Source organism: Gemmatimonadota bacterium (genome assembly GCA_016713785.1).
GTDB lineage: Bacteria > Gemmatimonadota > Gemmatimonadetes > Gemmatimonadales > GWC2-71-9 > JADJOM01.
The window spans coordinates 787,308-885,000 of sequence record JADJOM010000003.1 but is presented as its reverse complement, the minus strand read 5'-3'; the positions used below and the strand labels follow the sequence as shown (position 1 = coordinate 885,000).

The window sequence follows — 97,693 nt, the reverse complement described above, 5'->3', positions numbered from 1 at the left end:
CCACGACGTGGGATGCACGACGCGAGGGTGAAGCGGCCTGGAAAGGCCCGCTAGAAAAGGTGACAGCCCTGTAACCGGTTGCGTACGGCCCCTAGTGGTATCCCGAGTAGCGCGGCGCACGTGGAATGTTGCGCGAATCAGGGGGGACCACCCTCCAAGCCTAAATACTCCTCGATGACCGATAGTGCACTAGTACCGTGAGGGAAAGGTGAAAAGTACGCCAGGTGGCGAGTGAAACAGAACCTGAAACCGTGTGCTGACAAGCTGTAGGAGGGGTCCTTCGGGGCCCTGACTGCGTGCCTTTTGCATTATGATCCGGCGAGTTGCTCCTCACGTGCATGGTTAAGGCCTTCAGGGCCGGAGCCGTAGCGAAAGCGAGTCTGAATAGGGCGACTTCGTACGTGGGGGCAGACCCGAAGCCGTGGCGATCTACCCTTGAGCAGGTTGAAGCCGCCGTAACAGGCGGTGGAGGACCGAACTGATGTGGGTTGAAAACCGCTCGGATGACTTGAGGGTAGGGGTGAAAGGCCAATCAAGCTCGGGGATAGCTGGTTCTCCGCGAAATATATTTTGGTATAGCCTCGGGAAATGAGTTCCTGGGAGGTAGAGCACTGGATGGGTCCGGGACGTGAATAACGTTACCTCCCCCAACCAAACTCCGAATGCCCATGGAATGCTGCCCGGGAGGCAGTCGCTGTGCGCTAATGTACAGCGGCGAGAGGGAAAGAACCCAGAACGACGGCTAAGGCCCCGGAGTGGGGGCTCAGTGTAGCAAAGGATGTGATCTTGCTGTGACAGCTGGGAGGTTGGCTTAGAAGCAGCCATTCCTTTAAAGAGTGCGTAATAGCTCACCAGTCAAGCGAGGTTGCGCCGATAATGGTCGGGACTTTAAGCCCCCCGCCGAAGCCTCGTCTTCTGCACTCAGTGCAGAGGGGTAGCGGAGCGTTCTGAGAGCGATGAAGCCGGGGCGGAAGCCTTCCGGTGGAGCGATCAGAAGTGAGGATGCCGGATTAAGTACGCGAGAAACCATGTGAAAACCATGGTCACCGTAAGCCTAAGGGTTCCTGAGCCATGGCAATCAGCTCAGGGTCAGTCGGTACCCTAAGTCGAGGCCGAGAGGCGTAGACGATGGGAAACGGGTCAACATTCCCGTACCAACAGTTGGCCGTTACGAGTTCGAGGAGGGACGCAGGAGCAAGACCGCCGGCGGGTGGGTGGATTATCCGCTGTAAGCCAGGTAGACGTTGCCCCGTAGGCAAATCCGCGGGGTTAGTCGAGTGGCGATGCCGAAGGGACCGCAAGGTTCCGCAAAGGGCGATCGACGCACGCTGCCAAGAAAAGCTTCGCGAACCAGGACAATTGTTGACCGTACCGTAATCCGACACAGGTAGGCGAGGCGAGCAGCCTAAGGTGCTCGAGTGATTTACGGAGAAGGAACTCGGCAAAATGACCCCGTAACTTCGGGACAAGGGGTGCCCACGCAAGTGGGCCGCAGAGAATCGTGTCAAGCGACTGTTTAACAAAAACACAGGTGTCTGCTAAGCCATTTTCCAAGGCGACGTATAGACACTGACGCCTGCCCGGTGCCGGAAGGTTAAGGCAAGTCGTCAGCCGCAAGGCGAAGCGACGAACCGAAGCCCCGGTAAACGGCGGCCGTAACTATAACGGTCCTAAGGTAGCGAAATTCCTTGTCGGGTAAGTTCCGACCTGCACGAATGGCGTAACGACTTGACAGCTGTCTCCTCCGTAAGCTCGGCGAAATAGCAGTATCGGTGAGGATTCCGATTTCCCGCGACAGGACAAAAAGACCCCATGCACCTTTACTACAACCTGTCATTGATCGTCGGTATCAGCTGCGTAGCATAGGTGGGAGCCGTTGATCTCCAGGTTTCGGCCTGGAGGGAGGCATCAGTGAAATACCACCCTTCTTTTACTAACGATCTCACTCAGGCGGCAACACCGCCGAGGACCGTGACTGGTGGGTAGTTTGACTGGGGCGGTCGCCTCCCAAAATGTACCGGAGGCGCGCGATGGTGCCCTCAGTGCGGTCGGTAATCGCACGTTGAGTGTATAAGCAAAAGGGCGCCTGACTGCGAGCGCGACAGCGCAAGCAGGGACGAAAGTCGGCTTAAGTGATCCGGTGATCCCGTGTGGACGGGTCATCGCTCATCGGATAAAAGGTACGCTGGGGATAACAGGCTTATCGCGCCCGAGAGTTCATATCGACGGCGCGGTTTGGCACCTCGATGTCGGCTTGTCACATCCTGGGGCTGGAGAAGGTCCCAAGGGTCCGGCTGTTCGCCGGTTAAAGTGGCACATGAGCTGGGTTCAGAACGTCGTGAGACAGTTCGGTCTGTATCCGTCGTGGGCGTGGGAGTGTTGAGGGACCTCGTCTCTAGTACGAGAGGACCGAGACGAAGCGACCGCTCGTGTACGGGCTGTTCCGCCAGGAGCAGCGCCCGGTAGCGATGTCGCGCGAAGATAACCGCTGAATGCATCTAAGTGGGAAACTTTTCCCAAGATGAACACTCCTGGAGCTTAAGCTCCCTGAAGGGCCCTGGAAGACTACCAGGTACATAGGCGGCAGGTGCACGGGGAGTGATCCCTTCAGCCGAGCCGTACTAATCGCCCGTGAAGTTTGATCTCTCCCAAATTCCCTTGCGTCATCCAGCCTCCAGTTGCCACTCAGTGGGCACCGTCCTGCACGGCGCCCAACCGAATGGCTGACGACTAGCGCGCAGGGGCCACACCCGGTCCCATTCCGAACCCGGCAGTTAAGCCCTGTAGCGCCGATGGTACTACGCCTGAGAGGGCGTGGGAGAGTAGGCCGTCGCCAGCCACCCCCGTGAGCCCGGATCCCCCTGGATCCGGGCTCGCTTTTTTGCCGCCCCCTCCCGCTACGTTTCCCCATGCCCAGAACCGGTCACGTCGCCCTCGCCGGACGCCCCAATGCCGGCAAGTCCTCCCTCCTCAACCGCCTCGTCGGCGCCCACCTGGCCATCGTCAGCCCCAAGGCCCAGTCCACCCGACTGCCCGTGGTGGGCCTCCACAGCACCCCCGACAGCCAGCTGATCCTCCACGACCTCCCCGGCCTGCTCGACCCGGAATACGCCCTCCACGAGCGCATGCGGTGGCTCGCCCAGGAGGAGCTCGGACGGGTGGACCTCATCCTCCACCTGCACCCCGCCCCCGACGGGCCCGCGCCCCCCTTCTGGCCCCTCACCGGGCTCCCCAGCCCGGGCGCCACGCCGGTCCTGACCGTGTATACCAAGGGCGACCTCGCCCCCGGGGCGGCGCCGGCGGGGGCCATCGTGGTGTCGGCGGAGACGGGCGAGGGCATCCCCGAACTGGTCGCCGCCGTCACGCCCTACCTGCCGGAGGGACCGTTTGCCTACCCGGCGGACGACCTTGGCACCCAGCCGCTCCGGTTCTTCGCCACCGAGTTCCTCCGGGAAGCCGCCTTCCAGCTGCTGGAAGACGAGGTCCCCTATGCCGTGGCCGCCCAGGTCGAGGAGTTCCGCGAGCACACGAAGCCAGTGTACATTCGTGTCTCGCTCCTGGTGGAGCGGGAATCCCAGAAAGGCATCGTGATCGGGGCAGGCGGCCGGACCCTCAAGGCGATCGGCCAGCACGCCCGTGCGCGCCTCGAGGACCTGCTCGGTGAGCAGGTGTACCTCGACTGCTGGGTCAAGGTGGCCCGCGACTGGCGCCGCAAGGCCCATCTCCTCACCGAGCTCGGCTTTCCCGAGCCCCGAGGGTGACCCCATGACGCTCGCGCCCGAATTGCTCGAGATCCTGGTCTGCCCCAAGTGCAAGGGCGACCTCGAGTACCGCGCCACCGCCCCCGAGGCGCTCCTCTGCCACGCCTGCCGCCTCGTCTACGCGGTCGAGGACGGCATCCCCATCATGCTGATCGACGAGGCGAAGCCGCTTTGAGCGACTTTCTTGCCGCGGCCCGTACCGAGGCCGCCCGGCTGCAACACGACTACGTCGGCACCGAGCACCTCCTCCTCGCCCTGGTCCAGGGGGCGGAACCGGCCCTGCTGACCGTCCTCGGCACCTTTGCCGCCACCCCGGACCAGCTTCGGGAACGGATCGAGAAGCGCTGTCCCCAGGGCAAGGGCACGCCCGCGGACCCGGAGGCCATCAGCCTCCGCTCCGGCGCACGGCGCGCCCTCGAGCAGGCGCGGGGTGCCGCCGGAGGCGGCGAACCCACCGCGCAGCAGCTGCTCGGGGCGCTCCTGACCGATGGCCGCGGGGTGGTGGCCGCGAGCCTTGGGGACCTGGGCGTGCCCGTGGCCAAGGTGCGGGAGGCACTGGGCTTCGAGGCGCCCGCGGCCGCGCCGGTTGCCGAGACCGCCGCTCCGGCGTCCCGTCCGGAGAAGGCCCCCAAGCGGCAGGAGAAGCAGGAACGGGCGGAGAAGGCCGAACGGACCGAGAAGCCGGAACGTCCGCCCCGCCCGGAGAAGGCACCGAAGGCCGAGCGGCCACCGCGTCCGGAGCGCGCCGAGGGCAGGGCGGAGCGGGCGGAGACACCGCGGCGTGGGGAGCGCCGGGAGGAGTCCGGCCCGGTCCGCGAGGAGCCGCGCCTCAGCCGCAACGAGGGCCCCCCGCGGATCGCCCCGGTGCACGAACCCTTCCTGACCTGGCGGAAGCTGCCGTTGCTGGCCGTCCCGGCCAGTCTCTACCTGGGGTTTGCCGGGGGGTTCCCTCCGCTGCTCGTCTTCGGGATGGCCTGCGTGGCCGTCCTCCCCCTCGCCGGTTACATGGGCGAGGCCACGGAACACCTGGCCGCCCGGACCGGGCCGGCACTGGGCGGCCTGCTCAACGCCACCTTCGGCAACGCAGCCGAGCTCATCATTGCCATCGTGGCGCTGCAGGCCGGCAAGATCGAGCTGGTCAAGGCCTCGATCACGGGCAGCATCCTTGGCAACCTGCTGCTGATCCTCGGCCTTTCCCTCATTGCGGGCGGGCTCGGCAAGTCGATCATCCGTTTCAATCGCACCACCGCGGGGATGAGCGCCGGCATGATGGCGCTCGCCGTCACGGGGCTGATCTTCCCGACCCTCTTCCACAGCACGCACCAGGGCGACGCGGCGATCCTCACCGAACTGCACCTGTCCGAGGCCGTGGCCGTGGTGCTGGCGCTGACCTACGCCTTCTCGCTGCTGTTCTCCCTCAAGACCCACAAACGCATCCTGAGCGGCGACCCCCACCCGACCTCCGGGCCGCTGTGGAGCGTGCCGGCGGCGATCGGGGTGCTGGCACTCGCCACCGTCGGCGTGGCGGTCGAGTCAGAGATCCTGGTGCACGCGGTCGAGGGCGTGACCGCCGGCACGACCTGGCTCTCCGAGACCTTCCTTGGCCTGATCATCATCCCGATCATCGGCAATGCCGCGGAGCACGCGACCGCGATCGTCGTGGCCCGAAAGGGCAAGATCGACCTCGCCCTGCAGATCGCCATGGGATCGAGCGCCCAGGTGGCGCTGCTGGTGGCGCCAGTGCTGGTCTTCGCCGGGGCGGTCTTCGGGCCGACCGTGGGCGGCGAGTACATGAACCTGGTGTTCAGCCCCCTCGAGGTGGTGGCGATGGGTCTGTCCACCCTGCTGGCGGCCATCGTGACCCTCGACGGGGAGTCGCACTGGTTCGAGGGGGTCCAGCTGCTGGCCCTGTACGCGATGGTCGCGATTGCCGTCTTCTTCCTCTAGGATGGGGGCGTGACGCGCGCACTTGCCCGGCCCCGGGGAGCGGCGTAGTGTGCGGGTGAGGGGCGCGGCAGTTGACGGCCGCCGGTGCCGCCCGTAAGTTCCGATCAATTCACCCTTTACGTCTCGTTTCGGAGCCCAAGGCTGCGCACCCGACCGACGGTTCTCTACCATGCACCGGCGGCCGACACCGTGCCCGAGCTGGTTCGGCACTGGGCGGAGAGTCGTGACTTTCCGCTGCTCGTGCTCCCCGACCCGGCCGATGTGCACGCGATCATCCTGCGCGGGTTCCCGTGCTTCCTGTTCGTGGATGCCGATCGCGCCGGTGCCGGTGGGGCCACGCTGGTCCGGACGCTCAAGAGCGACGCCTTCACCGCGATCGTCCCGGTGGTGATGCTGTCCGCCCGGCACGACCCGGCCCAGGTCGAGGGGTGGTTCGCCGCCGGGAGCGACGAGGTGGTGACCAGCTTCTTCTCGCCGGCGGAGCAGCGGGCCCGGATCGATGCCATCCTGACCCGCACGGAGCGGGACGTCAGCGTGCACCCGTCCACGCGCCTCCCGGGGACCACCGAGATCGAACGTGAGATCCGGCGGCAGCTCGAGGGAGGCGGGGAGTTCGCGGTCTGCTACGCGGACCTGGACCACTTCAAGGAATTCAACGACCGGTACAGCTACTACGACGGCGACCGGGTGATCTACCTGCTGTCCCGCCTGCTGCACGACGTGGTCAAGGGGATGCTGGGCACGCGGGGCTTCGTGGGACACATCGGGGGCGACGACTTCATCTTCGTGGTGCCGCTCAACGAGGTGAACCCGATCTGCACCGAGATCCTGTCGGTATTCGACACCCTGGTCCCGCTGCAGTACAACGACCAGGACCGGCGGGCGGGGTACTTCTTCGGGAAGGACCGGCGGGGCCAGCTGCACCGGGTGCCGCTGATGACGCTGTCGATCGGAATCGTGACCAACCGGAGCCGCAAGTTCACCCATCCGGCCCAGGTGAGCGAGCTGGCGACCGAAATGAAGAGCTACGCGAAGACGCTGCCAGGCTCAGTATTCGTGGTGGATCGGCGTCAGCAGTCGGACTCGGACGACCCCGGTGACCGGCGTCCGGGCGCAGCCCGCTAGGGGGAGGCATGAACGTCACCTGTCCTTCCTGCATGACGATCTACCGCGTCGACCCGGCCAAGGTGCCGGCGGCGGGGGTTCGCGCACGCTGCAAGGTCTGCGCGGCAGTCTTCCCGGTCACCCGCGCCGCCCAGGCTGAGCCGGCTCCGCCGGTCATGCCAGCGCCGCCGATGCCGGGGCTCGCGACCACCGAGGACGTGACCATGCGCCGGCCGGGGATCGAGTTCCCGCCCGCGCCGTCCACGCCGGTGGACGTGACCACCCGCCGTCCGGCCGTGCCGGAGGCGCCACCGCTGCCGCCGCCGCCCAGCGACGTCACGATGAAGCGGCCCTCGCTGCCGGAGCCGGCCGCCGCGCCCCCGGGCGACACAACGACCAAGCACCCCGCGATCAGCGGGCCGCATGCCGTGGCCGCCCCACCGGCCGAGGAGGTCACCGCGCCGCGTCCGGCGGTGCCGGTGCCGCCGGAGGTGGCGCCACCCTCCGCGGCGCCACCGGTCTTGCCGCCGCCGCACCGGCCGACCGTGGCTCCGCCCGCCGTGCCCTCGGCGCCGCGTCCAACGGCGCCACGGCAGTTCCCCCCGGCGACCGGGATGCCGCGCCCGCCTGTGATGCCTCCGCCGGCCGTCCGGCCCACCGTGGCCAATCCGCCGGCGCTGCCGGCGCGCCCCGCCGCTCCCCCACCGGCCCCGGCGCCGCCTCCGGTGGTCGCACCGCCGCCAGCAGCCACGCCGGTCGCGGCGGCCCCCGTGGCACCGGTCCGGCCCGCCGGGAGGCCGGTCAACCCGTTCCTCTCCCAGGATCCCTCGCAGAAGGCGCGGCGCCTGGCTCGGGCGCTGATCTCCGACCTCGCGGTCTATTACCCGGACCGGCGCAAGGAAGGGGTGGCCAATGGGACGCTGAAGGAGCTCTTCCAGGAGGAGATCCAGAAGAGCTGGGAGGAGTACACCGACCAGGTCGGGAAGGAACTCGCCGAGTCCACCACGTACTTTACAGACGCCCTGAACGAGATCCTGGCCGGCGGGCAGCGGATCTTCTAGCGCCGCCCGCCGCCCGTTCATCGCGGCCCGTCCACGCCGCCGGGGGAATCCCGGCGGCGTTGGCTTTTGGGGCCGCGTTCCCCGGCCGGGGCGCCGCCGTGAAGTTGCCGGGAAATCGCTTATCTTAGGCCACTTACCACTCCCGTACCGGACCAGACTGGCCACTATGCGCGACCTCATCGAACGGCTCGACAATCTCGACCAGCGGACCTCCCAGATCCGAGGGTTTCTTTGACCTGCCCGCCAAGGAAAAGCGGTTGCTCGAACTGGAGGCCCGCCAGGCGGACCCGGCGTTCTGGTCGCGCGGGGACGAGGCCCGGCAGGTGGTGCAGGAGGTCAAGGGGCTGAAGGCGTGGCTCCTGCCGGAGGCTGACATCGGCCGGCGGCTGGGTGATGCCCGCGCGATGGTGGAGCTGCTCGAGGCCGAGCCCGATCCCGACCTCTCGGCAGAGCTCGCCACCGAGGTGGAGCGGCTGGAGCGCTCGGTCGAGAACTTCGAGCTGCAGGCCATGCTGCAGGGCCCCGACGACGCCGGCAACGCCATCCTGACGATCCATCCCGGGGCGGGCGGCACCGAGTCCCAGGACTGGGCGGAGATGCTGCTGCGCATGTACGTGCGCTGGGCCGAGCGGCACGACTTCGAGGTCACCATCCTCGACCGGGTCGACGGCGAGGAGGCGGGGATCAAGTCGGCCTCGATCGAGATCAAGGGGCAGTACGCCTACGGGTTCATCAAGGCGGAGAAGGGGGTCCACCGGCTGGTGCGGATCTCGCCCTTCGACTCGCAGGCCCGGCGGCACACGTCGTTCGCGTCGGTCTTCGTCTACCCCGACATCGACGACACCATCGAGGTGGACCTCCGCGAGGAGGACATCAAGATGGACGTGTACCGCGCTTCCGGGGCGGGGGGCCAGCACGTGAACAAGACCAGCTCGGCGGTGCGCCTGACGCACATCCCGACCGGCCTGGTCGTGGCCTGCCAGCAGGAGCGGAGCCAGGGCAAGAACAAGGCGACGGCCATGAAGATGCTCCGCGCCGCGATCTACCAGAAGAAGCTCGAGGAGCAGGAGGTCGAGCGGGCCAAGCTCGAGGCCACCAAGACCGACAACTCCTGGGGCAACCAGATCCGCTCCTACGTGTTCCAGCCCTACACCATGGTCAACGACCACCGCACCGAGCTCAAGGTGGGCGACGTGCAGCGGGTGATGGACGGCGACCTCGATGCCTTCATCGAGGCGTTCCTGAAGCAGTTCGGGGGCAAGGCGGCGTGACCGACGACCTGAGCCAGCCGGAGCGGCACCGGCGCGAGAAGCGCGCCGCCCTCGAGGCCCTCGGGGTGCGGCCGTTCGCCTACCGCTTTGCCCGAAGCCACGCCACCCGCGCGGCGCTGGCGCTCTACGATGACGCCATGGGCGAGGACGGCCCCGAGGTGACGATTGCCGGGCGCATCCAGGCCTGGCGGCCCAAGGGCAAGGTGGTCTTCGGGCACGTGGAGGATGAGTCGGGGCGCCTGCAGGTGTACCTCCGGGGCGACGAGCTCGGTCCCGACGCCTGGGCGATGGTCCAGCTGCTCGATCTCGACGACCACGTCGGGGTGCGCGGCCGCCTGATGAAGACCCGCTCGGGCGAGGTCACCGTGCGCGCGGCGTCGGTGGCACTGCTCAGCAAGTCGCTCAAGCCGCTGCCGCGCCCGAAGGTCGAGGTGCTGGAGGACGGCACCGCGCGCACCCACGGGGGCGTGGCCGACCCGGAGGTCCGCTACCGGCAGCGCTACGCGGACCTCGCGGTGCACCCCGAAGTGCGCGAGGTCTTCCGGCTCCGCTCCCGGATCATCTCCCGGGTGCGCGCCTTCCTCGACGCCCGCGGCTTCCTCGAGGTCGAGACCCCGATCCTGCAGCCGCTCTACGGCGGCGCCGCGGCGCGCCCGTTCATCACGCACCACAACGCGCTCGACATGCCGCTCTACCTCCGCATCGCGGACGAGCTCTACCTCAAGCGGCTGCTGGTGGGAGGGCTCGAGCGGGTGTACGAGATCGGGCACGACTTCCGGAACGAAGGGATGGACCGGACCCACAACCCCGAATTCACCATGCTGGAGCTCTACCAGGCCTACGCCGACTACGGCGACATGATGGACTTGGCCGAGGGGCTGCTCCGGGAGCTGGTGGGGGAGGTGAGCGGGGGCGGCACGAGCCTCGTGCGCGACGGGGTCCCCCTCGAGTTCGGCCCGCCGTTCCGCCGGGTGGGTTTCGTGGATGGCATCCGGGCGCACAGCGGCGTGGACGTGCTGACCGCGACGGAGGAGGTCATGCGGGCGCGCCTGGTCGCGGCCGGCCGCCCGCGCGACGAGGTCAACGTCTTCACCGGGGGCAAGCTGCTCGACGAGATGTTTGCCGCCTTTCTCGAGCCGCAGCTCACCCAGCCCACCTTCGTGATCGACTACCCGAAGCCGCTCTCACCGCTGGCCAAGGCGCACCGCTCCCTGCCCGGCCTGACGGAGCGGTTCGAGCTGTTCATCCAGTGCCGGGAGATCGCGAACGCGTTCAGCGAGCTCAACGACCCCGACGACCAGCGCACCCGGTTCGAGGACCAGGTGCGGCAGCGTGCCGCGGGCAACGATGAGGCGCAACCGTACGACGCGGACTACGTCCGCGCGCTCGAGTACGGCATGCCGCCGACCGGCGGGATGGGCATCGGCATCGACCGGGTGGTGATGCTGCTGACCGGCCAGCCCTCGATCCGCGACGTGATCCTGTTCCCCGCCATGCGGCCGGAAGACTGAGCATGGCCGGCGCCCGCGGGGTCCGGCTGCGCGAGCTGTTCCGGTGGCCCTCGCCGCTGGAGCGGGACATCGCCCGGCGCTACCTGCGCAGTCGGCGGTCCTCGGGGCGGGTCTCGCTGATCACGGCCATCGCCACGGGCGGCGTGGCCGTCGGGGTCTGCGCGCTGATCGTGGTGCTCGGGGTGATGAACGGGCTGCGCAACGACCTGCGGGAGCGGATCCTGGTAGCCAACCCCCACCTGCGGGTGCTCACCTACGGGAACGGGCTCAGGATGGACGATTGGCGCCATGTCGTGGACGTGGTCCGCGCCGAGCCCGGGGTCCTCGCCGCCGCGCCGGAGGTCCTCACCCAATCGGTCCTCAGCGCGGGCGCCGATTACGCCGAGGGGGTGAACGTCCTCGGGATGGAGGGGGACACCGGCAGCCAGGCGGTGACCACCCTGCCGCAGGCCATCACCCGGGGCGACCTGACCTTCCGGGCCACCCGGCCCGAGGTGGATGGCGGCATCGTGCTGGGCAGCCGGCTGGCCGAGCGGATGACCGTCTATCCCGGCGACGTGGTCACCCTGGTGCCCGCCAAGCCGCCGGAGGTGAATCGTGCGCTCGGCATCGGGGTACCACGCTACTGGAAGTTCGAGGTCACGGGCACCTTCGAGACCGGGATGTTCCTCTACGACAACCAGTTCGTGCTGATCGCCCGGGAAACGGCCCAGCGCTTCACCGGCCTCGGCGACGCGGTGAGCGGCGTGCAGCTCCGGCTCGCGGACCCCTGGCAGGCGCCGGCCATCGGACGCCGGCTCGAGGAGAAGCTCGGCTACCCCTACCGGGCGCTCGACTGGCAGACCCAGAACTCGACCCTCTTCAGCGCGCTCAAGCTGGAAAAGCTCGCGATGGGGCTGGTGATCTTCTTCATTATGGTGGTCGCGGGCTTCAATATCGTGGGCACCCTGACGATGGTGGTGGCGGAGAAGACGCGCGAGATCGGGATCCTGCGGGCCATGGGCCTGCCGGCCGGCGCGGTGGGGCGCATCTTCCTGGCCCAGGGGGCGATCGTGGGGCTGGTGGGCGTCGGACTCGGGCTGGTGAGCGGCCTGGGCATCGCGCTGCTGGTGGACCGCGGCAACCTCATCCGGATCGACCCCTCGGTCTACTTCGTGGACCACATCCCGGTGCACGTGGAAGCCCTCGACGTGGTGCTGATCGTGGTGGCGAGCCTGGTGCTGGCGATCGTGGCCACCGTGCCGCCCAGCCGCGGCGCCGCGCGCCTCGAGCCGGTGGAAGCGATCCGGCACGAATGACCGCCGTCCTCTCCGCCCGCGGGGTGCGCCGGGTTTACACCGGCGGCGACGGCCGCCCGCTCGAGATCCTGAGCGGGGTGGACCTCGACGTCGCGCCGGGCGAGTTCATCGCCATCGTGGGCGCCAGCGGCGCGGGGAAGAGCACCCTGCTGCAGCTGCTGGGCGCCCTTGACCGGCCCACGGCGGGGAGCATCGTGCTCGACGGCGTGGATGTCGCCTCCGCCGAGGACGCCACCCTCGAGCGGCTCCGCAACCGGCGGATCGGGTTCGTGTTCCAGTTCCACCACCTGCTGCGCGACTTCACCGCGGTGGAGAACGTCATGCTGCCGCAGCGCATTGCCGGCGCGACCGAGGCGGCGGCGCGGGCCCGGGCGGAGGCGCTGCTCGCGTCGGTGGGGCTGGCGGAGCGCCTGCTGCACCGGCCCCAGATGCTCTCGGGCGGGGAACAGCAGCGGGTGGCGGTGGCGCGCGCCCTCGCCAACGACCCGCGGGTCGTGCTGGCGGACGAGCCCTCCGGCAACCTCGACCTGGCCCAGGCGGAGCGGCTGCATGAGCTGCTGGCCACGCTCGCCCGGGATTTCGAGACCGCGCTGGTGGTGGTGACCCACAACCGGCAGCTGGCCGCCCGGGCTGACCGGGTGCTCGCGGTGGAAGAGGGACGTCTGGTGCCGGTGGACCGGGTGGAGGTGGAGCGGTAATGCGCTGCGACCAATGCCACGAACGGGATGCGGTGGTGCATCTCACCCAGATCGCGCAGGAGCAGGTGGTCACGCTCCACCTCTGTGAGCGGTGCGCGGCGGAGAAGGGGGTGGAGAGCACCGCCAGCCTGGCCAAGACGCCGGTCGGGACCTTCCTCGCGTCGATGGGCAAGGAACTCGAGGCCCAGGTGGCGCTGCCGGGCATCACCCCGACCGGGGCCTGCCCGACCTGCGGTGCAACGCTGGCCGACTTCCGCGAATCTGGACGGCTGGGGTGCGCAGACTGCTATCGCACCTTCGAGGGCCCCCTCCGGGACCTGCTGCGCCGCCTGCACGGCTCCAGCCGCCACCTGGGAGAGCGTTACGCGGTCCGGGGCGGGGAGCCGACGCCCGCGGAGCCTCCTGCGGCCCAGCTGCGGCAACAGCTGCAGCTGGCCATCGACACCGAGAACTTCGAGCTGGCCGCCGAGCTGCGCGACCGGCTGCGCAGCCAGGGGGGCGAGGCGTGATCGACCTGAGCCTGCTCCCCGACGGCGGGATGGCGTGGCTGGACGGGAGCGGCCCGGCCAGTCACCTGGTCCTGTCGACCCGGATCCGCCTGGCCCGCAACCTCGAGACCTACCCCTTCGGCACCCGGAGCTCGGTGACGCAGCGGGAAGCGGTGCTGCAGGACGTGCTCGGGGCGGCCCGCGAGACCGTCTCCCTGCGGGATGCGCTGCTGTTCCGGCTGGACCGGCTGGCGGAGCCGGACCGCCAGATGCTCCACGAGCGGCACCTCGTGAGCCGCGAGCTGGCCGGGTCGGGGGAGGGGCGGGGGGTCCGTCCCGGGTCGGCGGTGCTGGTCCAGGCCCGGGCCGGGGTGATGCTGAACGAGGAGGACCACCTGCGATTGCAGGGTCTGCGGTCGGGCTTCGATCTGGAGGCCGCGTACCAGGATGTCGACCGCGTGGACACCGAACTGGGACAACGACTTCCTTTCGCTTTTCACCCTGAGTTTGGTTACCTTACCTCGTGTCCGACCAATGTCGGCACGGGGCTCCGGGCCTCGGTGCTTATCCACTTGCCGGGCTTGGTCTTGACCAAGGAAATCACCAAGGTCCTGCAGGGTCTGGCGCAGGTCGGGCTGACCTTTCGGGGCTTGTACGGCGAGGGCAGCGAGGTCGTCGGGAATTTCTTCCAGTTGTCCAACCAGACCACGCTCGGCAAGACGGAGCGCGAACTGCTGGATCACCTGGCCAAGATGGTCCGGCAGGTGATGGAGTACGAGGAGCAGGCCCGCGAGGTGCTGGTGCGGGACGTGCCGACGATCATCGAGGACAAGGTCTGGCGGGCGTACGCGCTCCTGCGGTATGCGCGGACCCTCTCCTTCGACGAGACCATGAACCTGCTCTCGGGCGTGCGGCTCGGGGTGGGGCTGGGGCTGGTCGACCGCTGCGGGTTGTACACGCTGAACAAGCTGCTCATCCACACCCAGCCGGCACACCTCGCCGCGCAGGCGGGGGTGGGCGTCGAGGATCCGGACCTGAATGAGCGCCGCGCGCGCTACGTTCGCGGCATGCTGGAAGACGACGCAGGACGCCGAGGGCAGTCGCCATGAACGGATACAACTTCACCGACCGGGTTCGGAAGGTGCTGCAGATGGCGCGCGAGGAAGCGGCGCGGCTGCACCACGAATACGTGGGCACCGAGCACATCCTCCTCGGTCTCATCCGTGAGGGTGAGGGCGTGGCGGCGGCCGTGCTGCAGAACCTGAATGTCGACCTCGAGGAGATCCAGCAGAAGATCGAGGAGACGGTCAAGAAGGGGAAGGCGGCGGCCGCGACCGGCCCCGATCTTCCCTACACCTCGCGCGCCAAGAAGGTGCTCGAGCTGGCAATGACGGAGGCCCGGGAGCTCAACCACAGCTACGTGGGCACCGAGCACCTGCTGTTGGGTCTGCTGCGCGAGGAGAAGGGCATCGCGGCCCAGGTGCTGACCGACGCCGGGGTGAACCTGGAGCAGAGCCGGGCGGAGACGCTGCGCCTGCTCGGCAGCGACATGCCCCAGCCGCCGGCGCAGGGCGGGGCCTCGCCCCAGCCGGCCGCGGCGCCCAAGTCCGAGAAGAAGTCGAAGACCCCGGCCCTCGACCACTTCTGCCGGGACCTGACCCAGCTCGCCGCCGAGGGCCAGCTCGACCCGACCATCGGGCGCGCCAAGGAGATCGAGCGGGTGATGGAGATCCTGGCCCGGCGCAAGAAGAACAACCCGGTCCTGATCGGCGAGCCGGGGGTGGGCAAGACGGCCATCGTCGAGGGCCTGGCCCTGATGATCGCCAACGGCCTGTGCCCCGACGTGCTCAAGGACCACCGGGTGCTGTCGCTCGACATGGCGGCGGTGATCGCGGGGACCAAGTATCGCGGGCAGTTCGAGGAGCGGCTCAAGGCCGTGATGAACGAGATCGCGCAGAACAAGCAGATCATCCTGTTCATCGACGAGCTGCACACGCTGGTGGGCGCCGGAGCCGCCGAGGGCGCCATCGACGCATCCAACATGCTCAAGCCCGCGCTGGCGCGGGGCGAGCTGCAGTGCGTCGGCGCCTCGACCCTCAACGAGTACCGCAAGTACATCGAGAAGGACGGGGCGCTGGAGCGGCGCTTCCAGACCGTCATGGTCGATCCGCCCTCCATCGACGAGACCATCGAGATCCTCAAGGGGCTGCGCAAGAAGTACGAGGACCATCACCGGGTGGTGATCCCCGACGAGACCCTGGCCGACGCCGCGAAGCTCTCCGAGCGGTACATCACCGACCGGTTCCTGCCGGACAAGGCCATCGACGTGATCGACGAGGCCGGCGCGCGCGCGCGGCTGGCCTCGCAGGTGCCGCCGGCCGAGGTGGCCAACCTCAAGGCCGACCTCGAGAAGGTGAACCTCGAGAAGGAAGACGCGGTCCGCGACCAGAACTTCGAGCGGGCGGCTGCGCTGCGCGACAAGGAGCGGGACCTCCAGACCCAGATCCGCCTCAAGCAGGAGGAGTGGGAGAAGGAGCGCCAGACCCGCCGGCCGGTGATCAGCGAGGAGGACATCGCCTTCATCGTCTCGCGCTGGACCGGGATCCCGGTCACCCGGCTGCAGGAGCACGAGACCGCCCGGCTGCTCCGCATGGAAGACGAGCTGCACGAGAGCGTGGTGGGCCAGGACGAGGCCATCAAGGCCATCTCGCGGGCCATCCGGCGCTCGCGCGCCGGGCTCAAGGACCCGAAGCACCCGATCGGCTCGTTCATCTTCTGCGGCCCCACCGGGGTCGGGAAGACCGAGCTGGCGCGGGCCCTGGCCAAGTTCCTGTTCGCCGACGCCGCCGCCCTGATCCGGGTGGACATGTCGGAGTACATGGAGAAGTTCTCGGTGAGCCGCCTGATCGGCGCGCCCCCGGGCTACGTGGGCTACGAGGACAGCGGGACGCTCACCAAGGCGATCCGGCGCAAGCCCTACTCGGTGGTGCTGCTCGACGAGATCGAGAAGGCGCATCCCGACGTGTTCAACATCCTGCTGCAGGTGCTCGATGAAGGCCACCTGACCGACAACTACGGCCGGGTGATCGACTTCAAGAACACCGTCGTGATCATGACCTCGAACGTCGGGGCGCGCGACATCATGCAGGGGAAGACGCTGGGCTTCCACGGCCAGGACTTCAAGACCTCGTTCGACAAGATGCAGGAGAAGATCAAGGACGAGATCCAGAAGGTCTTCAACCCCGAGTTCATCAACCGGATCGACGACCTCATCGTCTTCCACCCGCTCGACAAGGAGCACATCGCCCGGATCGTCGCGATCCTGGTGCGCGAGGTGCAGCGCCGGGTCGGCGAGGAGACCCTCCGGCTGACCCCGGCGGCCACCGAGTTCCTGGTGGAGCACGGGTACGACCAGAACTACGGGGCCCGCCCGCTCAAGCGGGCCATCCAGAAGTACATCGAGGACCCGCTCAGCGAGAAGCTGCTGCTCGGCGAGTTCACGAAGACCGACGAGATCGAGGTGGATGTCGCCCCTGACGGCGAACGCCTCGCCTTCCGCGCCTTGAGCGGCACCAAGGCCTGACGCCTCCACGCGCCGGCGCCCCCCACCCGGGGGGCGCCGGTGCCCGTTCCCTCCGCATGATCCTCTCACGCGCGTTCCTGACGCTCTCCCTGCTCGCCGTCCTGTCCGGGCCGCTGACCGCCCAGGACGCCGGTCCGCCCACCCCCGTGCTCGACAGCGTGGCGGTGGAGGGCAATGTCCGGCTGACGGCCCAGCAGATCATCGGTACCGCGGGCCTGCTCATCGGCCAGCCCACCAACTACCGCGACATCCAGCGGGCGCTGACCGCGCTGTTCCGGTCGGGCCAGTTCGATGACGTGGCGGTGCGCCAGGGCGAGGACACGCTGGGCACCGTGATCCTGGTCATCCGCGTCACCGAGCGCCCGCTGCTCACCCGCTGGACGGTGAAGGGCGTGGAGCGGCTGTCGGAGCGCAGCGTCAAGGAGCGGGTGCGGCTGGCGGAGGGGCGGCCGATCGACCGCGCGGCGGTGCAGCGCGGCGTCGGGGCCATCGATTCGCTCTACCACGCCCAGGGATACTACGCGGCGCGGGTCCGCGTGATCGAGACGGCGCCCGCCCCCGGCCAGGTGGGGATCGTCTTCGACGTGGACGAGGGGAACCGGGTGGCGATCAGTCAGGTCCAGGTCGAGGGCAACACCCGCTACAGTGACAAGGCGCTGGTCAAGCGCATGAGCACCCGTCCCGAGGGCTTCTTCTGGTGGCAGAAGGGCCAGTACGACGACGACAAGCTGCAGCAGGACGTCCGGGAGCGGCTCCCCGGCTGGTACGGCAGCCATGGGTACATCGACTTCCAGGTGACCCACGACTCCGTCGCGGTGGACAGCGGCAACGGCAAGGCGGTGCTTCACCTGGCGGTGGAGGAGGGGCCGGCCTACACCATCGGGACCTTCCAGATCGCGGGCAACCGGCGCTTCAGCACCGAAGACCTGATGGCCATCTACCCCTTCGGCCCGGACGGCGGCGCGGGGCAGGCCTTCAACAGCGAGCAGTGGGCCAGCGCCACCAGCGAGGTGGGCGACCTCTACAGCAACAACGGCTACATCTACGCGCGGGTGGAGCCCGAGGAGAGCCGGCGCACCGGCCCGGGCGGCGAGCCGCTGATCGACCTCAAGTGGACCATCCGCGAGGGCGAGCCGGCGACGATCAACAAGATCAACATCGTCGGCAACGACGTCACCCACGAGCGCGTGGTCCGCGAGGCGATCGTGCTGATCCCGGGGGAGCTGTTCAACCGGGACCGGCTGATCCGCAGCTACCAGAACGTCTCCAACCTCGGGTTCTTCCAGCAGCCCATGGCCCCGCCGGACGTGCGCCCCACCGAGAACGGGGTGGACGTCGACATCACCTTCCGGGTGGAAGAGCGGCGCACCGGCAACATCAACTTCGGCGCCTCGCTCGGGCAGGGCACCGGCCTGGGCGGGTTCCTGGGGCTCGAGGAGCCGAACCTCTTCGGCCGGGGCAAGCGCGGACGGCTGATGTGGCAGTTCGGCCGCAACATCAACGACTTCACCCTGAGCTATACCGATCCCGCCATCCGCGAGACCCGGACGTCCGGCACGATCACGCTGTTCAACTCGCGCCAGCGCTTCACGGTGGGCGACCTGGGCCGGCGCCGGCAGGTCGGCGGCAACCTGCAGCTGGGCTTCCCCTTCTTCGGCTCGCGCTTCACCCGGATTTTCGCCTCGTACGGCCTGCAGCAGATCCGCTACACCGGCGGATCCGCCGACCTGCGGCAGCAGTTCCGCTGCGAACGCTGCACCCGCTCCACGGTGGGCGGCAGCATCGTGCGCGATACCCGGGTCGGCCTGCCGTTCGCCACGGGCGGCGCGCTCACGAATGCCACCGTGGAGCTCAATGGCGGGGTGCTCGGCGGCACCGGCAACTATCGCAAGCTCGATTTCGAGAGCCGCTATTACGCGCCGCTCGGCTCCGCCGGCGGCAACGCGGCGATGGGCAGCGGGGTGCAGTTCGTGCTGGGCCTGACGGCCAAGAGCGGCTTCATCTTCGGCGACGCCGGGCCGTTCTACACCGAGCTCTACTCCCTCGGCGGCACCCAGTTCGGCATCCCGCTGCGCGGCTACGACGAGTTCTCCATCACCCCGAACGGATTCGATCCGAGCGCCGGCGGCAGCGCCGCCGCCAGCGTCAACTCCTTCGGCAAGGCGTACGCGGCCTTCACCGTCGAGGCCGGCGCGCGGGTGAGCCAGTCGTTGTACTTCAGCAGCTTCCTCGACGCCGGCAACGTCTACCGGTCCACCCGCCAGTACGACCCCAGCCGCCTCTTCCGCGGCGCCGGCTTCGGCGTGGCCGTGCTCTCGCCCCTGGGGCCGATCGGCATCGACCTCGGCTACGGGTTCGACAAGGTCAACCGGCGCGGCGACCCGCGACCGGGGTGGCAGCTGCACTTCAAGCTCGGCAACTTCTTCTAGGCCGGGCGCCCACATTCTCGTGAGGAGTGGCTCGATGGTCCGTGGTGCCCTTGTCCGCTGGTCGGTGCTCGCGCTGGCGCTGCTCGTCGCTCCCACCACCCTTGCCGCGCAGCAGGGCGGCTCGAAGATCGGCTACATCAATGCCCGCGCCGTCCTGCTGGCGGTGCCCGGCTACGCCCAGGCGGAGTCGACCTACAACCGCGAGCTGTCCAGCTTCCGCGAGGAAGTGGACCGGATGCAGACCGCCCTCGACTCCGCCGCCTCGGACTTCGAGCAGAAGTCGGTGATGCTCTCGGCCACCGCCAAGACGGCCAAGCGCCGGGAGCTGGAGCAGCAGCGCGACCGGATGGAGCAGCGCGCCAACGAGCTGCGCGACAAGGCGGCCCAGCGCGAACAGGAGCTGCTCGCCCCCATCCACGGCCGGGTCAACACCGCCATCGAGGCGGTGCGGACCGAGGGGGGCTTCGCCATCATCTTCGACGTGAGCGCCAACGAGGGGCTCATCGTGGCGGTGGACAAGTCCCTGGAGCTGAGCCAGAAGGTCATCGACAAGGTCAAGGCGACGCCCTGACGCCCCCCGCCGTCCCCGGCCGCCTGACGGCCCGGGCGGTCGCCGATCTGGTCGGCGGCCGCCTGGAGGGCGACGGGAGCCTCCCGCTCCACCAGCTGGCCCCGCTCGACCGGGCGGGGCCCGACGCCCTGAGTTTCCTCCTCACATCGCGTTACCTCGGGGCCTTCCGGCGGAGCCGCGCGGGCGCGGTCCTGCTGGCCGCGACATTCGCCGGCGAGGCTGAAGGGCCCGCCACCCGGATCGTCGTGGACGACCTCCCGGCGGCGCTGACCCGGGTCGCGGGGGCGTTGGCGCCCGGTCCGAGCGTAGCGGAAGGGGTGCACCCCAACGCGGTCGTCGCGCCCGATGCGCGCCTCGGGGTCGGCACCTCAGTCGGGCCCGGGGCGGTGCTGGAGTCGGGTGTGGTTCTGGGTGTCGGGTGCACCATCGGCGCCGGTGCGTTCCTGGGTGCGGGGGTGGTGGTCGGCGACCACGCCGAGATCGGCCCCAACGCCGTCTGCTACGCCGGGGCGCGCCTGGGACACCGGGTGGTGCTCAAGGCCGGCGCGGTGGTCGGGGGCCCGGGCTTCGGCTACCTGCGGGGCCCCGCGGGGCACCAGCGGATCCCCCACCTCGGCGGCTGTATCCTGGAAGACGAGGTGGAGATCGGCTCCGGCAGCTGTGTGGACCGGGGTAACTTCGAGGACACGGTGATCGGCCGGGGCACCAAGCTCGACAACCTGGTGCAGGTCGGGCACAACGTCCGGATCGGCGCCCGGTGCCTGATCATGGCCACCACCGGGATCGCAGGCAGCTGCCGGATCGGCGACGACGTGGTAATCGCTGGCGGGGTGGGGGTGGCGGACCACGTGGTCATCGGGGACGGGGCGGTCATCGGCGCCAAGAGCGTCGTCTTCGGCCCCGGCCGGGTGGCCCCCGGTGCCGTGGTGTCCGGGTACCCCGCGCGGCCGCACCGGGCCTTTCTCCGGGCGCAGGCCGCGCTGTACCAGCTGGCCCCCCTCGCGGACCGGCTTGCGGCCCTCGCCGAGGCCCGGGGAGGGGCCAGTGCGCCGGACCATCCAGCGGCCGGCTGAGCTTGCCGGGACGGGGCTCCACACCGGCGCCACCGTGCGGCTTCGGGTGGCGCCGGCCCGGGGCGGGGCAGGCGTCCGCTTCCGGCGGATCGACCTGGACCCGCCAGTAGAGATCGCCGCGACCCTCGACGCCGTGGGCGGCACCGAGCGGCGCACCGTGCTGGCGGCAGGCGACACCCGGATCGAGACCGTGGAGCACCTGCTGGCGGCGGCCGCGGCGGCAGAGATCGACGACCTGCTCGTGCTGGTCGACGGCCCCGAGCTGCCGATCCTGGACGGGTCCTTCGCGCCGTACTGTGCGCTGCTCAGTGCCGGTGGGATCCTCGCCGTGGCGGGACGGCGGCGCGCCCTCGTGGTCGATGCGCCGTTCGAGGTGCGGGAGGGTGACGCCCGGTACCTGGTCGAGCCGGCGGGCGGCTGCCGGCTCGAGGTGACGCTCGAGCATGTGGAGCCGGTGATCGGCCGGCAGCACGCGGTGTTCGCCCCCGGGGACGAGCCGTTCGTCACCGCGATCGCACCGGCCCGCACCTACGGGTTCCTGGCGGAGGTGGAGGCGCTGCGGGCGCGGGGCCTGCTGGCGGGAGCGAGCGCCGACGCGGCCATCGTGCTCAGCGCCACCGCGCCGCTCAACACCACGCTCCGCTGGCCGGAGGAGTTCGCGCGGCATAAGGTGGGAGACCTGCTGGGGGATCTCGCGCTGCTCGGCGGCCCGCTCCGCGCCGCGGTGCGGGCGTGGCGCCCCAGCCATCGCGGCAATATCGCCTGCGCGCGCGCCATCGCGGCCCGCGCCCGACCCGTCGAGGAGGAGTGATGGACGCTGCCCAGATCATGGACCTGCTCCCGCACCGTTACCCGTTCCTGCTGGTGGACCGGATCGTGGAGGTGCAGGGCAAGCAGAAGATCATCGGGCTCAAGAACGTCACGATCAACGAGCCGTTCTTCCAGGGCCACTTTCCCGGCCACCCGATCATGCCGGGGGTGCTGATCGTGGAGGCAATGGCCCAGACCGGCGGCCTGCTCCTGATGGAGCAGATCACCGACCGCGCCAACAAGGTCGTCTACTTCATGGCGCTCGACGAGGTGAAGTTCCGGAAGCCCGTGGTGCCCGGGGACCAGCTGCGGATGGAGGTCGAGATGCTGCAGTTCCGCGGCAAGACCGCCCGGATGAAGGGCATGGCGTACGTGGACGGCCAGGTGGTCACCGAGGCCGTGATGCTCGCGTGCGTGGTCGACAAGTGACCCTGGCGGACGTGCACCCCACCGCCGTGATCGATCCCGGGGCCGAGCTGGGCCGCGGGGTGCAGGTCGGGGCCTACACGGTCATCGGGCCGGGGGTGCTGGTGGGGGACGGATGCCGGATCGGGCCGCACGCGGTACTGGAGCGGAACGTGCGCCTGGCCCCGGAGGTGACCCTCGGGGCGGGCGTGGTGCTGGGCGGCGCGCCCCAGGACGTGAAGTACCGCGACGAGGAGACCTGGGTGGAGGTGGGACCCCGGACCATCATCCGCGAGTACAGCACGGTGCACCGCGCCACCGCCGCGACCGGGACGACGCGGGTGGGGGCAGACTGCTTCCTGATGACGTACGTCCACGTGGCCCACGACTGCCAGGTCGGCGACGGCGTGACCATCGCCAACTCCACTCAGCTGTCGGGGCATATCGTCATCGAGGAGCGGGCCACCGTGAGCGGGCTGTGCGCCCTGCACCAGTTCATCACCATCGGGACCCACGCCTTCGTCGGGGGTTCCTCCCGCCTGCCGCAGGACATCCCGCCGTACGTAACCGCCGTGGGGAACCCGGTGCGCCTGTTCGGGCTCAACACGGTGGGGCTCACCCGCGCGGGATTCCCCGCGGCCACCCTCACGGCCCTCAAGCACGCCTATCGCCTGCTGTTCAACAGCGACCGCCCGCGCCGCGAGGCGATGGCCGAGCTCGCCGACTCGGCGGCACGCGTGCCGGAGGTGGCCCGGCTGCTCGCCTTTGTCGCGGGGACGCGGCGCGGGGTGCCCGCGTGAGGCCGCGGGTGCGGGTCGGCGTGATCGGCGTCGGCGCGCTGGGCTGGCATCATGCCCGGCACCTCGCCGCGATGCCGGACGCGGAGCTGGTGGGCGTCTTCGACATCCGGCCGGACCGGGCCCGCTTCGTGGCGGGGCAGCTGGGCACCCGCGCCTTCGCCACCCGCGAGGAACTGCTGGCCCGCTGTGAGGCGCTGACCGTCGCCGTCCCGACGTCCGTCCATGGCGAGGTGGGACTCGCCGCACTTGCCGCTGGCCGGCCGGTGCTGATGGAAAAGCCCCTGGCCGCCACCCTCCCGGAGGCCGACCGGCTGCTCGCCGCCGCGGCACAGGCCGGGGTGCTGCTCCAGGTGGGGCACATCGAGCGCTTCAACCCGGCCCTGCGCGCGGCGCTGCCCTACCTCGACCGGCCGCTGTTCATCGAGGGGGAGCGCCTGGCGCCCTTCCAGCCCCGCGGGACCGACGTGCCGGTGGTGCTGGACCTCATGATCCACGAGCTCGACCTCATCCTGCACCTCGCCGGCGGGCCGGAGGCGGTCGACGTACGGGCCAACGGTGCCGCCGTACTCTCACCCCTGCTCGACGTGGCCCACGCCCGGGTCGAGTTTGCCACCGGGTTGGTGGCGAGCGTGACCGCCTCCCGCATCGCCGAGCGGCGGGTCCGGAAGCTCCGGATCTACCAGGAGGAGGGGTACCTGGCGCTGGACCTGGCCACGGGTCAGGGGGAGTTTCTCCGGCTGCGGAACGGCTGGATGCCGGGTGGGGCCAGGGCCCTGACCGACGTCGCCGAGCGGATCCCCCTCGAGGCGCCCGCGGCCGACGCCCTTCGGCTGGAGCTCGAGAGCTTCCTGCACGCCGTCCGCGGGGACAGGGAGGCGGTGGTGACGGGCGGGGAGGGCCGGGCCGCGCTGGACCTCGCGCTCCGGGTGGCGGAGGCGATCCGCCTCGCGGCCCCGGCCTCCCAGCTCGAGCCGTGACCGCATCGCCCCGGCGGCTCCTGGTCTCGGCCGGTGAGCCCTCGGGTGACCTCCTGGCGGCCGGGGTGCTGGCCGAACTCCGCGCGCGCCGCCCGGAGCTGGTGGCGGAGGGCATTGGCGGGCCCAGGATGCTCGCCCAGGGGCTCCTCCCCCTGGCGGATGTCACCGACTTGGCCACGATGGGCTTCCGGGACGTCCTGGGGGCCATCCCGCGCCATCTGGGGCTCTACCGGCAGATCGTGGCGGCCGCCCGGGCCGGGCGGTTCGCGGCCGCCCTGCTGGTGGACTACCCCGGGTTTCACCTGCGCCTGGGGCGCGCCCTCCGGCGGGCCGGGGTACCCGTCATCCAGTACGTCGCGCCGCAGCTCTGGGCGTGGCGCCCCGGACGCCTCCCACGGCTCCAGGAGGCCGCCGACGAGATCGTGGCGATCCTGCCGTTCGAGGAGGCGTGGTTCCGGGAGCGGGGACTGGCCTGCCACTACGCGGGGCACCCGGTCCTCGACCGGGCCTGGCCGGCGCGTGACGCCGCCCGCCTCGCGCTGGGGATCGACCGGACGGAGGGGGTACTGGGTATCTTTCCCGGAAGCCGGGAGCGGGAGATCGGGTACAATTGGCCGCTCTTCCGGGACGTCGGGCAGCGGATGCTCGCCGCGGGGCACTGCCGCCGGGTGCTCGTGGCCGGGACCACGGCGGGCTACTATCCCGAGTGCGCCCCGTTCCAGGTGCATCGCGGCCGCCCGGAGGAGGTCCTCGCGGCCGCGACGGCGGTGCTGGTGAAGTCGGGCAGCACCACGCTTGAGGCCGCCATGACCGGCACCCCGATGGTGGTGGCCTATCGGACCTCGCGCCTGACGTACCAGATCGCCCGCCGGCTCATGACGGTGGACCGGATCAGCCTGGTCAACCTCGTCGCCGGCGAGGACGTCGTTCCGGAGTTCTGGCACCCGCCGGTGTCCGCCGCGCCAGTCGGCGACGCCGTGCGACCGCTTCTTGACGAATCGAGTGACGCCGCGGTGCGCCAGCGCGCCGCGCTGGCGCGCGTCCGCGCCCGCCTCGGCGGGCCGGGGGCCGCATCGCGGGTCGCCACGGTACTGCTGGACCGCGTCGGGTGCTGAGCCGGCTGGCCGGCCTGGCGGCGCGGCAGTTGGCCCGCAGCTGGCGGATGGAAATTGTCCAGCCGGAGCACCCGGCCGCGGTGGTTGCCACGGGGCGGCCCTTCGTGCTGCTGTGCTGGCATGAGTGCCTCCTGCCGGTGATGTGGCAGCACCGGGAGCAGGGGATCGCCGCCGTGATCAGCCAGGCACGGGACGGCGAGTACCTGGCGCGGTTCGCCGACTCGCTCGGCTACCGCCTGATCCGCGGATCGAGCACCCGGGGCGGGCGCCGGGCATTGGCCGGCGCCATCCGGGCACTGCGGGGCGGTACCTCCGTGGGCTTCACCCCCGACGGGCCACGCGGCCCCCGGCGGGTAGCCAAGCCGGGCGCCTTCGTGGCGGCGGTGCGGGGGGCAGCGCTGGTCCTGCCGGTACACGTGGAAGCCCGGCCGGCGTGGCGGGCCGGCTCCTGGGACCGCTTCCTGCTGCCCGGACCGTGGGCCCGGGTGCGCCTGGCGTACGGAAGCCCGGTGGACGCGGCGGTGCATGCCGATCCCGAGGACGTGGCCGTGCGGGTGGTACGCGAACTGGACGACGCGATGAGGCGGGCAGCATGGCACGACGGCGCGGCGATACCCACCGACTGATCCGCTGGCTGTGGACCAGCCGACGGATCGATGCCCGGCTCGCCCGCCTGGCGCTGCTGCCCCTCGCGGGGTTGTGGAGCACCTGGATGCGGGTGCGGCGGGTGGTGTACGCCAGGCAGTGGCTGCCGGTGCACGACCTCCCGCTGCCCTCGGTGGCGGTGGGCAACCTGACGGTCGGTGGGTCGGGCAAGACTCCGATCGCCATGTGGATCGCCCGATACTACACGGGGCGTGGCCTGGTGCCGGGCATCCTGCTCCGCCCCTACGGCGGCGGCGATGAGGCCCGGGTGCATGCGCGGGCGCTCCCCGGCGCGCACGTGGTGGCCGACCCGGACCGCGTGGCCGGGGCGGAGCGGGCCCTGGCGCGCGGCGCGCAGGTGCTGGTGCTCGACGATGCGTACCAGCGGCTCGACATCCGGCGCGACCTCAACGTGCTGGTGATGAGCGCCGAGACCACCCGGGCCGTGGGCTGGCCGCTGCCGGCCGGCCCGTGGCGCGAAGGGTGGCAGGCGCTCGACCGGGCCGATGCCGTCGTGATCACCCGGAAGCGGGCCAGCCGGGAGGCGGCGGAGGCGCTGGCGGCCGACCTGCAGCGGCGGGTGCGGGGCCCGGTGGCCATCGCGCACCTGGGCCTGACGCGGTTCGAGGGATTGCTGACCGGCCGCAGCCTGCCGCCGGAAGCCCTGGCGGGCCGACGGGTGGTGGCGGCCTCCGCGATCGGCGACCCGGAGGCCTTCGTGGCCCAGACCAAGGCCACCGGGGCGGCGGTGCAGGTGGCAACCTGGAAGGATCATCACGAGTATCGCCAGGAGGATGTCTCCTGGCTGGCCCACGCGGCGCGGCGGGCCGACCATCTGGTCATCACGGAGAAGGACGCGGTGAAGCTCCGGGACTGCTGGCCGGCCGACGCCCCTGAACCGCTGGTGGCCCTGCTGGACCTCACGTGGGAAAGTGGCGGCGAGGCGTTCGCCGTGGCCCTCGATGCCGTCGTGCTGCCGGCCGAGCGCCTGTAACACTCATTGGAGATGCTATGACGTCGACCAGTCCGCGCCCCAGCCAGAACGTCATCCGGCCCGAGAAGGACCACTTTCTCGCGGCGGAGAACCCGTTCGAGGAGATGATGTCCCGCTTCGACGACGCCGCCAAGCGCCTGGACCTCGAGCCGGGACTGTACCAGATCCTCCGGATGCCCGAGAAGCAGATCATCGTCTCGGTGCCGGTGCTCCGCGATGACGGCACGGTGGAGGTGTACACCGGCTATCGCGTCATCTACAACACCTCCCGGGGCCCGGCCAAGGGCGGCATCCGCTTCGACCTCCAGGTCACCCTGGACGAGGTCAAGGCGCTGGCGGGCTGGATGACCTGGAAGTGCGCCGTGGTGAACCTGCCCTTCGGCGGCGCCAAGGGCGGGGTGATCTGCGACCCCACCACCATGTCCAACGGCGAGATCGAGCGCCTGACCCGCCGCTACACCACGGGCATCATCGAGACCCTGGGCCCCGACTCCGACGTGCCCGCCCCCGACGTGAACACCAATGAGCGCGTGATGGCCTGGGTGATGGACACCTACTCGATGCACAAGCGCCACACTGTCACCGCGGTCGTCACCGGCAAGCCGATCGCGATGGGCGGGAGCCTCGGCCGCCGCGAGGCCACCGGCCGCGGCTGCATGTTCGTGACCCGCGAGGCGCTCAAGAAGCTCAAGATGCCGCTCAAGGGCACCCGGGTGGCGGTGCAGGGCTTCGGCAACGTCGGATCCGTGGCGGCCGACCTCATGGCCAAGGAAGGCATGACCATCGTGGCCGTGAGCGACAAGTCGGGCGGGATCTACAACCCCAAGGGGCTCGACCTCCCCGACGTCTTCAAGCACGTCCAGGGCAAGAAGCTGCTCAACACCTACGCCAAGGCGCAGCAGATCACCAACCAGGAGCTGCTCACCCTGGACTGCGATGTGTTGGTCCCCGCCGCCCTCGAGAACGTGATCACCGACGAGAATGCCGGCCAGATCAAGGCCCGGATCATCTGCGAGGGCGCCAACGGCCCCACCACCGCCGAGGCCGACAAGATCCTCAACCAGAAGGGAATCTTCGTCATCCCGGACATCCTGGCCAACGCCGGGGGCGTCACCGTCAGCTACTTCGAGTGGGTGCAGGACCGTGGCGGCTACTTCTGGGACGAGGAGACCGTCAACAACCGCCTCGAGAAGATCATGGTGCACTCCTTCGAGGAGGTGACGACGATGGCGGAGAAGCACGGGGTCGACAATCGCATCGGCGCCTACATGCTGTCAATCGACCGGGTGGCCGCCGTGCACCGCCTGCGCGGGATGTACGCCTGACGCTGGCCGTCCTGGCCGTCGGCAAGCTGCGCCCCGCCTTCCGCGACGCCGCCGACGACTACCTCCGGCGGCTCGGCCGGTACACGCGGGTGGCCGAGGTGGAGGTCCGGGAGGCGGGGCGGGGCAAGGTCGCGGAGGAGGGGCGCCGGCTCGAGGGCGCCCGCCTCCGCGAACGTGCATCCGGGGGCGCGGAGCTCGTGGCCCTCGATCGGACCGGGGCGCCCTGGACCAGTGAGGAGCTGGCCCGGCGCCTGGGCCGGTGGCGGGACGACGCCCGGCCGGTCGCCTTCCTGATCGGCGGCTCGGAGGGGCTCGACCCGGGCCTGGTGGCCGACTGCCGCCACCGCTGGAGCCTCGGAGCCCTCACGCTCCCGCACGAACTCGCCCGCGTGGTGGTACTGGAACAACTCTATCGCGGGTTTACCATTCTTCGCGGCGAACCCTACCACAAGTAGGCGGGCGCCTTCCGTCCCTTGCCCCGGGCCCGACCCGCGCGGCCAGCGGCAGCGTTCACCCCTCCGCCGGGGCCCCATGGCCGAGTGGTTCGAGGAGTGGTTTGGCGAGGAGTACCTGCACCTGTACCCGCACCGCAACGAGGCGGACGCGGGCCGCCTGATCGCGCTGCTCACCCGCGAGCTGCCGTGGCGGGTGGGCTGGCGGGTGCTCGACGTCGCCTGCGGCGCGGGGCGGCACCTGGCCGCCCTGGAACGCGCCGGCGCCGTGGCCTTCGGCTTCGACCTTTCTCTCCCGCTGCTCCGCCGGGCCCGCGAGGCCACCGCGCGGCCGCTGGTGCGGGCCGACATGCGAGCCCTGCCATACCGCGCCCGGTCCATGGATCTCACCGTGAACCTCTTCACCAGCTTCGGGTACTTCGCCGCGGATGAGGAGCATACCGATGCGCTCGGCCAGATGCTCTCGACCGTGCGGCCCGGTGGCTGGTTCGTCATCGACTTCCTGAACGCCGAGCAGGTGCGCGCCTCGCTGGTGCCCGTCGAGGAGACCCGCTACGGCGAGACGCTGGTGCGGATCACCCGGGGGCTCACGGCCGATGGCCGCTTCGTCCGCAAGACCATTGCCCTGGCCGACGGGCGCCGGTTCGAGGAGCGGGTCCGGCTGCTGGGGCCGGAGGTGCTCGAGGGCATGCTCGTGGCCCACGGGGCCATCGTCCGCGCCCGGTTCGGCGATTACGATGGCGCGGTGCTCGGGACCGGCAACCGGACCATCCTCGTCGCTCAGGTGGCCGCATGACGTTTCGCCTGCTGACCACGCCGCTCGCCGCCCCCGTGGCGTGGCCCACCCCCCGGAACGGCGGGATCGCCCCGGCACTCCTGGACGCCTTCGTGGCCGCCCCCGGCGCACGGGCCAGCCTCGATCGGCTGCGGGATCCGCGGGCCCTGGTGGTCACCACGGGGCAGCAGCCGGGACTCCTGACCGGACCACTCTACACCATCCACAAGGCCCTCTCGGCGGTGGCGCTCGCGCGGCAGTGTGAGCACCGCTGGAACCGGCCGGTGGTCCCGGTCTTCTGGGCGGCGGGTGGCGACCACGACTTTGCGGAGGGGAACCACGCCGCGTGGACCGCCGCCGACGGCTCCACTATCACGGCCACCCTGCGGGAACGCCCGGCGGATGCCCCGCTGACGCCGTTGTACCGGGAGCCGGTGGGGCCCGAGATCGGGCCCGTGCTCGAGCGCCTGGCGGCGGACCTCGCCGGCTCGCCGCATGGGGCGGAGGTCCTGGCGCTCTTCCGCCGATGGTACCGGCCCGAGTCCAACCTCGCCGACGCCTGCGCCCAGACCATCGCCGAGCTGCTGGCGCCGTACGGCATCGTGGTGTTCGACGCGGTCCATCCCGCCGTCAAGCGGGCCCAGGTGCCCTACCTGGTGCGGGCCCTGGAACAGGCCGCGGTCCTGGAGCAGGCGCTGGTGGGGCGTCAGGCCGCCCTCGCGGCGCAGGGGCACGACGCGGGGGTCACGGTGGGAGACGGCGCGACCCTCGTCATGTTCGAGGGCACGCAGGGCAGGGACCGCCTGGCCTTCCGCGCGCCCGGCTTCATGACCCGGCGGAGTCACGAACAGCTCTCCCTGGCCGACGTGGAGCAGCTGTCCGCCACCGACCCTGGGCGCTTCTCACCCAATGTGCTGCTCCGGCCCGCGATCGAGAGCGCCATCCTCCCGACGGTCGCGTACATGGGCGGCCCCGGCGAGCTGCGCTACTGGGCCCTGGCCGAGGCGATCTACGCGCCACTGGGGGTCGCCCCGCAGCGTCCGCTGCCGCGCTGGTCCGGCCTGATCGTCGATGCCCGCACCGACCGGGTGCTGGAGAAGTTCGGTGCCACGCTGGACGAGCTGCTGGCGCCGGGGCTCCAGCTGGAGGGGAGGGTGATCCGGGAGCAGCTTCCCGCCGACGCGCGCGACGCGCTGGCCTCCCTCCGGGCCGCGATCGAGCGGGACTATGCGGTGCTGACCCGGGCGGCCGTGGCCATCGATCCCACGATCGAGAAGACCCTGCAGAACCTCCGCAACCAGGCCTTCGCCGGAACCCAGGAGGCGGAGAAGCGGCTGGTCAACCACCTCAAGAAGCGCCAGGTTACCGAGACCCAGCAGATTGCGCGGGCCCGCGAGCTGGTGCTCCCGCTGGGCCGGCCGCAGGAACGGGTCCTGACGCTGGCGCCCCTGCTGGCCCGGCACGGGCCGGCGCTGCTCGATGCCCTCGCGGCCCACGTCGAGGCCTGGTACGCCGCCGCCCTTGAAGCGGCTCCGGCACCCCGGTAGACTCGTCCCATGGCCTTTCTCGGTTTGATCCTCCTCGTGGCCCTCATGATCCCGATCATGGGCATCGTGATCGATTCCCCGATCGGGAAGGCGCTGGCGCGGCGGCTCGAGGGTCCCGACCAGGTGCCGCCGCCGCTCGCCGACCTGGCCCGCAAGGTCGAGGTGCTCGAGTCCGAGATGGAGGACCTGCAGCGGACCATGACCGCATTGCAGGAGGAGAACCAGTTCCTGCAGCGGCTGCTCGAGGACCACCCCGGCCGCTCCAGCCTGCCGCCGCCCACGTCGCCCTGACGCCGGCCCCGTCCCCCGTGGCCGAGCCACGCACCGCCCGCCCGACCTCCCACGCCACGCTGGTGGCGGCGGGCATCTTCCTCAGCCGCATCTTCGGCCTGGTCCGGCAGCGGGCCCTGGCGCACTATCTCGGCCTGGGCGACGGCAGCGACGCCTTCACCGCGGCCTTCCGCATTCCCAACCTGCTGCAGAACCTGCTGGGGGAAGGGGTGCTGTCGGCATCGTTCATCCCGGTGTACGCCCGCCTCCGCGCGGAGGGGAAGGACGCCGACGCGGAGCACGTCGCCGGCGCGGTGCTTGGCCTGGTCGGCGTGGCCACCGCGCTGGTCGTCCTCGCCGGCGTGGCCCTGGCCGGCCCGCTGACCGATGTCATCGCCCCTGGGTGGTCCGGCCCCAAGCGCGACCTCACCGTCTCCCTCGTGCGCGTGCTCTTTCCCGGGGCAGGGCTCCTGGTGGCGTCCGCCTGGTGCCTGGGGGTCCTCAACAGCCACCGCCGGTTCCTGCTGTCGTACACGGCGCCGGTGCTGTGGAACCTCGCCATCATCGTGAGCCTGCTGCTGGCCGCCGCCGGCCAGTCCGAGGCGCGGGTGGCCACGCTGGCGGCACTGGGGTCGGTGGCCGGCAGCGCGCTGCAGTTCCTCGTCCAGCTGCCCACCGTCCTCCGGCTCGTCCCGGGCCTGCGCCCGCGCCTCGCGACGCGTGGGGACGCCGTGCGCACGGTGTTGCGCAACTTCTGGCCGGTGTTCCTCGGGCGCGGCGTGGTCCAGCTCAGCGCGTTCGTGGATACCATTATCGCGAGCCTGCTCGGGCGGGGGGCGGTGGCCGGGCTCACCACCGCCCAGGTGCTGTACACCCTGCCGGTGAGCCTGTTCGGGATGTCGGTCTCCGCCGCGGAACTTCCCGCCATGGCGAGCGCGACCGGCAGCGACACCGAGATCGCGGCCGCCCTCCGTCAACGGCTCCAGGCGGGGCTGCGCCGCATCGCCTATTTCGTGGTGCCGTCCGCCGCGGCATTCCTCGGCCTGGGGTCGGTGCTCGCGGCGGCGCTGTTCCAGACCGGGCAGTTCTCGGCCGAGGACAGCCGCTACGTCTGGGGCATCCTCGCCGGAAGCGCCGTGGGGCTGCTCGCGGCCACGATGGGACGCCTCTACAGTTCGGCCTACTACGCGCTCCGTGACACCCGCACCCCGCTGCGCTTCGCGGTGCTCCGCGTGCTCCTCACCACCCTCCTCGGCTACCTCGCCGCCGTCCCGCTGCCGCCGCTCCTCGGCCTCGAGCCCAGGTGGGGCGCGGCGGGGCTCACCGCCACCGCCGGGATCGCCGGCTGGGTCGAGTTCTTCCTGCTGCAGCGCGGCATGAATGCCCGGATCGGCGCCACCGGGCTCTCCGCCGGGGAACTGGCGCGGCTCTGGGCGCCGGCGCTCCTCGGCGCGGCGATCGGCTACGGCGTCCAGTCCCTCCTCCCCGGGATCCACCCGGTGCTCCGCGCGGCCGCGGCGCTGGTCCCGTTCGGCCTGGTGTATCTCGGGGGCACCGTGGCGCTCCGCGTCCCCGAGGGACGGGCGCTCCTCGCGCGGCTCCGCCCCCGCTGAGCCCCGCCGCCGGACACTATCTTTCCGGGCGATGACCGCGACTCCCGAACCCCTGCAGCGCAAGCTCGACACGCTCCCCGACCAGCCCGGCGTCTACCTCTGGAAGGACGCCGCCGGGCTCGTGCTCTACGTCGGGAAGGCCAAGCGGCTCCGCAGCCGGGTGCGCAGCTACTTCACCGCCGACCACGCCACCAGCCTCAAGACCCAGTACCTGGTGCGGCAGATCGCGGACGTCGAGACCATCGTGGTGGCGAACGAGGCGCAATCGCTGCTCCTCGAGAACAACCTGATCAAGGAGTACCAGCCGCGCTTCAACGTCCGGCTCAAGGACGACAAGAGCTATCCGTCCATCGCCGTCACCACCGGCGAGCCGTTTCCCCGGGTGCTCGTCACCCGCCGGCTGGACCTGCCCGGCGCCCGCTATTTCGGGCCCTACACCGACGTGACCCAGCTGCGGCGGGCCCTGGTGATCATCCGGCGGCTGTACACCGTGCGGAGCTGCGCCGACGACCTGCCCCGGGAGCAGCGCGAACGGCCCTGCCTCGACTATCACATCGGTCGCTGCCGGGCACCCTGCGTCGGCTGGCAGACCCAGACGGAGTACCGGGGCATGATCGACGAGGTGCTCGACTTCCTCGCCGGCCGCACCGTGGACGTGCGCTCCCGCGTCCGGGACGCCATGCTCACCGCGAGCGAGCGGCAGGACTACGAGCGCGCCGGCCGGCTTCGCGACCAGCTCAAGTGGCTGGAGCAGGTCGATGCGCCCGCCAGCGTGGAGGTCATCGGCACCGGCGATGCCGACATCGTGGGCTTCGCCCGTGACGGCGACGACGCCGTCGGGGCCCTCCTCCGGGTGCGCGAGGGCCGGGTCGTCGCGCGCGAGCACACCTTTCTCGAGAACCTGGGCGAGGAGACCGACGAGCAGATCCTCAACTTCCTGCTGGTGCGATCCTACGTGCCCATGCCCGGACGGGTACGGCGGCTGATCCTGCCGTTCCCGCCCGCCGAGATCGAGCTGCTGCAGGAGCTGATGCCCGAGACCGAGTGGCATGTGCCCCAGCGAGGCATCGCCCACCGCTGGCTCGACCTCGCCGACCAGAACGCCCGGCACCTGCTCGAGAGCCTGCGGATCGAGAGCTTCGAGACCGACGAGCGCGCCGGCGACCCGGTCTACGCCCTCGGCCGCGACCTGGGCCTCAACGTGGTGCCCCGCAGCATGATCTGCATCGACATCTCGACCAACCAGGGCAAGGACACCGTGGGATCGCTGGTCTGGTTCGAGGCCGGCCGTCCGCGGAAGGCCGAGTATCGCAAGTTCAAGATCAAGGGTGAGGCCCAGCAGGACGACTACGCCGCCATCCACGAAGTGCTCACCCGGTACCTCACCCGGCGCCAGGAGGAGCGGCTGCCCCTGCCGGACCTCATCGTCATCGACGGCGGCAAGGGGCAGCTCTCCGCGGCGGCCGACGCCGCCGCCGCGCGCGGCGTGGGGCACATCCCCATGATCAGCCTGGCCAAGAAGGAGGAGGAGATCTTCTTCCCGGGGCGGCCGGAGAGCCTGCGGCTGTCGCGCCGGGCTCCCTCCCTGCGCCTGCTGCAGCGCATCCGTGATGAAACCCATCGCTTCGGCGTGGCCTACAACCGGAAGCGCCGGACCCAACGGACCATCACGTCGGCATTGCTCGACATCCCGGGTGTGGGCCCCACCCGGCGCCGCGTGCTGCTCGAACGCTTCGGCAGCCTGGCTGGCGTGCGCTCGGCCACGGCGGCGGAGATCGCCAGCCTTCCCGGGTTCTCCGCGACGCTGGCCGAGCGGATCCTGGCCGCGGTCAGGGCCTGAGCCGGCCGTCCCCTTATCATTCAGCCATGTCACGCGCCTTTGTCCGGGAAGACCGGGACGAACCGCCCGCCCGCTATGAGCTCCCTCCCCGCGAGGACCCGGGGTACGACCAGGCGGCGGCGTGGGCCCTGATCGAGGGCGCCAACCGCGGTGATTCGCTGGGGGCCGAGGCCGCCACCGGGTATCGCTGGGGCGAGGCGAGCCTCCGGCCCCACGTCGAACAGATCCTGCTTCACGCCCGGCGCCGGCGGGACGACCGGCTCGAACAGCTCGCCGAACGCTTCCTCAACGCCCCATGACCATGGACTGGCACCTCGAATGCTCCGGATGCGGGGCCACCTGCGCGCCCGACGGCTTCCCCTCGGTCTGTCCCGGCTGTGGCCAGCCGTGGCTGGTGCGATATCCCGACCGCCCCCCCCCATCAGTGACTGCGCGCGCCGAGGTGCGGCGAGGGCAGGGGATGTGGCGCTACCGTCCCTTCCTGCCGCTCCTGTCGGGTGAGCAACCGGTGACCCTCGGCGAGGGCGACACCCCGCTCCTCGAGGCCGGCCGGATCGGCCGGCGCCTCGGGCTGGCCGACCTCTGGATCAAGGACGAAGGCGCCAACCCGACGGGCTCCTTCAAGGCGCGCGGCCTGAGCGCGGCCATCACCCGCGCTGTGCGCGCCGGGGCACGCCAGTTCGTCATCCCCACGGCAGGAAACGCGGGCGTGGCGGCCGCCGCCTACGCCAGCCGCGCCGGTGTCTCGGCCCGGGTGTACGCGCCCCGCACCACGCCCCGGCCCATCCTCGACCAGATCCGGGTCTTCGGCGGGGAACTGGTGTTGCTCGAGGGGCACATCGGGGATTGCGGGCGTGCCGCGCGGACGTGGGCGGCGGAGTCGGGCGCGGTGGACCTGTCGACCCTCCGCGAGCCGTACCGGATCGAGGGCAAGAAGACCCTGGGCCTCGAGCTCGCCATGCAGTTCAACTGGACCCTTCCGGCGGCCATCATCTACCCCACGGGCGGCGGCACCGGGCTGATCGGGATGTGGAAGGCGTTCGCCGAGCTGCGCGAGGCAGGGTGGGTGACCGACCCACCGCCGCGGATGTTTTCGGTGCAGTCCACCGGTTGCGCCCCCGTGGTGCGCGCCTTTGAGGCTGGCGCCGACCGGGCCACGCCGTGGGAGGAGCCGTGGACCATCGCGAGCGGGCTTCGGGTGCCTGGGCCGCTCGGCGACCGCCTGATGCTCCGGGCACTGCGCGAAAGCCAGGGCGGCGCGATCGCCGTGACCGACGACGACCTCGCGGCGGAGGCGCGCCGCGGATCGCGGGAGGAGGGGATCGACCTCTCTCCGGAGGGTGGTGCGGCGCTCGCCGCCGCGCGACGGCTGCGGGAGGAGGGTGTGCTTGGCGCGGAGGCGCGCGTCGTCGTCTTCAACACCGGCGCCGGCTGGCTCTACCGCGGCTCGCCCGATTTGCCCTGACCCCGAAGTCCGGGTGATATTGGACCCCTCATGACTGCCCCGCGCTGCGCCATCCTCGACCCGGCCGCCGGCATCAGCGGCGACATGCTGCTGGGTGCACTCCTCGACGCGGGAGCCCCGGCGGCGTGGCTCGCCGGCCTGCCGGCCCGGCTCGGATTTCCCGAGGTCGGCATCGAGGTCGTCCGGACGCTCCGGTGCGGCATCGCCTGCACCAAGGTCACCGTCCGGCTCCCCGACGGCGCCAGCGAGGAACCCAGTTCCGCCTATGGGGAGCCTGCCGCCCCCCACGCCCACGCGGGCACCGGCGACCCGCACCACCACGCGCATCACGGGCATGGCAAGCACCGCCATCTGGCCGACCTGCTGGCCGTGGTGGAACGGGCTCCGCTCAGCGAGTGGGTCCGCGTCCGCGCGGTCCGCGCCTTCACGCTCCTCTGCGAGGAAGAAGGCCGGGTGCACGGCGTGCCAGCCAGCGAGGTCGCGCTCCACGAGGTCGGCGCCGTTGACGCGTTGGTTGACATCGTCGGCGGGATCGAGGGCTTCGAGCAGCTGGGCATCACCGAGGTGTACCACCGGCCCGTCGCAGTCGGGGCCGGCTGGGTCCGCGCCGCCCACGGCGTGATGCCCGTTCCGGCGCCGGTCACGGCGCGCCTGCTCGAGGGCATCACGATCGCCCCGAACGGGCCGGTGGTCGGGGAGGCGACCACCCCGACCGGCGCCGTCCTGCTCCGCGTCCTCGGCTCCGGGCCGATCCCGAGCCGGTGGCAGGCGTCCGGCACGGGCTGGGGAGCCGGCGGCCGCAATCCCGAGGAGTATCCCAACGCGCTCCGGCTTACGATCGCCGAGGCCGCCGAAGTGTCCGCGGACGTGGTCACACTGTCCGCGGACGTGGACGATCTGAGCCCCGAGTACGTCGAGCCCCTCCGGGAGGCGCTGGCCTCTGCGGGGGCCCTGGATGCCCAGGTTTGGGGCACTTTGATGAAGAAAGGTCGGCCCGGTTACCGCATCGAGGTGATCTGCGACACCGATCGCGTCGCGGCGGTCACCGAGGCATTCTTTCTGCACAGTACCACCGCGGGACTGCGTCGGACGCACGCCGAACGGGTGACGCTCCCCCGACGGATGATCGCCGTCCCCCTGTCTGGCGCGGGTCCGGTGGCCGTGAAGGTCCTCGAGACCCCGGCCGGGCCTCGTGTAAAGGCGGAGTTCGAGGATGTGCGTCGCGCCGCCCGGGAACTCGGGCGGCCGGCCCTGGAAGTGGCGCGCGAGGTCGAGACCGCCGCGCGCGCGCTGGTCACACCATCACCGAGGGGAAGGGCATGAAGAGGACGATCGTCCGTCTGGGGCTGGTGCTGTTCGCGGCGGTGCCGCTCAGCGCACAACAGCCTGCCATCGCCACCCGCGTCGCCGGCCAGCTGGGCGGCAAGTTCACCGACGCCCAGTGTCCGATCAAGGAAGGCCACTTCCTGGTCAGCAGCGCCAAGACCAAGCTGAGCACCTATGCCGGGGTCTCCGACCCGGTCATCGGCGCCCGCCTGGTCAAGGAGGCCGTCGGGGTCATCACGGATGCGGTGACCACCAAGGACCAGGGGAAAAACCCCGGCGCCTGGTACTGGCTGGGCCGTGCCTACCTGCTGCAGGGCGAGCTCGGCGGGGCGGACTCCGCCTTCACCCGGGCCGAGGCGCTCGCGCCCACCTGCAAGGCCGACATCCAGGGCTACCGGACCCGGGCCTGGGCCGCGATGGTCCTCGCCGCGCAGGGCGCCACCGAGGCCAAGCAGCCCGACTCGGCCGACTACTTCTTCCGGGCCGCCATCAAGATCGACCGGCAGGCCCCGCACGCCTTCAACGGGCTGGCGGGCCTCATGCTCGACCGGCAGCAAACCGACAGCGCCATCACGTACTTCGGCCTGGCAGCCGCCACTACGCCGAGCGACCCGAACTACGTGAAGGTGCGCAACCGGGCCGCCTACAACCACGCGGTCCTCCTGCTCAACGCCAAGCGCGCCCCCGAGGCCGTCGCGGCCTTCCGCCGCTACGTCGGGTACGAGCCCACCGATGACGCCGGCAAGAAGGGGCTGGCGCAGGCGTTCCGGGCCGCCGGGATGGCGGACAGCGCCCAGGTCATCGAGCGCGAACTGCTCGCCAGCGCCGACGCTGGCGGAGCCGCGGGCGGCGCCGACGAGGGGCTCTCGGACGCGGAGCTGTTCGAGCTCGCGACCCGGCAGTACAACGACAAGAACTATGCGGATGCGGCGGTGGCCTACGCCCGCCTCCTCAAGCGGAGCCCCTATCATCGCGACGCGCTCTTCGCGCAGGCCAACTGCTACCTGGCGACCCAGAACGGGCAGGGGCTGATCGCCGCGGCCGGGAAGCTGGTGGAGATCGACCCGCTGGGCGACTACAACTACCAGCTGCTCGCGCAGGGCTACAAGTTCGAGAAGCAGCAGGACAAGCTCGCCGAGATCATCATCGCCGAGTACGCCCTGCCGGTGGACCTCCAGTACGAGGGCTTTGCCGCCAACGCCAGCGAGGTCACGTTCACCGCCAAGGCCGTGGGGCGCGAGGCCCGGGACGAGAACAACAAGCTGCTCCCGCCCAAGGCCATGACGGTCGTCTTCGAGGCCCTGGCCAAGGACGGCACCGTCCTGGGCACCCAGGAAGTCAGTCTCCCAGCCCTCAAGGTCGGGGAGAGCGTCCCGGTCTCCGTGAAGGCCGCCGCCGCCGGCGCCCGCGCCTGGAGGTACCGGATCAAGTAGGGCACGGGACCTCGGGGCGGGCCGAATGGCCCGACCCGAATTGTCTCCGATTCCGGACACTCCCAGGCCAGAGTGTCCACGCCGCAGGACGGTTGGCGCCGCGCCATTGACAAGGCCCGACTGGATTGGACACCTTTCGGGCTCTACTGCGGGCGTAATTCAGTTGGTAGAATGCCAGCTTCCCAAGCTGGACGTCGCCGGTTCGAGTCCGGTCGCCCGCTCTGGCTCACCGCCCACCCAGCTCTCCGGGTGGGCCTGTCTTTTGCTCAAGGGGCTCGGGAGCCCTCCTGAACCGGCTCCCGGTCTGGCTGGCGCAGGCGTGGCCGGTCACTGGCGTCAGGACCCTACACTCTGGAGAACGGCATGAAGAAGATCCTCCGTGCGGCGATCGCCCTCGGTGTGCTCAACCTGGTGGGCTCGGTGCCCGCCGCCGCCCAGGCGATCCCGCAGGGCGCGACCAAGGAGATGGTCGCCAAGGGCAACGAGATCTACCACAAGCAGGGCCTCTGCTACGCCTGCCACGGCCAGGATGCCAAGGGCCTGGTCGGCCCGAACCTGACCGATGCCGTGTGGCTGCACAGCAAGGGCACCTACGAGGAGATCATCAAGCAGATCACGGTCGGCGTCACCAAGGAGCAGTCCAAGAGCGGCGTCCCGATGCCCGCCAAGGGCGGCTCCACCATCAGCGAGGACGACGTCAAGGCCGTCGCGGCCTACGTGTACTCGCTCAGCCACAAGTAGTCCGGCCCCGCGTCGCCGGCGGGCCCACCTGAAACGCCGACCCGTGCCGGGTCGGCGTTTCGTTCTCGCAGGACGCCGACCTTCCCACGGCTCCCGGGGACGGGCCGCCCTCGAGCCAGTGCCGTAACGCCTTGTGTCACAGCGACTTGGCGATTGTCGATGGAAGTGGCATACCGGTTGCCATTCAGTTGGACGGCATCCGCCGGGCCCCCTTGGCCCAGCCGCCGACCGACTGGAGTGGCCATGTCAAACAAGGGCTTCACCCTCATCGAACTGCTGATCGTGGTGGTGATCATCGGCATTCTGGCCGCCATCGCCATTCCCAAGTTCGCCAACTCAAAGGAGAAGGCGATCCTGACCAGCATGAAGACCGACCTGCGCAACCTGGTGACGGCGCAGGAGGCGTTCTATTTCGACAACAGCGACTACGCCGGAAGCGCCACCGCGGGTGCCCAGGTGAACGCGCTGGGCGGTGCCGGGAAGATCACCTTCCTGCCCTCCACCGGGAACGTGCTGGCACTGACCTATGTCTCGAACACCGGCTACAAGGCCGTCATGTCCAATCCGGTGCTCGTGGCGGGGCTCCTCAACTGCGGGGTGTACGTGGGAGCCGCGGGGAACGCGCCGAACGCCGCCGTCACCCAGGAGGGCGCCCCCGCCTGCTGGTAGCGGTCGGGCGCACCGTACTTCGGGGCAGGGTCGGCCAGGAGCCGATCCTGCCCCGCGCCGTTCCCCCGCCTCGGGCGGCAGCCTATCTTCCCCCCCGCCATGCTCAAGGTCACTCGCGTCGCACCGGACTCCCTGGGAGCCGAACTCGGGCTGCAGGCCGGCACCGAGCTCCTCACGGTCAATGGCCGTGAGCTGGAGGACTTCCTCGACTGGGAGTTCCTCACGGCGGATGAGGCCTTCCTGCTGCACGCCCGCCTGCCCGACGGCGAGGAGATCGAGTACGACGTGGAGCGCCCCGAGGGGCTCCCGATGGGCGTCGGAGTCGAGCCGCCCCGGATCCGGCGCTGCGCCAATCGCTGCGACTTCTGCTTCGTGGACGGACTGCCCGAGGGGCTGCGCGAAAACCTCTACATCCGGGACGACGACTACCGGCTGTCCTTCAAGTACGGGAATTTCGCCACCCTCACCAACCTCAAGCCGCGGGACGTCGAGCGCATCATCGAATACCGGCTCTCGCCGCTGTACGTCTCGGTGCACGCCACCGACCCGGTGGTCCGGCGCTGGCTGCTCCGCAACCCGCTGGCGCCGGACATCGTGGAGCAGCTGCGGGGCTTCGCCCGCCATGGGCTCCAGTTCCACACCCAGGTCGTGATGTCCCCCGGGGTGAATGACGGCCCGGTGCTGGAGCGCACCCTGGCCGACCTGTGGGCCTTCGGCGGGTGCGTCCTCAGTGTCTCGGTGGTCCCGGTGGGATTGACCACCTTCAGCAAGCACCACCTGGTCCGGGAGCCCACCCGGGATGAATGCCGGGCGGCGCTCGGCCTCCTGGAGGCCGCGGCCCGACGGGCACGCACCGAACGGGGGATCAGCTGGGCCCTCGGGGCTGACGAGCTCTACCTGCGCGCCGACCTCCCGCTCCCCCCGGCGGAGTGGTACGACGACTTCGAGCAGGTCGAGAACGGGGTGGGCTCGGTGCGGTTCCTCCAGCAGCGCATCCACGACGCGCGGGGCGACCTGGCCGATTGGCGCGGGCGCCGGATCGGCGTCTGCACCGGCGCCTCCATGGCGCCGCTGATGCCCCAGGTGCTCGCCCCGCTCGCGGCGCTGACCGGGGCGCGCTTCGAGCTCCTGCCGCTGGCCAACAGCCTGTTCGGCGAGACGGTCACCTGCGCGGGGCTGCTGCCCGGACGCGCCTTCCGGGAAGCCCTCGCCGCACGGCCCGACCTCGACCTCGCCCTGATCCCGGGCGAGGCACTGAACGACGACCACCTGTTCGTGGACGACCTCGCGCTGGCCGATCTGGCTGCCGCCGTGCCGGTGGAAGTCCGGGCCTCCTACTGTTTCACCGACGCACTCGATACCCCCCCAGGCCCGTGAGCAAACCCACCGTAGCCATCGTCGGACGGCCGAATGTCGGCAAGTCCACCCTGTTCAACCGGCTGCTCGGCGGGCGCGACGCCATCGTCTCCGAGCACGCGGGCACCACCCGCGACCGTCACTTCGGCGATGGCGAGTGGGCGGGACGCCACTTCTGGCTGGTCGATACCGGCGGGCTGATGCCGGGCTCGTCCGACTCGATGGACATCGCGGTGCGGGAGCAGGTGGAGCTCGCCGTGACCGAGGCCGACCTGATCCTCATGGTGGTCGATGGCAAGGAGGGGCTCAACCCGGTGGACCGGGAGATCGCCTCCCAGCTGCGCCGCGCCGGGCGGCCGGTGCTCCTGGCCGTCAACAAGCTCGACGACCTCCCGAATACCACGGCGCAGTTCGGTTTCTACGAGCTGGGCCTGGGTGAGCCGGTGGGCCTCTCCGCCGCGGTCGGGAAAGCGAGCGGCGACCTCCTCGACGCCATCGTGGGGGCGCTGCCGCCCAAGGGGGCAGGGGAGGAGGAGGGTGCCATCAACGTGGCGGTCGTCGGCCGCCCCAACGCCGGCAAGTCGTCGCTCATCAACAAGCTCCTCGGGGAACCCCGGCTGGTGGTCTCCGCCCAGCCGGGCACGACCCGGGATGCGATCGACACCCCCTTGCGGTATCACGAGAAGACGCTCAACTTCATAGATACAGCGGGCTTACGGCGCAGAGCTAAAGTAGAAGATGACATCGAGTTCTACTCCACCCTCCGCACCCACCGCGCCATCGAGCGGGCGGACGTCTGCGTACTCGTGGTCGATGCGGATCTCGGGCTGCACGCCCAGGATCTCCGGATTGCCACCGAGGCCTGGGATGAGGGGAAGGGACTCATCGTCGCCGTCAACAAGTGGGACCTGATCCCGGAGAAGGACCCTAACACGGCCAAGCGGGGCCAGGACCAGTTGGAGGAGAAGGCCCCGTTCCTCCGCTACGTCCCGTTCCTGTATATCTCGGCCCGCTCCGGGCAGCGGGTGAGCCGGTTGCCGGACCTGATCCTCGAAGTGGCCGCCGAGCGCGACCGGCGGATTGCCACCTCGGAGCTCAACCGGGCGTTGCAGGAACTGCTGCAGCGGAACGCGCCCCCGCAGGCCCCGGGCGAGGAAGTGAAGCTGCTCTACGTGTCGCAGATCGCCGAGCGGCCGCCGACCTTCGTGATCGTGTGCAACCGGCCCGACGACGTGCCGGAGTCGTATCAGCGGTTCGTGCACAACGGCTTCCGGGCGGCGTTCGGCTTCCTGGGCGCACCCCTCCGGATCCGGTACACCGGGCGCGGCGCCAGCAAGCACGATCGCAAGGACGACGGACGCCGGGTCCGCGGCGGCTAGGAGCCGACCGGCCCGACCGACCACAGAAAGGGCGTCATGACCGCAGCGCTGCTCTGGCTGGGAGCGTCGTACCTGCTGGGCGCCCTCCCGACGAGCTACCTGGCTGGCCGCTGGTTCCGGGGGATCGACTTGCGGGAGCACGGCAGCCGGAACCTCGGCGCCACCAACCTGTATCGGGTCATGGGCTGGAAGTTCGCGGTGCCGGTGGGACTGATCGACGTCGCCAAGGGCGCGCTGCCGGTGATCCTCTTCGGACCGCGGGCGACCGCGCTCCCGGAGTTTCCCACACTCTGCGGCATCGCCGCGATGGTGGGGCATACCCTCTCGCCGTTCGTCGCCTTCAAGGGCGGAAAGGGGGTGGCCACGGCGGCCGGGATGCTGCTGGCCCTGGCACCGGCGGCCGTCGGGATCGCCGCCACGGTGTGGGGGGTGCTGGTCTGGATGACCGGCTACGTCTCCGTCGGATCGATCGCCAGCGCCGCGGTGTTTCCGCTCGCCGATGCGCTGCTCTACCCGGCGCGGCGCACGCTCCCGGGCCTGGGACTCGATGCGCTGGTGGCGGCGTTCATCATCTGGAAGCACCGCGCGAACATCCAGCGGCTGCTCGCTGGCACCGAGAACCGGTTCGGCAGGCGGGCCGGACCCCGGCCGACGACCCCCGCCGCATGACGTGCGTCGCGGTCCTGGGCGCGGGCAGCTGGGGAACCACCCTCGCCGACCTCCTGGCGCGGAAGGGGCACGAGGTCCGGCTGTGGGCTCATGAGGCCGAGGTGGTCGAGGCGGTGAACCTGCGGCACGAGAATCCGGTGTTCCTGCCGGGGTGTGCGCTGGCACCGGAGCTCCGGGCCCTGCCCGACGCGGCGGAGGCAGTGCGGGGCGCGGCGGTGGTGGTGGCGGTGGCTCCGAGTCATGTGCTGCGCATGGTGCTGGAGCGGTGCCGTGCGGGCCTCGAGACGGGGGCGATCGTGACAACGGCCACCAAGGGTATCGAACCGGGAACGCTGGCCCTCATGTCCGAAGTGGTGGTCGCCGCCCTGCCGGGGCACCCCGTGGCGGCGCTGTCCGGGCCGAGCTTCGCGCTGGAGGTGTTCCAGGGCCAGCCGACGGCCGTCGTGGCGGCGGCGCATGAGCCGGAGGCGGCACGGATCACCCAGGAGCTGTTCGCCACGCCCCGCTTCCGGGTGTATTCGCATGACGACGTCGTGGGGGTGGAGCTGGCCGGCGCGCTCAAGAACGTGATCGCGATCGCCGCCGGCATCCTGGAGGGCCTCGGGCTCGGCAACAACCCGCGGGCGGCCCTGATCACCCGCGGCCTGGCGGAGATCACCCGGCTCGGGGTGGCGATGGGCGCGGACCCGCTCACCTTCGCCGGGCTGGCGGGCATGGGTGACCTCATCCTGACCACGACCGGCTCGCTCAGCCGGAACCGGGCGCTCGGGATCGCGCTGGCGGAGGGCCAGAGCCTGGCGGGGTACTCCGCGACCCACCGCAGCGTCGCGGAGGGAGCGACGACGGCCCGCGGGGCCCTCGCGCTCGGGGCCCGGCACGGCGTGGAGTTGCCGATCTGTGGCCAGGTGGCGGCGATCCTGTTCGACGACAAGCCGCCCCGGCAGGCGGTGGCGGACCTGATGGAACGAACCCTCAAGTCGGAGCAGTGGCGGTGACCATGGCGCGTCCGGTCCAGGAGTTCTTCAGCATCGGTGAGGTCTGTGCCCTCACCGACCTGAAGCCGCACGTGCTGCGGTATTGGGAGAGCCAGTTCCGCTTCCTCAATCCCGCCAAGAACCGCTCCGGCAACCGGGTGTACAAGAGCCGCGAGGTCGAGCTGATCATGCTCGTCAAGCACCTGCTCTACACCGAGAAGTACACCATCGAGGGCGCCCGGCAGCGGATCGAGCACTACCGGCGGACCGGCGAGCTGCGCGGCGCGGCCCGGGCCGCCACCGAGCGCGAGACCCTGCGCGAGCTGCGGGAGGCGGTCGAGGAGATCGTGGACATCCTCGATGGCAAGGTCCCCCCCCCACGGCGGGAGCCCCTGGAGGAATAAGCGGGCGGGCACCGCTATCTTCCTGATCCCATGCACATCCTGGTTTCCAATGACGACGGGATCCTGGCCCCCGGGCTGGCCCTGCTGGCCGACGTCTGCCAGTCGGTGGGGCAGGTCACCGTCGTGGCGCCGGACCGCGAGCAGAGCGGCACCTCCCACAGCCTCACCATGCACCGGCCGCTCCGGCCGGCGCGCCGCCCCGACGGCTCCTTCCAGGTGGACGGCACCCCGACCGACTGCGTGCTGCTCGCCCTGGGCGAGCTGCTGGCCGAACGGCCGAGCTTCGTCTTCAGCGGGGTCAACCATGGGCCCAACATGGGCGAGGACGTGCTGTACAGCGGCACCGTGGCCGCGGCCATGGAGGGCGTGACCCTGGGCGTGCCGAGCGTGGCCATCTCGTTTGCCGGGCCGGCCAGCGACCTGACGACCCTTCTGAGCTACCGCGACCTGCTGACCGACCTGGTCCGCCGGATCACGCGGGTGGAGGCGTTCCCCGCGGCCGCGCTCCTCAACATCAACCTGCCGCCCTGCGGGGCGGCGGCCGTGAAGGGCGTCAAGGTCACCAGCCTCGGCAGCCGCTACTTCAAGGAATCCCTGACCCGCATGAAGGACCCGTGGGGCCGGGAGATCTTCTGGATCGGCGGGGGGTCGATCCACTGGACCGGAGGCGCCGAGTCGGACCACCATGCGGTGGCCCACGACTACATCAGCATCACGCCGCTGCACATGGACCTCACCAACTACGACCTCCTGGAAACGGTGCGGGGATGGTCGCTCGAGGGGTAGGGGAGGGGGACGGCTACGGCGGCTACCGCGCCCAGCTGGTGGCGGAGCTGTCGGCCAAGGGGATCAAGGACCTGGCCGTGCTGCGCGCGGTGTCCCTGGTACCCCGGCACCTCTTCGTGCCCGAGAGTGTCCGTCACCGCGCCTATGAGGACTCGGCGCTACCGATCGGCGGCGGGCAGACCATCTCGCAACCGTGGGTCCAGGCGCGCTCGCTGGAGCTGGCGCGCCTCACCGGACGCGAACGGGTCCTGGAGGTGGGCACTGGCTCGGGGTACCAGACGGCGCTGCTGGCCCACTGCGCGGAGCAGGTCTTTTCGATCGAGCGCCTGGTCCCGCTGGCGCAGCGCGCCAAGGCGGCGCTCGCCGCCGCCGGCGTGACGAACATCTCGGTGATGGTCGGCGACGGCACCCTCGGCTGGCGCCCCTACGCCCCCTACGATGCCATCATCGTGTCGGCCGGCTCGCCGGAGGTCCCGCAGCCGCTGGTCGAGCAGCTGGCCCCGGGCGGCCGGCTGATCCTGCCCATCGGGGACCGCGACGCCCAGGCGCTGACCCTCTGCACCCGGGCACCAGACGGGCACGTGGCTTGCCAGACGGTGAGCGACGTGCGATTCGTGCCCCTGATCGGGCAGTTCGGCTTTGCAGGGGATATCCACTGACCGGAGCGGCCATGGAGCTGTTGAAGGATTTCATCGACCTGTTTCTTCATCTCGACACCCACCTCAGCGAGCTGATCGCCACGTACGGCACGTGGACTTACGCGATCCTCTTCCTGATCATCTTCTGCGAGACGGGGCTGGTCGTCACCCCGTTCCTGCCCGGGGATTCCCTCCTCTTCGCCGCCGGCACGTTCGCGGGAATGGGCGACCTCCATCCCGGAATCCTGTTCCTGCTCCTCTTCTCCGCCTCCGTCCTCGGGGACTCCACGAACTACTGGATCGGCCGCTACATCGGTCCCCGGGCCTTCAGCGGCAACATCCGGTTCCTCAAGCGGCAGTACCTGGACAAGACCCACGCGTTCTATGACCGCCACGGCCGGAAGACGGTGATCCTGGCGCGGTTCCTCCCCATCATCCGGACCTTCGCCCCCTTCGTGGCCGGGGTCGGGGAGATGCCCTATGGCCGGTTCGTGTCCATGAGTCTGGCCGGGAGCGCTGCCTGGGTGGGCCTGTTCGTCGGAGCGGGGTACTTCTTCGGGAACCTCCAGGTGGTCCGGGAGAACTTCAGCCTGGTGGTGATGGGAATCATCGGGATCTCGCTCCTGCCGATCGCGTTCGAATGGGCCAAGGCGGTCCTCCGCAGGCCCCCCGCCGCGTGACCCGCGGCTGGCTGGTCGCCGGCCGGGTGCAGGGGGTGGGCTTCCGGTACTTCGTCCAGCGGACCGCCACCCGGCTCGCCCTGACCGGCTGGGTCAGGAACCTGCCGGACGGACGGGTGGAGGTGCTGGGGCAGGGCTCCGCGGAGGCGCTGGCCGAGCTCGCCAGGGCGCTTGCCAGCGGTCCGCCGCACGCCGCCGTTGCCGGGGTGACTGAATGGCAGATTTCGGATGAGATTGAAGACCATAAAGCATTTGATATCAGGTAGTTGCTTGCCGCACGCAAACCAAAACCGCGACCGATACCCATGGCCAACCTGACCGACCTCCTGCGCCAGCACCTGCGCGCCATCCCAGACTATCCCAAGCCGGGAATCGTGTTCCAGGACATCACGCCCGTGCTCCAGAGCGGGCTGCTCTTCCGGCAGGTACGCGAGGCCTTGGCCGAGCCCTTCCGGGCCTCCGGGATCACCCATGTCGTCGGGATCGAGGCCCGGGGGTTCATCCTGGCGGCCCCCGTGGCGGTGACGCTGGGCGCCGGGTTCATCCCGCTCCGGAAGCCCGGCAAGCTGCCCTGGAAGACCATCCGGCACGAGTACCAGCTGGAGTACGGGATCGACTCCCTCGAGGCCCACCAGGACGCCTGCCCGCCCGGGGCACGGGTTCTGGTGGTCGATGACGTCCTTGCCACGGGGGGGACGGCGGAGGCGGCGGGGGAACTGGTCCGGCGCCTGGGCGGGACGGTGGTGGGCTGGTCGTTCATGCTGGCCATCGGTGGCCTCAAGGGAGAGGCCCGGCTGCGCGGGGCACCCATCCATGTGGTGCATCCGGTCTGACCGCTCGTTGACGGAGCACGGGCAAGACGGCTATTATCAAAGGCTTGGCCCCCGTAGCTCAGCTGGATAGAGCAGCGGTTTCCTAAACCGTTGGTCGGACGTTCGAATCGTCTCGGGGGCACCTCACTGGGGCACGCCATGCAGATGGGTGCCCCGCGTTCCTGACCGCGCACGGAAGAACGATGGCCGCCACCGCCGAAGTCACCGCCAAGTCCACGCCGGCCCCCAAGGCCGCGCCGTCCGCCTCGGCCCGCTGGTTCGATCAGCCCGTCAATCGCTACCTCGCGATCGGCGGGGCCGTGGTGGCCATCGCCATCCTCGCCTGGTTCATCGTGCTGAGCGGCCGGCGCAAGGAGGACTTTGCGAGTCGGGCGCTGGAGCAGGCCCGGGGCATTGCCGAGTCGGGGAACCTCCCGCTGGCCGCCAGCGAGCTGCAGAAGGTGATCACCACCTACGGCGGCACACGGGCCGGGCAGGAGGCGGTGATGAGCCTCAACCAGGTCCGCCTGGTGAACGGCCAGTACGAACTGGCGGCGGTGGCGCTGGAGGAGTTCCTCAAGGGCAATCCCTCGAGCGAGTTCCGGGCGCCGGCCTACGGGCTGCTGGGCCGCGCCCTGGAGAACGCCAAGCGCCCGCAGGAGGCGGCCCAGGCATACACCACCGGGTCGGCTGCCGCGGTGGTTCCGTACCTCAGGACCGAGCTCCTGCTGGACGCCGGGCGGGCCTGGGTGAGCGCCAACGACACGGCCAAGGCGCTGGCCGCCTACCGGCAGATCATCAAGGACTTCCCGGACTCGCCCTCGCAGACCGAGGCCACCGTCCGCCTCTCCGAGCTCACCGCCGGCCAGCCATAGCCCGTCGCCGCACCGGGCCCGGACCCGGGCCCTCCGTGAGTTCCGCCAGCCGCCGCCACGCCGCCCTCGGGCCCCGTGGCGGCGGTTTGGTGTGCGGGAGCCGCTGGCCCCGCGGAAGGGCCGCCACGGCCCGGACCGCGGCCCCCAGGGCGCGCCATCGCCCTCCGGCGGAGGCGCGGCGTGGCGAAGCGCCGCGCTGCAGACCCGTGGCGGTGGCTTGCTCAGTAGGCTCCGGGCCGCTTGGCGCCAGTCCTCGAGCCGGCGGGCGAGAGATTCCTTCTGGGTATCTAAATGTCGTATAATATGTATTATGTTAACTTCATGGGTGGACAACTGGGGATAACTCTGGGTCCCGCGCGGGAGATCTCTGTAAGGGATAGTCCAACAACACGTTACCCGACCGGCCCAGGTGCTATAGCACTCCAGTAAACACCAGGCGCCCTTCGCCGGAAAGCCAGACATCGGTCGCCCGACCAGCAGACAGTGTCGCCGTGATGCTGAGGACCCGGCCGCTCCGGGTAACCAGCTCGACTGGAAACGTCGCCTTCCTGGCCTGCACCAGCGCCACCGCGGCCGCCACCGCTCCGGTGCCGCACGCCAGGGTCTCTCCTTCAACCCCCCGTTCGTAGGTCCGGATGCACCACCGGCCGTCCCGGGAGGCCACGAAGTTGACGTTGGCGCCCGCCGGCCCGATGAGCGAATGGGAGCGCAACACCCGACCCCGGTCCATGAGGTCGGGGCGCTCGAGGTCCGCCACCTCCACGATCAGGTGCGGGACCCCGACCGTGGTCAGGCTGCCAGGGGCCTCCCCGGGGGCCGGCTCGAGTCCCGGCGGGGTGGCCGGGACCGTGAAGTCCGGGAGATTGAGCTCGGCCAGCTCCCCCGCCCCTTCCCGGCATCGCACCGGGAAGGCCCCCGCCCGGGTCACGAGCCGGAATCCGGCCCCCGGGGCCATCTCGAGGTGCGCCGCCAGCCGGGTACTGCAGAGCGCCGCATTGCCACACATGTCCGCGCGGGAGCCGTCACAGTTCCAGAAGTCCATCCGGACCTCGCCGGGCCGCACCGGCGTGAGCAGCACCAGCCCATCGGCCCCGATGCCCAGGCGCCGGTCGCAGAGGGTCCGGACCCGGTCTTCCGTGAGGAACCCCGCGTCCACGTGGCGGCCATCGAGCATGATGAAGTCGTTGCCCGAGCCGGACATCTTGGAGAAGACGATGCCATCCATGGGTCAGATCCTGCCGAGGAGGCCCTGCAGGCGGAGCCACCAGACCATCCAGATGGCTTCGCGGACGATCCGCTTGCTCATCTTGCTCTGGCCCTCTACCCGGTCATGGAAGATGATCGGGATCTCCTTCAGACGGAAACCCTTCTTCCAGGCCCGGAAGCTCATCTCGATCTGGAAGGCGTAGCCGTTGGACTTCACCTTGGAGAAGTCGATCGCCTCCAGCACCTCGCGCCGGAAGCACTTGAAGCCGCCCGTGGAGTCGCTGAGCGGCAGGCCCGTGACCCCGCGGGCATACAGGTTGGCGCCAAGGGAGAGCAGCAGCCGGGAGATCGGCCAGTTGATGACGTTCACCCCGGTGGCGTAGCGCGACCCGAGCACCACATCGGCGTGCTCAATCGCCTCCAGGAAGCGCGGCAGGAAGGCCGGGTCGTGGGAGAAGTCCGCGTCCATCTCGAACATGGCCTGGTAGCCCTGGTCGAGGCCCCACCGGAAGCCGGCCAGATACGCCCGCCCCAGTCCTTCCTTGGCTTGTCGGTGGAGCACGTGCACCCGGGTCTTGGTCTGGGCCATCCGGTCGGCGATGTCGCCGGTGCCGTCCGGGGAGTTGTCATCCACGACCAGGACCTCGAGCCGGGGATCCTGCTTGAGGATCGCCGGCACGATCTGCGGCAGGTTGGAGGCTTCGTTGTAGGTCGGGACGATGACCAGGAGACGCTCAAGCACCAGCCACCCTCCGACGGCTCAGGAGCGGAACGCCCAGCAGCGCCAGCGCCGCCGCCAGGGCCACCAGGGACACCAGCTTGCCGCGGGCGTAGGCCGCGGATGCGAAGTGCAGGTGCACCTCGCGCGCGCCGGCCGGCAGGACGACGCCGATGAGGCTGTGGTCGGCGCGTACCACCTGCCCCGGCTTGCCATCGACCTCGGCGTGCCAGTCGGGGTACCAGTTCTCCGAGACGACCAGGTACGACTCCGCCGGATCCTGCCCGGCGAGCGCGATGCGCATCTCTCCCGGCCGCCACTCCTGCACGGACGCCTGCACCGCCGAGACCGGCAGCGGCTGGGCCAGCGCGGCCGGATGCACCGTCGCGGTGTCCGCGAAGAGCACCACCTGGCTGCCCGGGAACCGGGGATCGGCCACGGTGGGCGCCACCTGGGCATCGGGGACCTTGGCGGCCGCGGCCACGACCCGGGCATAGGCCGGCACGGTGTCCCGTTCGAACAGGACGGCCGTGCCGCCGAACGTGGATGGCACCGGCCCCAGCACCTTCCGGAAGCCCGGGATCGGCTGCTCCTGCTGCAGGATCAGGTAGCGCACGCCGAGGAGGTCAATGAGGCTCGGCGACTGCAGCGTGGACCAGCCCTGGTCCTTGCCACCGAGTTCCTGATAGTAGCGGAGCTCGTTCCCGTGGTACCCCCAGACGCTCGGGATCCGGTACGCCATGAGGGTGGACTGCGGATAGACGCCGGGATCGTTCAGCACCCGGAAGGGCATGGGCTGCCGCTTGAGGTATTCCGTCACCTCGTCGTCGCGGAACAACACCGAGGCACGCGGCGAGAAGGTGTAGAACTGCCGGTCCACCACCCAGAGGTCGGCCGCGGTGAGGCACACCAGCCCCGCCGCGGCGAGCCCGCCGCGCACCCGACCCGCGGCGAGCGCCCATAGCAGCGCCGCGGCGGCCGCCGCGACCGCCAGGAGCCGGAGCCCGCCCATCCGCAGCGCCGGCGCATTGGCCTGCACCGCGGCCATCCGTTCCGGAATGGCGATCCCCGCGGCGATGGCCTGGAGGACTCCGGCGGCGCCCAGCAGCGCGAGAGCCGCGAATCCGCCCAGCACCAGCAGCACTCGCCGCGGCGCCACGGCCCCTGCCAGGATCCGGTCCAGGCCGATCCCGGCGAGCAGGCTCATCGGGAAGGCCACGAGGAAGAAGACCATCCCGACCGCCCGCATCTTCTTGAGCATCGGGACGAACTCGAAGAAGGGCCGGTAGAACGGCGTGTGCCCGGCGAAGGCGATGAACTGGAAGACCACGAGGCCCACCAGGAGCGCCACCACCAGCCGCCGGCGCTCCCGGTCGCCCCAGGCGAAGCAGGCCAGCGCCACGGCCATCAGGCCGAGGTACTCGGTGTGGAACTTGATCGGGTTGCTGCCCCAGTAGTGATCGAGGATGCCGTTGAACTCCGGCAGCAGCCAGGTGAAGACCTCGGACGGCGGCATCGCGTAGCTGTTGACCCATTCCCATCCGGTATTCGGGCCCCCCGCGGCGCGCGGCGAGTACTGGATGTACTCGAGGAATGGGATCACCTGGAGCCCGGTAATCCCGATGCCGATCACCACCGCGAGCGCCGCGAGGGCGAGCGTGGGCCACGGGGAGCGGTCCACCGGGCGCCCGGGGTCCCAGAACAGCAGGTACAGGGTCCACAGGCCGAGGGCCATCATCAGGAAGTAGCACATCTGGTAGTGGCCCAGGATCAGGAGCGCCACGACCAGGCTGAAGGCTCCGAAGGCCCAGCGCCGGCCACCACGGATGGCCACGAGCAGCACCCAGAACGCCAGCGGCGTCAGCGCGGACACGAAGAGCTTGCCGTCGTGGCCCGGGCTCATCTGCGAGGCGACGATCCCGGAGAGTTCGTAGGCCACCCCGGCCGTGATCGCCGCCGTCCAGCTCAGCCCCAGGGCGCGGGCGAAGCCGAAGGTGAGCCAGCCCGCCAGGACGAAGTGGACCGCCATGCCCCAGGTAATGGCCAGGTCCACCGGCATGATCCAGCGCAGCCAGGCGGTGGGGTAGAAGATGTCGCCGTGCATGGCGGCGATGTAGGGCAGCCCGCCGAACAGGTAGGGATTCCACTGCGGAATGGCGCCCGTGGACCGGAACTCCTCTGCCCCGAAGAGGCGGAAGGAGTATCCCGCGATGAACATGTCGGAGCGGCCACCCCCGAACAGGATCTGGCCGGTCAGCAGCGGCCAGAGCAGCGTCAGGGCAGCGGCGGTGCAGACCAGCGCCGCCATGAGGCGGGGCCAGCGCGGTTCCCAGCGGAGCGGATCAGACGGCACGGGGTTTCCCCGGACGAAGAAAGAGGAACGGGACGGCAGCGCCCAGTTCCGTGATGGTCAGCAGAATCCGCGACCCGATGGCCAGCGCGGTGGCCGGGCCCAGCCCGAGCGGCCCCTGGAGCATGGCGACCAGCACGCCCTCGCGCACCACCAGCCCCCCGGGGAAGATGAGCGCGACCAGCCCCGCTACGTAGGAGGCGGCGAACGAAGCAACGGCCAGCGGCATTCCCAGGTTTCCGTCGGGCACCGTGGCCCGGGCCAGGAGCCATAGACTGATGCCGTACCCCAGCCACGCGGTCAGGTTGGCGAGGACGCCGAGCAGCACCGGCGCCACGCCAGGCGTGGCAGCCTCCGCGCGGACGCCCACCAGGCCGAGCAACCGGCGGAGGGGCGCCGGGAAGCAGAGGCCGGCGAGGGCAACCGCGGCCACCGCGGCGCCCGCGACAAAATAGCGCGGCACCCCGGGGTGCGTCGCCTCCATGGCCGCGCCACCGAACCCCATGGCCACGATCGCGCCGGTCCCCACGGCCATCACCTGGAGGATGACCGCAGAAGCCGTGGCGGCCCAGCCGGAGACCCCGGCGTCACGGGCCATGAGCGCCATGCCCGCGATGGCCCACACCTTCCCCGGCACGTACTTCCCGAGGCTCGAGAGGACCCAGATCCGGGCCGCGGTCGGATACGCGAGGTGTTCGCCCCAGCCCGCGAGCATCCGCCGCCACGCCTCGACGAGGAGCGCGTACATGCTCCACACCAGCACCACGGCGCCGAGGGCGGGCAGCGGATGGAACGCCCAGCGGATGGGTTGGGCCCGCAGGGCATCCCAGTTCCGGGCGACGGCCCGGACCACGAAGGCGAGGATCACGATCGCCAACAGCGCCCGGGCGATTCGAATCAGGCGGTCACGCACCCAGCGCCTCCCGGTACCATTCCTCACACACGGCGGCCACCCGCGCCGGGCTCAGGCGATCACGCCACCCTTCCCCCGTAGTGCGAGCCAGGCCCCGCGCGGCCGGATCCGCCAGCAGCTCCCGGGCGGCCTGGGCGATCGCAGTCGGCGTGGGTGCCACGACCCGGCCCGCGCCCACTGCCGGCACCACCGACAGGACGCCGCCTCCGTCGTGGCAGGCGACCACCGGGACCCCCGCCATCAGCGCCTCCACCGCCGCGAGTCCGAAGCCTTCGTTCTCCGCCGGGAAGAGCGCCAGGTCAGCCCGGGAGAGCACCGCGGCGACCCCGGCGGGCGGCATCGCCCCGGTGAACGTGACGCGGCTCCCGAGCCCGAGTCCGGCCGCCAGCGCCTCAAGCGCGCCCCGCTCCGGCCCGTCCCCGACGATCGTGAGCGGCGGGAGGTGCGTCCCGGCCACGGCCATGGCCCGCAGCGCCAGGTCGACCCGCTTCTGCCGCGTGAGCCGGGCCACGCTCACCATGCCGCCCCCGCCGGCCCCTGCCCCACCGAACCGCGCCACGTCCACCGGCATCGGCTGGAGGCAGGATGCCGGGAGGTCCCGGCCCGTCGCCTGGCGCAGCCGGGCGGCGGCGGCGGCAGACACGGCGGTCACCACCCGTGCGCGTCGCAGGACGGGCCGTGCCAGCCACCGCGCCGCCGCCGACCGGCCGAGCAGCTCCGCGTCGGTGCCGTGCAGGGTGACGACCAGCGGAACACCCCGCGGAGCGGCGAGCCCGGCGGGGATCCACCAATGGGCGTGGATCACCTGGGCGCCCCCGGCCACGGCGCGCTGGGCCGCGGCGCGGAGCGCGCGCACCATCCGCCACGCTCGCCACGCGCCCACCGGTGACCGCGCCGCCTCGGCCATGGTGCCCCGGTAGGCGAGCGTCTCGTGGCCCGGCGCGGCGTAGCGCACCCGCTCCACGGGGATGCCGTCGAGCATGGGCTCCCCGGTCTCGCCCCCGTCACTCGGGGCGATCACCCGCAGGTCGTGGCCCCGCGCCACGAGGGCGTGCACCAGCGTGGCCAGAAAGGCGCCGGACACGTCGCCGGCGTGACGCGGGTAGTTGTGGGTCAGGAAGACGATGCGCACGAGGCGTCAGGCGGGCGCGGGCACGGCCCGGGCAGGCGCGCGCGGGCCTGCCTCGAGCGGTCGCCGGCCGGGTTCATCCACCATCAAGGTGACGGCCGCGCCGCGCATGCTCGCGCACTTCCTCCCGCAACCCCGCCACCATCTCCCCGAGGAAGCCGAAGCCGAAGAGGACGATGCCGCTGATCACCATGGTCTCGACCAGGTTGAGCAGGGGCCGGAACCCGATCCCGTAGCCGAAGCGGAGCACCAGGGCCACCAGCCCCGCGAAGAACCCGACGACGAACAGCACGGCACCGGCCACGCCGAAGAAGAGCATCGGCTTGCGTCCGAAGCGGAGCTGGAACCAGACCGACAGCAGGTCGAGCACGCCGACGGGGATCCGCCGCCAGGTGAACTTGGACACGCCGGCGCGCCGGGCATACAGGGGCACCGGGCGGCTGGTGAGGCGGAACCCGTTGGTCACCGCGATGACGACCATGTAGCGATGCCAGTCCGGCCGCAGGGGGAGGCCGTCGACCACCTCCCGACGGTACGCCTTGACCGAGTTGAGGTCGGTGACCTGGACCCCGAAGAGCAGGCGGCAGAGGCCGTTGTAGATCCGGGACACGAACGCCTTCTCGTACTTTCCCTGCTTGGTGCCGGTGACGATGTCGGCCTCATCGTCGAGGATGGGCTGCACCAGGGTGGGGATGTCCTCGGGGAGGTACTGCAGGTCCGCGGGGTAGAAGACCAGCACGTCACCCTGAGCCGCGTCCGCGGCCGAGGTGAGGGCGTCAGCGATGCCGCGCTGGCGCCGGTGGGTGACCACGCGCAGGAAGGGGAACTCGGCCCGCAGCCGCTCCAGCACGGCCGCGGACGCGTCGCGGGAGCCGTCGTTGACGACCACCACCTCGAACGGGAATCCGGCGGGACCGAGCGCGGTGCCGCAGAGGCGGACGAACTCGGGGAGGTTTTCCGCCTCGTCCTTGGCGGGCACGAGGACGGACACGACGGGCCGGTTCATACCCGCTTGCGCATCCGGGCCGGGAGGATGCCGAGCTGGTCGCGGTACTTGGCCACGGTGCGCCGGGCGATCTTGATGCCCTGCTCCTGGAACAGGTGCACGATCTGCTGGTCGGTGAGCGGGTCGCCGGTCTTCTCCTCGGCCACCATCTTCTGCAGCTTGGCCCGGATGGAGCGCGCGCTGGCATCCTCGCCGCTGGCGGTCGAGAGCGCGCTCGAGAAGAAGAACTTGAGGGGGAGCACGCCGCGCGGGGTCTGCACGAACTTCTCGTTGGTGACCCGGCTGACGGTGGACTCGTGCATGTTGATCACCTCGGCCACCTCGCGCAGGGTGAGGGGCTTGAGGTACTCGATCCCCTTCTCGAAGAAGTCCCGCTGCCGGTCGACGATGAAGTTCATCACCTTGAGCATGGTCTGCCGGCGCTGCTCGATGGCCTGGATCAGCCAGTTCGCGCTGTTCATCCGGGAGGCGATGAACTCGCGGTGCTCGGGCGTGAACTTCTTCTTGTCGCGGGCCAGCTCCTGGTAGGAGCGGGAGAGCCGGAGCCGCGGGACGCCGGTGTCGTTGAGGAAGACCCGGTACTGGCCATCGATCTTCTCGACCACCAGGTCGGGGATCACGTACCCGTCGCCGGCGTTGGAGTACTTGAGCCCCGGCTTGGGGTCGAGGCGGGCCAGCAGGTCCGCGGCCGCCTGGACCCGTGCCGGCTCGGTGCCGAAGCGCCGGCCGAGGTCGTTCCAGCGATGGGCGATGAGGTCGGGGAAGGCCTCATTGACCAGCCGGTACGTGAGGCTCTCCAGTTCCTTCCGCTCCTCGAGCTGCAGCAGCAGGCACTCGCGCAGGTCGCGGGCGCAGACCCCCGGCGGGTCGAGCCGCTGCAGGATCTTCAGCATCTCCTCGACTTCGGCCATGCTGAAGTACGGGATCCCGGGACGCGGCACCCAGGGCGCCAGGGGCGCCTGGGGGGGCACGGCGTCCTCCGCGATGATCGTGGCGCCGCCCGCCGGCACGCCGATCATCATCGGGGGGCGCTTCACCGGCTCGGGCTCCGGTTCCTCGACGTCCTCGCCGAACACCTCCGGGAAGGCATCGTCGTCGTCGGCCTCCTCGGGTGCGGCCGGGCGGACCGGGGTCCGGCCCGCGGCCCGGTCGGCGTGCTCCTCGAGGAGCTTGTTCACCTGGGTGAGGATCTCGTCGAGGCCGGCGGCGAGGTACCCGTCGTCCTTGAGGTTCCCCAGGAACTCCTCCACGAGCAGCTTCTGCCGCGGCGTGAGGTCCAGGAGCATGAGCTGCTCGCGCAGGTGGTCCTGGAGGTCGTGGGTCTCGACGGTGACCGGCTCGGTGTACTCCTTCTCCTCGTACTCCTCGCGGGCCCCGCCCTGCACCTCGAAACCGTTGAGGAGGATCTCCTCCCAGTCGGTCTCGTTCTCCTCCTTGATCTTCTCCTTCTCTTCTTCCTTGGTGGGCGTCTGGTCGCCCTGGGTCACGTCCTCTTCCTCCGGCTCCACCAGGTCGAGGAAGGGGTTGGTGAGGAGTTCCTGCTTGAGGTGCTGCTGCAGGTCCATCATCGGCATGTACAGCATGTCCATGGCCTGGTACAGGCGCGGGTTGATCCGCAGGTCCTGCCGCAGGGACGTGTGCTGCGAGAGCCCGGTTCTCACGCGACGTTCTCCAGGCGGGCCCGCAGCCGTGCCGTCAGCGTGGGTCCGAGGTACAGCTGGGCCACCCGGTCATCGAAGACGAGGTCCCGGACGGGGCCGGCCACCTGCACCTTGCCCTCGAACATGATGTAGGCCCGGTCCACGATGTCGAGCGTCTGCTCGACATTGTGGTCGGTGATCAACACCCCGATGCCCCGGTGCCGGAGGCCGGCGACGATCGTCTGGATGTCATGGACGGCGATCGGGTCGACGCCGGCGAAGGGCTCGTCGAGCAGCATGAACTTGGGGCGGGTGACCAGGGCGCGGGTGATCTCGAGCCGGCGCCGTTCGCCGCCCGAGAGGGAGTACGCCTTGCTCTTCCGGAGGTGCTTGATCGACAGCTCGTCGAGCAGCGACTCCAGCCGCTCCTTCCGCTCGGCCCGCGAGAGGTCCAGCGTCTCCAGGATGGCGAGGATGTTCTCCTCCACCGTGAGCTTGCGGAAGACGCTCGGCTCCTGGGCGAGGTAGCCGATGCCACGGCGCGCCCGCTGGTACATCGGCGCGGCGGTGAGGTCGGCGCCATCCAGCGACACGGTGCCCGCATCGGGCCGGATGAGGCCGGTGATGAGGTAGAAGGTGGTGGTCTTGCCGGCGCCGTTGGGGCCGAGCAGCCCGACGATCTCCCCCTGCGCCACGTGGACGCTCACGTCGTCGACCACGCGGCGACGCTTGAACGACTTGCTCAGGCCCGCGCCGTCGAGGACGCTGCCACCCGGGACGGGCCCCCTGTGCACGGTTGTCAGGCTGGCCCGCCGCCGGAGCCCCGCCACGCCGGCGGCCATCAGCCGGGTGCGGGCCGTAGCGCGATCGGCGAGCGCCTCGTCCCACCAGGGGCCCGTGGCCCGGATCTCCCGCCACTCATCGCCCTGCCCCGGGGCGATCCACCCTTCGTCGGCCAGGCGCGGCAGCACCGACCGGGTGAGGTTCTCGTGCACCTCGTCGCTGGAGAGCTCGGGGCCGGACTCGCTCGCCTCGGCCCGGGCGGTGAGCACGGTCTCGCGGTACGAGGCGCCGAGGGTCGGGAGGTCGACCCGGCCGTCGGGGGCCGCATCGCGGACCAGCGCGGCCAGCGCCAGCGGCACCGACGGGTCGCGGTCGGCGGTCCGGGCGATGAGGTCGCTCATCGGGCCTCCGGCCGGGCCGGGGGGAGCGAGTCGCCCGGGGCCGGCGCGACCGGCGCCGCCTCCAGGTTGAGCCCATCCACCCGTCCGCGCAGGTCCACCCGCTCGACCCCGCGCCGGCCCGCCGGCTTCATGTGCACCGTGATCTGGTCTCCCCGCGCATAGTTGATGGACGGCAGTCCGCCCGGTCGCTGCTCGTTGGCCACCCGGTAGAACGACCGCGCCGTGCCGCTGGCCGCCAGGGTGCCGAGGCTGGTCCGCTGGCTCCCCGCGGAGTCCCACTGGATGAACCGCGCCACCACGGTGTCGCCCGCCATCCAGTCGCGTTCCCCGCCGGCGCTGTCCGGGGCCCCGCCCACCCAGGCGGCCCGGAAGGCCCGGACTTCGTGCAGCACCCGGGCCGGCGTGTCGAAGGCCAGCGAGTCGCCGCGGATCTCGTAGTCGCTGGTGAGGCCGCGCGGCCGGAGCCCATGCCCCCACGCCAGCGTCTGGACCAGTTGCTCCGCCTCCAGATCGAGGCCGATGGTGTCGGCCACCAGGTCCAGGTCGGCGCTCACCGCGTGGCCGCTGTCCACCGCCGTGACGTAGGTGATGGCCTGACCGTCGAGCGTCAGCTCGATGCGCCGGCCGGTCAGTTCGAACGAATCGCGGCCGAGCCCATGCATCGAGGGGGTCCCGAGCAGCAACCCGTGGTTTCCTGGTCCGGTGTCGAGGAAGAGCGAGTCGCCCCGGGCGGCGAAGTCGCTGCGATCCACGGTGACCCGGCCCCCGGCCCACAGCCGGTCGTTGCCCTTCATCCGCACCCGGTCCCCGACGACCACGTAGGGCTCGCCTCGCGCGCCGGTGGAATCGGTGGTCACGGAGTGGATCACGGGCCGCCCGATGGCGAACAGCTCCGCGGTATCCCGGACCCCGGCCATGGTGCGGAGGTAGTCCAGTGACGGGCCCCGAAGCGTGGAACCATTCTGCAGGTTCTCGGTCACGACGTTGCCACGGGCTTCCCACCGCTCGCCGTTCTTGTAGTAGGTGCCGAGGTCGGCGTCCTGGGTGATCAGCGAGTCGCGGTACTTCACGCGGCCCACGAACACCACCATCGTGTTGCGCCCCCGGCCGTAGAACGCAACCGAGTCGCTGGCCATGCGGACCGGCGTCCCCGTGCAGCTGATCCGGACGCCGCCGCCGGCGTAGTAGTTGGTGTCGGCGCCGAACACCTGCTGCGTGCCCACCCCGCCCACGTAGTCGAGCGAGAAGCTGCACCCCCCGCTCCGCGGGGCCGGCCGGGCCTGCCCGGCGAGCGGCAGGGCCAGGAGGAGCAGGAGGGGCGCGCCGTGCCGCATGCGGGTCAGTCCTGCCCCGGCAGGCGGATGCCGCCGCCCGCGGGAGCGCCGTCCTGGCCGGGCAGCTGGTGGGCCCGCGGCTGCTGGGCGCGCACGTTGGCAAAGTCGGGATCGCTCACGAAGCCATTGCCCTCCAGGTGCTGCCCCGGGCGGTCGAACACAAATGGCTTGGTGGAGGAGATCTCCCGGCTGCGGGCGTCGTAGCGCAGTTCGTTGCTGGTCAGCCGCTTGCCGTCCGGGGTCTTGCCCACCACATGCTCCCACGCCGTCATCGAACCGTCGCGCATCTGGTACAGGCCGGAATCGGCCGTCACCGTGGACCGCTCCAGGCCGTTGGCATCGAAGAACGTCACCGTGACCTGCTTGAGCCGCGCCAGCTGGGTCGGTTCGTAGATGTAGGCGGTGTCGGCCAGCACGCGGGTGCGCCGCACCCCATCGGTGGTGATGAGGTGCTCCATCCGGGTCAGCACCTGGTCGGCGGTGTCGGCCGCGGTGACGGTGACCGTCGGCTTCACGCCCTCATCGGAGCAGGCCGCCAGGCCCCCCACGCCGAGCAGCAGCCCCAGCCACGCGACCCCATCACGCCTCATGCCTGTTCTCCCCGGTCCTCGAGATAGACCCGCACCGCGTCGTCCCAGCGCCCCTGGGCTCGCAGGAGCAGCTCGATCGCCTCCCGCACCGCGCCGGCGCCGCCGCTGGCACGGGTGGTACAGGCCGCGAGGCGCTTCACTTCATCCACCGCGTTGGCCACCGCCAGCGGCAGTCCGACCCGCCGCAGCACCGGGATATCGGCCAGGTCATCGCCCAGGAACGCCACCTCGTCCCAGCCGATGCCGCGCCGAAGCAGCATCTCCGTCATCGCCGGCACCTTGCGGGCGCCCTTGTCCTGGATCACCTCGTCGACCCGGAGCTCGGTGGCCCGGAGCGTGGTGGCATCGGAATAGCGACCGCTCACCCACGCCACCAGCAGCCCCATCCGGCGGGCCAGGCCCATGGCCAGCCCATCCTGGATGTCGAACTGCTTGAACTCGATCCGCTGGCCCTCCACCAGCCCGAGGTAGATGGCGTTGTTGGTGATCACGCCATCGACGTCCAGGCCGAGCAGCTTGATGCGGCCGGCGACCGCGCCGTCGATCACTCCGGCCCCCGGCGGCCCGAGGCGGTGGCGCCCCGCCCCACCCGGGCGGCGTGCCACACGTCGAGGGCGCGTTCCACCAGCGGCTCCAGCTGGTCCAGCGGCCACTGGGTGGCCCCATCGCTCGGCGCGCGATCCGGGGCCGGATGCGTCTCGAGGAAGAACCCATCCGCGCCGGCCGCGGCGGCGGCCAGCAGCAGGGCGGGAATGTGCTCGCGCTGTCCGCCGGTGGCCCCACCCGCGCCCTGCCCCGGCTGCTGCACGGCGTGGGTGGCGTCGAAGAGGACCGGCGCCAGGCAGGCCTCGCGCAACCGGGCGAAGCTCCGCATGTCCACCACGAGGTCCCCGTACCCGAAACTGGTCCCCCGTTCAGTCACGGCGAGGTCCATCCCCCCGGCCGCGCGCACCTTCTCGGCCGCCCCGGCCATCGCCTCGGGGGCCATCCACTGCCCCTTCTTGATGTTCACCGGCCGCCCTGTGCGACCCGCGGCCACGAGCAGGTCGGTCTGGCGGCAGAGAAAGGCCGGGACCTGCAGGGCGTCGGCCACCTCGGCGGCGAGGGCCGCCTGGCCCGGCTCGTGAATATCGGTCAGGACCGGCAACCCGCTTTCCCGCCGGACCCGCTCGAGCAACCGTAAGCCCGCCTCGAACCCCGGCCCGCGGGGCGCGTCGCCCCGGGCGCGGTTGGCCTTGTCCACGCTGGCCTTGAAGCAGACCGGGATGCCGAGCCGGACGCCGAGCCCCGCCAGCCGTTCCGCCACGCGGGGCATGATGTCGCCCGGCTCGACCACGCAGGGGCCGGCCACCAGCAACGGCGCCCCGCGAAAGGTCCAGGGCATCTCAGCGGCTGGCCGCGGCCACGGCGGGCCGCGCCGCGGCGGGAGGTCGCTGGCGCCGCTCCAGCGCGGCCGCGATGAAGGCCGCGAAGAGCGGATGCGGGCGGGTGGGCCGGGACTTGAGCTCGGGGTGGAACTGGCAGCCCAGGAACCAGGGGTGGTCGGGCAGCTCGATGATCTCGACCAGCCCCCCGTCGGGCGACTGCCCCGACAGCCGCAGGCCATGCTCGGCCAGCACGTCGCGGTAGGCGTTGTTCACCTCCCAGCGGTGCCGGTGCCGCTCGCTGATCTGCAGCGTGCCGTAGGCCTGGGCGGCGCGGGACTTGTCCCGCAGCTTGGCGGCGTAGGCGCCGAGCCGCATGGTGCCGCCCATGTCCTTCACCTCGCGCTGGTTGGCCATAAGGGCGATCACCGGCGCCTCGCACTCGGGCTCGAACTCGGTGCTGGTGGTGTTGGGCATGTCGCAGACGTGGCGGGCGAACTCGATGATGGCGACCTGCAGCCCGAGGCAGATGCCGAAGAACGGCAGCTGGTGTTCCCGGGCCCAGCGGATCGCCTCGATCATCCCCTCGATGCCCCGGATGCCGAAGCCGCCGGGCACGAGGAGGCCGTCGTACTGCTCCAGCAGGCGGCCGGCCGCCTCCTGGCTGGTGAACTGGTCACTGGAGAGCCAGTCGATGGCCACCCCGGCATCGCTGGCGATGCCCCCGTGGATGAGCGCCTCCTGGACCGACTTGTACGCGTCGTGCAGGTCGGTGTACTTGCCCACCACCGCGATGCGCACCGCGTGCCTGGGCCGCAGGATCTTCTCGACCATCGCCTTCCAGCTGGTGAGGTCCGGCTCCCGGGTCTCCAGCCGCAGCCGCTCGCAGACCACGCGGTCGAAGCCCTGCTCCCGGAAACGCACCGGGATCTCGTAGATGGACTTGACGTCGGGGCTCTCGATCACGCACTCGAAGTCGACGTTGCAGAACCCGGCGATCTTCCGCTTGATCTCGGGACTGATCGGCTGCTCGCTGCGGCAGATGAGGATGTCGGGCTGGATCCCGATCTGCATGAGGTCGCGCACCGAGTGCTGGGTGGGCTTGGTCTTGAGCTCCCCCGCCGCGGCGATGTAGGGCACCAGGGTCAGGTGCAGGAACAGCGCGTTGTCCCGCCCGACCTCCTGCCGGAACTGGCGGATGGCCTCGAGGAACGGCAGGGACTCGATGTCGCCGACCGTGCCGCCGATCTCGGTGATCACCACGTCGTGCCCCGGCGCGGGGCGGCGGATGGCGTTCTTGATCTCGTCGGTGATGTGGGGGATGACCTGCACGGTGGAGCCGAGATACTCGCCGCGGCGTTCCTTGCCGATGACGTTCTGGTAGATGCGGCCGGTGGTAATGTTGTTCTGCTGGGAGAGCGAGCGGTCGATGTAGCGCTCGTAGTGGCCGAGGTCGAGGTCGGTCTCGGCGCCGTCGTCGGTGACGTAGACCTCGCCGTGCTGGAACGGCGACATCGTACCCGGATCGACGTTGATGTACGGGTCGAACTTCTGCATGGTGACGGTCAGCCCGCGCTCCACCAGGAGCCGCCCGAGCGAGGCCGCCGCGATGCCCTTGCCGAGGGAGGAGACCACCCCGCCGGTCACGAAGATGTACTTGGTGCTGGTGGTGCCGTTGGTCATTGGTCCTCCTCCTGAGCGAGCCAGTATGCCTCCGCGCGGCGCAGGTCCTCGGGGGTGTCGACCCCCGGCCGCGCGGGCTGTTCGAGCCGTGCCACTCCGACCGTCATCCCATGGTGCAGCGCCCGGAGCTGCTCCAGCCGCTCCGCCAGCTCCGCCTGGGCCGGCGGCAACCCCACCCACCGCGCCAGCGCGGCCCGCCGGTAGGCGTAGACCCCGACGTGCTGCCAGTAGAGGTCCCGGCAGGGCCCCCCCGGATCGCGCCGGTATGGGATCGGGGCCCGGGAAAAGTAGAGCGCGCGGCCGCGGTGATCGGTCACCACCTTTACCCGGGCCGCGTCGGCCACGTCTTCCGGCGCCAGCGGGGCCGCGGCCGTCCCGACGTCGTCCCCGTCGACCGTCACCCGTTCCAGGGCCCCCCGCAGCGCCGCCGCGGGCAGGAAGGGCTCATCGCCCTGGATGTTGATCACCACGTCATGGCCGCCGAACTCGGGCCGGGCGGCCACCTCGGCCACCCGATCCGTGCCGCTCTCATGCTCGGGCCGGGTCAGCACCGCGCGGATGCCGGCCAGCTCCACCACCCGCGCCACCATGGTGGAATCCGTGGCCACCACGAGCTCGTCCACCAACCCGAGACGCTGCACACGCTGGATCACGCGGGTCACCAAGGGCTCGCCGGCCAGGGGCTGCAGCGGTTTGTGGGGGATGCGGGTCGAGCCGAGCCTGGCCGGGATGACACCGAGGACGCGCATTTCCGAACGTAATAAAGCCGCCCGGTCCTGTCAAAAGTCGTGCCGGGCGGCTCGGGGGGCCAGGTCGTAGTGCCTAGCTGATTATCCGTCAAGTGGTTAGGCGATTGCGGCCACCCGGTCTGTACGCCAGGCGGCGGCCAGCCGCAGGAAGTTGGACAGGAGCTCCCGCCCGGCCTCCGTGGCAATCGACTCCGGGTGGAATTGGACCCCGAACTGGGGGTGGGTCCGGTGCCGGAGCGCCATGACCTCCTGCCCCCGCGGCCGATCCATGGACCACGCCGTCATTTCGAGCTCGGCCGGGAAATCCTCGGCGGCGACGACCAGGGAGTGGTAGCGCATAACCGTCAGGGGATTCGGCAGGCCGCGGAAGAGTCCCTCCCCGAGGTGGGTCACCTGGGTGGTCTTGCCGTGCATGAGCCGCCCGGCACGGACCACCCGACCACCATACGCCTCCCCCATGGCCTGGTGCCCCAGGCAGACGCCGAGGAGGGGCACACGGCCCGCGGCTGCCCGGATCAGGGGGATCGAGATCCCGGCGTCGCGGGGCTCGCCGGGACCGGGCGAGATGATGATCGCCTCGGGGCCTAGCGCGAGGGCCTGGTCCACCGTGAGGGCATCGTTGCGGTAAACGACCGGCTCCGCCCCGAGTTCCCCCACATACTGGACCAGGTTGTAGGTGAAGCTGTCATAGTTGTCGAGTACCAGGAGCATGCCGGCGCCTCGGTCAGGGTCGCGGAGGGGGCGGCGGGGCTTCAACGCTGACCCGGGGCACCGCGGGCGCCCCCGTGCCGGTGGCTGCGGCGCCCTGCCCCTCGACCTGGAGCCGCGCCTGCTGCAGCTGCCGGGCGACCTCACCCAGCACCGAGTCCGCGATCCGCCGACCCATCCGGGCCAGCGAATCCACCTGCTCCGGGGAGAACTCGCCCATGCGCTCGACCGCCCCCAACCGTGCCTCATCCGCCTTCATCCGGTCGATCATGGCCCGCATGGCAGTCCGCGCGGAGTCGGCCTGGCGCTCCACAACCCGCCGCTGCGCGGCGCCGAGGCGGGCGGAGGAGTCCTCGAGCTCGTCGGCGCGGGAGCGCAGGTCATCCACCGAGTCGGACCGGGCCTCGATCCGATCGCCCAGGGCCTCCCGCAGGGAATCGGCCTTGGCCTCCATGGCCGCGTGGACGGGGTCGGGGATACTGTTCACGTGCAGGCCGTTGTGGTCCAGCCGGATCTCGGTGCGCCGCAGGTCGGCGACCACCTTGGTGGGCAGGAAGAGCGGGAAGCTGTCCGGCATCCCCTGCACCCGAACCGTGCCGAACTCCTCGGCCCCGGCCGGTATCCCGCCGATCGGGGCACACCGGAACGTCGTCCGGTCATTGATCCGCTCGACGTCATCGACCACCAGCACGCACTCGCGGAGCCGGTCCGGTCCGACGGAATCGGCCAGCTTCACGAGGACGCGCACGCCGGAGAGGTGTTCCGGATCGTGCCGGAGGAACTCCACCCGGCTGAGGCTGCCGAGCTTCGCGTCGTCGAGCCGGAACGGCAACAGCCCGACCAGCGGGATGGGGATCGGGTCGGTGCTGTTGAAGGTGGTGGTGACCTTGGACTTCATCGCCCGGAAGCCGGTGATGAGCGCCATGCCGATGGCGAAGATGCCCACGGCGCCGGCGAGGATCCTGATCCAGTAGTTTCGCATATCCTGCTCCCCGGGTCCCGACCCCGAGCGGGTTGGGTGTTTCATCTAGAGACGCGCGAGCCCGAGTGTTGGTTTCAGCGGAATCGGGCGGGAGACCGGCAGTGATCGACGTCCAAGACCTCACGAAGGTGTATGGGGCCCTCACGGCGGTGCAAGGGCTCTCCTTTCACGTCCCGGCCGGGGAGATCCTCGGCCTGGTGGGTCCCAATGGCGCCGGGAAGACCACCACCCTCCGCAGCCTGGCAGGGATCATCCCGCCGACCCAGGGCCAGATCCGGATCGCCGGCCACAACCTCGCGCACGCCCCGGTCGCCGCCAAGGCGGCACTCGCCTTCATCCCCGATGAGCCCCAGCTGTTCGACTACCTGACCGTCCTGGAGCACCTGGGCTTCGTGGCGCGGCTGTACCGCCAGCCCGAGGCGGTGGGGCGTGCCCCGGAACTGCTGGAGGAACTGGAGCTGTCGGACAAGGCCGACAGCCTGGCCAGTGAGTTGTCGCGCGGCATGCGCCAGAAGCTGGCGATCGCGTGCGGGCTGATCCACCAGCCGCGGGTGCTGATCCTCGACGAACCGCTGACCGGGCTCGATCCGGTGGGCATCCGGCGGATGAAGCGCACGATCGCGGCCCGGGCGGAGTCGGGGGCGGCGGTCATCCTGAGCTCGCACCTGCTCCCGCTGGTCGAGGAGCTCTGCACCCGGGTGCTGATCATCCAGAACGGGCAGCGCGTGGCCATGGGCACCGTGGCGGAGATTGCCGCGGGGCGCCCGGAGTTCAGCGGGCGTGGCCTGGAAGACCTCTTCCTTTCCCTCACCGGGCACGGGGAGCCGCCGTCGGCGTGACGGATGCCGCGCTCTACCTGCTGCGCTGCACCGCCTGGAACCGCGGCCGCCGGCTGCTGCGCCAGCTCCGCAGCCCCCGCTACGCGCTCGCGGTGCTGGTGGGCGTGGCCTACCTGGGCCTGGTGCTCTTCGGCCAGCGGGCGGGGCCCGGGGGCGGGCTGGCCACCCGCGCCGTGGCGGGCGGGGGGACGCTGTTCCTGCTGGTACTGGTGGCCAAGTGGTGGCTGCTCGGCGCCGACCGGAGCGCCCTGGCCTTCGCGCCCGCGGAGGTCCAGTTCCTCTTCCCCGCCCCGCTGTCCCGCGCGGCGCTCCTGGCCTACAAGCTGGGACGCAACCAGGTGCTCGTCCTCTTCAACGTGCTGCTCTGGACCATGCTGTTCTGGCGCCGGGCCGACGGCGCCCACCCGCTGCTCCACATGGCCGGGCTGTGGATCTTCTTCACTACCCTCTCCCTGCACCGGCTGGGGACGGCCCTCACCCGGGACAGCCTGCTCGTGCATGGCCGCGCGGGGTGGCGGCGGACCTGGCCCACGGTGGTGGTGGCGGGCCTGCTTGTCGGCGTGGGCGTGGTCACCGCACGGCAGCTCGCACCGCCCAACGGGAATCCGCTCGAGTGGCTCCTGACGCTCGCCGGGACGGCCCCGCTCTCGTGGCTGGTGTGGCCCTTCCGGCTGCCGCTCGGGCCGCTCGCGGCGGAATCGGGCTGGGCGTTCGCGCGGGCGCTGCCGGCGGGGCTCCTCGTGGTGGGGTTGCACGTACTATGGATCCTGCGGGCGGACCGCAGCTTCGAGGAAGCGGCCATCGAGGCGAGCGCGCGTCGCGCGGAACTGCTCTCACGCTGGCGGCGGCAAGGGACGGTCGCGCCGCTCCGTCCCGAGGCCCACCGTCGCCGACTGCCGCTGGGCGCCACGGGCTCGCCGGTGCTGGCCATCATGTGGAAGAACCTCACCCGGCTGCTGCGCACCACGAGCCCCGCGTCCCTGCTCACGCTCCTGCTCCTGCTGGTCGGCATCGTCGTGGTGGGCGGTGTGGTCGGCGAGGAGAGCGGCAACATGCTGGGCTTCGTCGGCGTGCTCGCGCTCTCCTGGGCGGGCATGCTGACCCTGCTCGGCCCCCAGTGGGTCCGGGTGGACCTGCGTGGTGAGGTCGAGCACCTCGACCTGATCCGCTCCTGGCCACTCCCCGGCCGGCAGATCATGACGGGGATGATCCTCTCCTCAGCCTCGGTCCTGACCGCGCTCCAGCTGGTCCTGGGCGGCGTCGGCCTGGGGGCGCTGCTGGCGCAGGACCGGCTGCCGCTCCCCGCTTCGCAGTTGGTGCTGCTCACGGTTCCGGCCCTCGCGGTGCTGGCCGGCATCAACATCGTGTCCCTCGGCATCCAGAACGGGGGCGCCCTCCTGTACCCGGCATGGGTGCGCACCGAGATCCGCCCCGGCGGCATCGAGCAGATGGGGCAGCACCTGCTCACCGCGGGGGTCTCCTTCCTGCTGCTCCTGCTGTTCCTCGTCGGGCCCGCTGCGCTCGGGGGCGGGATCGGCTACCTGCTCCACGGGCGCATCGGGCCCTGGGCGGCGCTCCCGGCCGGCGCGGTGGCGGCGGCGGCCCTGCTGCTCGAAGCCTTCCTCCTGGTGGACTGGCTGGGCGACCGCCTCGAGGCGGGAGCCCGTGACGCCGACGACTAGGCCGGCGCGTCGCGCTCAGGTTCCGGGCCGCACGGCCGATACCTCCCGATAGACCAACCCTCAGCAACACCTCCCACTGGCACCCCGGAGCCAGGCGACCCGTGTACCCCAGGACAGCGCACCTTCCTCTACCCCGCGGCCGGCGTCCCCGTCGTGGCGCGGCGCCCGTGTGCCGTCGGTGAACGGCACGACCGGTGCGCGGCTGGCCCGGGCGTTCCTCGGGTACCTGCTGGGCGTGGTGGTGATCGTCACGCTGGTGCCGTTTGACTTCGGCATGCCCGCCTCATTCCACCTCTCCTGGAAGGCGGACCTCGCGGATGCCGTGGCCAATGTGGGGATGTTCATCCCCCTCGGATTCCTGGCCCAGCTGACCCTGACCGTGGAAGACCCGCTCGCCCGCCGGCCGCTGCTGCTCGGGCTCGCGCTGAGCGCCGCGGTCGAGGCGGCGCAGCTCTTCCTGCCCAGCCGCTTTCCCTCGCCCTTCGACGTGTGCACCAACGGGCTCGGCGCGTGGCTCGGGGGGCTCAGCGCCGGCGCGCTCCGGCGCCGGATCCAGGTGACGCCGGCCCTGATCGGCGCGCTCGCGCTGGAGCTGCCGCTGATGGGGCTGGTGTACCTCCTGGTCCCGCTGCTGTGGGTGAGCGGGCTGGCGGCCACCGGGGAACCGCACCGCCTGCTGCTGGCGGGGCTGCTGGGGCTCGCGGGGGCACAGGTGCTTGGGGCCGTCTACCGTCACCGCCTCGGTCCCGCGGACGCGCTCCCGCTGGGGCGTGTGGCCCTGGGCGCCGGGGCGTGGTTCCTGGTGGGCGCGGTAGCCGGGCTGGCCACCGCGCCCCTGGCGGTGGCCGGCGGCAGCGCCGTGATCGCGGGCGCCACCTGGGTCTGGGGCGCCGAACGCCGCCCGGCCAATGCCCTCGAGCGACGCTTCGAGGCGGAGACCCTCCGGCGCGTGACACCGGTGCTTGCGCTCTACCTGCTGCTGCAGGTGAGCTGGCCTCCGTGGTCGGCGCTGGGATCCTGGCACGCCAGCCTCGGCTTCGGCCATGTCTGGGGGGCCACCGGTACGCGCGAGATCCTCCGGACCCTGGAGCACCTCGCGGCGTTCACCGTGCTGGGCTACGCCGTGGCGGAGGCACGCGGCCGTCGGGAGGGGCCCTTCCGGTCCTCGCTCGGCGCGCTGGCCGGAACGGGCGGGGCGGTGGCGATGGGACTCGAGGTGCTTTCCGCCGTGCACCAGGGTCCCGGCGGGAGCCTGCTGCGGGCCGCGCTGGCGGCGGCGACGGCGGTCTACGGGGGCGGGATCTACCACCTGCAGCGGTCCCACATCCGCTGGCTCCTGGCGCGCGGCCGCTCAGTCCCCGCGGAACCGCACGTAGCGCAGCGCCAGCGTGGGCAGCACGAACAGCGACAACACGGTCGAGGTGACGAGGCCGCCCAGGATGACGATGGCCATGGGGCCCTCGATCTCCCGGCCGGGGTCGCCACTGCCAAGCGCGAGGGGTAGCAGCGCCAGCCCGGTGACGGTGGCCGTCATGAGGATCGGCCCCAGGCGCTCACTCGCGCCGCGTAGCGCGGTCGCCGCCTCCCAGCGCTCCCCTTCGAGGCGCACCAGGTGGTCGTAGTGCGATACCAGCATCACGGCGTTGCGCGTGGCGATCCCGAAGAGCGTGACGAACCCCACCAGCGAGCCGAGGGACAGCGTGGCACCCGAGAGGGCCACCGCGGCCACCCCGCCCACCAGGGAGAACGGCAGGTTGGCGAGGACGAGGAGCAGGCGGCCCGGCTCCGCGAACGCGAGCCAGAGCAGCAGGAAGATCACCGCGCCCGCCAGCAGGCTGTGGACCAGCAGCTCGCGCTCGGCCTCCCGCTGGGCGGTGGCCGTGCCCGCCAGTTCGGCGTAGCTGCCCGGGGGCAGCAGGCCGGGAGCGGCAAGCCGGGTCTCGAGTTCGCGGGCGAAGTCGGCGACGTCCCGTCCCCGGGTATTGGCGGTGACGGTCTGGACCCTCCGGGTGCCCTGGTGCGCGATGAGGTACCGCCCCGTGGAGCGACCGATGTCGGCCACCCGGGCGAGCGTGGTGAGCCGCCCATCATCCCCGCGGAGCGGGAGCGCGCCGAGATCCTCGGGACGCGCCCGGGCGGCCGCCTCGAGGATCACGACGACGTCGGTGGCCCGCGCCCCGTCGTAGACCTGCCCCACCCGGGCGCCGCGGGTGGCGGTTTCGACGTCGCGCAGCACGTCGTCGCCGGCCAGGCCGGCCCGCGCGAGCGCGGCCGGCCGCAATCGGACGGTCACCTCGGGCACCACGGCGGGCGGCTCGTACTGCACATCCACCGCGCCGGGGATCCCCCGGGCTAGCCCGGCCACCCGTCGCGCCGCCGCATCCAGGCTGTCGAGATCCTCCCCGAAGATGCGGACCACGATCTGGGCCGTGGACCCGGTGAGCGTCTCCTCGATCCGCTCGGTGAGGAAGCCCCGGATGGCGAAGCTGACGCCGGGAAACCCGCGCAAGTGGGCGCGCAGGCTGTCCTGGACCGTCCGCGCCTCGATGCCCTCGAGCGGCTTGAGCTCCACCTCGATCTCACTGTAGTGCGTGCCCCAGGTGTCCTCGGAGAGCTCGGCCCGGCCGGCGCGCTGGGCCACGGCGAGCACGCGCGGGTCCCGGGCGATCGCCTGACTGACCATCCGGCCCAGGCGCACCGATTCCTCCAGCGAGGCGCCCGGGACGGCCGCCATGTGCACCACGTAATGGCCTTCGCGGAAATCCGGCAGGAACGATGAGCCGAAGAACGGCAGCACCGCCACGGCGCCGGCGCAGACGGCCACGGCACCAGCCGCCACCAGCCGCGGTCGTGGCAGCAGCGTGCCAAGCAGGCGCTCGTAGCCCGTCCGGAGGGCACGGAGGAGTCCCGGCTCGGGCGCGGCGCCGTCCCGCCGGCCGAGGAGCACCAGGGTGAGCGCGGGCGTCACGGTCAGCGCCACCGCGAGCGAGGCGAGGGTCGCCAGGATGTAGGCCACGCCGAGCGGAAGGAACAGCGCCCCCTGCACCCCGCTCATGGTGAGCACCGGGGCGAAGACGAGGGCCACCACGAAGGTGGCATAGACCACGCTGTGGCGCACTTCGATCGAGGCGTCGCGCACCACCGCCATCACCGCCCGTGGCTCGGGCAGCCGGCGATTCTCCCGCAGGCGCCGGGCGATGTTCTCGACATCGATGATGGCGTCATCGACCACCTCGCCGAGCGCGATCGCCAGCCCGCCGAGGGTGAGCGTATTGAGGCTGTAGCCGAAGCGGTCGAGGACGATGATGGCCGCGAGCAGGGAGAGCGGGATGGCCGACAGCGAGATCGCGGCGGCGCGCAGGTCGAACAGGAACAGCAGCAGCACCACGGACACGAGGACGCCGCCCACCAGCAGCGCCACGGTGATGTTCCGCACCGCCAGGTCGATGAACGAGGCGGGCCGGAACAGGTCGGGGTGGAAGGTGAGCTGCTCCGCCGCGATGGTGGGCGCCAGGTCGGCGAGGACCCGCTCCACCGCGATCGCCACCTCCTTGGTATTGGAGCCCAGCTGCCCGGAAACCACCACCACGATCCCCGGCCCGCCGTTGATGCTCCCGTCCCCGAACTTGGGCTCCGCGCCCTCGCGGACCGTGGCCACGTCGCGGAGCCGGATGCTCCCGCCGCCGGAGGCCCGGACGACGCTCTGGCCCAGCGCGGCGGGCGTGGCCAGCTGGCCCTCGGTGCGCACCACGATCCGCTGGTTGGGATCGTCGAGCACCCCGGCCCCGCGCACCCCGGTGGCGCGTCCGGCCGCGTCCACCACGTCCGCCAGGGAGAGCCCCAGCCGTGCCAGGCGCGCCGGGTCGACCTGCACCTGCAGCTGGCGCACCTCCCCCCCGAAGATCGCCACCTTGGCCACGCCCGGCGTGGCCAGCAGCCGCGGCTTGACCACCCAGTCCACGAAGGTGCGCTGGTCCATCGCCGAGCGGTGCTCGGAGGTGAACCCCACCATGAGCACCGTGCTGGAGGACGAGGTGAGGGGAGAGAGGACGGGGGCCTCGACGGCCGCGGGGAGCCGGCCGCCGAGCGCGCCGAGCCGCTCGGCGAGAAGCTGTCGGGCCTCGCGCACCTCGACCCCGCGCTCCAGCACCGCCGTGATCACCGAGAGCCCCTGGATCGACTGCGAGCGGAGGACCGCCACGCCGTTGACGCCATTGATGGCGTCCTCGATCGGCTTGGTGACCAGCACCTCGACCTGATCGGGCGAGAAGCCGGGCGCCTCCGTCTGGATCGAGACCTGGGGCGGCGCGAATTCCGGGAACACGTCGAGCCGGGCGCGGGCGACGATCGTCAGGCCGTAGGCCACGAGCGTCGCCGCCAGCCCGATCACCACTCCGGGACGCCGGACCGAGAACCGGACCAGTCCGTTCAGCATCCGGTGGCCCCGACGCTCATTCGCCGACTTCCTCGCCCACGGTGATCCGGGCGCGGAACTCCTCCGAGAGGAGCTGCCCCGCCCCGCGGCTGACCACGCGGTCACCGGGGACCGCGCCTTCAGTCACCAGCCAGCCGCCGGGCACGGGGTGCGTGGTGGCCACGTGCACGCGGAGGAACCGCCCCGGCGCCCGTTCGACATACACCCACGCGAGCGCGTCCCACTGCACCACCGCGTCGTCCGGCACCAGCACGGCCCCTGACGGGGCGTCGGGATCAGGGAGGTAGCCCGTCAGCAGCACGCCGGGCCGAAGACCGGCGGCGCCCGCCAGGCGGTAGTGATACGCGGGGAGGCGGGTGAGCGGGTCGGCCGTCGGGGCCGCGCCCGCCAGCCCTCCGGCGATCCGGGTGCTGCCGGGGGTGAGCGCGAACGCCAGGCGCGCGGGCGGCGCGCCCTCGCCCGCCCACGCCACCTGGGCCAGGGGATGCCCGTAGTCCACCAGCTCCAGCAGCGGCTGTCCCGCCTGCACCAGTTCACCGGGCTGGGCCAGGAGCCGGGTGACGGTGCCCCCCCGCGGGACGGCGATCGGTCGCGCATCGCCGACCACGGCGATCAATTCGTCGGCGGAGAGCAGCTCCCCGATGCGGGGCCACGGGCCGTCGCCGGCGGGGAGCAGCCGCCCGCCCACCGCCGCGCGGACGGTCGTGGTGGCGCCCGGATCGTCCACCACGAAGGCCGGTACTTCGCGTTCGGGCCGGACGGCGGCGCGAGCGAGCGTGGTCAGGCGGATGCCCATGCGTTCCCGCAGGGCGCTGTCGAGCGCGAGGCCGGCGCCTTCCCCCACCGGCACCAGCGCCGCCGGCTCCGCCTCCTGGTCCTGCGCCTCCGCCTCGTCGTGGCCCGCCCCGCCGGCGCACGCCAGCGCGACCACGAGCAGCGCGGGGAGGATCGCCCTGCCCGGCGATCTCCGCATTGTCCCGCCTCCGTCTCAGCGTTCGGGCAGCGCGTCAGCGCCGGCCCGCCATGCCAGTTCATCCGCCGCGCCGGCCTCGGCGCCCTCCAGTTCCACCGCCTGCTGCTCCAGGCGCGCCAGGTCGGCGCGCGCGAGGGCCACCTCCAGCCGGCCGATCTCGCCCCGTCGCCACGCGGCTTCCATCGCCGCAAGGCGCGCCGCCGCGGCGGCCGGGTCGAAGGCGGCGCGCTCGCGCGCGACCGCGCGGCAGGCGCCAAGCGCCGCATCCACCTCGGTGAGTACGCCGGCCGATACTTCCTCCACTCGCGCAGCGGCCACGTCTCGCGCCGCGAGGGCCTCCCCGATGGGTCCCCGGTTGCCGTGCAGGAGGAGGTCCGGGAGCCCGAGCGCCAGCGTCCACTTGCCCACGCCGTGGTCGAAGAACAGCCCCGGACCCAGGTCGAGGTCGGGCCAGCTCCGGGCCACCTGGCCCCGCAGGTCGGCCTCGGCCTCCTGATAGGCAGCCAGCGCCACCCGGAGGTCCCAGCGCCGCTCGAGGGCGCCCGCCAGCAACGCAGGACGCGCCGCATCGTCCGGGCAGCGTGACGCATCCGTCAGCAGCGGGCCGAGCGCCCGCAACGCCTCCTCGGGAACCCCCGCCTCCGCCGCGAGCACGGCCCGCTGCTCCCCGCGCCTGCGGGCGAGGCGAGCCTCCTCCTGGCCCGCCGTCGCGCGGTCGGCGCGCAGCCGGGCCAGCTCGATGGTCCCGAGCGCGCCGTCTGCGTACCTGGCCTCGGCGAGGTCCCGGACCGAATCGAGCGCGCCCCGGAGCACCTGCGCGGCCGCGGCCGCACCCTCGAGCGCCGCGAGCGCCCGCGCCTCCCGGCGCACGCTCCCCTCGAGCTCCCAGCCCTCGGCCCGTCCGCGGGCAACGGCCGAGAGGACGGCTGCCTCCGCCCGGGCCTGCCGGGCCCCGCGCTTGCCGCCGAGTTCGACCCGGAAGAGCCCGGTGAGCGCGAGGCCCCAGCGCGAGCTGCCGTCACGGCCGCTGAAGGCGAATTCGGATTCCGTGGCAATCCCCGGCGCGGGCCTGGCGCCCGCGGTTCGCAGCGCGGCGCGGGCCGCCTCGACCTCGGCGTCGGCGCGGCGCCGCGCGGGCGAACGGAGCCAGGCGGCCCGGGCCACGTCGATGCCACGCCAGCGCCCAGCGCCCGGCGCCGCGCCGACGGAATCCAGCGCGGCCAGCACCGCCGGGGCGTCGAGCCGTGCGGCCTCCCAGGCGGCGGCGTTGGGCGCGTCGAGGGGACGCGGCGTGTAGTGGGCGCACCCCATGAGCGCCAGCAGCAGCAGCGCGGCCCCGCGGCGATCAGCCACGGGGATGGAACTGGCGGTGAATCGACCGGAGGTATTCGCGATCAACGTGGGTGTAGATCTGGGTGGTAGACAGGTCCGCGTGGCCCAGCATCTCCTGCACGGCCCGGAGGTCGGCCCCCCCCTCGAGCAGGTGCGTGGCGAAGCTGTGCCTCAGCGTATGGGTGGTCACGCGCTTCCGGATGCCGGCCACGCGGGCAAGCCGCTTCACGATGCCCCAGGCGCCAACGCGGGAGAGCGGCGCCCCGCGGGCATTCAGCAGCACCCGGTCCCGGCTGGCGCCATGGTCGAGGCCGGGCCGCACCTGGTGCAGGTACACCGACACGGCGCCGATGACGCTGCGCCCCACCGGCACCAGCCGCTGTTTCGACCCCTTGCCCAGCACCCGCACCAGCCCCTCCGCCAGCAGGAGATCCGGCATCGTCAGGCCGCAGAGTTCGGACACCCGGAGCCCGGCGCCGTAGCCGAGTTCCAGCAGGGCCCGGTCCCGCCAGGCCAGTGGGGCATCGGCGTCTGGGGCCGCCAGCATCGCCTCCATCTCCGCCACCGAGAGGGTGTCCGGGAGCCGCCGGCCGCGCCGCGGCATCTCGAGCCGGTCGCTCGGATCCTGCTCGACCCGGCCCTCCGCGATCAGGAAGCCATAGTAGGTCCGGATGGCGGAGGCCTGCCGTCGGATCGTCGCGGCCGAGAGCCCCAGGTCCTTGAGGGCAAAGATGAACTCCCGGACCAGCGTCCGGGTGACCAGCGCCGGGCCCGCCACGCCCCGCTGGTCGAGCCATCCCACGAACCGCGTCAGGTCGCGAAGATAGCTCTCCACCGTGTTCGCGCTATGCCCGGCCTCGAGCGCCAGGTAGTCGCGGAAGAGCTCGAGCAGGAAGGCCCGCCCCGCGGCCTCCGCGCGGCTCACGTGCTGGCCAGGCGCCGGGCCTCGGCGAGGTCCTCCGCGCCGAGCCCGAGGAGGTCGCCGGCCCGCCGCATCACCCGCTCCTCGTGCAGGCTGAGCGTGCCGTCGCCCATGGCGATGCGATAGAGCCGCTCCGCCAGCGCGATGCGGCGCGTGCGGTCGTAGGTCTCCGTGACGATCGAGGCGAGCTCGGCGGTGTCGGTGATGGCGGCGCTGGCGGAGCTGGAGTGCCGCAGCTCGGCGGTGCCGACCGCCCAGGTGCGCCGGAGCCGCTCGGCGAGCGCCTCGCGCTCCTCCAGGGAGAGCCCGGGGTCGGCATGTGTCAGCTCATGCAGCAGCGCCGCGGCCCCGCGGGTGGCCAGGTCGCCGTCGGGGAGTGGCGCGGCATCCGGCGCCTGCTCCCCCATCGCGTAGCGGATCAGGCGGAGGACCCGGCGACGGCGCGGGCCCGCAGCGCGGGAGCGGCGCCACAGCCACCAGCCCACCAGACCGCCCACGACCAGGGCCACCACGGCGAGGGTGCGGTTCAGGTGGCCGATGAACTCGTTGATGGCCGCCCACTCCTCCCCCACCCGCATGCCGGCCCAGACCAGGCCGGCATACCAGAGCGCCGAGGAGAGCGCCATCGGAATCAGCGCCCGCAGGGGCGGCAGGTTGACGATGCCGACGAAGGGTGCCAGAAAGGTGCGGAAGCCCGGCAGGAGCCGCGCCAGGAAGATCCCGGCCAGGCCGAAGCGCAGGTACTCCCGCTCCATGCTCAGGATCGCCTCGGCGGGCAGCAGGCGGCGGCCCAGCGGGCTCACCAGGAACCGCCGGCCATGGCGGCGCGCCAGCAGGTACATGGCGACCGCGCCACCCATGTTGGCCGACCAGGCCACGACCCACACCCACACGGGGGACACCGTGGTGTGCTGGGTGAGGAAGCCGCCCAGCGCCGTCACGACATCGGACGGCATGGGGGGAAAGATGTTCTCGATGAGGGTGGAGAGGCCGAGCGCGAGGTAGATCGTGAGCGGCGGCAGCTCGATGAGCCACGCCACGAGCCGCTCCATCAGCTCGTCTCCAGCGTGGCCACGGCAATCACCGCGATGCCCTCGCCTCGGCCGATGAAGCCCATGCCTTCGTTGGTCTTGGCCTTGAGGCCCAGCGCGGCCACCGGGATGCCGGTGGCCCGGGAGAGGGCCTCCGCCATGGCGGGAAGATAGGCACCCAGCTTGGGCCGCTCGGCGATCACCGTGATGTCTGCCTGGCGCGGCTCGAACCCGCGATAGCGCACCAGCTCGCAGGCCTGCCGGAGCAGCTGCAGCGAGTCGGCGCCCTTCCATTCGGGATCGGTGTCGGGAAAGAGCTTGCCGATGTCGCCCGGCCGCCGCCGCGCCCAGGATCGCGTCGGTCAGGGCGTGCGCCACCGCATCGGCGTCCGAATGGCCGGCGAGCCCCTTCTCGAAGGGGATCCGCTGGCCGCCGAGGATGAGCGGCCGGCCGGCCTCGAGCCGGTGCGAGTCGTACCCGATCCCCGTGCGCACCATCAGGCGACGGCCGCGGCCGGGGCGTCCACCATCGAGTAGTCCTGCCGCCGCCGGCGCGGCTCGAAACCGGCGTCGCGGATGACCCGTTCCATCTCGGCGATGGTGCTGCGGTGGGTGGTCCCCGCCGCGGAGACCACGTTCTCCTCCATCATCAGGCTGCCGTAGTCGTTGGCGCCGAAGCGCAGGGCGACCTGCCCCACCTTGTGTCCCATCGTGACCCACGAGGACTGCAGGCTCGGCACGTTGTCGAGCACGATGCGCGCGATGGCCAGCGTCCGCAGGTAGGTCACGGCGTCCGTCTTCTTGACGTCGGAGAGCTCCGGCGTCCCCTCCGGCTGCAGCGGCCAGCAGATGAAGGCGGTGAACCCGCCGGTGCGCCGCTGCACCTCGCGCACCCGGAAGAGGTGCTCGATCCGGTCGGCGTTCGACTCGCCCATCCCGTACATCATGCTGACCGAGGTGCGCAGCCCCTGGCGGTGCGCCTCCTCCTGCACCCCGAGCCACGCGTCGGTCTGGGCCTTCTTGGGCGCCACCCGCTGGCGCACCGCGTCGACCAGGATCTCCCCGCCACCCCCGGGGATGCTGTCGAGCCCCGCCGCGCGGAGTTCCCGGATGACCGCACCGACCGGCATCCGGAAGCGCTCGGCGAAGAACACCACCTCGGAGGGCGAGAAGCCGTGGATGTGGATCGGGTGGTGCTGCTTGATGTAGCGCAGCAGGTCGAGGTACCAGGCGAATGGGATGTAGGGGTTGTGCCCGCCCTGGATGAGGATCTGCACCCCGCCCAGGTCCTTGCACTCGTCGATCTTCTGCCCGATCTGCTCGAACGAGAGCACGTAGCCCTCGCCGTGCTTCGGCCGCCGGTAGAAGGCGCAGAAGCCGCAGTCGGCGACGCAGACGTTGGTGTAGTTGATGTTCCGGTCGATGATGTAGGTGACCACCGGGTCCGGGTGGTGCCGCCAGCGGGCCCGGTCGGCGAGGTCACCCAGCTCGAGCAGGCTGGCCCGCTCGTAGAGCTCGAGGGCCTCGCGGAACTCGCCGGATGTGCGATCGATCGTGTCCATGCAGTGGCCCCGGTTCCGGGTCTCGACGCGGGCTCGCGCCCTACGCCGCGGTGATGAAGCTGAGGCTGCCGTCGGGCACCAGCCCGTCCGCCGCCAGCCGCCGGAAGAAGTCGGTCAGCCCGGCGAGGTGCCGGTAGGAGAAGCCGTAGTCCAGGTCGTCGAAGTACGCCCGGCAGGTGTCGCGGGGGATGCCGGTCGTGGCCCACGCCTGGTCCGCGAGCTGGTCCAGGTGCTCCAGGCCCCAGGCCCGCGAGGCGAGCAGCTGCTGGTGGATCCGCCGCACCGCCGCCTGGTCGGCACTCCGGCGCGCGGCCCACACCGCGAAGACGAACGGCAGCCCGGTCCAGTCGTGCCAGGCCTCCCCCAGGTCGACCTGCACCGGGTAGGTCTCGCGGGCCGCCAGCAGGAGCGCCGCATCGCCGATCACCAGCACCGCCTCGTGCGGGAACTGCGCCAGCGCGTCGAGGTCCGTCGGTTCCGCCCGCACGGTGGCGAAGCGCGGCTGCACCCGCCAGCGGTGGCGGCAGAGCAGCTCGAGCAGGAGCACCGAGGTGCGCGAGGATGAGGTGCGGAGCACCGTCTCGCCGTCGAGCCGCGGCAGCGGGCGCTTGCTGAAGAGCTTGACGCTGTGCACCGGCCCGTCGCAGCTGATGGCCAGGCCCGGGAGCAGGTGGTACGCCGCCGCGTCGCGGGCATACTCCACCGCGCTGATCACGCTCAGGTCCAGTTCGCCGGCCGCCAGCAGGTCGTTCAGGTCGGAGGCGGTCCCGGTCACCAGCTCGGCCTCGGGCGTGAGCAACCCGCGGTCCATGGCCCCGTAGACCGGGTAGCAGTTGATGTACGGGATGCGTCCGAGCCTCATGCCGGCACCAGCTCGGCCTCGACCTCGTCGAACTGCTCCCGCACCGGCTGGTAGAGGCTGTTGCGTTCCACCGGGCGCTTCCCCGCCCCACGGATCAGCGCCACCAGGTCCCGGTACTGCATGTGCATCTGCGTCTGGGCGCCAGCCTCGTGATACACCCGCTCGTACACCACCGTCCCCTCGACGTCATCGCAGCCGAAGCTGAGCGCGACCTGCGACAGGAACGGCGTCACCATGGGCCAGTGGGTCTTCACATGGGGGATGCTGTCCAGGAACAGGCGCCCGATGGCGATGTTCTTGAGGTCCTCGTACGCGGTGGTGGCACTGCCCACGCGGCCGAGCTCCTCGCCCAGCTCGTTGTGGTCGGGGTGGTACGCCAGCGGGATGTAGGTCAGGAAGCCACCGGTCTCGTCCTGCAGCGAGCGCAGCATGGTCAGGTGCTCGATCCGGTCGTCCGCCGTCTCCACGTGGCCGTAGAGCATGGTGCAGTTGGTCGGGATACCGAGCTGGTGCGCTTCGCGGTGCACCGCGATCCACTCCTCGCCCGTGAGCTTCCGCTCGGCGATGGTGGCCCGGACCGCGGTGGAGAACACCTCCGCCCCGCCGCCCGGCAGGCTGGTGAGCCCCGCCGCCTGGAGCGCCAGCAGCACATCACGGACGCTGGCCTGCTCGATGCGCGCCAGGTGCGCGATCTCGACCGCCGTCAGCGCCTTGATGTGGATGTGCGGGAAGCGTTCCTTGAGCCCGCGGAGCATGTCCGTGTAGTACGAGAGCCGGAGCTTGGGATGCAGGCCGCCGACGATGTGGAACTCGCTGGTCGGTGTGCCGCGCGCCTGCTCCGCCTCCGCGTACACCTCGTCGAGGGTGCGGGTGTAGGCGCCCGCTTCCTTGGGCATCCGCGCAAAGGAGCAGAACACACAGGTGTTCCGCAGGATGCAGACGTTGGTGGGATTGAGGTGCTGGTTGGCCGAGAAGTAGACCCGGTCCCCGTTGCGTCGCTGGTTGGCGAAGTCCGCGATCCGCCCGAGGCCGAGCAGGTCGGTCGTGGCGTAGAGGACCCGCGCGTCGGCCGCGTCGAGGCGCCGCGCATCGAGCACCTTGTCGGCGATGGGTCGCAGCGCCGGATCCGCGAGCCGGGACGGGTCTAGGGTAGACGGCATCGTATGTCCTTGGCCGGTATCTACTTACTTCGAACAGCCCAATCTACCCATCCTCCCGTCCCACGTGCCAGTCCGGGCCGCCACCGGCATGGGGCCTAGAACGCCTCCGTCGCCCCGATCGAGATCCCGCCGCCGCCGAACGAGGTGAGGGTGTAATCCACCCGGAGGTTGAGGGGATCGGCCGGGTTCACGTTGAACCGGAGCCCGGCGCCATAGGTGAACTTGACCTCGTCGAGCAGGTCGCTCCCCGGACTGCCGAAGACGTTGCCCGCGGCGCCGAAGACCACGTACCCGAACCGCCCCTTCAGGTGCCCGCGGTAGTCCGCCTGGGTCACCACCTCATGCCGGTCGCGGAAACGGCCGAGGTAGACCCCGCGCATCAGCTCCTGGGTGTTGCTGTTCGACAGGAGCGCCATCGACTGGATGGGCGCCTCCTCCCCGTTGAATTCCCCATAGGCCGAGAGGGCGATCACGTCGCGGCCGGCCCGGACGGGCAGGTAGGTGCGGGCGTCCAGGACCACCCGGCCATACCGGTAGTCGCCGCCGAGGAAGTGGTCGTGCCAGAGGAGGTCGGCCTGCAGATAGTACCCGCGGGTGGGCGTGGTCTGGGAATTCCGCCCGTCGACCAGCACCGAGGCGCCGGCACCCGCCGTGACGCCCCCCTTCCCGCCGGGCAGGCCGGCGGGGATCGCGGCCGGGAACTGCCAGTCGACATGGCTGGCGGTATGCCGCCGCAGATACGGCCCGACGTAGAGCCGCCCACCCAGGCGGCGCAGCACCCGCCCCTCGAGGCGCAGGAAGCGATGCTCCATCAGGTTGGAGTCGGCCTCCTCCGCCCGGGGCCCGATGCCGTAGTAGAAGAGCGGGAAGTACCCGGCGTCGATCGAGGCGGTCACCCACCAGTCGCTGCGCGGCGTGAACAGACTGGTGCCAAGGAAGGCCAGCCACTGCTTCTTGGTGGTGTAGGCGACATTGGCGGCGAGGTAGGAGGGACGCGTGGCGACGGCGAGCGACTGCCCCGGCCACTTGAACTGGTAGCCCCCGGCGACCCCGATCTGGACCTTGGTCTGGGGGGAGTAGCTGACGTACGGCAGGCCGATCAGCCGGGCCCGATAGGGCTTCGGGGCAGAGTCCGCGGCGGCGGGCGCTGCCTGGGCAGCGGCGCCCGGGGCAGTGACGAGGAGGAGCGCCAGGGTGATTCGGTTCAGCATCTAGTGGTTTCCGGGGGTCGGAACACCGCTGCCGGATTGCAGCGGGAGGGTGAGGAGATACCGGGGAGGGCGCCGGTGCCGGGTGGCCTGCTCGTAGGCGTAGGCCATGCCCAGCAGCGGCCGGCTCGGTCCACGCCCGGCCGAAGAAGGAGAGTCCGACCGGCAGCTCAGCGACGTACCCCATCGGCACCGTGATGTGCGGGTACCCGGCCACCGCGGCCGGCGTGGTCACCGAGCCCGTGAAATGATCGCCGTTCACCAGGTCGATGGGCCAGGCAGGATTGCCGGTCGGGGCCACCAGGGCGTCGAGCCGGTGTGCCAGGACCACCTGGTCGATGCCCTCCGACCGCCAGATCCGCCGGGCGTTGGCCAGGGCCCGCCGGTACGCCGGCGTGGTCAGCGGCCCCTTGGCCGCCGCCTCGATCAGCGTCTCCTGGCCGAAGTGCGGCATCACCCGCTCCCGGTTCCGTTCGTTGAAGGCGATCACGTCGTCCAGCGTGCGGACCGGCGCGGAGGGCCCGAGTCCGGCGAGGTACGCGTTGAGCCCGGCCTTGAACTCATAGAGCAGTACCTGGAACTCGTCGGCGCCCCGGTCCTCTGCATGCGGCAGGTCGGCGGGGTCCACCAGCGTGGCCCCCAGCTCCCGGAGCATCACCAGCGCCTCCTCGAACCGCGCGTCCGTGCCGGGGTGGTACCCGGTGAAGGCCTTCCGCGTGACCCCGAGCCGCTTGCCCCGCAGGGCGCCGGGGTCAAGGAAACGGGTGTAGTCCCGGTGCTGGTGGGGCGCGCCGGCACGGGTGATCGGGTCCCGTGGATCGGCCCCGACCATGCCGCCGAGCAACAGGGCCGCGTCGGTCACTGTCCGGCAGATCGGCCCGGCCGTATCCTGACTGACCGAAATAGGGATGATCCCACTCCGGCTGACCAGCCCCACCGTCGGCTTGAGGCCGACCAGTCCCATCGTGGCGGCGGGACAGGTCACCGACCCATCGGTCTCGGTCCCGACCCCCGCCGCGACATAGCTGGCGGCAACCGCGCCCCCGGTCCCGGAGCTCGACCCGCAGGGGGTCCGGTCCAGGACATACGGATTGAGGCCCTGTCCCCCGCGGCTGCACCAGCCGCTGGACGAGCGGGGCGACCGGAAGTTCGCCCACTCGCTCATGCTGGCCTTGGCCATCAGCACCGCCCCGGCGGCCCGGAGCCGCGCCGCCAGAAAGGCATCCCGCGTGGCGTGCGAGCCCTCCAGGGCGAGGGAGCCCGCCGTGGTCGACATCCCATCCGCCGTGTCGATGTTGTCCTTGAGCACCACCGGGACACCGTGCAGGGGCCCCCGGACGTCGCCCCGGGACCGCTCGCGGTCCCTGGCCGCGGCAACTTCCAGGGCCTCGGGGTTGCTCTCCAGAATGTGGTGAAGCGAGGGACCCTGCCGGTCCAGCGCCGCGATCCGACCCAGGCATCCCTCGACCAGGTCGACGGATGTCCAGCGCCCGGCGTCGAGCCCCGCGCTCATGGCGGCGAGGTCCAGCTCGACCACATCGACTGCCGGGGGCCGACGCCAGCCTGTTGATAAGATACTTTCCGCAAGCCCGCCACTTTTCACGGCCGGAACGGCAGGCACCGCCGCAGCCCCGATTATCCACAGAAACTCCCGCCTGGGCAGTCCGGGCGCCCTCCCACCATCGGGCAGCTCATCCGACATGCGTCTCTCCGGGCGAATCGCGCAGCGCTTCGCGGTCCGCGACTCATGGTGTGGGTGGACTGGGGACAAGCTGGTGAAATGGCCCTCGAACACCTCAAGTAACTTCTCATGGTGGAATGTCAGCCAAATCACAGCGCTGCAGTCGCTTCCATGCTTGTATATGATCTGCTTTCGAGCGTACGCCAAGTTCCTGCATACTTGTGCCGACAATGGGAATCGGGCTGCTGGCTCGGGCACGGGACATGTACCTTGCCCGTCCAGGCGCGAGAGGAACCACCATGTACCGCATCAGGCTGGCCTCCGGCGAGGAGGCCGTGTATCGGACCGCCGACGAGCTCGCCCTCGCCGTCCGCTCCGGCGTGCTCAACCTCAAGTCCGAGGTTTTCCACAAGGCCGCCGGCCGCTGGCTGCCGATCGAAGTGCACCCGGACTACCGGGCCGTGGTGACGGGCAAACAGCAGGCGGTCCGCACGAGCGGACACCACGAAGTGCCCGCCCTACCGCTGGAGCCGCCCCCCGTTCCCGAGCCGGAGGTCGCCCCGATCGAGTTGGTACCAGCCATCGCGTTCACGGCCTCGGATGCGGCGCCGTACCTCCCCGATTCGGTCCCCCCCATCGAGACCGAGTACGACCCCGCCCTGGACCCCACACCAGTGGCCACCGAGGCGCCCGTGTTTCACGGAGCAACCCGCGCCCGGAAGCTCCGGGTCATGCTGGCGCTGGCCATGGGGGTGGGCGGTCTCTGCCTCGTTGGCGGTGGTGCCATGCTCGCCGGTCCGCCGCTGGCTCGCTGGCTGGGTTCGGTGCGGGTGCCTTCCGGCGAGGTCCAGGAGGGGATGTCCCCGTTCGACTCCATGCCGCCGCTGCCCCACGCGGCGGACGGGGCCCTGGCCGCCGAGCCCGTCGCCCCCGCGCTGGGCCCAGCCCGGGTCGCGAGTCCCGCTGCGCCCGGCATGTATTCCCGAGCCTATCCCGCGCCGTCCGCCCCCCTGCCCCTGGGTCCGATTCCCCTGGCCAACGCGGAGCCGACCCGGGTGTCGCGGCTGCCCGCGAGCCGGAACGCGGCCCCGACCTATGTCGAGGCCTACGCCGAGGCCCGCGCGGAGATGGACGAGGGCTTCGACTATGTCCAGTTCCGCCGCGTCTTTGCCCCGAGCCGGTTCAGCGGCCCCGACAGCATCCGGGCGGCCCGCCGGACCGTCGCGGCGGCCGGGAATATCGTCCGGGTGTACCGCGGTCGCGAGGTAATGCTGGAGCAGACCTTCCGGCCCGACGATCCCGGCGGACGGGGCTCGTTGCGGGAGTCGTTCGAAACCGCGGAGTCGGCCCGCGCCCTCCTGGCCGACGTCGACAGCCTGTTTGCGCTCCTGGTGGCCCAGCAGGGGCGGTTCAGCTACGTCGCGGGGACCCTGCGCTTCGCCGAGCCGCGTACGGCCCGGGAGTACACCGAGATCCGCCGCCGGATCCTGCTCGCCCTGGCCGACTGGAGGGATGCCCGGGAGCTCGCCAGCGGGGCCACCATTCCCCGGCTGCTCCAGGCGCTCGGGACCGGCAGCCCGCCCCCCGCCCGCTGATCCCGCGCTGGTGCTTCCCGCCCGATAGGCGCCGAAGTTATACTGCTCCATCATGTTCCGTGTCCGGCTCGCCTCCGGGGAGGAGGCCGTATTCCGTTCGGTCGAAGAACTCGCCCTGGGCATCCAGAGCGGGGTGATTTCGCCTGAGGCGATGGTCTTTCACTCCAAGATCGAGCAGTGGCTGCCGATCACCGTGCACCCGGAGTACGCCGCCGCTCGTGAGCGCGCCGCCAGCCTGGTCGCCACCGTGGACCAGGAGGACCTGGCGCCACTCCCAACCGTGGGCGAGCTGGTGCATGGTGGCACCGTGCCGGTGTACCAGATGGTGTCCCAGAGCGCCCGCGAGCTGGCCGCCCGCAAGCGTCCCGGGTGGATCCTCCCCTCCGCCACCGCCGTGGCCGGCCTGATCCTGCTGGTGGGCGTCAGCCTGGCGGTGCTCCCGACCGCAGAGACCAGCGAGGAGGCGATCCGACTCCGGGACTCCTCCCGCAGCGCCCGGAACCTCCCCCCGCTCCCGGCGCCGGGGCAGCACAGCGATGCCCAGACCCGCCTTCGCATGGAGCCGTACAACCTGGCCAACCGGCTGGTGCAGACGGGGGAGATCCTCAGCGCCACCTTCTCCGACAGTGTTCGGACCCTCGGCCTTGGTGACCTGCTCGCCATGGAACGGCTGCGCAGCCAGGACAGCGTGGCCGCCCTGCTCGAGCGGCTACACGTCTTCCGGGTGCTGCGCGCCGGATTCCGGACCCGTGCCCTGGCCGTCGAGGGGGCCTACCAGGACTCCGCCAGCCGCATGCTGGCTTCCGGCCGCTGGACCCGGGCCGAGATGTCCGAGTGGCGGGTGCGGTTCATTCACCTGGAGAACATGGCGGGCGCGGCGCGGACCGAAACGCTGATCCGGAACCTCGAGGAGCTGTACACCCTTCTGAACACCGAGCGCAACCGGCTGGTGCTCGAGCCGGCCCGGGTGACCTTCCAGAAACCGGAGGCCGCGGCCGCGTACGAGCGGCTGCGGACCTCCCTGGTCAGCTACGCGACGATCGCGCCGGCGGCGGGCGAGCGCTTTCCGATCTCCCTGGCCCTGCTCATCCAGGGGCTGCGGCACTCCACCCTGCCCCCGCTCACCCGCTAGCCTCCTCCTCCGCAGCCGGCACTCCCCCCAGCCGCTGGGCCTTGCGGCCACTCCGCTCCATCGGCCGCACCGTCGCGGCCCGGTGCCGGTCCAGCAACGCCCAGAGCTCCACCGAGCGCTCCGCCAGTTCGCGGGCGGCGCCGGCGAGGGCCTCGCTGGCCCGCACCTGTCGGACGTTGGTCTCCATGTCCTCGGCGTCCCAGCCACGCGTGTGGGCGATGAACGGGAACTGCGGGAACAGGAACCCCAGCTCGCCCCAGAAGGTCAGCAGCTGCCCCGCGACCCCCTGCACGTTGTCCTGGCCCCCGGTGACGATGAACGCCGCGACCTTGCGCTGGATCAGGCACCGGTTGTGGATGGTCATCTGGTTCTGGATGCAGTTGAGGCGCTCCGCCATGCGGTAGTACAGCGCCGAGGCCTGGCCCCACCGGATGGGCGTGGCAAGGAGGACCACGTCGGCCCACTGCACCAGCCCCTCGTACACCGGGGTCAGCTGGTCCTCCGGGTCACGCTCCGTGATGGCGCAGGGCCAGGTGCAGGCCTGCGCCGCCTTGGAGTAGTTCCCCTCGCAGGCCCGGAACTGGAGCTCCCGCAGCCGCAGCAGGCGGGTCTCCGCGCCCAGGTGGGAACGGGCGTGCCCCAGCGCGGCCTCCAGCAGGTGATCCGACGTCGAGAAGCGGGGATTGCCGTCGTCCATCCCGGTGGTGGACAGGCCAAGGACGCGCGGGGGGCCCCCGGCCGGGCGAGTGTCGAGCACCGTGAGCGGATGCGGGTCGTGCCGTACCAGGCGCCGTGGCCGCACCGGGTCGGTGTCCAGGTAGACGCCGTCGGGGCGCTCCTCGATGGCAAAGACCGGCACCGCCTCCGCCTCGTATCCCGGCGGGCCCTGCCCGGTGATGAGGCTGTATTCCCAGGCGTGCCAGGGGCACATGACGAACTCACCCCGGACCTGGCCCTCGCACAGCGGGCCGCCGCGGTGGTTGCAGCGATTGCCGATGGCCCGGAACTGCCCCTCGTGGAGGAACACCGCGACCTGCTGCCGGTCAAGCTTGAGCGCCAGGGGCGCCCGGGCGGCGAGCTCCTCACGGGTACCGAGGCGGTGCCAGGTGGGCATGGAGTGGGACCGGAAGGGGGAAACACGACCGAGGGCCTTCCCTGAAGGCTGCGGCCCCCGGCGACGTTCGTCAACCGGGGGCCGCGAGGTACGCCGTGCCGCCGTGCCGGCTCAGGCCATGAAGCGCCGGACCGCCAGCGACACGTTGTGGCCACCGAACCCGAAGGAGTTGGACATGGCCACATCCACGGCGCGTTCGACCATGGTGTTGGGCGCGCAGAAGAGGTCGCACTCGGGATCGGTGTGGAACTGGTTGATCGTCGGCGGGACCTTGCCCGTCGTGGCCACCAGCATGGAGACCGCGAACTCGAGCGCCCCCGCGCCGCCGAGGAGGTGCCCGGTCATCGACTTGGTGGAGCCGAAGATGAGCGACGCGGCGTGGCTCCCGAAGACCGCCTTGACCGCCTGGGTCTCGGCGATGTCGCCCTGGGGCGTGGAGGTGCCGTGTGCATTGATGTACCCCACCACCTCGGGGCGGAGGCCGCCGTCGGCCAGGCACATCTTCATGGCGCGCTGAGCGCCCTCGCCCTCGGGTGCGGGCGCGGACATGTGGTATGCATCGCCGCTCAGCCCGTAGCCCACCACCTCGGCGAGGATCGTGGCGCCACGCCGCTGGGCATGCTCCAGGCTCTCCAGCACCACCACCGCTCCGCCATCGCCGAGCACGAAGCCGTCCCGGTCCTTGTCGAAGGGCCGGCTGGCGGTGGTCGGGTCATCATTGCGGGTGGACATGGCCTTCATGTTGGAGAAGGCGGCCACGGTGAGGCCGGTGATCGCCGCCTCCGACCCGCCGGTGACCATGGCGTCGGCGGTGCCGGCGCGGATCAGGTTGTACGACTCGCCGATGGCGTGCGCGGAGGAGGCGCAGGCCGAGACGGTGGCGTAGTTGGGGCCCTTGAGACCGTAGCGCATCGACACCAGGCCCGGGGCCATGTTGGCGATGAACATCGGCACGAAGAAGGGAGACACCCGGTCGGGGCCCTTGAGGATGTACGCGGCGCAGTTGTCCTCGTACGTCTGCATCCCCCCGATGCCGCTGCCGAGGATGACGCCCACCCGGTTGGGGTCGGGCACCTTGCCCTCGAGCTGCGCCTGGGTCATCGCCTGGTGGGCGGCGCCCAGCGCAAACTGGGAGAACAGGTCGAAGCGCTTGGCTTCCTTGCGGTCCATGTAGGCGAGCGGGTCGAACCCCTTCACCTCGCACGCGAACCGGACGCTCAGCCGCGCCGGGTCGAACTTGGTGATGGGCGCGGCCCCGGAACGGCCCGCCAGCAGGCCGCTCCACGTGCTCTCCACGTCGGGGCCGAGCGGAGACACCAGCCCGACCCCGGTCACGACGACTCGGCGCGCCAAGCTACTTCCCGAGCTTCTCGTGCAGGTACTTCAGCGCGTCGCCGACGGTGCGCAGCTTCTCCGCCTCTTCGTCGGGGATGTCGATGTCGAATTCCTTCTCGAACGCCATCACGAGCTCGACAGTGTCGAGGCTGTCCGCGCCGAGGTCTTCCATGAAGCTGGCCTCGTTCGTGAGCTTCTCACGTTCGACGCCGAGTTCCTCGACGATGATGTCCTTGACGCGTTCTTCAACGTTGCTCATGACGTTCCTCTTGGAGAGGTGGGGGTAAAGTGGGGCCCGGGATCAGACGGCGAGTCCGCCGTCCACCACCAGGACCTGTCCGGTAATGTAGCCCGCCAGATCGGAGGCCAGAAAGAGGACGGCGCCCGCCACGTCCTCGGGGCGTCCGAAGCGGCCCAGCACGATGCCGCCCAACATGGCCGTCCGGGCCTCCTCGGGCAAGGCGCTGGTCATGTCGGTGTCGATGAACCCGGGGGCCACGGCATTGACCAGCAGGCCCCGGCTGCCGTACTCCTTGGCCACCGACTTGGTCAGGCCGATCAGCCCCGCCTTGCTGGCGGCGTAGTTGGCCTGGCCCTTGTTGCCGGTCAGGCCGATGATGCTGGTCACGTTGATGATCCGGCCGGCGCGCCGCTTCATCATGCCCTTGAGCACGGCCTTCGTGGTGTGGAAGGCACCGGTGAGGTTCGCCTCGAGCACCTCGTGCCACTCGGACTCGCTCATCCGCAGGAGCAGGTTGTCGCGGGTGATGCCGGCGTTGTTCACCAGGATGTCCACCGGGCCGAGCGCCTGCTCCGCCTGGGCCACCGCGGCCTCGACCTGGGCTCCATCGGCCACGTCGCAGGCCACCCCGCAGGCCCGCTCCCCGAGCTCCGCGGCCACGGCCTCGGCGCGGGCCTGGTCCCGGCCCACGATCGCCACCCGGGCCCCCGCCTGGTGCAGCGCACCGGCCACCGCGCGGCCGATGCCGCGGGTGGACCCGGTGACAAAGGCGGTCTTGCCGCCGAGATCGATGGGATGCGCCATGCGTCCGGTCGCCGTCAGCTGGTGGTGAGGAACGTCTCGACGTCGTCGGCGGTGCCCAGTGTGAGCGTGGGCGCCCCCGGCACGATCCGCTTGAGCAGGCCGGCCAGGACGTTGCCCGGGCCGACCTCGACGAACGTGGCGCCGGGCGCCAGCACCGCCGCCTGCTGCATGCACCCCACCCAGCGGACCGGCGCGGTGAGCTGAGCCGCGAGCAGGGCCCGCGCGCGGGCCGCGGTGGCCACCGGCTCCGCGCTGGCGTTGGCCACGATCGGGACCCTCGGGTCGGCGAAGGTGGCCCCCGCCAGCGCCTCCGCCAGGCCGGCGACAGCCGGCTCCATCAGCGGGGAGTGGAACGCCCCGCTCACCTTGAGCCCGATCACCCGCTTGGCCCCGCGCGCCTTGCACCCCGCCCCCGCGCGTTCCACCGCCGCCGGGTCGCCGGAGAGGACGGTCTGGTCGGGCGCGTTGAGGTTGGCCGCCACGGCGACTTCGGCGCCGGTGGAGGCCTCGGCACAGGCCGCCTCGACCTGGGCGGTGTCGAGCCCCAGCACCGCGGCCATGGCGCCAGGCCGGCGGGTGCCTGCCTCGTACATGAGTTCGCCGCGCCGGCGCACCAGCCGCGCGGCGCTGGCGGCATCCAGCGCGCCCGCGGCCACGTAGGCGCTGTATTCGCCAAGGCTGTGGCCGGCCGCCGCGCGGAGGGTGGGACCAAGCCGCTCCCCCACCACCGCCCACACCGCGGCGCTGTGGGCCAGGATCGCCGGCTGGGTGTTGTGAGTGAGGGTGAGTTCCGCCTCGGGGCCCTCCCACATGATCCGGGAGAGGGCCACCCCGAGGGCGTCGTCGATGCGGGCAAAGGTGTCCCGGGCCTCGGGAAACCGCTCGGCCAGGTCCTTCCCCATGCCGACCCTCTGGGCCCCCTGGCCGGGGCACATGACCACGGTCACCACCGGATCACCGCGCTGCCCCAGGTGAACCCCGCGCCGAACGCCACGAGCAGCACCAGCATGCCCGGCTGCAGCCGCCCGGTCGCCTCCGCGTGCGCCAGCGCCATCGGGATCGAGGCCGCGGAGGTGTTGCCGTACCGGTCGACGGTCACGACCACCTTCTCGGGCGGGATCCCGCCGTGCTTGGCGGTCGCGTCGATGATCCGCACGTTGGCCTGGTGCGGCACCATGAGGTCGATCGCGTCCGGCGTGATGCCCGCCCGTCGGATGGCCTCGTCACAGGCCTCCGCCATGGTGAGCACCGCGTGCTTGAAGACCTCGCGGCCGGCCATTTTCATGTAGTGCGACCGCTCCCGGACCACCTTCTCGCTGATCGGGTCGAGGGTGCCACCGCCCGGGATGTAGAGCAGCTCCGCGAGGCGGCCATCGGACTTGATGAACGTGGAGAGGATCCCCCGTCCGTCCCGGCTGCCCGCGGAGACGATCGCCGCGCCCACCCCATCGCCGAACAGGATCGCGGTGGAGCGGTCCTGCTGGTCGGTGATCGCGGTGAGCTTCTCGCCCCCGACGACGAGCACGTGCCGGGCCTGCCCGGCGCAGATGAGCCCCTCGGCCACCGTGAGGCCGTAGAGGAACCCGGAGCAGGCGGCCGACAGATCGAAGGCGGCCGCCTTCTGGGCCCCGAGGAGGGCCTGCAGGCTGCAGGCGGTCGAGGGGAGCGGCCGGTCCGGCGAGGCGGTGGCCACCAGGATGGCGTCGAGCTCGGCGGCGGTCAGGCCGGCGCGCTGCAACGCGGCCTCGCTCGCGCCCCGGGCCATGACCGACACCGGCTCGGCCGGGGAGGCGTAGCGGCGCTCCCGGATGCCGGTGCGCTCCACGATCCACTGGTCGGAGGTCTCCAGGCGGGTGGCGAAGTCCTGGTTGGTCACGACCTGCGACGGGAGGTAGACGCCGAGACCGGCGAGATGCGCGAAGGGCCGCTGCATCAGGGGCGGGACTCCGCCTCGCGGCGCGCGAACTTGGCCCCGATGTGCGCGCTCAGGTCGTGGGCGACGGCCTGGGTGGCCACCCGGATCGCGTTCTTGAACGCGTTGGGCGAGGAGGACCCGTGGCAGATGATGCTCACGCCCTTGACCCCGAGCAGCGGGGCGCCGCCATACTCGCTGTAGTCCAGGTGCCGGAACACACCGCGGATCTCAGGCTGCTGCAGCACCGCAGGCGATTCCCGCTTGACCAGCTTGACGATGAGTTTGGCCACCGACTCGTAGAACTTGAGCACGATGTTGCCGACGAAGCCGTCGCACACCACGATGTCGAGCATGCCGACCGCGGGGTGACCGGCGACGATGTCCCGGCCCTCGACGTTCCCGACGTAAGTGATCCCGGCGGCCTGCTTGAGGAGCTGGTGCGCCTCCTTGGCCGCCGCGTTCCCCTTCTCGTCCTCCTCGCCCACGTTGAGGAGCCCGACCTTGGGGTTGGGGCGGCCCAGCACATCCTGCATGTAGATGGTGCCGAGCCAGGCAAAGCCGACCAGCTCGCGGGGCGAGCAGTCGATGGTGGCGCCGGCGTCGAGGAGGAGGACGGGGTCGTCGGTGCTGGGGATGAGCGAGGCGACGGTGGCGCGCTCCACGCCCTCGTGGAGGCCCAGCAGCAGCGTGGAGCCCACCAGCACCGCGCCGGTGTTGCCGGCGGAGACCAGGGCGTCCGACGCGCCCGCCTTCTGCAGGCCGAGCCCGATGGCCAGGCTCGAGTTGGGCTTCTTGCGGATGGCGGCCAGCGGCTTCTCGTGCATGCCGATGACGTCGGGCGCATCATGGAGTTCGATGCGCGACCGGTCGACGCCGGGGTGGCGGGCCAGCTCGGCCTCGATGGCCTCGCGTCGCCCCACCAGCTGGATCACGAACCCCGGGGGGAGCTCGGTCAGGGCCTGTACGGCACCCTCGACTTCCGCCTGCGGGGCGTTGTCCCCGCCCATGGCGTCGAGAGCGATCCGGATCACCGTCAGGCGTCCTCGACCTCAATCATCTTCTTGCCCCGGTAGTAGCCGCAGGTCGGGCAGACCCGGTGCGACAGCTTCGGGGAGGTGCAGCGCGGACACGGCTGGGTGGCCACGGAGGCGGCCTTGTGGTGCCCCCGCCGGAGCCGCTTGCGGGACTTGGACGTCTTGCGCTTCGGGACAGCCATCGTGAAGCCTCAGCGAGAAGGGGCCGCGCAGCCGCACGGCCCGGTGTTGAGATCCGTCCCGCAGCGGGGACAGAGGCCGGCGCAGTCCTCGCGGCAGAGCGGGAAGGTCGAGGCCGCCAGGGCCACTTCCTCACGCACCGCCGGCCGGACATCGATCCGGGTCACAGGCGCTTCCACCGGGTAGACGGCCGGGTCGTCGGCGGCCTCCGGGTCGGCGCTGAACAGCACCTCGATATCCTGCTCGAGGGGAACCACCACATCGGCCAGGCAGCGCCGGCAGGCCCCGCGGAGCCGACCGGCCACGTGCGCGCGCCAGAAGAACTCCTCGGTCCCCGTCTCGGCCAGTCGACCCGAGACCCGCACCGGGCCCTCGAGCTGGAGCTCGAGGCCCGTGAACAACGGATCATCCGCGGCGAGCTGGCCTTCGGTCTCGACGGGGCCGTCGTGCAGCTGCCGAACGTCCACCAGAAGCATAGCCCCAAAACCTAACCGGGACAACGACTTGGGTCAAGATCACCGTTGGGCCTCCGCGAAATCTGCTCCCGGGACGGCCCGGCGCGGCCGGTTCAACCCCAGAGCCCGGCGATCTCGCTCTCCGGGAAGAAGAAGGCCACCTCACGCACCCCGTTCTCCGGGCTGTCGGACCCGTGGACCGCGTTCTTTCCCTTGGATTCCGCGTACAGCTTGCGGATGGTGCCCGCCTCGGCCTCGGCCGGGTCGGTGGCCCCCAGGATCTTCCGGAAATGGGCCACGGCATCGTCCCGCTCCAAGGCCATCGGCAGGACCGGGCCGGAGGTCATGAACCAGACCAGGTCCTTGTAGAAGGGCCGGTCCTTGTGGACCTCGTAGAACCTGGCCGCCTGGGCCTCCGACAGCCGGGTCAGCCGGGCCGCCCGGATGGTGAAGCCTTCCTTCTGGATGTGGGCGATGATCTGCCCCGCCTTGCCGCTGGCGATCGCGTCGGGCTTGAGCATGCCCAGCGTGAGGATCTTGGCCACGTCGTGTCGTCCGTGATTCAGGGTGATGGGTGCCGCGCCCCGCCGCGGGGCGCGGGATCTACTTGAGCCGCGCCTTGACCAACTCCACCACGTCCACCGGCCGCCGCATGACCGCGATCTTCGCGGCCTCGAAGGCGGCGATCTTCTCGGCCGCCGTCCCGGACGACCCCGAAATGATGGCGCCGGCGTGGCCCATCCGCCGCCCCGGCGGTGCCGTCTGGCCCGCGATGAACCCAACCACCGGCTTGGTCACGTGGTCCCGCACGAACGCGGCGGCGTTCTGCTCGTCGGTGCCACCGATCTCGCCCATCATGACGATCAGCTCGGTGCCTGGATCGTCCTGGAACGCCCGCAGGCAGTCGATGAAGGAGGTCCCGTTGAGCGGGTCCCCGCCGATCCCGACGCAGGTGCTCTGCCCGATCTTGTGCCGGGTGAGGTGGTTCACCACCTCGTAGGTGAGGGTGCCGGAGCGGGAGACCAGCCCCACCCGCCCAGGGAGGCAGATATTCCCCGGGATGATGCCCACCTTGGCGGCGCCCGGCGTGATCAGCCCCGGGCAGTTGGGGCCGAGGAGCCGGGCGCCGCGCTCGCGGACATAGGGGAGCACCCGGGTCATGTCCATGACCGGGACCCCCTCGGTGATGCAGACGACCAGCCCGAGCCCGGCATCGGCGGCCTCGAAGATGGCGCCGGCCGCCCCGGCGGGAGGCACGTAGATCACGGAGGTGTTGGCCCCGGTGGCCGTGACGGCCTCCTCGACCGTGTTGAACACCGGCACCTTGCCCTCGAACAGCTGCCCACCCTTGCCCGGCGTCACGCCGGCCACCACCTGGGTGCCGTACTCCAGCATCTGCCGGGTGTGGAACGAGCCGTCGCGCCCGGTGATGCCCTGCACCACCAGGCGGGTGCCCTTGTCGATGAAGATGCTCATGCGGCCCCCCGGACCAGCGCGACGACCTTCTGGACCGCCTCGTCCATGTCGGAGAGCGCGGTCATGCCGATGCCCTGCAGGATCTTCACCGCCTCCGCCTCGTTGGTGCCGGTCAGGCGCACCACGATCGGGACCTTCACGGGGAACTGCGACAGCGCCGTCTTGATCCCGTTGGCCACGTCATCGGTGCGGGTGATCCCGCCGAAGATATTGAAGAGGATCGCCTTGACGTTGGCGTCGCTGGTGATGATGCGGAGGGCGTTGACGACCTTGTCGGGGTTGGAACTGCCCCCGATGTCGAGGAAGTTTGCCGGCTCGCCACCGTAGAACTTGACCAGGTCCATCGTGGCCATCGCCAGGCCCGCGCCGTTGACGACGCAGCCCACGTTCCCCTCGAGCTTGATGAACGTGAGGTTGGCACGGCGGGCCTGCACCTCGCTCGGCTCCTCCGCCGACTCGTCACGCAGCAGCGCGAGGTCGGGCCGGCGATCGAGCTCGTTGTCGTCGATGGAGATCTTGGCATCGAGCGCCACGACCCGGCCGTCCGGCGTGGTCACGAGCGGGTTGATCTCCGCCAGCGAACACCCGTTGCCCGTGAAGACCTGGTAGAGCTGCTCCATGATGCGCGCCGCGGCCCGGGCCTTGGCGATATCCTGGTACAGGAAGAGCGCCAGCTGCAGCGCCTGGTGGGGCAGCAGGCCGTAGCGGGGATCAACCGCGAGCCGGCGGATCTTCTCCGGCGTCTTGGCGGCCACCTCCTCGATGTCGATGCCCCCGGCGGGGCTCACCATGAAGACGGGCCGCTGCGTGGCCCGGTCCATGATCAGGCCCACGTAGGCCTCGCTGGCGATATCCGCCGCCGGCACCACCAGGACCCGCTGCACCACCAGGCCCTTGATGGCCATGCCGAGGATCTTCTCGGCGGCTTCCGCCGCCTCGGCCGCATTCTTCGCGAGCTTGACTCCCCCCGCCTTGCCCCGCCCACCCGCGTGGACCTGCGCCTTCACGACGACGGTGCCCCCGACCCGCCGGGCGATCGCCTCGGCCTCGCTGGGCGTCGACGCGACGTCGCCGTCGGGCATCGGGATGCCCGCGGCGCGGAACAGGGCGCGCCCCTGATATTCATGGAGATTCACGATGTCCTCGGACGGCGGAGACGAACGGCGCACCCGGCGCACTGGCGGCGGGGGTGCATGGCGGGGCGGAAGGTAAGGGGTGAGCTAACCGAAAGCAAGATTGGCACTTAGGGCGATCGGAGGGTGCGCTTGAGTGCCTCCCACGCACGGGCGAAGCCCTCCAGGTCGCCGCGGGTCAGCGCCGTCTCGGCGGCATCGAGATGCCGCCGGGCCTCGAGCAGCTGGCTGCCCCTCGCGCCGGCGCTGATGATGGGGGCGGAGAGCCCGAGCAGGTTCTGCCAGGCCTCCTCGAAATCGTGCCCCGCCCCGCGCCGGTCGGGCACCGCGAGGCTCACCCACTTGAGCATCGGCTCCGTCCCCTCCCGGTGGGCAAACCAGGGCTGGTAGGCCCCCAGCCCGACCGCCGTGGGCCAGTAACGCACCGGCCCGGCCTCGAGCCGCGATCCCTCTTTTTCCACCGAGTCGCGGAGCTGCTGGAAGGTCGGGAACTTCCCCCATCGCGTAGCGAGGGCGGTGGGGTCCGGCAGGGAGACGAGGGTGTCGAGGCGGAACAGCGCGAGGTGCTCCCAGCCATCGGCCACATGCGCCTGCACGATGCCGGCGACCTCCCGGGCGCCCGCGCGGGCAAAGGGCACCACGATCGCCACCCCGCTGGTATCGGCCTCCCAGATCCCTTCCGGCGGCGGGCCGCTGACCGACACCGCCTCCCCGCGTCCGACCGCCTCTCCCAGCTCCCAGTGCGCCTGGCCCAGCACCCGGAGCTGGACCTCGAGCAGTTCGGCGGGGTATGGCAGGGCGCGCACCACCTCGGGCGGGATGGCGGAACTGGGCCGGATGAGGCTGTCCGTCAGCACCTGCCATTCCTTGGCCACCTCCCCTGCCCCGTGCCGGAGGTAGATGTCGGTGGCCCCGGATTCCGCGTTGACCACCGCCACGAAGCCCGCCACGAGCGTGCCGATCCAGCGCCCGCGCCAGCGCACCCGGCTGGAGCCGGGGAACGCGTCCGAGGCGAGATAGCCGTCGACCAGCCAGACCAGGTCGCCCCCGAGGAGCCGGGGCACGGGGGTGCCCCACACGGCGAAGGGGGCGAGCTCGCCCAGGCGCTCCACGGGGTCGAGATGCCAGAACACCCGCTCCCCTGGGGGTCCCCGGCCCAGGAGACTCGCCGACTGGAGCGCCCAGGCCAGCGTCAGCCGCCGGAGGCCCTGGCCCACGAGCACCCCGTTCGCGGCGCTGTCGAGCACGCTGGTCGGGCCGCGGGGCCACAAGCCCCGGGGCGGGAGGAGCAGGGATGGCGCGCCCCCGGGCGTCCGCAGGCTGTCCGCATCGTGGACCAGCAGCGGGTGCCCGAGCGAGGAGGTCTGGTCGTCGAGCAGGACGGAGACCACCGCCCCGGCCTCGGCCCGGTCGCGGACCAGGATCCAGGCGGGCCGTTGATGCTGCGCGAGGGTCACCACCGCGCG

88 protein-coding genes, 2 tRNA genes, 2 rRNA genes and 2 pseudogenes (2 of these 94 only partly in view) are annotated in these 97,693 nt (G+C 71.1%); 54 read left to right on the top strand and 40 right to left on the bottom strand.

Annotation, left to right across the window (positions count from 1 at the left end; translation table 11 throughout):
- The 50 genes from IPJ95_11910 to IPJ95_11665 form a co-directional block, all read left to right on the top strand.
- A 23S ribosomal RNA gene (locus tag IPJ95_11910) occupies window positions 1–2,646 on the top strand; it begins 290 nt to the left of the window's first position.
- A 76-nt stretch (window positions 2,647–2,722) separates the two neighbouring features.
- Window positions 2,723–2,839, top strand: a 5S ribosomal RNA gene (gene rrf / locus IPJ95_11905).
- 70 nt (window positions 2,840–2,909) lie between these two features.
- Window positions 2,910–3,761, top strand: a complete 852-nt coding sequence (era, locus tag IPJ95_11900) for a GTPase Era (protein ID MBK7924315.1) — start codon at window positions 2,910–2,912, stop codon at window positions 3,759–3,761.
- A 4-nt stretch (window positions 3,762–3,765) separates the two neighbouring features.
- Entirely contained in the window at window positions 3,766–3,936 is a 171-nt protein-coding gene (locus tag IPJ95_11895; protein ID MBK7924314.1) for a Trm112 family protein, read from the top strand.
- The gene (cax, locus tag IPJ95_11890) at window positions 3,933–5,708 is read left to right on the top strand and encodes a calcium/proton exchanger (GenBank protein MBK7924313.1); all 1,776 of its coding nucleotides are present in this window, start codon (window positions 3,933–3,935) and stop codon (window positions 5,706–5,708) included. The genes IPJ95_11895 and cax overlap by 4 nt, the downstream gene beginning before the upstream one ends.
- A 189-nt stretch (window positions 5,709–5,897) precedes the next feature.
- Window positions 5,898–6,833, top strand: coding sequence for a diguanylate cyclase (locus IPJ95_11885; GenBank protein ID MBK7924312.1), 936 nt, complete (start codon window positions 5,898–5,900; stop codon window positions 6,831–6,833).
- Between the two features lie 32 nt (window positions 6,834–6,865).
- On the top strand, window positions 6,866–7,873 hold the full coding sequence (locus tag IPJ95_11880) for a hypothetical protein (protein ID MBK7924311.1): 1,008 nt from the start codon (window positions 6,866–6,868) through the stop codon (window positions 7,871–7,873).
- 166 nt (window positions 7,874–8,039) lie between these two features.
- Window positions 8,040–9,144, top strand: a protein-coding gene (prfB, locus tag IPJ95_11875) for a peptide chain release factor 2 (GenBank protein MBK7924310.1) whose coding sequence is annotated in 2 segments (ribosomal slippage) — window positions 8,040–8,105 and window positions 8,107–9,144 — 1,104 coding nt in all. Because the reading frame shifts where the segments join, the coding sequence is not laid out codon by codon here.
- Entirely contained in the window at window positions 9,141–10,655 is a 1,515-nt protein-coding gene (gene lysS, locus IPJ95_11870) for a lysine--tRNA ligase (protein MBK7924309.1), read from the top strand. The genes prfB and lysS overlap by 4 nt, the downstream gene beginning before the upstream one ends.
- Before the next feature lie 2 nt (window positions 10,656–10,657).
- Complete coding sequence (locus tag IPJ95_11865; protein MBK7924308.1) at window positions 10,658–11,953, top strand: ABC transporter permease; 1,296 nt, start codon at window positions 10,658–10,660, stop codon at window positions 11,951–11,953.
- Window positions 11,950–12,651 carry an ABC transporter ATP-binding protein gene (locus IPJ95_11860; GenBank protein MBK7924307.1) on the top strand — a complete coding sequence of 234 codons (702 nt, stop codon included), beginning with the start codon at window positions 11,950–11,952 and terminating at the stop codon, window positions 12,649–12,651. Before IPJ95_11865 ends, IPJ95_11860 begins: the two co-directional genes overlap by 4 nt.
- Window positions 12,651–13,160 carry a UvrB/UvrC motif-containing protein gene (locus IPJ95_11855; protein ID MBK7924306.1) on the top strand — a complete coding sequence of 170 codons (510 nt, stop codon included), beginning with the start codon at window positions 12,651–12,653 and terminating at the stop codon, window positions 13,158–13,160. Before IPJ95_11860 ends, IPJ95_11855 begins: the two co-directional genes overlap by 1 nt.
- On the top strand, window positions 13,157–14,248 hold the full coding sequence (locus tag IPJ95_11850) for a protein arginine kinase (protein ID MBK7924305.1): 1,092 nt from the start codon (window positions 13,157–13,159) through the stop codon (window positions 14,246–14,248). The genes IPJ95_11855 and IPJ95_11850 overlap by 4 nt, the downstream gene beginning before the upstream one ends.
- Window positions 14,245–16,722, top strand: a complete 2,478-nt coding sequence (locus tag IPJ95_11845) for an ATP-dependent Clp protease ATP-binding subunit (protein ID MBK7924304.1) — start codon at window positions 14,245–14,247, stop codon at window positions 16,720–16,722. Before IPJ95_11850 ends, IPJ95_11845 begins: the two co-directional genes overlap by 4 nt.
- 56 nt (window positions 16,723–16,778) lie before the next feature.
- Entirely contained in the window at window positions 16,779–19,151 is a 2,373-nt protein-coding gene (gene bamA / locus IPJ95_11840; protein MBK7924303.1) for an outer membrane protein assembly factor BamA, read from the top strand.
- Between the two features lie 34 nt (window positions 19,152–19,185).
- Complete coding sequence (locus IPJ95_11835) at window positions 19,186–19,722, top strand: OmpH family outer membrane protein (protein MBK7924302.1); 537 nt, start codon at window positions 19,186–19,188, stop codon at window positions 19,720–19,722.
- A complete protein-coding gene (gene lpxD / locus IPJ95_11830) occupies window positions 19,719–20,795 on the top strand; it encodes a UDP-3-O-(3-hydroxymyristoyl)glucosamine N-acyltransferase (protein MBK7924301.1) in 1,077 nt (358 codons plus the stop codon). Before IPJ95_11835 ends, lpxD begins: the two co-directional genes overlap by 4 nt.
- Window positions 20,767–21,606, top strand: a complete 840-nt coding sequence (gene lpxC / locus IPJ95_11825) for a UDP-3-O-[3-hydroxymyristoyl] N-acetylglucosamine deacetylase (GenBank protein MBK7924300.1) — start codon at window positions 20,767–20,769, stop codon at window positions 21,604–21,606. The genes lpxD and lpxC overlap by 29 nt, the downstream gene beginning before the upstream one ends.
- A complete protein-coding gene (gene fabZ / locus IPJ95_11820) occupies window positions 21,606–22,034 on the top strand; it encodes a 3-hydroxyacyl-ACP dehydratase FabZ (protein ID MBK7924299.1) in 429 nt (142 codons plus the stop codon). The genes lpxC and fabZ overlap by 1 nt, the downstream gene beginning before the upstream one ends.
- The gene (lpxA, locus tag IPJ95_11815; protein MBK7924298.1) at window positions 22,016–22,810 is read left to right on the top strand and encodes an acyl-ACP--UDP-N-acetylglucosamine O-acyltransferase; all 795 of its coding nucleotides are present in this window, start codon (window positions 22,016–22,018) and stop codon (window positions 22,808–22,810) included. Before fabZ ends, lpxA begins: the two co-directional genes overlap by 19 nt.
- Entirely contained in the window at window positions 22,807–23,787 is a 981-nt protein-coding gene (locus IPJ95_11810; GenBank protein ID MBK7924297.1) for a Gfo/Idh/MocA family oxidoreductase, read from the top strand. The genes lpxA and IPJ95_11810 overlap by 4 nt, the downstream gene beginning before the upstream one ends.
- Window positions 23,784–24,902: a lipid-A-disaccharide synthase gene (lpxB, locus tag IPJ95_11805; GenBank protein ID MBK7924296.1), complete on the top strand. Its 1,119-nt coding sequence runs from the start codon at window positions 23,784–23,786 to the stop codon at window positions 24,900–24,902. The genes IPJ95_11810 and lpxB overlap by 4 nt, the downstream gene beginning before the upstream one ends.
- On the top strand, window positions 24,896–25,528 hold the full coding sequence (locus IPJ95_11800; GenBank protein MBK7924295.1) for a lysophospholipid acyltransferase family protein: 633 nt from the start codon (window positions 24,896–24,898) through the stop codon (window positions 25,526–25,528). The genes lpxB and IPJ95_11800 overlap by 7 nt, the downstream gene beginning before the upstream one ends.
- Window positions 25,495–26,541 carry a tetraacyldisaccharide 4'-kinase gene (gene lpxK, locus IPJ95_11795; protein ID MBK7924294.1) on the top strand — a complete coding sequence of 349 codons (1,047 nt, stop codon included), beginning with the start codon at window positions 25,495–25,497 and terminating at the stop codon, window positions 26,539–26,541. The genes IPJ95_11800 and lpxK overlap by 34 nt, the downstream gene beginning before the upstream one ends.
- Window positions 26,542–26,558: 17 nt before the next feature.
- On the top strand, window positions 26,559–27,866 hold the full coding sequence (locus tag IPJ95_11790) for a Glu/Leu/Phe/Val dehydrogenase (GenBank protein MBK7924293.1): 1,308 nt from the start codon (window positions 26,559–26,561) through the stop codon (window positions 27,864–27,866).
- A gap of 89 nt (window positions 27,867–27,955) precedes the next feature.
- Window positions 27,956–28,321, top strand: coding sequence for a 23S rRNA (pseudouridine(1915)-N(3))-methyltransferase RlmH (locus IPJ95_11785; GenBank protein MBK7924292.1), 366 nt, complete (start codon window positions 27,956–27,958; stop codon window positions 28,319–28,321).
- Between the two features lie 76 nt (window positions 28,322–28,397).
- On the top strand, window positions 28,398–29,114 hold the full coding sequence (locus IPJ95_11780) for a class I SAM-dependent methyltransferase (protein MBK7924291.1): 717 nt from the start codon (window positions 28,398–28,400) through the stop codon (window positions 29,112–29,114).
- On the top strand, window positions 29,111–30,640 hold the full coding sequence (gene bshC / locus IPJ95_11775) for a bacillithiol biosynthesis cysteine-adding enzyme BshC (GenBank protein ID MBK7924290.1): 1,530 nt from the start codon (window positions 29,111–29,113) through the stop codon (window positions 30,638–30,640). The genes IPJ95_11780 and bshC overlap by 4 nt, the downstream gene beginning before the upstream one ends.
- 9 nt (window positions 30,641–30,649) lie before the next feature.
- Window positions 30,650–30,931 carry a hypothetical protein gene (locus IPJ95_11770; GenBank protein ID MBK7924289.1) on the top strand — a complete coding sequence of 94 codons (282 nt, stop codon included), beginning with the start codon at window positions 30,650–30,652 and terminating at the stop codon, window positions 30,929–30,931.
- 59 nt (window positions 30,932–30,990) lie between these two features.
- Window positions 30,991–32,523, top strand: coding sequence for a murein biosynthesis integral membrane protein MurJ (gene murJ, locus IPJ95_11765; protein ID MBK7924288.1), 1,533 nt, complete (start codon window positions 30,991–30,993; stop codon window positions 32,521–32,523).
- A gap of 31 nt (window positions 32,524–32,554) precedes the next feature.
- On the top strand, window positions 32,555–34,363 hold the full coding sequence (gene uvrC / locus IPJ95_11760; GenBank protein MBK7924287.1) for an excinuclease ABC subunit UvrC: 1,809 nt from the start codon (window positions 32,555–32,557) through the stop codon (window positions 34,361–34,363).
- A 26-nt stretch (window positions 34,364–34,389) separates the two neighbouring features.
- Window positions 34,390–34,662 (top strand): hypothetical protein, encoded by a 273-nt coding sequence (locus IPJ95_11755; GenBank protein MBK7924286.1) that lies wholly within the window; start codon window positions 34,390–34,392, stop codon window positions 34,660–34,662.
- Complete coding sequence (locus IPJ95_11750) at window positions 34,659–35,828, top strand: threonine synthase (GenBank protein ID MBK7924285.1); 1,170 nt, start codon at window positions 34,659–34,661, stop codon at window positions 35,826–35,828. The genes IPJ95_11755 and IPJ95_11750 overlap by 4 nt, the downstream gene beginning before the upstream one ends.
- A 30-nt stretch (window positions 35,829–35,858) precedes the next feature.
- Complete coding sequence (gene larC / locus IPJ95_11745) at window positions 35,859–37,151, top strand: nickel pincer cofactor biosynthesis protein LarC (GenBank protein ID MBK7924284.1); 1,293 nt, start codon at window positions 35,859–35,861, stop codon at window positions 37,149–37,151.
- Window positions 37,148–38,587 carry a tetratricopeptide repeat protein gene (locus IPJ95_11740; GenBank protein MBK7924283.1) on the top strand — a complete coding sequence of 480 codons (1,440 nt, stop codon included), beginning with the start codon at window positions 37,148–37,150 and terminating at the stop codon, window positions 38,585–38,587. The genes larC and IPJ95_11740 overlap by 4 nt, the downstream gene beginning before the upstream one ends.
- A gap of 148 nt (window positions 38,588–38,735) precedes the next feature.
- A tRNA-Gly gene (locus IPJ95_11735) sits at window positions 38,736–38,808 on the top strand.
- A gap of 142 nt (window positions 38,809–38,950) precedes the next feature.
- Window positions 38,951–39,328, top strand: coding sequence for a c-type cytochrome (locus tag IPJ95_11730; GenBank protein MBK7924282.1), 378 nt, complete (start codon window positions 38,951–38,953; stop codon window positions 39,326–39,328).
- 243 nt (window positions 39,329–39,571) lie between these two features.
- A complete protein-coding gene (locus IPJ95_11725) occupies window positions 39,572–39,997 on the top strand; it encodes a prepilin-type N-terminal cleavage/methylation domain-containing protein (protein MBK7924281.1) in 426 nt (141 codons plus the stop codon).
- 99 nt (window positions 39,998–40,096) lie between these two features.
- Entirely contained in the window at window positions 40,097–41,374 is a 1,278-nt protein-coding gene (locus tag IPJ95_11720) for a DUF512 domain-containing protein (protein MBK7924280.1), read from the top strand.
- A complete protein-coding gene (der, locus tag IPJ95_11715) occupies window positions 41,371–42,732 on the top strand; it encodes a ribosome biogenesis GTPase Der (GenBank protein MBK7924279.1) in 1,362 nt (453 codons plus the stop codon). The genes IPJ95_11720 and der overlap by 4 nt, the downstream gene beginning before the upstream one ends.
- 36 nt (window positions 42,733–42,768) lie before the next feature.
- Window positions 42,769–43,401 carry a glycerol-3-phosphate 1-O-acyltransferase PlsY gene (gene plsY, locus IPJ95_11710; GenBank protein MBK7924278.1) on the top strand — a complete coding sequence of 211 codons (633 nt, stop codon included), beginning with the start codon at window positions 42,769–42,771 and terminating at the stop codon, window positions 43,399–43,401.
- On the top strand, window positions 43,398–44,396 hold the full coding sequence (locus tag IPJ95_11705; protein ID MBK7924277.1) for an NAD(P)-dependent glycerol-3-phosphate dehydrogenase: 999 nt from the start codon (window positions 43,398–43,400) through the stop codon (window positions 44,394–44,396). Before plsY ends, IPJ95_11705 begins: the two co-directional genes overlap by 4 nt.
- A gap of 2 nt (window positions 44,397–44,398) precedes the next feature.
- Window positions 44,399–44,779 (top strand): MerR family transcriptional regulator, encoded by a 381-nt coding sequence (locus IPJ95_11700; protein ID MBK7924276.1) that lies wholly within the window; start codon window positions 44,399–44,401, stop codon window positions 44,777–44,779.
- 30 nt (window positions 44,780–44,809) lie between these two features.
- Window positions 44,810–45,565: a 5'/3'-nucleotidase SurE gene (gene surE / locus IPJ95_11695; GenBank protein ID MBK7924275.1), complete on the top strand. Its 756-nt coding sequence runs from the start codon at window positions 44,810–44,812 to the stop codon at window positions 45,563–45,565.
- Complete coding sequence (locus tag IPJ95_11690; protein MBK7924274.1) at window positions 45,547–46,224, top strand: protein-L-isoaspartate(D-aspartate) O-methyltransferase; 678 nt, start codon at window positions 45,547–45,549, stop codon at window positions 46,222–46,224. Before surE ends, IPJ95_11690 begins: the two co-directional genes overlap by 19 nt.
- A gap of 11 nt (window positions 46,225–46,235) precedes the next feature.
- Window positions 46,236–46,883 (top strand): DedA family protein, encoded by a 648-nt coding sequence (locus tag IPJ95_11685; protein MBK7924273.1) that lies wholly within the window; start codon window positions 46,236–46,238, stop codon window positions 46,881–46,883.
- Window positions 46,844–47,149, top strand: a complete 306-nt coding sequence (locus IPJ95_11680; GenBank protein MBK7924272.1) for an acylphosphatase — start codon at window positions 46,844–46,846, stop codon at window positions 47,147–47,149. Before IPJ95_11685 ends, IPJ95_11680 begins: the two co-directional genes overlap by 40 nt.
- Before the next feature lie 39 nt (window positions 47,150–47,188).
- Complete coding sequence (locus IPJ95_11675) at window positions 47,189–47,716, top strand: adenine phosphoribosyltransferase (GenBank protein MBK7924271.1); 528 nt, start codon at window positions 47,189–47,191, stop codon at window positions 47,714–47,716.
- 47 nt (window positions 47,717–47,763) lie between these two features.
- Window positions 47,764–47,837 (top strand) — tRNA-Arg (locus IPJ95_11670).
- Between the two features lie 61 nt (window positions 47,838–47,898).
- Window positions 47,899–48,570, top strand: a complete 672-nt coding sequence (locus IPJ95_11665) for a tetratricopeptide repeat protein (GenBank protein MBK7924270.1) — start codon at window positions 47,899–47,901, stop codon at window positions 48,568–48,570.
- Window positions 48,571–48,982: 412 nt separating this feature from the next.
- On the opposite strand, the gene dapF is transcribed toward IPJ95_11665, so the two are convergent.
- The 16 genes from dapF to IPJ95_11585 all read right to left on the bottom strand — a co-directional run bounded on the left by dapF (window position 48,983) and on the right by IPJ95_11585 (window position 66,126).
- Entirely contained in the window at window positions 48,983–49,795 is an 813-nt protein-coding gene (dapF, locus tag IPJ95_11660; protein MBK7924269.1) for a diaminopimelate epimerase, read from the bottom strand.
- A gap of 3 nt (window positions 49,796–49,798) precedes the next feature.
- Window positions 49,799–50,521 carry a polyprenol monophosphomannose synthase gene (locus tag IPJ95_11655; GenBank protein ID MBK7924268.1) on the bottom strand — a complete coding sequence of 241 codons (723 nt, stop codon included), beginning with the start codon at window positions 50,519–50,521 and terminating at the stop codon, window positions 49,799–49,801.
- Window positions 50,511–52,847 (bottom strand): hypothetical protein, encoded by a 2,337-nt coding sequence (locus tag IPJ95_11650; protein ID MBK7924267.1) that lies wholly within the window; start codon window positions 52,845–52,847, stop codon window positions 50,511–50,513. The genes IPJ95_11655 and IPJ95_11650 overlap by 11 nt, the downstream gene beginning before the upstream one ends.
- Window positions 52,837–53,757: a flippase-like domain-containing protein gene (locus tag IPJ95_11645; protein MBK7924266.1), complete on the bottom strand. Its 921-nt coding sequence runs from the start codon at window positions 53,755–53,757 to the stop codon at window positions 52,837–52,839. Before IPJ95_11645 ends, IPJ95_11650 begins: the two co-directional genes overlap by 11 nt.
- Complete coding sequence (locus IPJ95_11640) at window positions 53,750–54,889, bottom strand: glycosyltransferase (protein MBK7924265.1); 1,140 nt, start codon at window positions 54,887–54,889, stop codon at window positions 53,750–53,752. Before IPJ95_11640 ends, IPJ95_11645 begins: the two co-directional genes overlap by 8 nt.
- Before the next feature lie 73 nt (window positions 54,890–54,962).
- Window positions 54,963–55,892, bottom strand: a complete 930-nt coding sequence (locus IPJ95_11635) for a glycosyltransferase family 2 protein (protein ID MBK7924264.1) — start codon at window positions 55,890–55,892, stop codon at window positions 54,963–54,965.
- Window positions 55,889–57,553, bottom strand: coding sequence for an RNA polymerase factor sigma-54 (gene rpoN / locus IPJ95_11630; GenBank protein MBK7924263.1), 1,665 nt, complete (start codon window positions 57,551–57,553; stop codon window positions 55,889–55,891). Before rpoN ends, IPJ95_11635 begins: the two co-directional genes overlap by 4 nt.
- Window positions 57,550–58,374, bottom strand: coding sequence for an LPS export ABC transporter ATP-binding protein (lptB, locus tag IPJ95_11625; GenBank protein MBK7924262.1), 825 nt, complete (start codon window positions 58,372–58,374; stop codon window positions 57,550–57,552). The genes rpoN and lptB overlap by 4 nt, the downstream gene beginning before the upstream one ends.
- A 338-nt stretch (window positions 58,375–58,712) precedes the next feature.
- A complete protein-coding gene (locus IPJ95_11620; GenBank protein ID MBK7924261.1) occupies window positions 58,713–60,050 on the bottom strand; it encodes a hypothetical protein in 1,338 nt (445 codons plus the stop codon).
- A 5-nt stretch (window positions 60,051–60,055) separates the two neighbouring features.
- Complete coding sequence (gene lptC / locus IPJ95_11615; GenBank protein ID MBK7924260.1) at window positions 60,056–60,640, bottom strand: LPS export ABC transporter periplasmic protein LptC; 585 nt, start codon at window positions 60,638–60,640, stop codon at window positions 60,056–60,058.
- Entirely contained in the window at window positions 60,637–61,188 is a 552-nt protein-coding gene (locus IPJ95_11610) for an HAD hydrolase family protein (GenBank protein MBK7924259.1), read from the bottom strand. Before IPJ95_11610 ends, lptC begins: the two co-directional genes overlap by 4 nt.
- Window positions 61,185–62,024, bottom strand: a complete 840-nt coding sequence (gene kdsA, locus IPJ95_11605) for a 3-deoxy-8-phosphooctulonate synthase (protein MBK7924258.1) — start codon at window positions 62,022–62,024, stop codon at window positions 61,185–61,187. The genes IPJ95_11610 and kdsA overlap by 4 nt, the downstream gene beginning before the upstream one ends.
- A gap of 1 nt (window position 62,025) precedes the next feature.
- Entirely contained in the window at window positions 62,026–63,687 is a 1,662-nt protein-coding gene (locus tag IPJ95_11600; protein MBK7924257.1) for a CTP synthase, read from the bottom strand.
- Window positions 63,684–64,436: a 3-deoxy-manno-octulosonate cytidylyltransferase gene (kdsB, locus tag IPJ95_11595; protein MBK7924256.1), complete on the bottom strand. Its 753-nt coding sequence runs from the start codon at window positions 64,434–64,436 to the stop codon at window positions 63,684–63,686. The genes IPJ95_11600 and kdsB overlap by 4 nt, the downstream gene beginning before the upstream one ends.
- 96 nt (window positions 64,437–64,532) lie before the next feature.
- Entirely contained in the window at window positions 64,533–65,147 is a 615-nt protein-coding gene (locus tag IPJ95_11590; protein ID MBK7924255.1) for an aminodeoxychorismate/anthranilate synthase component II, read from the bottom strand.
- 13 nt (window positions 65,148–65,160) lie between these two features.
- Entirely contained in the window at window positions 65,161–66,126 is a 966-nt protein-coding gene (locus tag IPJ95_11585; GenBank protein ID MBK7924254.1) for a hypothetical protein, read from the bottom strand.
- Between the two features lie 101 nt (window positions 66,127–66,227).
- Between IPJ95_11585 and IPJ95_11580 the strand changes: the two genes are divergently transcribed.
- Both IPJ95_11580 and IPJ95_11575 read left to right on the top strand, forming a co-directional pair.
- Entirely contained in the window at window positions 66,228–66,965 is a 738-nt protein-coding gene (locus IPJ95_11580; GenBank protein MBK7924253.1) for an ABC transporter ATP-binding protein, read from the top strand.
- Window positions 66,962–68,647, top strand: a complete 1,686-nt coding sequence (locus tag IPJ95_11575) for a hypothetical protein (GenBank protein MBK7924252.1) — start codon at window positions 66,962–66,964, stop codon at window positions 68,645–68,647. The genes IPJ95_11580 and IPJ95_11575 overlap by 4 nt, the downstream gene beginning before the upstream one ends.
- 1,351 nt (window positions 68,648–69,998) lie before the next feature.
- Here the strand turns inward: IPJ95_11575 and IPJ95_11570 are convergent.
- From IPJ95_11570 to IPJ95_11520, 11 genes and pseudogenes are all read right to left on the bottom strand, one after another.
- A complete protein-coding gene (locus tag IPJ95_11570; GenBank protein MBK7924251.1) occupies window positions 69,999–73,082 on the bottom strand; it encodes an efflux RND transporter permease subunit in 3,084 nt (1,027 codons plus the stop codon).
- A 16-nt stretch (window positions 73,083–73,098) separates the two neighbouring features.
- A complete protein-coding gene (locus IPJ95_11565) occupies window positions 73,099–74,055 on the bottom strand; it encodes a hypothetical protein (GenBank protein MBK7924250.1) in 957 nt (318 codons plus the stop codon).
- Window positions 74,056–74,070: 15 nt separating this feature from the next.
- Window positions 74,071–75,408, bottom strand: coding sequence for a TolC family protein (locus IPJ95_11560; protein ID MBK7924249.1), 1,338 nt, complete (start codon window positions 75,406–75,408; stop codon window positions 74,071–74,073).
- Window positions 75,401–76,312, bottom strand: coding sequence for a site-specific tyrosine recombinase XerD (gene xerD / locus IPJ95_11555; protein MBK7924248.1), 912 nt, complete (start codon window positions 76,310–76,312; stop codon window positions 75,401–75,403). The genes IPJ95_11560 and xerD overlap by 8 nt, the downstream gene beginning before the upstream one ends.
- Window positions 76,309–77,361 carry a TerB family tellurite resistance protein gene (locus IPJ95_11550; GenBank protein ID MBK7924247.1) on the bottom strand — a complete coding sequence of 351 codons (1,053 nt, stop codon included), beginning with the start codon at window positions 77,359–77,361 and terminating at the stop codon, window positions 76,309–76,311. Before IPJ95_11550 ends, xerD begins: the two co-directional genes overlap by 4 nt.
- Window positions 77,361–77,835, bottom strand: a pseudogene (locus IPJ95_11545) (2-C-methyl-D-erythritol 2,4-cyclodiphosphate synthase). The gene IPJ95_11550 and the pseudogene IPJ95_11545 overlap by 1 nt, the downstream one beginning before the upstream one ends.
- 2 nt (window positions 77,836–77,837) lie before the next feature.
- Window positions 77,838–78,902 carry a dehypoxanthine futalosine cyclase gene (gene mqnC, locus IPJ95_11540; GenBank protein MBK7924246.1) on the bottom strand — a complete coding sequence of 355 codons (1,065 nt, stop codon included), beginning with the start codon at window positions 78,900–78,902 and terminating at the stop codon, window positions 77,838–77,840.
- A gap of 40 nt (window positions 78,903–78,942) precedes the next feature.
- Window positions 78,943–79,764, bottom strand: coding sequence for a menaquinone biosynthesis protein (locus IPJ95_11535; GenBank protein ID MBK7924245.1), 822 nt, complete (start codon window positions 79,762–79,764; stop codon window positions 78,943–78,945).
- Entirely contained in the window at window positions 79,761–80,924 is a 1,164-nt protein-coding gene (gene mqnE / locus IPJ95_11530; GenBank protein MBK7924244.1) for an aminofutalosine synthase MqnE, read from the bottom strand. The genes IPJ95_11535 and mqnE overlap by 4 nt, the downstream gene beginning before the upstream one ends.
- Window positions 80,925–81,019: 95 nt before the next feature.
- Window positions 81,020–82,135, bottom strand: coding sequence for a BamA/TamA family outer membrane protein (locus IPJ95_11525; protein MBK7924243.1), 1,116 nt, complete (start codon window positions 82,133–82,135; stop codon window positions 81,020–81,022).
- Window positions 82,136–83,834 (bottom strand): annotated as a pseudogene (locus tag IPJ95_11520) (amidase).
- 278 nt (window positions 83,835–84,112) lie between these two features.
- On the opposite strand from IPJ95_11520, the gene IPJ95_11515 reads away from it, so the two are divergent.
- A complete protein-coding gene (locus IPJ95_11515; GenBank protein ID MBK7924242.1) occupies window positions 84,113–85,408 on the top strand; it encodes a hypothetical protein in 1,296 nt (431 codons plus the stop codon).
- Between the two features lie 52 nt (window positions 85,409–85,460).
- The gene (locus tag IPJ95_11510) at window positions 85,461–86,540 is read left to right on the top strand and encodes a hypothetical protein (GenBank protein ID MBK7924241.1); all 1,080 of its coding nucleotides are present in this window, start codon (window positions 85,461–85,463) and stop codon (window positions 86,538–86,540) included.
- Here the strand turns inward: IPJ95_11510 and IPJ95_11505 are convergent.
- The 13 genes from IPJ95_11505 to IPJ95_11445 form a co-directional block, all read right to left on the bottom strand.
- Window positions 86,530–87,654, bottom strand: coding sequence for an NAD(P)H-dependent oxidoreductase (locus IPJ95_11505; GenBank protein ID MBK7924240.1), 1,125 nt, complete (start codon window positions 87,652–87,654; stop codon window positions 86,530–86,532). The genes IPJ95_11510 and IPJ95_11505 overlap by 11 nt on opposite strands.
- Before the next feature lie 111 nt (window positions 87,655–87,765).
- The gene (gene fabF / locus IPJ95_11500; GenBank protein MBK7924239.1) at window positions 87,766–89,007 is read right to left on the bottom strand and encodes a beta-ketoacyl-ACP synthase II; all 1,242 of its coding nucleotides are present in this window, start codon (window positions 89,005–89,007) and stop codon (window positions 87,766–87,768) included.
- Between the two features lies 1 nt (window position 89,008).
- The gene (locus IPJ95_11495) at window positions 89,009–89,248 is read right to left on the bottom strand and encodes an acyl carrier protein (GenBank protein MBK7924238.1); all 240 of its coding nucleotides are present in this window, start codon (window positions 89,246–89,248) and stop codon (window positions 89,009–89,011) included.
- Between the two features lie 42 nt (window positions 89,249–89,290).
- A complete protein-coding gene (fabG, locus tag IPJ95_11490; protein ID MBK7924237.1) occupies window positions 89,291–90,034 on the bottom strand; it encodes a 3-oxoacyl-[acyl-carrier-protein] reductase in 744 nt (247 codons plus the stop codon).
- Between the two features lie 14 nt (window positions 90,035–90,048).
- A complete protein-coding gene (gene fabD, locus IPJ95_11485) occupies window positions 90,049–90,969 on the bottom strand; it encodes an ACP S-malonyltransferase (protein MBK7924236.1) in 921 nt (306 codons plus the stop codon).
- A gap of 8 nt (window positions 90,970–90,977) precedes the next feature.
- Window positions 90,978–91,967 (bottom strand): ketoacyl-ACP synthase III, encoded by a 990-nt coding sequence (locus IPJ95_11480; protein ID MBK7924235.1) that lies wholly within the window; start codon window positions 91,965–91,967, stop codon window positions 90,978–90,980.
- Entirely contained in the window at window positions 91,967–92,956 is a 990-nt protein-coding gene (plsX, locus tag IPJ95_11475) for a phosphate acyltransferase PlsX (GenBank protein MBK7924234.1), read from the bottom strand. Before plsX ends, IPJ95_11480 begins: the two co-directional genes overlap by 1 nt.
- A gap of 26 nt (window positions 92,957–92,982) precedes the next feature.
- Entirely contained in the window at window positions 92,983–93,165 is a 183-nt protein-coding gene (gene rpmF / locus IPJ95_11470) for a 50S ribosomal protein L32 (protein MBK7924233.1), read from the bottom strand.
- A 9-nt stretch (window positions 93,166–93,174) separates the two neighbouring features.
- Window positions 93,175–93,630, bottom strand: coding sequence for a DUF177 domain-containing protein (locus tag IPJ95_11465; GenBank protein MBK7924232.1), 456 nt, complete (start codon window positions 93,628–93,630; stop codon window positions 93,175–93,177).
- Window positions 93,631–93,731: 101 nt separating this feature from the next.
- Window positions 93,732–94,139: a nucleoside-diphosphate kinase gene (gene ndk, locus IPJ95_11460; protein ID MBK7924231.1), complete on the bottom strand. Its 408-nt coding sequence runs from the start codon at window positions 94,137–94,139 to the stop codon at window positions 93,732–93,734.
- A gap of 82 nt (window positions 94,140–94,221) precedes the next feature.
- On the bottom strand, window positions 94,222–95,094 hold the full coding sequence (gene sucD / locus IPJ95_11455) for a succinate--CoA ligase subunit alpha (GenBank protein MBK7924230.1): 873 nt from the start codon (window positions 95,092–95,094) through the stop codon (window positions 94,222–94,224).
- Window positions 95,091–96,230 (bottom strand): ADP-forming succinate--CoA ligase subunit beta, encoded by a 1,140-nt coding sequence (gene sucC / locus IPJ95_11450; GenBank protein MBK7924229.1) that lies wholly within the window; start codon window positions 96,228–96,230, stop codon window positions 95,091–95,093. Before sucC ends, sucD begins: the two co-directional genes overlap by 4 nt.
- 107 nt (window positions 96,231–96,337) lie before the next feature.
- Window positions 96,338–97,693 carry the 3' portion of a UPF0182 family protein gene (locus IPJ95_11445; GenBank protein MBK7924228.1) on the bottom strand. Its footprint extends 1,080 nt past the window's final position, so 1,356 of the gene's 2,436 nt are visible here — the last part of the coding sequence; the start codon falls outside the window, past its right edge; its stop codon occupies window positions 96,338–96,340.

What these genes read in the sequence shown, in the direction of transcription:
- era (MBK7924315.1), top strand. Translation starts at nt 2,910, where the DNA reads ATGCCCAGAACCGGTCACGTCGCCCTCGCCGGACGCCCCAATGCCGGC.
- IPJ95_11895 (MBK7924314.1), top strand. Translation starts at nt 3,766, where the DNA reads ATGACGCTCGCGCCCGAATTGCTCGAGATCCTGGTCTGCCCCAAGTGC.
- IPJ95_11880 (MBK7924311.1), top strand. Translation starts at nt 6,866, where the DNA reads ATGACGATCTACCGCGTCGACCCGGCCAAGGTGCCGGCGGCGGGGGTT.
- IPJ95_11865 (MBK7924308.1), top strand. Translation starts at nt 10,658, where the DNA reads ATGGCCGGCGCCCGCGGGGTCCGGCTGCGCGAGCTGTTCCGGTGGCCC.
- IPJ95_11860 (MBK7924307.1), top strand. Translation starts at nt 11,950, where the DNA reads ATGACCGCCGTCCTCTCCGCCCGCGGGGTGCGCCGGGTTTACACCGGC.
- IPJ95_11855 (MBK7924306.1), top strand. Translation starts at nt 12,651, where the DNA reads ATGCGCTGCGACCAATGCCACGAACGGGATGCGGTGGTGCATCTCACC.
- IPJ95_11845 (MBK7924304.1), top strand. Translation starts at nt 14,245, where the DNA reads ATGAACGGATACAACTTCACCGACCGGGTTCGGAAGGTGCTGCAGATG.
- bamA (MBK7924303.1), top strand. Translation starts at nt 16,779, where the DNA reads ATGATCCTCTCACGCGCGTTCCTGACGCTCTCCCTGCTCGCCGTCCTG.
- IPJ95_11835 (MBK7924302.1), top strand. Translation starts at nt 19,186, where the DNA reads ATGGTCCGTGGTGCCCTTGTCCGCTGGTCGGTGCTCGCGCTGGCGCTG.
- fabZ (MBK7924299.1), top strand. Translation starts at nt 21,606, where the DNA reads ATGGACGCTGCCCAGATCATGGACCTGCTCCCGCACCGTTACCCGTTC.
- lpxK (MBK7924294.1), top strand. Translation starts at nt 25,495, where the DNA reads ATGGCACGACGGCGCGGCGATACCCACCGACTGATCCGCTGGCTGTGG.
- IPJ95_11790 (MBK7924293.1), top strand. Translation starts at nt 26,559, where the DNA reads ATGACGTCGACCAGTCCGCGCCCCAGCCAGAACGTCATCCGGCCCGAG.
- IPJ95_11780 (MBK7924291.1), top strand. Translation starts at nt 28,398, where the DNA reads ATGGCCGAGTGGTTCGAGGAGTGGTTTGGCGAGGAGTACCTGCACCTG.
- bshC (MBK7924290.1), top strand. Translation starts at nt 29,111, where the DNA reads ATGACGTTTCGCCTGCTGACCACGCCGCTCGCCGCCCCCGTGGCGTGG.
- IPJ95_11770 (MBK7924289.1), top strand. Translation starts at nt 30,650, where the DNA reads ATGGCCTTTCTCGGTTTGATCCTCCTCGTGGCCCTCATGATCCCGATC.
- uvrC (MBK7924287.1), top strand. Translation starts at nt 32,555, where the DNA reads ATGACCGCGACTCCCGAACCCCTGCAGCGCAAGCTCGACACGCTCCCC.
- IPJ95_11755 (MBK7924286.1), top strand. Translation starts at nt 34,390, where the DNA reads ATGTCACGCGCCTTTGTCCGGGAAGACCGGGACGAACCGCCCGCCCGC.
- IPJ95_11750 (MBK7924285.1), top strand. Translation starts at nt 34,659, where the DNA reads ATGACCATGGACTGGCACCTCGAATGCTCCGGATGCGGGGCCACCTGC.
- larC (MBK7924284.1), top strand. Translation starts at nt 35,859, where the DNA reads ATGACTGCCCCGCGCTGCGCCATCCTCGACCCGGCCGCCGGCATCAGC.
- IPJ95_11740 (MBK7924283.1), top strand. Translation starts at nt 37,148, where the DNA reads ATGAAGAGGACGATCGTCCGTCTGGGGCTGGTGCTGTTCGCGGCGGTG.
- IPJ95_11730 (MBK7924282.1), top strand. Translation starts at nt 38,951, where the DNA reads ATGAAGAAGATCCTCCGTGCGGCGATCGCCCTCGGTGTGCTCAACCTG.
- IPJ95_11725 (MBK7924281.1), top strand. Translation starts at nt 39,572, where the DNA reads ATGTCAAACAAGGGCTTCACCCTCATCGAACTGCTGATCGTGGTGGTG.
- IPJ95_11720 (MBK7924280.1), top strand. Translation starts at nt 40,097, where the DNA reads ATGCTCAAGGTCACTCGCGTCGCACCGGACTCCCTGGGAGCCGAACTC.
- plsY (MBK7924278.1), top strand. Translation starts at nt 42,769, where the DNA reads ATGACCGCAGCGCTGCTCTGGCTGGGAGCGTCGTACCTGCTGGGCGCC.
- IPJ95_11705 (MBK7924277.1), top strand. Translation starts at nt 43,398, where the DNA reads ATGACGTGCGTCGCGGTCCTGGGCGCGGGCAGCTGGGGAACCACCCTC.
- IPJ95_11700 (MBK7924276.1), top strand. Translation starts at nt 44,399, where the DNA reads ATGGCGCGTCCGGTCCAGGAGTTCTTCAGCATCGGTGAGGTCTGTGCC.
- surE (MBK7924275.1), top strand. Translation starts at nt 44,810, where the DNA reads ATGCACATCCTGGTTTCCAATGACGACGGGATCCTGGCCCCCGGGCTG.
- IPJ95_11690 (MBK7924274.1), top strand. Translation starts at nt 45,547, where the DNA reads ATGGTCGCTCGAGGGGTAGGGGAGGGGGACGGCTACGGCGGCTACCGC.
- IPJ95_11685 (MBK7924273.1), top strand. Translation starts at nt 46,236, where the DNA reads ATGGAGCTGTTGAAGGATTTCATCGACCTGTTTCTTCATCTCGACACC.
- IPJ95_11680 (MBK7924272.1), top strand. Translation starts at nt 46,844, where the DNA reads ATGGGCCAAGGCGGTCCTCCGCAGGCCCCCCGCCGCGTGACCCGCGGC.
- IPJ95_11675 (MBK7924271.1), top strand. Translation starts at nt 47,189, where the DNA reads ATGGCCAACCTGACCGACCTCCTGCGCCAGCACCTGCGCGCCATCCCA.
- IPJ95_11665 (MBK7924270.1), top strand. Translation starts at nt 47,899, where the DNA reads ATGGCCGCCACCGCCGAAGTCACCGCCAAGTCCACGCCGGCCCCCAAG.
- dapF (MBK7924269.1), bottom strand. Translation starts at nt 49,795, where the DNA reads ATGGATGGCATCGTCTTCTCCAAGATGTCCGGCTCGGGCAACGACTTC.
- IPJ95_11635 (MBK7924264.1), bottom strand. Translation starts at nt 55,892, where the DNA reads ATGAACCGGCCCGTCGTGTCCGTCCTCGTGCCCGCCAAGGACGAGGCG.
- lptB (MBK7924262.1), bottom strand. Translation starts at nt 58,374, where the DNA reads ATGGCCGCCGGCGTGGCGGGGCTCCGGCGGCGGGCCAGCCTGACAACC.
- IPJ95_11620 (MBK7924261.1), bottom strand. Translation starts at nt 60,050, where the DNA reads ATGCGGCACGGCGCGCCCCTCCTGCTCCTCCTGGCCCTGCCGCTCGCC.
- lptC (MBK7924260.1), bottom strand. Translation starts at nt 60,640, where the DNA reads ATGAGGCGTGATGGGGTCGCGTGGCTGGGGCTGCTGCTCGGCGTGGGG.
- kdsA (MBK7924258.1), bottom strand. Translation starts at nt 62,024, where the DNA reads ATGCCCTGGACCTTTCGCGGGGCGCCGTTGCTGGTGGCCGGCCCCTGC.
- IPJ95_11600 (MBK7924257.1), bottom strand. Translation starts at nt 63,687, where the DNA reads ATGACCAACGGCACCACCAGCACCAAGTACATCTTCGTGACCGGCGGG.
- kdsB (MBK7924256.1), bottom strand. Translation starts at nt 64,436, where the DNA reads ATGCGCGTCCTCGGTGTCATCCCGGCCAGGCTCGGCTCGACCCGCATC.
- IPJ95_11590 (MBK7924255.1), bottom strand. Translation starts at nt 65,147, where the DNA reads ATGCTCCTGGTACTCGACAACTATGACAGCTTCACCTACAACCTGGTC.
- IPJ95_11585 (MBK7924254.1), bottom strand. Translation starts at nt 66,126, where the DNA reads ATGCGAAACTACTGGATCAGGATCCTCGCCGGCGCCGTGGGCATCTTC.
- IPJ95_11570 (MBK7924251.1), bottom strand. Translation starts at nt 73,082, where the DNA reads ATGCTGAACGGACTGGTCCGGTTCTCGGTCCGGCGTCCCGGAGTGGTG.
- IPJ95_11565 (MBK7924250.1), bottom strand. Translation starts at nt 74,055, where the DNA reads ATGCGGAGATCGCCGGGCAGGGCGATCCTCCCCGCGCTGCTCGTGGTC.
- IPJ95_11550 (MBK7924247.1), bottom strand. Translation starts at nt 77,361, where the DNA reads ATGGAGCGGCTCGTGGCGTGGCTCATCGAGCTGCCGCCGCTCACGATC.
- mqnC (MBK7924246.1), bottom strand. Translation starts at nt 78,902, where the DNA reads ATGGACACGATCGATCGCACATCCGGCGAGTTCCGCGAGGCCCTCGAG.
- IPJ95_11535 (MBK7924245.1), bottom strand. Translation starts at nt 79,764, where the DNA reads ATGAGGCTCGGACGCATCCCGTACATCAACTGCTACCCGGTCTACGGG.
- mqnE (MBK7924244.1), bottom strand. Translation starts at nt 80,924, where the DNA reads ATGCCGTCTACCCTAGACCCGTCCCGGCTCGCGGATCCGGCGCTGCGA.
- IPJ95_11525 (MBK7924243.1), bottom strand. Translation starts at nt 82,135, where the DNA reads ATGCTGAACCGAATCACCCTGGCGCTCCTCCTCGTCACTGCCCCGGGC.
- IPJ95_11515 (MBK7924242.1), top strand. Translation starts at nt 84,113, where the DNA reads ATGTACCGCATCAGGCTGGCCTCCGGCGAGGAGGCCGTGTATCGGACC.
- IPJ95_11510 (MBK7924241.1), top strand. Translation starts at nt 85,461, where the DNA reads ATGTTCCGTGTCCGGCTCGCCTCCGGGGAGGAGGCCGTATTCCGTTCG.
- IPJ95_11505 (MBK7924240.1), bottom strand. Translation starts at nt 87,654, where the DNA reads ATGCCCACCTGGCACCGCCTCGGTACCCGTGAGGAGCTCGCCGCCCGG.
- IPJ95_11495 (MBK7924238.1), bottom strand. Translation starts at nt 89,248, where the DNA reads ATGAGCAACGTTGAAGAACGCGTCAAGGACATCATCGTCGAGGAACTC.
- fabG (MBK7924237.1), bottom strand. Translation starts at nt 90,034, where the DNA reads ATGGCGCATCCCATCGATCTCGGCGGCAAGACCGCCTTTGTCACCGGG.
- fabD (MBK7924236.1), bottom strand. Translation starts at nt 90,969, where the DNA reads ATGTGCCCCGGCCAGGGGGCCCAGAGGGTCGGCATGGGGAAGGACCTG.
- IPJ95_11480 (MBK7924235.1), bottom strand. Translation starts at nt 91,967, where the DNA reads ATGCAGCGGCCCTTCGCGCATCTCGCCGGTCTCGGCGTCTACCTCCCG.
- plsX (MBK7924234.1), bottom strand. Translation starts at nt 92,956, where the DNA reads ATGGGCGGGGACAACGCCCCGCAGGCGGAAGTCGAGGGTGCCGTACAG.
- rpmF (MBK7924233.1), bottom strand. Translation starts at nt 93,165, where the DNA reads ATGGCTGTCCCGAAGCGCAAGACGTCCAAGTCCCGCAAGCGGCTCCGG.
- ndk (MBK7924231.1), bottom strand. Translation starts at nt 94,139, where the DNA reads ATGCTCAAGCCCGACGCGATCGCCAGCGGCAAGGCGGGGCAGATCATC.
- sucD (MBK7924230.1), bottom strand. Translation starts at nt 95,094, where the DNA reads ATGAGCATCTTCATCGACAAGGGCACCCGCCTGGTGGTGCAGGGCATC.